Raw genomic sequence first — 89,917 nt, 5'->3', positions numbered from 1 at the left:
GCCAGACTCTTCTGACTGCGCTCAACACTCTGACTGTAATTGAAAAAGTTACACCGATGAGACACTACCGACCTTCCCTGACGCAAGCGACTTGAAAATCTTGGAGGATGAACACCATTTGAACACCATTAAGGATTCACGCAAGCCGGAATGTACTACATCCAGGAAATCTTCATTGCCAGAAAGAGATGCCCGGAACGCTAAATTCTTTATTCTCGTTTGACAGCTATCTTCCCAAGCTGAATGTCGCCGGTTCGATCCCGGTCTCCCGCTCCAAAAAGCTAACGACTGCAATCAGGCCGGTTTCAAGCTTGCACATCCGAAAGGCCAGGAGCTATGCTTGATCAATCATTTACCGAAGTGTAGATTGACTCTCAGATTGTTATTGAAATAAACTAACGACAGAGAAGATGCAACATAGATATTCGCAGCATTCAAGCGTGATATTTGACCTTTACCCTTTGTTTAAGCTACTTAAAGTAAGATGGGCTCGTTGATCCATCAGCAACACGCCTCGACAGAAGGCCTGAGGCTGTTGTCCTGCCTTCCGGAGTCTTTGATTAGGCTCATACAAGAAACTAGTAAGAATCAATGCCATGATATCCAATCTTGTGAATCAACTGTTAGTGTGAAGACGAGTTGAGCAGGAAAAAGCAGTGACAGTGTGATCGACTTTAACCTCCAAGATGTAGCTTGGACTAAGACTCACCATATCCCTCAGACCAAATCAATTCTTCTCGAGGTCTCTTGCATTTGAGAGATGGAGATAACTTGTCACTGAACCCTCGTATTCTGGTAAACAGTCGCGTTCTTACGCTCAAATCCAATGGTCAAAAGCGAGTAGTTGAGGAATTGATTCGACGTCTCCCTTCACTGACCCCCATTGCTCCACCAATCAAGCGCGCTTCTGGATTACAAGGCCATATTTGGGAACAGCTCTACCTGCCTCTCCGTGCGGGCAAGAATCCTCTCTGGAGTCCTTCTACATCTGGACCAATCATGCATCGTAATCACGTAGTGACAATGCACGATTTAGCATTTATTGATATTCCGCACTATTTCAGCAAATCATTTGCGCGTTGGTACGCGTCCATGACTTCGGCTTTGGCGCGGTCTGTCCGCCATATCGTGACCGTCTCTAACTTCACCAAGAAGAGAGTGATAGAAAGGTTTGGAGTTGACAGCGATAAGGTAACAGCAATCCTCTTAGGAGTAACGCCAGCATTTCGCACACGTAGCCATGAAGAGATTACAGAGGCTTTATCCTTGTATGGCATTGGAGACCAACCGTATATAGTCGGCTTTTTGGGCACGGACCCCCGCAAAAATACAATTAAGCTCACAGAGGCATGGAGTCAGTCATCGCTCGCGAAGGAGGGTGCAAGATTGGTGCTTTTCGGGCGAGCCGCTAATCAATCCGTATTCGCTACTGGCAAACTCCCGGAAAACATGAATGGCATTATTATTGTCGGAGCTATTGATGATTCCTCCCTCGCTGCGCTTTACGCGGGTGCTCAAGGATTTGTTTTTCCAAGTTATTATGAAGGATTTGGTCTCCCAGTCGTCGAAGCCGCTAGCTGCGGCTGCCGCATCGTGACGTCAAATCTTAGCTCGTTGCCCGAGGTTAGTCCGTCTGATGCAATTCTGCTCAATCCATCTGACACCCATGCCATCAAAGATGCAATCCGGCATCTGTTTGCAACCCCCGATACGCATCAGGCCAGGATCAGCAGGATAGAAGAGATGAAAAAATTTAGTTGGGATCGGGCAGCAACTCAGTACTCGAGACTCTTCGATGAGGTACTTTCTGCATGAATGATCGCCGCAAAGTGTATCTAGCTGCTGAGGCAGCAGGTGGTGTAGCTCGTCATGTTATTGATCTGTATTCCGGGCTGAAGAAAAAAGGTTGGCCAACAGGACTGATTCTCTCAACTACCCGGATGGAATCGACATATAAGACAGAGATACAGCATATTCCACCATCCGATTTGCTGATCCTGCCGATGGAACGCGGCCCCCACTGGAGCGACGCAGTAGTAATTGCCCAGCTCAAAAGACACTTCCAGAAACAAGGAAGATGTCGTTTACTGCATGCTCATTCCACCAAGGCTGGGCTTTTAGGAGCAGCCCTGCGGCCGTGGGTTCACAAGAGCCTCTATACGCCTCACGCCTACCGAAGTGTTGATCCAAGTCTTTCCACCTTAAAGCGCGGCCTCATTCAGGTCGTTGAGCGCACATTCAGTCGCACATATGATCGCGTGATTGCTGTAGCGCCCGCCGAATACGATCACGCGATAAAACTTGGAATTCATCCGGCAAAGGTCCGTCATATTCCCAACGGTATTCGACTCGACCGTTATTTCAAGAATCATGCTCTCCCGTCAAAGTGTCTTTCGCAAGCTCTTACAATAGGATTTGTAGGAAGGCTTGCATTTCAAAAAAATCCGTTACTTTTCATAGATGTCTTGTATAAAATATCAGTCGTTCAGCCTGATGTGCGCGCCATTATCGTTGGAGATGGCGCACTCAAAGCTGAAATGTTAGCTGCCGCACAACGGTATGGCCTCAATGGTCAAATCGATTGGCGCGGTGCAGTATCCGCTGCTTCAGTCTTTCAGGAGATGGACATCCTCATTCATACAAGTTTGTATGAGGGGATGCCATATACATTGATTGAAAGTGCTGCATGCGGAGTTCCCGTGATTGCCACTCGGAACGACGGATCAACTGCTATTCTTGGAGATCTTCTGCCTGAGGCTATAGTCGATTCATTTGACAGCAATGACTTAGCCAGCCGCGCACTCTCGATTTACATGAAACCGTCAATTCGCAATGATCACGTGCATAAGTTGAAATATATTGCGGATAGATTCTCCCTAGATCGAATGGTAAATGACATTGTGGTTGAATATGAACATTTATTAGGTTAATGCCTGTACAGATCCTGCTTGTCATTAGACGATAAACACCTACTCATCAAACGCATAGTTACAGGCGGCTAGTTTTTCGATGAAATCATCTATCAACAGACGAATTGGAACGATCCAAATACTTCGAGCGCTCGCTGCGTCTCTTGTAGTTTTTCATCACTATGCCGAGGATATCCAGCAGTACTCCTACCGGCCATCGTGGATTGTCCATAGCGGTCTTGGCTTGCTCGGGGCATCTGGCGTAGATCTATTTTTCGTCATTTCCGGATTCATTATGGTGTATACAAGTTCGCGAAAAGGTGGCACCGATGATGCAGTTGATTTCCTAAAGAAACGCGTTCGAAGAGTTTATCCTCTCTATTGGATCTGGACAACTGTGTTATTAGTTCTATGGCGTACCGGTATAGCATTTAAAACACACACATACTCGCTACTATTTATCATCAAATCATATCTCCTCATACCTGCGTATAACGATACCGGCTATCATCCCATTCTTCCCCAAGGCTGGACGCTATCCTTTGAGATGCTCTTTTATCTGATATTTGCTGGAGCTATCTCACTCAGGCTGAGTCGTCTAAAAATAATCGCTATTATAAGTAGTTTTGCACTTCTACATGTGGTCAGCTTTTATTTACCCGATGGTAGTGGGTTTCAATATCTCTTTTCGCAATGGATTATTTTAGAGTTTGCATTTGGGATGATCGCCGCAGAAATTGTGCTTCGCCTGCCACAGAACAACAAATGGTGTTCCAACCGGGTCCTACCGGGTGCCTTAATCTGCCTAGGAGCCGTATCGCTAGTCAGCACTATTTTCCTTCAAGTTCCCCCGCAAGGACGCTTTTGGGCTTATGGAATTCCGAGCGCTTTGATCGTAATGGGTGCGGCCTTGTGGAATGAGGAATCATCACATCCCATCCTTATATATTTAGGCGATGCATCCTACTCCATCTATCTCATCCACGGCATTTTTTCAGCCGGCTACGGCATGGCATTGAAACATATTGCAGCGTTTAATAGAGTGCCAGCTGACATATCCATCGTTGTTGCTTCGCTGATAACAATTGCAGTCACGTCACTTGGCTATAAATTCATTGAAAAGCCGCTGCTGAACCTACTTACTCGCAACAAAAATATATCTGAGCGGATTCCTGTTGCAGCGAGATAATGAGCCTACCTCGCTGCAATAGGACCTACTACTTGACGGCCTATTTCCCATAAAACTCACGGTACCAATGGACGAACTTTGGTACACCTTCCTCGATGCTCGTCGATGGCTCGAAGCCAAAATCCTTTCTCAAGAGATCGATATCTGCGAACGTCTCTTTAACATCACCTGGTTGTATTGGTTCAAAGATAATGTTCGCCTTCATTCCGAGGCTCTCTTCAATAACGCCTATAAATCGCATCAGAGATTCCGAACGGTGATTTCCGATGTTGTAAATCTGATATGGAACCCCACTACCGGATGGATGTCTGTCCACCACCGCGATGATTCCTTTCACGATATCAGCGACATAGGTAAAATCACGCCTCATGTCGCCGTTGTTGAAGACTTTGATCGGCTTGCCGTCTAAAATCGCCTTTACAAAAAGAAATGCCGACATGTCTGGACGACCCCAAGGCCCATAGACGGTGAAAAACCGTAGACCAGTCGTCGGGATCTGAAAAAGATGGCTATAACAATGCGCCATCAGCTCACAGGATTTTTTGGTAGCAGCATAGAGCGAGATTGGGTGATCCACTCGATCCTCAACCGAAAACGGCAGCTTTGTATTTGAACCGTATACGGACGACGAGCTTGCATAGACAAAGTGCTCGCACAGTTTCAAGTTGCGCGCCATCTCGAGCATTACAATTTGGCCGGTGATGTTGGAGTGCGTATATGCATAGGGATTTTGGAGCGAGTAACGAACTCCAGGCTGTGCCGCCAAATGAACAATGCGCGTTATGTCCGGATGATGGGCTGCCATTTTTTCTACTTCTACTCGATCAGCAATATCGGACCGGTAGAAAGTAAAATTTGGATACTCAGAGAGTAACCGCAGTCTAGCTTCTTTCAAGGAAGGGTCGTAGTAATCATTCACCACATCGACACCAACGACCCTGTCTCCTCGGTCAAGCAAACTCTTGCAAGTATGAAATCCAATAAAACCTGCGGCCCCTGTAACAAGATAAGGCATACATCTCCTAATAGTCGTTCACTGATTTGACTTAATATCGGTCCGGTAGACAGATCGGTAGAGGCTTGTTATTTTCGTCTCGCTGAAACGATCCAATGCAATTGCATCGAGGAATCCCCCCCCCCGCCAATGTTGTACATTCAGCAAGGCGCGATTCATGATTGCTCCTAAGGCGTGAGCGTTTGTAGCCCTATAGATCTCAACCACTTTTCCGAGATTTGCTATTTCTGGAATTCCACCAGAAGCCGCGCAAATTGCACTTTTTCCCGCGGCAAAAGTCTCGATCAATGTGCGTGGTAAAGGCTCTGGCCAGATTGAGGAGACTATCGTCGTATCGATCGATTCGTAAAACCGTTGCGCACCCACAAACCCAAGCCACTCAATTTTAGGATCATTATATTTTTGCTTTAAGTTATTTACATAAACGTCGAGCCCGGCACCTGCTATTAGTAACCGCCAGTTGGTGTTTGTAAGATATTTCGTGGCCTCCAAGACGATATGAATTCCTTTTTCATCCTCTATTTTCCCGATATAACCAAATACTAATGTGTTGTCAGTGGGATTTCTGGGAGCAAGATTGGCAATGCCGCCTGCAATATTGAAAATTACTGTTGACGGAACTCCGGAAAAATACCCACAGTCTGTATGCGACTTTAGAACATAGGCGCTGTTGGAAACTACCGTATCTACAATCTGCGATGCCTGTCGACGATTCATCGTTAGCGCTTTGCAGTCCAAGCAGCGCTGTTCACATAGAGCCCCATCGCGAAAAAGTGCACAGCGGGAACAAAGCATATAATAGTCGCGGAGGGTATGGACCAACCGAATGCTGCGTGTCCTTGCCTCACTCCAAACAGCAACAGAAAAGCCGAGAATGTTATTCGTATGGACAACATCTGGTTTCTCCTCATCCAAAATTTCTGCGACACGTTTCGCAGCTTTACCGTTCCAGGCGTCGCCGATATGCCACAAGAGGCGAGATGCCTGCCCCGGCTTCTCGGTAAGGTGAAACGGCCAATAACGATTATCCATCGGCAAACGATATACTCGAACGCCGTTTAACATTTCGACGGATTTTTCCATCCCCGGATGCAGGGAAATTACAGTTACTTGGTCTCCCGAACGGACGAGGGCTTCCGCCAATAGAGAAACAGATTTTTCTGCGCCACCAAATAAGATTGGCGGGTACAAAGTATTCACCATTAGAATATGCATCTTATTAGCTTTATGAAAAGGTGGTTGGATTAAAGCTCAATTGTCTTACCCATTCGGCCTGTCAAGCCATCGAATAAACCGAGGAAAGTATTTCTTAGCTTCTGAAGTCGAGATTTTTCTACGAGTAGGATCTTTATGCTGTCTTTAATAGAGTCATTCAATAACTGGAAACAATAGCGTGGATACTGCCGCCAGTAAGATTTAATAATCCACACTCTATTTCGTGTTATATAGTAGCGGCGTTTTACGTTGTGATGCGTAGTTGCGAACAGGTAATGCTCGCCAATATTATGGCGGCGGCGTTCCCCCAAAGAGTGAAGTAGACTTGCATTTTCAGACGAAATGATCTTATAGCCGCGACAACCGATACGCAGACAGTATTCATAGTCTACCTGGTCAATAACGAGCTCTTCGATAAAATAGCCACACTCTCCAAAAACAGAGAGAGGCATGAGGCTACCTGAGGTTCGCACTACAAGAATCTCACCGTGTTTTGTTCTCTCCACTGGCATCTTTCTTCCAGAAAAGCGATCGATATAGCTCGGCACGATAATTCCAATGTGCTCGCGATCAGTTTGGATTTGATAAGTGGCAAACAGTGATTCGATAAACTTATTTTCCACCGTACTATCTTGATCAAAAAGTACTACCCATCGAAATCCGCGTTTCTCTGCCCACTTCACGCCTTTATTAAGCGCCGCAGCAATACCCAGATTTTCTCCATTTTCTATAAGTGCGAAGCTTAACGCGGTACTTGCCAATCGGAATGGAGCAAAAGCTTCCGAGGGTGACCCATTGTCCACAACCACAAGTCCTTCCACCTGCGGACGCACCTTGCGCAGATTTTCCAGAACATCCAGATGTGGCTTGAAGGTCACCACAACGGCACATACACTATTCAGAGAGGCAATTGAATCATTGATGGTCGTCATAGTTCCACAACCTTTCCCATTCGTCCCGTAATCGCATGTAACGTACCACGTAAAATATTGATGACCTTCGTAAAAGAGTCTTCTTCAGCCAGCACGACCTTAGCTGTATCTTTGAGCATGGCTACGAGCGCTGAATAGCACCATTGTGGATGCTGTTTCCAGTACCTCTTTACCATGACAAGCCGATTACGTGTGATGTAATAGCGACGTTTTGCGTTATGGTGGGATGCGCGAAAGCTGGCGATTCCGTATGCGTGGTGCGTTCTAGGCGCTCCCACTGCGTGATGTAAAATCGCTTGCTCGCAAAGTGCGATTGTGAAACCCAGCGAACGCGCGCGGAGACAATATTCGTCGTCTACTCGATCGATAATGAGGTCTTCTTCAAACTCTCCGCACTTCTCGAATATATTGAGGGGCATCAGGCTGCCTGAGGTAATCGCGACCAAAGGAGTGCCGTCTACGGCAAACGCGGGGGCGCGCCACTCGCCATTAGTTTGATCTATATGCTTTGGGGTCACAATTGCAAGGCAGTCAGAATGAGGGTGAGACTGGTATTCCCGAAGCATTGCGCCTATAAAGCCATCGGTGATCGTGCTGTCTTGATCGAAAAGAACAATCCAGCGATAGCCTTGGGATTGCGCCCAACGAACGCCAATATTAAGCGCGGCAGCAATTCCCAGATTTCTTCCATTTTCGATCAGCGTGAAATCCAGCTTTTGGCTTGCAACATGGAATGGAGCGCGTGCCGATTCTGATGAACCGTTGTCGACAACGACTAGTCCCTGCACCTGCGGTCGCACCTTTGCTATGTTGCCCAAGACATCTGCTTCAGGGCGGTAGGTGATGAATAGGGCGCAAACATCGTTTGTCATGCTAGGACTCCGTAACTTCGACAATCACGGCGGTTTCGTTACGACTGATCCTTCTTGAAGCCCAGAGCAATATGATTGGATTTAATACTGCGAGCAAACCATCTGCGGCAACACTCGACCATGCTGCTCCAATCCACCCATAAGCAGGGATCCACAAGAAGTTCAGCACAACGTTGACAGCCGCGGCAAGAAATTGAGCCGCAGTTCGTTCGTTTTGATAGCCTGAGCCCGTTAACGCACTTCCGGTCATACGATGAATACCACGCAAGAGCGGAAGCCAGCATAGCCAGCGAAGTGCAACAAGCACCCCTGAGAAGTCCCGGCCTACGATGTGGGGAACAACTGGAGCGAGCAACAAAGTCCCCGCAGCAATGACAAAACCGAGCAAAATCGAGATTCTCACCGATTTGATCACAAGCCGGATGACGGGGCTCATACCTTCTCGGCTCAATTGAAAATAACGCGGTAAGATTGCGGAATCCATGGCAACGATCGGTGTCGTTGTAAAATCGATGATTCGATAGGCGAGAGTGTAAAATCCATTCTCTCTGTTAAGACCGTAGTGGCTCAACATGGTCTTATCAATGTCGTTATAAACCGCCTGCGTAGTGCCAGCAAACGAAAAGCTGAAACCTTCCGGAATACGGCGCAGTATCAACTTCGGGCTGCACGAGAAGGACCCGATCGCCGACCGAACCCAGATGATCGACACTACCGCGGCACAGGCCGAGGCGCCAAGCACGCCATAGGCCCACTGGACCGCCGTTGCATGATGCAGCGTGAACTGCATGACTAACAAGATGAGAAATCTTGCCAGGTTGGCCAAGAAACTCAAGGTTGCGGTCAGGCGCATTTTTTCGAAGGTCTGAAAGACCATGCTAGCCAGATTGGCGATCTGACTGAAAAGGCAATTGGCGAATACAAGTACGACAAAGATCGATCGATGAGAAATCTTGGTAATTACGGGGCCAAGGAAGAAAAACACGACCGCAATCAATATGCTCATTAGGAAGGTGATGACCAGAGTGTTACCCCAATATACCCGCGCCTCCTCTCGATCGATAGTCACATAGCGCATGAATAGCATGCCAGCCCCAAGTGCGCTATATGGAGTGATGGCATTCACCAGCGCGAAGGCTCCCGCAAAGACGCCATACTCGTAAACTCCCAGCAGTCGTGCGAGCAAAATGAAGTAGCCAGCCTGCAGCAAAAAGTTTGCCCCTTGCCCGAGAAATATCCAGGAGGCATTGCGGGATACACGGTGTCCGACGATTCCTTTAATGAAGCTACTGATTCTGATCATTAACATTCTTATTTGCGTTCTCGTCCGCGTCAGATTAAATTATGCGTGTGCTAGCCACTCACTTAAGAGATACGGTACGCTTGAGGGGCGAATCCAATGACACCTATCAAGACTGGACTCCGGAACCATGAGTCTTAAGTAGGCTCACGGTTCCGGCGCTTAGTGTAAAGAGCAATAGAGCCGCGGTCGCCGCGGCAACAGCCTGGGTGAATAGCCCGACGCATAATAATGTTGAATAGTAGGCAGCCACAGCCGATATCAAGATATTTTTTTCCGACTCCGCGCGCTTACGAATTTCTTCCCATAACCGCCAGAGAATAGCCATCAAAATCATTAGCCCTACAATGCCAATGTGCAATATTGTGGCTAGATAGATGTTATCAATAGCAACAACGCTATTTGCGTTGAGTCGTTCGCTTTGGGAGATTCCAAAACCAAAAAGAGCGTTCGACCAATGGTCAGCACTAAACATGCTGAGATAGTACTTCCATTCGTTCAAGCGTTCCGTGAACGAACTAGTGTCCGTTATGGACAAATTGTTACCACCGCTCATCGAATTAGAGTAAGCATATATGCCTACAAGGAGCCCTATTAGCAGAAACGCAAAGGGTAACCATTTTGTACGACCTGATCGCTTTCCAAAAGTAAGCACCACAGATGTGGTCAGTGCGCATACTAAGCCAACTAAATCTGCGCGAGCCGTTGATATCCAACAGGCAAGAACGCTTAAAACGAGAAGAGGTAAGGCAACTAACAATTTGCGACGACGAGCGCACATAGCCAGCGCCAAGCAGGCGATTATCGTTGCAAATCCACCAAAACGTTCAGGATAGAGAAAGAGGCTAAAAGCTTTCACTCCCCCGTTGGGATTGTGCCAAATGCGCACCTGAAAATAGCCGTCGCTACTACTTGTGGCCACAATGGGCTGTTGTGTAACATATTGAGCAAAGCCCAGCCACGCACAAATTATGAACAGTGCCAGCAAAAGACGCATGATTAGCCGATCAGATATGTTCAAAGGTATAGATAGTGCTAGAACGTTCAGGATCGGCAATAGATAAAAAGTGTTATAGGATATCAATATATCTGTGACTTCTACATCCAAAACAAAATACTGATATAGTGCGGCAATGATCAGATAGGCAACAAACACCAGAGCAAACTTCGAGAGCCTAGGATTTCTGATTCTGCCGCGTAGCAGTGCCGCAGCGGAAAGCGCTAGTAGTAGAGTTATTTTGAATACTACCGTGCTGACGGGCGTGCTACCTCCGGTAGCTAATATCTGCAGTTGGTAAAAGGCGGCATCAGCCAGAATAAATGGCAGGCAAAATAGTACTGTTAGACGGATCCCTAGGAATACATCGCTACGGAGTTCGTGGATACCAGAGACTGATTCAGCCCCATGTTTCCCGGACAAGTAAGTCGTGTTGACAGGCCCTTCGCAGGTGTCGCCTTCTACCGATACTGGCTCATAATACATGTGTTCAATCCGGTCTAGCCTAACCAACGACATAAGCAATCAAGACTTATCGCTCGCGGAGCTCCACAATCTATTGGGGCTCAGACAACACGAAGTTGCCATGCAGTCGTGTCTTTATTGCTTAGAACTGATAAATCGCAGCTGACGATGCAGCAGCGACGATATTCGTGATTCCCAGCATTGCGTTCCGCAAGTAGCTAAAGGGAACATAGATAATATCGTCCGCTTGAAGAGGCATATCTGCCTTCTTTCCCTTCTGCATATCACTGAGAGGCAGAGGAATTTCGATATATGTGCCATCTGCCTGCCTGCGTACTAGGCGTGCATCCGAAGGGACCGCCGTCGGAGGAGTCCCCCCGGCAAAGGCAATAGCTTGCAAAACGGACAACTTCGAGTCATTCGTTGACATAGGGAAGCCGCCGGGCTTGCGCAAATCCCCCAAGGCATAAATTAGATCGACCTTTGGAACTAGAATCGTATCCCCAGGATAGATCTGAATATTTTCGTCGAGAGCCTTGTCCGAATGATTTGAAAGATTGTACCGTAGCCGTTCTTTTGTTTCTCGACGCTCAATAGTGATTTCCCTATTGGCCAGATCGGTAATCCCTCCCGACAGCGCCAATACATCCAGAATGGAACGAGGTGTACCTATAGGATAACTTCCTGGCGCCCGTACCTGACCAACCACAGTCACATTCTCTGTCGCTGGCTGCTCAATAGTCACGCTGACGTGAGGTGTCAAGAGATAATGTCCTTCGACAAGAGCACGCTGGATTTCATTTGCTGCTTCTGCTGGAGTGAAGCCGGCGATTTTTACATTGCCTCCCACAATCAACGGGACAGCGCCTGCATCGGTAACGCGTACACTCTGCTCTAACTCGGCAGCTTCGAGTACCTTTACATGGACCAAATCTCCGGGGCCTATCGTGATGCTTTCTTTCTGCGCGCGGCAAAAGGCTACAAATAACAATGCGAGGCAGAAAGCCTTAAACATTTGCATCGCGATCCTCCTGGTTGTCGTAGCCGTATTTTTTACCCCCATAGTAACCGTAATAACCATAGTAGGCCGCCGAATGCAGGGAAATGTAGTTCAACACAATGCCTATAGCAGGCTTTGCTGTATCCTTGCTATGCAATTGCAGCAACTTATAGGCGCGCTGCAGCGCTATTCGAGGAGTTACTCCGGAGCGGGCGATTAAAACAGTCGCGTCTGCGAATTGCTCGAGCAACTGCGCGTCGGTAACCGGGAGCACAGGGGGAGAATCCACTAGTATAAAGTCAAAACTTTGCCGCCACGATTCAATCAATGCCTGCATACGTTGAGAGCCTAGCAACTCCGAGGGATAAGGGGGGACCGGTCCTGCGGGCAAGATGTATAAGTGCGGGTGATTCGGAATTTCTTTAAACTCTACATCAGCACTATCTCCTGCAAGCAGCACGCTCAGTCCATTTTTACCCTCGATCCGCAAGCGCCTCGCCAGGACGGGCCGACGCATGTCCCCCTCAACTATTAGAACCTTCTTGTTAAACTGGGCTAACGAAGCAGCTAGATTTAATGTCAAAGTCGATTTGCCTTCGCCGGGGCTTCCACTTGTCATCAAAATAACCTGAGGAGGTCTGCCGCTTCGCGAGATCAGTAACGTAGAACGAAGGCTGCGTATAGCCTCACCGAATGCAGAATAGTTAGAGTCAAGTAGAATTGGCCCCTCGCCGCGCTTAGCATCTTCAATCGCGGGAACAATTCCCAGCATCGGGAGATGCATTGCTTCGATCTCCTCGGTACCTTGAATTTTGTTATCGATCGCTTCCACAGCTAAAGCCGTGCAACCGCCAAAAAATCCTCCAAGGAATACACCTAAAGCCAGATACAGAGGAACCTGTGGCTTACTGGGTTTGGCGGGAGGACGTCCGGGATTGACCATCGTAATATTTGACGAGTGAAGTCCTTCAACAATGCCAGCCTCTTTCAGACGCTTGAGAAGATCGCGATAGAGCTCCTGGCTCTGATCAGCCTCTTTAGAGAGAATGGCATATTCGATACTCTTGTCGTTGAGTTTTTCCGCAGCGCTTCTGTCCGCATCATAGGTGCGGCGTGCTCCATCTTCAGCTCTCACGGCAATTTCCGAGTCATTCTTCGCCCTCGCAGAGAGGCGACCAATCTCATCCTGAATAGAGCGCTGTACACCATCAAGTGCTGCACGCTCTTCTATCAACTTCGGATAAGCTGAACCAAACTGAGATGAGTCCTGATCGACCTGCGACTTGAGCGTCGCCTCCTGAGTCCGAAGACTTTGAACCAGGGTCAGAGAATTCGTTATCCCCTGACTGGCTCCCCCCATCGAGGTTCCACTGAGCTGCGAAATTAATTCCGCATTGCCAGTCTTTGCCACCTCATAGACAGATTGCTTGAGAACACGGTTCATTTGAGCCTGAGACAACTGGGCAGTAGACGCCTGCAACCTATCGAGGACCGGACTGAAGATAACAGGCTTCCCCTCTGGATCTGTCCCTCCAACGCCAAAGATTCCGCTGCCTTGCTGCAATGCGACTACCTTAGACTGCAGATCCTCCGTCTGCTTGCGCAGATCACCCAGTTGACCCTCGAGCCACTCCGAGACGTCATTGGTCGCCTTGAACTTTGTCTGGAAGCTATAATCAACCAATGCCTGAACCAAATGATTGACTACTGCTGAGGCAACTTTAGGATCCTGGTTGGTATAGTCGACCTCGATCAACCGCGTTCCAGCAATCACCTTCACCTTTAAGTAACCCTGAAAAGTGGCGAGCGCATTTCTCTGGCGGCTTGGAGAGTCATCGAAACTTGCGGCCGTTGACTCAGAAGGACCTGCAGGACTCAGCAAACCCATTAACCAGCCAAACGGATTGAAATGAGACCTGAAGTCTCCGTTTTGCTCTAAATTAAGTTCCTTAACAACCTTCAAAGCAAGCGTGTCCGACTGCAGGATATCTGCCTGGGTCTGCAAATCGACATTGACAGACAACGTGTCAGAAGCGCCGCCAGATGCTGCACCCATGAGATCATCAAGGCCTAGGCTGTCTGAAGACTTCTGCAGTTGAATTGTGCTGCTTGCCGTATATCTACGCGTCGTGACGACGCAGACAACAACCGCAAAAAAGACGAAAATCAGAAATGCAAGAACAAGAATTCGTCTTCTGCGATCAAATACTCTAAGAAGGTCACGTAGAGTGGGATCCTGGTCGGGGATAGAACTCAAACGTCCTGGCTCCTTGATACTTTAAGTTGTAGAGTTCTAGTTGCAGGTGAACTGATATGTCACTACTACTATATCAGATCGGCGAATCCACTTACCTTTTGAAGGGCATGCGGACTCAGTCGTTTTTGGTATCTTTAGAATAACCTATTTCGAAATTAATTGGTTACACAAAAACGATTACGGCTGCAAAGGGATAATTGCAGGTTCGGCTATCCAAGAGTAAGTGCTTGCCCAATTGAGGCTCAGACTCCACCAGCCGTTCGGCTCTGGTTTAGGCGTTAGAGACATACCATTTCCCCCCTCACTCTGGACTAGCGATGGAGCCGGGAGAAATTTGCCATTCAACTCTACGTTAGCTTTTCGATTCCCAAAGGATCGCAGCACCCAGCGGCCTGATTCTGACCGAAGAGAAATCATCGCATTCGTCCGGACCATGCCGAAATCAATCACCTTTCGATCTCCGTTGAGGCGTGTGTTGTCTGAGGAATTTACAGCGGTCCCAAGGTCCTGAGGATTACGCGCATTAGCAAAAATCGAAGTAGGGGTCTGAGCAAAATCGCAGATCGTAGCTCCGCAAAGAGCAGTGTATGCCAGAACATCTTGTCCCTTCGCAACCCAGCCATACTGAGGTATTGCATAACCATCCCACTGCATCGTTGAAGCAGCCGCGTTCGCAACCACTTGAAGACCGTTCGCGTATTTCACCATAACCCTGTCGAACTCTCCCGCTATTGCCGCGTCCGAAGATGACGTCCAGTTTTCACCCACCATGTAACGAATCGTGCTGGCGCGCTTAGTTCCATACCGTTTGGCCACTGGAGCAATCAATCCCGTTTCGACCATGGCGTAAGGAATATTGTCCCAATAGGGCGTGGTCACGAATGGTGCATGCCCATAAATGACCTCCTGCATTCGATACGCATCGAAGTCGGTGGTCGTCATAGTAGACGTACCGGACTTCGTCCAGCGCGCATAGTAGCCCATTCCATGATTTACCTGTAGCGGATGGATGCGCAGCAGATCAAAGTCGACAAATAGAGCAAGACCCGCACCCTCCTTCAATGGTGTGTCGCCTGTGCCCAGTTGAGCTTCGACTCCATCCAACCTGCCCGTGTAGTACCAGTGATTCAGTCCTTCTCCGAGTGCAGGGCCTCCGTATGTCTTTCGCTCGTACGACCAGAGATCATCAGCAGCCTTGAGCCACGCCTGCATTGTCCCGCCATATGGTACCGCTGGATCCATATCGCGCTTGTTATAAGGGGTGACTGCCGAATTTACGTCGAGAAACGAAGCATTTGTCCCGTAAAGCTGCTTTATATGCGGAGATTGGGTGGAAGCATTTTTTACCATCCAAGAAGGCTTCGCCTGGAATGACTGCACTCCGTTTCCTCTGTTGAACCACGCGAGTGACCGCTGACCGTCACTCTTCGATGCGACGCCCGCGGGATCAAAACCCTGATAATTCGGATAATAATCAATGTAGTTTTCGTGCAACGCCATCAAGCAGCCATCGGACTTTCCCGCATCCACGGCCGCTTTGAGCATCTCGTCGCCTCCGAGACTCTCGTTGGCGGGGTAGTGCTGCGGCAGCTGGTTGTCATATCCACCGTGCTGCCAGTTATGAATGATTCCGACACAGTCCGCCACGCCGTCTCCTCCCAGCGTCTTCAGGCCGTCGCGAATCCGGGCAAAACTACCGCTCCATATATCGAGAACCGTTCGCCCAGCCAGCTCCGACATATATGGCGAAGCCGGACCAGGCAGGGAGGGAAAAACATCGTCCACATTCGATGAGTCAGCAATCATCAGCTTCTCGTGTAACTGGACAAGGGAGCCGTCGGTGCGTGGATCGTACCGTACCTGTGAACCATTGAAAAAAGTCCCGTGCGTTTCTTCAAAGTCCCACCACGCGTTCAGAAATGACTTCAACGTGGTCGAGTACCATACGTCGCTGGAATAGTAGGGGACGGCGATCTTACGCGCCGACAAGGGGGCAAAGAAAGGACCGAAATCCGCTGACGTAATCCCTGGCTTGTCTGCATCGAGGGTGATGGCAAGTGTGTTAGCTGTCATGGTGCTGTGAACGACCACGTGAACCTGCGCGCCTGCAGCCGAGTAAGTGATCGTCTCTGTAGAGGGATTCGAACCTTGATTCACAGAAGTGCAGATTAACTTGCCCGATCCGGCGTGTACTAAGAGATTCAGCAGTTGCTGACTACTGCTTCCGGCGTTGCCCTCCGGGTGTACGACCTGGCCCAGCGAATCTGTGCTTCCAACCTGCGGCGGCACAAAGGCGATTGGCACCGTTCCTTCGGCTAAGAATACCGCCGATTGATTTTTTTCGCTCGTATTCCCTGTTACAGGATGCTCCGCTCCAAACATACCCGAGGCCGTCAGGCACAGTCCCGCGATAACCATCATCCGTCCAGTCCAATCAGGAATTATTCGCATGATCCTCCGCTATATCGCTTTCTTATTATGCGACATGCGAAGCTTTGGACACTGGCTCTCTTCTCCTCAAAAAACATCTCTCAATCGCTCGGAATGGGCCAGGCATATGTCTTGGCATTCACCATCGGAAGCTGCCAATACTGTCCCTGCGAAATCGGCATTACCTGTTGCACATTTCCGCCCACAGCTTGAACCGTGACAGGCACAGGAAAGCGCGAGCTGTCCAGAAGTACCGTTACCGCTCGGTTCCGCGGAAATGAACGTAGCACCCACTGGCCGTTCTCCTGGTCGACAGAAACCATGCCGTCGGTCTGGATCGAACCAAAATTGACAACAGAGCCCGCGGCATTCAGCCGAGGATCATCCTCTTCCACAGGCGGCGGCTCCAGATTCATCACGTTGCCACCTTGGCTGATTATCAGATATCCCACGATATAGCGTTCCGTACCATCATCTATACCTGCCAGATGTACTCTGTTACCGGTATTAGGATCGTATAGTCCCATCCGGATCGAATCCTTACCGTCCGGTACAGAAGACGGCACCGGCACCGTCCATGGTCCGTCGGTCAGCAGAGTATTCGGAACCCAACTCGAAGTTGGAGAGGCGGTCTCGTGATCGTCCTGAAAAACAATACCGGCATCTGTCTGGAGATCATCGTCGTTCACAAAATGAACGAACACCTCATAGTTCGACGCAACTTTTTGGAAGACTTTCCAGTTGTACAAAATGGAAAGTTGCCGATAGGCCTTCGGCTGCACACTTATAGCGGATGGTGCCGCCGGCGCAACGCCGATGCGCAAATCCGATTGATTGCGTGCATTCGCAAACAGCGAGGTCGGCGTTTCCGCATAATCACAGATGTTTCCGCCGCACATAGCCGTATAGGCCAGCAGTTGATTACCCTTCGCGACCCATCCGTACTGAGGCACCGCAAACCCATTCCACAAGACCGGAGTCGAAGACGCATTCGCCGCAATGCTCAGTCCATTGTTATAAGTGACTTCTACGGTTGCAAATGTGCCATTTCGCGCTGCCTGCGAGGGGCTTACCCACGATCCATCCATTGCATATTGAATGGCAGAAACGTGGGCCGTTCCGTAGCTCGCGGCCACCGGTGTGACCAGTCCACCTTCCACAAAGGCATGCGTTACGTCATTCCAGTTCGTCGTATCGACAAACGGCGCGTGGCCGTATGCGATCTCCTGCATGCGGTATGCGTCCATCTGCTCTGTGCTCGTAATGCTCGATCCGCTATGAACCCATCGACCGTAATATCCCATTCCATGGTTCACCTGAAGCGGATGCATGCGCAACAGGTCGAAATCCACGAATAGAGGTAGATTTACGTCGGTTCCTAATGGATATCCATCACCCAGCTGCGCCTCGACTCCGTCGAGTTGGCCGCTGTAATACCAGTGATTCAAACCCTCCCCGAGCACCGGCCCTCCATGTGTCTGCCGTTCATAGGCCCAGAGCGATGCATTCGCCTGCATCCAGGCTGTGAGACTGCCCGCATTTGGCTGCCTGGCGTCCAGATCACCATGCGAGGAAATCGGGGCAGCCGAGCTTACATCGAGATAATCCGCGGTCGTTCCGTATCTCTGGTGAATGATCGGCGACTCCATCGCAGCGTTCTTCAGTATCCACGAGGGCTTGGCCGAGTAGGATTGAATGCCAAGACCATTTTTCCAGCTTGCGAGCCAGTCACCGTCGCTTGTAAGTGAGACTGCAGCTGCATCGAATTGCGGGTAATTCGGATAATAATCCACATAATTTTCATGCACCGCCATCAGACAGCCGGAGCTTTTGCCGGCGGCGACGGCAGATGACAGGGCCGGATCTCCTCCGAGGTTGGGATTAGCTGTATAGTGCTCCGGCAGCGCATTATCATAGCCAGCGTGCTGCCAGTCGTGAATGATCGCCGCGCAGTTCTTTAACCCGTAGTCTCCCAACTCCTCGATCCCTTGCTGGACCGCGGAAAATCCTGCCGTCCAGATATCGATCACCATGCGTCCCGCCATTTGTGACATGTAAGGAGACGCCTGATTCCCTGGCGATGGCAATACCTCATCGACATTCGGCGACATAACCACATTGAGTTGCTCATGCATCAACGCGAGCGAACCATCGGTCCTGGGGCTATATTGTGCATCCGTAGCGCTCAATATCGTTGAGCCTGTGCTGTGCCAATCCCACCAAGCATTCGCAAAATCGCCAGTTGCCGCCATGTACGAAACTTTTCCATCGTAATAGGGAACGACGAGCGGTTGTGCCTCGAGCAATGCATTCCATGTCCCAGCGTCAAGGGAAGAAATCAGGGGCGCATCCGCACTCATAGATACGGTGAGCTGTCCCTGGCGCTCAACAGGCGTCAAGGCAATATGCAGCGGCAGGCCGCCTACTTCGTATGCAATAGTAAGCATCTGGTTCGCTTTATCCCATGCAGCTGATACGCATCTCATCGTGCCAAAAACGCTTCGAACCGCAGGACGCAATACTTCTGTCGGTGTGCCATTGGAGGCCACGATTGTGAGCGACCCAAGCGAATCGGTCGAGCCAGGTACAGGCGCTTCCCACTGGTATTGAACGTTGCTGGGCTGCGTCTGCTGCGATCCCGACGATGGAACGACACCTAGAGAAGCGCTGGCGCTCATGCCATTGCAAATTGCCTGCACGGTCGAATTTCCAACCGCAAGAGCCTGCACCTCACCAGTCGACGCTACGCTTACGCGGATACATCGGAACTCTGCCAGCTGCACCCGGATATGGAAGCACTGCCGTTCATCGCGTGAAGCTGCGCACTTTGTCCTACAACAAGCGTTGCAGAAGATGGACTGATGCTCAGTGGCTGGCTGGTTGACTGTGTCCCAAAACCCGGATGGGCTCCACACCCCGCAAGCAGAACGGAGAGAACAACGCCTGGAAATCCGAAACCAGTCTTGACTTGGAAATGAGAGTACCGGCGCTCCATGTCGGGACTATCGGCATGGTCGCGGAAGTCATGATTTTATCGTGCAGGGGATCGACGCAGTGACCGTTCGTCGCATCAGGAATTCCCAGAGAGGAACAGGAGGTTCACACCACATTCAACAGCAGCAGCACAATCACGATCAGCAGAATCAGCCCCAGGCCGCCGCTCGGATAATATCCCCAGTTTCGGCTGTATGGCCACGCCGGAAAAGCGCCGATTAACATAAGCACCAGAATTACGATCAGGACATCAACGAGCATCTCTTCCTCCAGAAATCCTCAAACCGCTGACTCAGAAGATGCCCTTCTTCCTGCGAAAAGATGCCCGGCAAACACAGACACACCGCCGTCTTACTTCGACTCCGCCAGTTCCCTCGCCCGCCTGAAGATCTGCAGGAACATCAACTTTGTCAACTTGCCCGTATTCGTATTCTGCAGTGAAGGATGGTAGCTCGCCAGCAGCCAGCGATTATCCGGCACTTGATACTCAACGCCATGTCCAAATTGCAGCTCGCCACGTTTTTTAATCTGCCCGGTACGAATCAGATGCGCTACAAAACCATCGAACGCAATCTTGCCCAGACACACCACCACCCGCAGCCGCTGAAGCGCAGCAATTTCCGCATCCAGAAACGGGGAGCAGTTCCTCAATTCCTCGGGCAACGGCTTGTTATCCGGAGGCGCACAACGCGCCACGCTCGTAATCCACGCATCATGCAGCTTCATGCCGTCATCTCGCGAAATCGCTCGCGGCTGCGAGGCATACCCGGCCTCATACAGCACCGGATAAAGAAATTCGCCCGAGCCATCGCCGGTAAAAGGACGCCCTGTGCGATTCGAACCATGTGCGCCCGGCGCCAGCCCCAGAATCAACACCCGCGCCCGCGGATCACCGAACGCAGGCACGGGCCGTCCCCAATATGTATGGTCAAGATACGCGCGTCGCTTTTTCTCGGCGACATCCGCGCAGTAAACGCGCAAACGCGTGCACAAATTGCAATCCACAATGCGCGCATTCAGAGCTGCCAGCGCATCCCCTGATGATGATTGTTTTCCGGCCACACCTTGATTCTACTTTTCCGTACGCCATCACGTAGAATGGGTTCGCTTCAGAAGCAAACGTTTCCTAATTCGCAATGAGCATGAGGTTCCCATCTATGTCCGTTCCCTATCAACGTTGTCTGCTGGCCGTCGCCGCAGCGACGCTGCTTCCTGTCGCCGGGTGCAACAAGCCCGCGCCGCCCGTACAGCCGGAAAGCGCGTCCCAGCCTCCGGCTGTCGCGCAAGTCGGAGGTGAAAATATCGTTCAGTTGAAGCGCACGGCAACATCCAACGGCGCAAAGCCGGAATTTCTCTCCGCCACAGTGCTCCCCGGCCGCGGCATGAATCTTTTCCAGATCACGGCCAACGTCCCCGGCAAGGGTGAAGTTCAGGTCTTTGCTTCGCCTACTGTGGAAGAAGCAGCCGGAAAGCTCAACGGCGGCGAACTCGATCAGAATGGCAATGCCAGCTTCTCCTTCGGCGGCGCGTTCCTCGTGCCGTATCCCAACCGCATCCGCGGCAAGCTCTCGGCTGACGGCAAGACCATCACCACCGAATGGAAAGGTAAGACCATCACGCTGCCAGCAAACTGGGCCGGTAAAAAGCCCGGCGCAGAAAAACATGCGATGCACGGCCTCATCCTCGCCGACAAAACCGACGACGTAAAAACCGAAACTTCGCCTGACGGGCAGACCATCACCGGCGTCATTCATGCAGGCAACTTCGGTGGATACTGGCCTTCACAGACCGACCTGAATTTCTCTATTGCGCTTAGCGGCGATGCGGTCGAAGCTAGCATCACTGCAAAGAATGTCGGCAATGAAGATGAGCCGATGGCGATCGGATGGCATCCCTATTTCAACATTCCCAGCGGCAACCGTCAGCAGGCGCGCCTCCATATCCCGGCTGAAAAACTTGCCCAGGTCAACAATTATGACGATGTCTTCCCCACTGGCAAGATCGTTCCCGTCAAAGGCACCAAGTACGACTTCAATGCCCCTGATGGCGTCGCGCTCGACAACAATTTCCTCGACGACAACTTCTCAACCCTCAAGCGCACCGACGGAGCCGTGGTTGTCAACGTTACCGATCCGGCTGCAAACTACGGCATCCATATCGAAGGCGAATCGCCCGAAATCAAGACCGTGCAGGTCTACGCTCCGCCTGAGAAAAACTTTGTTGCCGTCGAAGAACAGTTCAACTTCGGCGACCCCTGGGGTAAGGAATGGAAGGGCATGGACACCGGCAAGGTCACCCTTAAGCCCGGACAGTCGGTGACCTGGAAGTGCAAGCTCGCACTCTTTACCCCGCCTTCTGCGAAATAACGCCACCTAAAATACAAAAGGCGGACGCGGTTTGCGTCCGCCTTTACCTTTTTCGCGTCAAATGTCGTTATGACGTCTATTTCCCTCGACCCCAAAACCACCGCTCTTGTACTCATTGATCTGCAGCACGGCATCGTAGCCAGACCGGTCGCACCTCACTCCGGCCAGCAGGTTGTCGAAAACAGCGCGCGTCTTGCCGCCGCCCTGCGCAAAGCCGGCGGAACTGTCATGTATGTGCATGTACTCATCTCCGAAGCCCTGATCCTGCCCTCGGATTCTCCCACGCGTGATCCCAATGCGCCTCCCCCACCGCCTATCGCCTCCGAGCTTGTACCCGAGGCCGGCATGCAGGAAGGTGATGTCATCATCGCCAAACGCCAGTGGGGCGCCTTTTACGGAACCGGACTTGAGCAGCAGCTTCGCCGTCGCGACATCCAAACCATCATTATGGGTGGAGTCGCTACAAACTTCGGCGTCGAATCCACCGCTCGCGCAGCCTTCGATCAGGGCTATCACCTTGTATTCGCAGAAGATGCCATGAGCAGCGTTTCAGCTGAGGCCCATCAGTTCGCGATACAGCAGATTTTCCCGCGCATGGGCCGCGTCCGCAGTACAGAAGAAGTGCTAGCCTCGCTCGTCAAATAAGGTCGATCATCGAGTACCTCCTAATAACTAGAAAAAGTCGTCATTCTGAGCCGAAGGCGAAGAATCCCCGTAATTCCCGATTTGAGACTTCGTCTTCAACGGGTCATCAGAACACGCCTGATCGAAATTTTCCCGCGACTCAGCCCCAGAAATCGCGTCTCAAGCTACATGGATTCACTTGCGCGTGTGCGCTGTCTCTGCTGCGGTTTCAAAACTCTCGATATCCCCGACTCTCTCGGCCTCTGCCCCGTCTGCTGGTGGCAAGACGATGGACAGGACGATAGCGACGCCGATCTGGTGCGCGGAACCGTCAACGGTGAACTCAGCCTCACCGGCGCCCGCAGTAACTTCCAGCTTTTCGGCGCCGCGCATCCACGCTTCGCCAGCCACGTTCGCAAACCTTTACAGACAGAACTGTAAGTAGTTTTCCCAACCGAGCGCAAACAATAAAACGCGACCACCGGGAGCGCCAAAACCACCACGCACGAGAATGGCGCCCAAAGGGCGCGCCCCGCTCGACGCGCAGTCGTTTGATCTTCTATTGGAAGGCACTTAACATAGGAAGAGAAGGTCTCAGGCTTTACGTGGGCTGTATCTCAGGCGCGACAGGAAATCTTTGCAACAATACCAGCCTGCATTGAGACAACGAAATCTGGAAGGCATCAAGTGAGTTCAGCAGATACTATCGAAACCACCCCCAATCCCGAGGCGACCGCTGCTCCCGCAGAACATGAGCACGGCCACGATCACGTCCACGACCATGATCATGAGCACCATCAGCACGGCCCCAGCCTCAATCCCGAATGCACTCGCGAAGTCGAGATTGAAATTCCAGCCGACGAAGTCTCGCGCGCATTCCGCACCGTGACCAAGCGCTACCAGAAGCAGGCGCGCATTCCCGGCTTCCGCGCCGGCAAGGTTCCCGAGTCGCTCATCCGCACGCGTTTCGCTGACGGTCTGCGCCAGGATGTCGTCGAGTCCGTTCTGCCCGCGCACTTCCGCGAAGCCATCGATAAAGCTGGTTTCAAGCCGATCTCCCAGCCGCAGGTCACTGATCTTCACCTCGAAGATGGCCAGCCGCTTAAGTTCAAGGCCGTCTTTGAGATCCTACCCGAGTTTTCCATCGCAGGTTATCAGGACGTCAAGGTAGACAAGCCAGACACCGAGCTCACCGATGCCGAATTCAACGCCGAGCTCGATCGCGTCCGCGACTCCCGCTCCACTATGGAACCGGTCACCGAAGAGCGCACTCTCGTCGATGGCGATTGGGCTCAGATCACCTTCAAGGGCGCAATCCAAGGCGAAGCTGAAACCGAGCAGCCTCTTTCCGGCGACGACGTCATGATCGAAGTCGGCGGCGCGAACACCCTGCCCGCCTTCAATGAAGCCCTGCGGAACTCCAAGCCCGGCCAGGAACTGAAATTCGAAGTCAGCTATCCGGAAGACTTCGGCGAACGCCGTCTCGCAGGCAAAACTGTCTCCTATGACGTTGAAGTTAAAGGCATTAAGAAAAAGATTCAGCCTGAGTTGACCGACGAGTTCGCCAAGGAAATGGGCGAATACGAAGGCCTTGAAGACTTCAAGCAAAAGTTGAAAGATCACCTGGCAAGTGATAAGAAGCGCAGCATTGAAGGCCAGACACGCGACAAGATTGTCGAAGCCCTCATCGCCAAGTACCAGTTCCCTGTTCCCGAATCGCTGGTCCAGCAGCAGGTCGATGCCCGCCTCGATCGCGGCCTCCGCGCCCTGGCCCAGCAGGGCATGGCGACGGAAGACATGCGCAAGCTCGACTTCAACCGTCTTCGCTCCGCACAGCGTGACTCAGCGGTGAACGAAGTGAAGGGTTCGCTATTGCTCGACCGCATTGCGGACGAAGAAAAGATTGAAGTGACTGATGCAGAAGTAGATCGGGAGCTTGAACTGCTCTCGCTGCAAATGCGTGAGCCGCTTGATACTCTGCGCCAGCGTTTGACGGACGACGGCAGTCTCGCTAGAATCCGTGAACAAATCCGCAGAGAAAAAACGGGTAGCCTGCTTTACGAAAAGCTCGCCTCCTAAGAAACGTTCACCCTCTGGCCGATGCCAGCACGGAAACGCATCGGCCCCGGTTCAGCACTATCGTAATGGAGCGCATGCTCCAGGGATTGAGAGCAGAGTAAGCATGGCACTGGTACCCATGGTCATTGAGCAGACGAATCGAGGCGAGCGAGCCTACGATATTTATTCGCGTCTGCTTCGCGACAACATCATCTTTCTCGGCACCCCGATTGACGACATGATTGCCAATCTGGTCATCGCGCAAATGCTTTTCCTTTCCGCAGAAGATCCGGAAAAGGACATTCAGCTCTACATCAACTCCCCGGGTGGCTCCATCACCGCCGGACTAGCCATCTACGACACCATGCAATTCATCAAAAATGATGTGGTGACGTATTGCATTGGCCAGGCTGCCAGCATGGGCGCCCACCTGCTCTTGTCCGGAACCAAAGGTAAGCGGTTTGCGCTTCCCAATTCCCGCATCCTCATCCATCAGCCGCTGATGGGTGGATTGAGCGGACAGGCAACCGATATCGACATTCACGCGCGCGAAATCATCCGCATCCGTGAAATAACGAATAAACTTATGGCCAGGCACACCGGCCAGCCGCTCGATCGAATCGAACGCGATGTAGAGCGCGATTTCATCATGAACGCCGAGCAAGCCAAGGAATATGGCATCATCGATGAAATCATCGATCGGCCTCGCACGTGAACGACAGTTGGTAAGGAGTAGCAGATGAAAACGCGCACGGGATCCGACGACGCTCTACGCTGCTCGTTCTGCCATAAATCGCAGGACGCCGTAGCAAAACTCATTTCCTCACCCAGCGACTACCCGCGCGCGTATATCTGCGACGAGTGCGTCGCCGTCTGCAACTCCATCCTTGAAGACGACCGCAGCGAGGCCCAGACCGGTGCCGCGCCCGCTCATCTTCCCAAGCCGCTGGAAGTCCGTGCCTTCCTTGACGAATACGTCATCGGGCAGGACCAGACGAAGAAGAAGCTCGCCGTCGCTGTCTACAACCATTACAAGCGCATTCAAATGAACCGGACGCGCGGGAATGACGTAGAGCTCGCAAAATCGAACATTCTTCTCGTCGGCCCTACCGGCAGCGGCAAAACTCTGCTCGCACATACCCTTGCCAAGATGCTCGATGTGCCCTTTGCCATCGTCGATGCCACCACGCTCACAGAGGCCGGATACGTCGGCGAAGACGTCGAGAACATCATCCTCAAACTCCTGCAGGCAGCCGACGGCGACGTAGCCCGTGCCCAGACCGGCATCATTTACATCGACGAAATTGATAAGATCGGGCGCAAGGACGAAAACCCATCCATCACTCGCGATGTCTCCGGTGAAGGCGTGCAGCAGGCGCTGCTCAAAATTCTCGAAGGCACAGTGGCCAATGTTCCACCGCAGGGCGGACGCAAACATCCACACCAGGAATTCACTCCTGTTGACACCACCAATATCCTCTTCATCTGCGGTGGCGCATTTGTCGGACTCGAACGCGTCATCGGCCGTCGCATCGGCAAGAAGGCACTCGGCTTCAAAGCGCTGACCGAAAGCGAATCGCAACCGGGCGTCTCAGTCCGCGCACAGCGTGATGCTGAACTGCTCCGTCAGGCCGAACCTCAGGATCTCATCAAATTCGGTCTCATCCCCGAATTCGTTGGGCGCCTCCCTGTCATCGGCATCCTCGATGAGCTGGATGAAGTTGCGCTTGTTGAAATTCTCACCAAGCCGCGCAACGCGATCCTCAAGCAGTATCAGAAACTCTTTGAATACGAAGGCGTTCGCCTGAACTTCGACGAAGAAGCGGCCAAGTCCATCGCGCAGGAAGCGCTGCACCGCAAAGTCGGCGCGCGTGGCCTCCGCATGATCCTCGAAGAGTTGATGCTGGACCTGATGTACCACCTGCCCGGCAACAAGAAAATCAAGGAGCTCCAGATCACGGCAGAAATGGTTCGCAAACGCGATCTATCGGTTACGCTCCTCGAAAAAGCAGGCTAGTTTCACTAGTGGCCCCAAAAAACGCCGTCATTCTGAGCGCAGCGAAGAATCCTCAACCATGTTTGGTTTTCGCTGAACTTCATCAGGATGACGGCTTTTGATTTTTCAGGCGGTTAGGCTACTGCCGTAAAGTCTTTCAGCAAAATAATGGGGAACTTCCTCTTTCATCGTGTTACCAAAAGCACACCCGTTTAGTTCCCTCCTGAGTCCGGATGAGTTAAAGTTCATCTAACAGGGATCGAACCACGAAAGCGAAAGGGACGACGTGACCCAATCCAAAGAAGCAAAAGAACGGAACGATCTTCGCAAGCTCCCGATGATGCCTATCCGGGACATGGTGATCTTCCCCTATATGATGACCCCGTTCGTTGTGGGTCGCGAGTCCAGCGTGCGTGCTCTTGAAGAAGCGTTAAATGGCGACCGCAAAATCTTCCTCGCCACTCAGCACGACGCCCGCATCGACGAGCCGAAGGGCGACGACATCTATCCCGTCGGCACCATCGGCAACATTGTCCAGAGCGTCAAGATGCCCGACGGCAACATCAAGGTGCTTGTCGAAGGACTCGAGCGCGCCAAGGCAGTCGAGCTGAATGATTCCGACGGCTTCTTCGTCGCCACCGTTCGCACCGGAAAAACTGATCTCGAAATCAATGCGCAGATCGAGCAGCTCACGCAGCGCGTCACTTCCCTCTTCGAGCAGTACGTCAAGCTGCAGCAGTCTCTCAACTACGAGACCATGATCGCGGCCGTCCGCACCGATGAGCCCAGCAAGCTGGCCGACACCATCGCCGCCAATCTGCAGCTCGAAATCCCCGAGAAGCAGGAGCTCCTCGACATCTTCGATCCCGCCGAGCGACTCCTCCGTGTAGCCGACGTGCTCGACGTCGAAATTGAAAAGCTCAACATGGACCGCAGCATCCAATCGCGCGTCAAGCGCCAAATGGAGCGCGCGCAAAAAGAGTACTACCTCAATGAGAAAATCAAGGCCATCCAGAAGGAACTGGGCCGCGGCGAAAAAAGCGAGTTCGATGATCTAAAGAAGAAGATCGAAACCGCCGGCATGCCGAAAGATGTGCAGGAGAAGGCCATTCAGGAGCTGAAGAAGCTCGAAGCCATGCCGCCCATGTCCGCCGAATCCACCGTCTCGCGCAACTATCTCGACTGGCTCCTCGCAGTGCCGTGGAAGAAGAAATCCAAGGAAACGCGCAGCATCGACCGCGCCGAAAAAGTTCTCAACGAAGACCACTACGGCCTCGAAAAAATCAAGGACCGCATCCTCGAGTTTCTCGCCGTCAGGCAACTGGTCAAGAATCCGAAAGGCTCTATCCTCTGCTTCGTCGGACCTCCAGGCGTCGGCAAGACCTCGCTCGGAATGTCCATCGCTAAAGCCACTGGCCGCAAGTTCGTCCGCATGTCCTTAGGCGGGGTACGCGATGAGGCTGAGATTCGCGGCCACCGCCGCACCTACATCGGAGCGCTTCCGGGCCAGATCATCCAGTCCATGAAGAAAGCCGGAACCAAGAACCCGGTCTTCATGCTCGATGAAGTCGACAAGATGGCATCAGACTTCCGCGGCGATCCATCGTCGGCGCTGCTCGAAGTTCTCGACCCAGAGCAGAACACCAGCTTCCAGGACCACTACCTCGACGTCGAATATGACCTTTCCGAAGTCCTCTTCGTCGCCACCGCCAACGTCCTGCACACCATTCCCGCGCCGCTTCAGGACCGCATGGAAATCCTGCGTCTCCACGGCTACACGGAAACGGAAAAGCTCGAAATCGCCAAGCAGTACCTGCTCAAGAAGCAGCGCGAGAACACCGGCCTCAGCGAAAAGAACATCGTCTTCACCGACGACGCTCTCGTCGAGATCATCCGCGGCTACACCCGTGAAGCCGGCGTTCGCAACCTTGAACGCGAAATCGGCAACGTCTGTCGCAAGGTCGTACGCCGCGTCGTCAAGAACGGCTTAAAGCACAAAGAAGAAATCACCGCCGCAAACCTCGCCGAATTTCTCGGTGTGCCTCGCTTCCGCGATTCACAGGTCCACGAAAAGAGCGAGGTCGGCCTCGTCACGGGTCTTGCATGGACAGAAGTCGGCGGCAGCATCCTGCCCGCCGAAGTTCAGGTCCTCGACGGCAAAGGCAAGCTCACCCTTACCGGTCAGCTCGGCGATGTCATGCAGGAGTCGGCGCAGGCCGCTCTCTCCTACATCCGCAGCCGCGCCGCGCATCTCGGCCTGCCACGCGACTTCTACCGCAACATCGATATCCACGTCCACGTCCCCGAAGGCGCCATCCCCAAGGACGGCCCATCCGCGGGCATCACGCTCGGCACCGCCCTGGCCAGCGCACTGACTAAGATTCCGGTCCGCCGCGACATTGCCATGACCGGCGAAATCACGTTGCGCGGCAAGGTCCTGCCCATTGGCGGCCTCAAGGAAAAGCTCCTCGCAGCCCATCGCGCCGGAATCTTCGAGGCCATCCTTCCCAGGGACAATCAGAAAGACCTGGCCGACCTGCCGGAGAACCTGAAGTCCGCCATGAAGCTCAACTTCGTCGATTCCATGGACGAGGTGCTGAAACTGGCTCTCGAAGGTCCGCTACCCGAGCTGAAAGAAGAAGATCCAGCGGTACTGGCCAACGTCCCGCCGCCAGCCATCGCGCCGGAACAGCGTCCTCACCAGTAAGCAAACCCGGATGCCCCACCCTGGCCACAGGCCAAGGGTGGGGTTTTTAATTGCCCGGAAAATCATCGGCTCAAAAACCGTCCGTTTCCGAACACAAGATTTCAATTCCGGACAATCTGAACACTTTTCTGACGATTCGACCTTCTAAGCCCCACAAAACTAAGCAACTTGACTTGCATCTTCTGGTCGCCAAAATGCACATCCAAACCTCAGTGAGGTCGCCGATGCACTCTACTCTTCAGGACATCCGCTTTTCTTTCCGCCAATTGCGCAAGTCCCCCGGCTTCGCTCTCACCGCGATCCTCACCCTTGCCCTCGGCGTCGGCGCCAACGTGGTTGTCTTCAGCGTGCTCAACGCCCTTATTCTGCGTCCTCTCAACGTTCCTGACGCTCAAAATCTTTATCAGGTCGCCCGCAATCATCATGGCTGGGACACGCAGTCCTACCCCGACTATGTCGATTACCGCGACAAAAACACCACCTTCAAGGGTATTGCCGGATATGCCTTCAGCAGCGCAGGCGTCACTATTCCCGCGGGTGGCTCACAACAGAGCACCGTCGCGGAGATCTGGGGATACGAGGCGACCGGAAATTACTTTGATATGCTTGGCATCCGGCCCGCGCTCGGCCGCTTCTTCCATGCATCTGATGAGCACGGCCCCAACTCCGCTCCCTACGTCGTCGTCAGCTATGGGTTCTGGCACGACCGCCTCAATAGCGACCCACGCGCCATCGGCAGCGTCATCGATCTCGATAAGCATCCCTACACCCTCATTGGCGTAGCGCCCGACTCCTTTCACGGAACCGAGCTCTTCATGTGGCCAGATTTCTGGGTTCCCATGGTCAATGAGCAACAGCTCGAGGGCAATAACTTCCTCACCGAGCGTGGCGATCACCAGATTTACACCATCGGCAGCTTGAAGTCCGGCGCCACGCCGCAACTGGCCACGCAAAACCTGAATGCCATCGCCACTCAGCTCGCCAAGACTTACACCGAAGACGACAAGCTCGACGCGCATCTCATCCGGCCCGGCCTGCTCGGCGACATCATGGGCGGACCCATGCGTGGCTTTCTCATCGGCATCATGCTCATGGCGATTCTCGTTCTGCTCGCTGCCTGCGCCAATCTCGCCAGCATCTTCGCCGCCCGTGCTGCCGACCGCAGCCGCGAACTCGCAATCCGCCTCGCCATTGGCTCCAGCCGTGGGAACCTGGTGCGCCAGCTCCTGACTGAATCAGTCATCGTCTCGCTCGTCGGCGGAGCCGTCGGCATGGTCATCGCCTCTTTTCTTCTTCGCGTGCTCAGCTCCTGGCAGCCCATCGCGCAGATGCCCCTTCGCGTCGCCGTGAATCCTGACGCATCCGTCTATGCCGTCGCCCTGCTGCTCTCCCTTGCCAGCGGAGTTCTCTTCGGCCTTCTGCCTGCACGCCAGATATGGAGCATCGACGCCTCCCACGCCATGAAGCCTGGGGCGTCCTCCGTCGCCGCTTTTCGCCGTTTGACACTGCGAGACCTGCTCCTCGGCGTGCAGATTGCCATTTGCACACTCCTGGTCACAGCATCGCTCGTCGCCCTGCGCGGCATGATGCGCTCGCTGAATGCCAGCTTCGGATTTAATCCCGAAGGTGTCACACTGCTCGATACCGATCTAGGACTCGCCGGCTACTCCGACGATCAGTCGATCATGATTCAGAAGCGAATGTTGGAAGAGACTGCACAGGTTCCAGGAGTAACGGCTACGGGCGCCATCAATCACATTCCGCTCGGCGTCAGCAATAGCGACGCCGATGTTTATCGCCCCGACACGACCGACTACCGCATGTCCAACGCCGTAACCGATGCCATCTATTACTCCATTACTCCTGGATATCTGCAGGCGGCTCAGACTCATCTGCTCGCCGGCCGTGACTTCACATGGCACGATGACGACAAGGCGCCTTCGGTCACCATCGTCAATGCCGCCTTCGCCCATGCGATGTTCGGAGATAAGTCCGCTATCGGTCAGCGCTTCAAGCGCAGCGCCGGACACATTTATCAAATCGTCGGCGTCGTTGAAAACGGCAAATATCAGAGCCTCGTCGAGCCTACCCGGCCTGCCATGTTTTTTCCCTACGCGCAGGACACGCATAGCAATATCTTCTTCGTCACCCGCTCACAGCGTCTTCGCAGCGAAATTACGCCATCCCTGCAACGCATCATGCATAACACCGATGGAAGCCTGCCCTACACCATCGATTCGTGGCAGCAGTCGCTCGAATTCGCTCTCTTCCCGTCACGCGCCGCAACCGCCGCCCTCGGCGTCATGGGCCTGCTTGCAGCCATGCTCGCCGTCACCGGAATCTTCGGCATGGCCTCCTACACTGTAAGCAAGCGCATGAAAGAGCTTGGCATCCGCGTCGCCCTCGGAGCACAGCCGCTGCAACTGATGCGCGCCGCCCTCGCCCGTCCGGTACTTCTCCTACTTGGGGGCTCCATCGCAGGACTTGCCCTAGGCATCATGGCCAGCGGTTTGCTCGCTCACATCGTCTACCAGGCAACGCCACAAGACCCGCTCGTGTTGCTCGGCGTCGTCCTCACCATGACGCTGCTGGGAACCATCGCCACGCTTGTCCCCGCACGCCGCGCACAGAATGTAGATCCCGCACGTCTGCTCCGCGAAGATTAAAGTACAACAGGATTCAGCAGGGTATTGGGCGCGTTACAGATTGGTTGCATCGCAACGCCGGATCCAGGCATTTTCAAAGCGCGTCGATGATCCATTCATCTGACAGGCAAACACAAAAGCCGCCACCCTGAACACAGCGAAGAATACTAACGATACCTCGCTGCGAAAAGATGACGGCTTCTGATTCAGACCTGACCAATACAAGCACCACGCAAAACCTGGGTGCCCCATCCTTTCGCGCTCTTTGCGAAAGGGTGGGGTCGCGCACTCTACCCGGTAACAATCTCCGAAAAATCAGCAACTGAAGAGAATCCAACCAGCACCTTCGTGATCAAAGCCAGCCGATTTTGCCGCACCGCAGGATCATCCACCATCACCATCACCTTGTCGAAGAAAAGATCGACATGTGGGCGCAGTGTGGCAATCTGCTCCAGCGCCTCCTGATATTTACGCGCAGCTCGCAACTTCTCGACCTCAGGCGCAAGCGTATTAGCCCGATCGAAAAGGGCGCGCTCTGCTTGATCGGTCAGCAGCTGATCGTTTACCACGCCCCCTGCTGGCAAACCTTTCTCGGAAGCCTGCCTCAGTATATTTTTCATTCTCTTGAAAGCAGCCGAGATGGCAGCAAAATCCTCCGAGCCACGAACAGCAGTCAACGCCTCTGCCCCGGCCATCGCGTCGCGAACATCCTCATGCCCAGCGGCCAGCACCGCACTCACCACGTCATACCGGTACGCGCGCACGTCGCGCAGATAAAACTCAACCCGCTCACGGAAGAAAGCCGCGAGCTTATCCGAAGAAGCATCGGCAGCCTTCACCAGATCAGAGAAAGTCAGCGGCAGCTCAGACTCAGCCAGAATCTTCACCACGCCATTCGCCGCACGCCGCAGCGCAAACGGATCCTTCGATCCAGTCGGCTCAAGCCCAATCGCAAACATCGCCGCAATCATCTGGAAGCGATCAGCAATCCCTAAAATCTGTCCTTCGACCGTCACCGGAATCGCATCGTCTGTCGAAGCAGGTGTGTACTGTGAATAGATGGCCTGCGCCACCGTCTCACCAAGTCCCTGAGCACGAGCATAGAGACCGCCAACAACGCCCTGCAGCTCGGTGAACTCTTTTACCAATTCCGCAGTCAGATCGGTCTTGGCGAGCTTCGTCGCTATCAGCAGCGATAGCTCATCGACGGCAACGCCACGTTCCTTCACCTGCAAAGCCAACTGCTCGGCGATCCGCAGGTTTGCTTCGGTCTTCACGTAATAGCTGCCCAGATCTTTCTGGAAGGTCACCGATCTGAGCATCTCGACACGATCTTCAAGCGAAATCTTCTGATCGAAGTCCCAGAAGAAGCGAGCATCGTTAAACCGCGCCCGCAGCACGCGCTCGTTGCCATGGCGAATGACAGCAATCCCCTGCTCATCCGCTTCAGTATTCAGCACCGCCAGAAAATGCGGAGCCAGCTTACCCGCCGCATCCTCCACCGCAAAGTATTTCTGGTGATCGCGCATCACCGTCACCAGCACTTCTTCCGGCAAAGTCAGATACTCCGCCTCGAAGTTGCCGAGCAGCACTGAAGGCCATTCGGTGAGATGAGTCACGGTATCGACCAGCGCCTCATCTTCCCGCCAGCGCGCGCCGGGAACAGTCCGCGTCACTGCATCGAGCGCCTTGCGAATCCGCTGACGCCGCGCTTCGACATCGACCAGCACCTTGGCCGATTGCAGCGCCGCAGCATAGTCAGCGGGCTTGTTTATCGTCACTGCATGATCGCCATGCAGAATGCGATGCCCATAGCTGAGATTGCCCGCATGCACACCGGCAAACTCCACCGGCACAATGGCGTGATCGAGAATCGCCAGCAGCCATTTCACCGGACGCACAAACCGCTCGGGCTTGCCCGCGCGCCAGTACATATTCTTCGGCCAATAAAGCGCAGCCAGCTCCTTCGGAAGCTGCTCCGTCAACACCGCGGCAGCCGAGCGACCTTTGCGCAGCACCGTCGCCGAAACATATTCGCCCTTGGCATTCGTGACCTTCTGCAAAGCCGCAACGTCCACGCCAGCCTTCTTCGCAAAAGCCAGCGCCGCCGGAGTCACTTCGCCATTCTTAAAGGCAACACCCCACGAAGGCCCGGTCAGCTGTTCCTCGGCATCCGCCTGCGCAGTAACCACGCCACCTACCAGCACAGCAAGCCGGCGCGGCGTGGAATAACTGATCGCGGCACCCCCACCGAGCAAACGCTCACGAGTCAACAACTCTTCCACGCGGCGCGCCAGCTCAGCCTGAGCGGCAGCGATCATGCGCGCGGGAATCTCTTCCAATCCAACTTCAAGGAGAAAATCTGGCATCGTCTAATTCTTGCTTTCTCGATCTCGTGCAAATTTGCTTTTGTTTGTCATTCCGAGCGAAGCCGATGAACCTACAGTCTATCGGCTTGTCACAGAACTAAAGAGCTTTCAGTTCCTGCTGCGCAGCGTAGGCTTTGGCCACTCCAACGGCAAGGTTCCGAATACGCGCAATCACGCCTACGCGCTCCGTCACAGAAATCGCTCCACGCGCATCGAGCAGGTTAAACAGGTGCGAACATTTCAGGCACAGGTCATACGCCGCCAGCACCGGAAAGCGCTTCAGCTCGGCCTCAACATCCCGCTCCACTTCCGGCTCGCCGTTGCCGTGCACCACGCGATCATGGACCTTCTGTTCAGGCTCCAGCTTCTTCAGGTCCTGGAAGCTCTTCAGCAGCGTCTGACATTCAGCCTCATACATGCGCAGATGCTCCCATAACTTCTCGACCTCCGCCGCCTCAAAGTTATAGACCGAGAACTGCAGCTCTTCCTGGAAGCGCACCTCGCCGTATGTCACCGCACGCCCGGACACAGGATCACGCGCCCACACAATGTCGTAGATCGAATCCACATCCTGCAGAAACGCCGCAATGCGCTCAAGCCCATACGTAATCTCGCCCGAGATCGGATCGAGATCGATCCCGCCGCACTGCTGGAAATAGGTAAACTGCGTGATCTCAAGCCCGTCCAGCATCACTTGCCAGCCAATGCCCCACGCGCCCAGCGTCGGCGACTCCCAGTTGTCTTCCTCGAACTTGATATCGTGCTCGCGCAGATCTACCCCGATCGCAGCCAGCGACTCCAGATACACATCCTGAATATTCGACGGCGGCGGCTTCAGAATCACCTGAAACTGGGTGTGCTTGAACAGCCGGTTCGGATTCTCGCCATAACGGCCATCGGCAGGCCGCCGCGAAGGCTGTGCGTAGGCGATATTGATCGGCTTCGGTCCCAACACCCGCAAAAAAGTATCCGGCGACATGGTGCCAGCGCCCACTTCCACGTCATAAGGCTGCTGCAGCACACATCCGCGCTCGGCCCAGAAGCTCTGCAAGCGAAAAAGCAATTGCTGAAAGGTAAGTGGTTCTTTTTTCGTAAAAACGGGGGCTGCTGCCACGCGCAAATCTCTCTAAAACTGGATTAATTTCTGCTGCGATTCTAAATGATTCAGACAGCCCACCGATGCCTGTCATCCTCATCGTTGCGAGAACCAACCTGGGTGCCCCATCTTCGCGGCCCGGTTTGGGCGCTAAGGTGGGAAGGCAAGAGTCCAATGGGTAGTCGATATCCTGGGTGCCCCATTCTGAGGCGAAGCCGAAGGGTGGGGAGCATAATCCGAGCTTCAGAAAAACAGGATCGCAAGGATCCTGGGGTGCCCCATCCTTTCGCGCTTTGCGAAAGGGTGGGATAGAACTCTCATGCCACGAACACACGGCATCTATCCACCGAGCTTCGCCAAGGCAACCGCAGTCGTAAGTCTTCGCTCCAGATGCCACTCCAATCCCTGGAGAGCAAATCTCCGCAAATCAGCCGCCCGGCCTCGCGGCCACTCCTCCTGAGAAAAAGCAGTAATCGGTTGCCGAAAAACGCGAAGCGCCAGCGCCAGCGACTCCGGCGAAAGCGTGGCACTCCCCAGCCGCTTGTGTTCGACGCAGAGCAGACCATCAGTATGCCCATGCCAGTACGCCGGACGCCCGGCAAACGACTCGCCATCCGCGGTGCAATGCAGAACATCCGGCATCCACCCCATCAGCCGTGTCATCCACAGCGCAAAGTAAGTCACAGGCATCCAGATATTCCTGGTCTGCGTCTGCTCCAGCACCGCCAGCAGCAACCGAAAGACAGCATCGTGCGGATCGCGGTCCGGCAAAATTTCCTCCAGCACCTCGGCATAAAATCCAAGCGCCGCTGCCCGCGTGTAGTCCATTGCCTCCGACAGCGGTGAGGAAACAATCTCGAACGAATCCAGCCGCACCAACTCCTGCCGGGGCTTCTCCGCATAGTTGGCCAGCACATGCGTCATCGGCTCCAGCGCACCGCCAAAGCGGCGGCGGCTCTTGCTCGCCGACTTCGCAACGCCCTTGATCTTCCCCTGATCGCGCGTGAACAGCGAAACGATCATATCGGCCTCATGGATGGCCCACGTACGGAGAACTACGGCTTCGGCCTGATGAACAATCACTGAATCGCAGAATAGAACAGAATGACCGCGTGCTTCTTGCTATCGTGTAATCCGACCTTTTCCCGTCATTCTGACGACGAAGGGAGGAAGAATCTCAAGGACATACTCGAATTTAGGAATGCCCGATGAATCGTGTCAGGCTGACCCTCATAATTAACAATTTCGTGCATTAAAGCGGTTATACACCGATTACATTTACGACACCTAGATAATATTTGGTGCATAATCGATATATGGCAAGGAATTGTCATATCGAATCACAACGACGGAATCTGAATATCGAGTCTGACGCCTACACCATTGCCGTGACGTATGCGGGTGCGAAAGGAATCTCCATTGGAGCTGCCGTCAGTGAATTGCTGCGCCGCGCCGAACAAGCGCCGCAGCCTCCGTCTCCCTTACTGACCACGAATCGAAGAGGATTACTCGTCAAGGCGAAGGCAGGCCGCGTCGTCACGCCGGAGATGGTCAAGGAACTCTCGGAGGATGATCCTGACTAAGGCTCCCGTTCACCTTATGGACGTAAATACCGTCATCGCCTTGCTCGATCAGGCGCACATCCACAACGAAGCTGTGACCGAATGGTTCGACACACCCGGCTTACAGTGGGCCTTGTGCCCTTTCACAGAGGCCGGAGTGCTGCGCTTTTTTACCAGGCCGAAGACAGGCGATATGAGCATGGGAGAGGTTACGGCCATGCTGGACAGGATGAAGCAGGAGCCGGGATATCACTACCAGCCGGTTACGTCCAATTGGCAGACATTGACAAAGCCATTTTTCAAGCGCTTGCAAGGCCACAACCAAGTCACAGATGCCTACCTGCTGGGCTTGGCCATGCATGAGGGGCTTCTCCTTGTGACCTTTGATAAGACAATTTTGCACATGGCCGGAGAACACATCGAGCACATTCACATCTTGAAAACCAAATGAGGTCTGTTAATCTTTTTTCTACAAGAAAACGATTTCCCATACCAGCTATGAACCCGATCCGATCTCTATTGAAGGCGTGGCTTGCTGCTTATATCTTCGGCATTGGCGTTGCTATCTACGCCGCAGCCCAGCAGCCGCAAGCCCTAAATCTTACAGGCGACTACTGGGGCACACACGACCCCTCCGTCATGAAGGAAGGCAAGACCTGGTACGTCTTCGCCACCGGCAAAACACCGGAAGGCGGCCAATTCCAGGTCCGCTGTTCCCAAAACCTGACCGATTGGAAGCTCTGCGGCCAGGTCTTCGACCAGGTTCCCGACTGGATCCACAAGGACAGCCCCGGCACCGTCGACCTCTGGGCGCCCGACATCTCCTACGCCAACGGCGAGTACCGCCTCTACTACGCCTATTCCCTCTTCGGCAAAAACACCTCGGGAATCGCACTCGCCACCAACAAAACCCTCGACCGCTCCAGCCCGAACTACAAATGGGTCGACCACGGCCTGGTCCTCCGCTCCGTAGAGAGTGACGACTTCAACGCCATCGACCCCAATTTCATCCTCGACGCTAAGGGTGGCGCATGGCTCGCCTTCGGCAGCTTCTGGAGCGGTATCAAAATGCGCCGCCTCGACGAAAAAACCGGCTTGCTTTCGAAAGAAGATACCGGTCTCTACTCGCTGGCCTCACGCAGTAAGCCGGCCGATGCAGCCCCCGCCAAACCCGGCCTGCCGCCCGACTGGGAGGCAGTCGAGGCCCCGTTCATCGTCCACCACGGCGGCTATTACTACCTTTTTGTCTCATGGGATCTCTGCTGCCGTGGCACCAAAAGCACCTATCGAACCATGGTCGGACGCTCGAAAACCGTCACCGGGCCCTATCTCGACCAGAACGGCAAATCCATGGCGGAAGGCGGCGGCACCGAGCTCCTCAACGGCAATGATCGCTGGTTGGGTCCCGGCGGCGAGTCAGTCGCGATGCAGCCCGACGGTCAGGATCTCCTGATCTTCCACGCCTACGACGCCAAAACCGGGAAGCCAGCCCTGCAAATTTCCACTCTCACTTGGCAGAATGACTGGCCGCATGCGGCCTTGCAAAAATAGAAAAGACGCTGCATAACAGCGCCTTTTATCAATAGTTTAGAATTGCGAATAAATGTACTAGTTTAAGAAGCGATCTGCGTCAGCTCATGCTCGGCACGGAGCCAATCCTTCTCAGCATCGCCGTCTGTATATCCGCGCTCGGCCCAGAATTTCTGTGCCAGTGCGGCAATCTGTTCATGTGTTGGTCGGATGACAATAGGCTCAGCCGCAGCTTCAACAGTAGCCTTCTTTTTTGCGGGAGCCTTACGGGGTTTCGTTGCCTTTTCGGCTTTGGGGGTGGCCATTCAGAGAATCCTCCACGGGAGATATTTTCTATTTTATAGTGCCAAAAACGCGACCGTTCCAGGTAGTGAAAATCCCTTGCACCGTTGACCAAATTGATGCCCGGGAAATCTAATTCTCGCCATGAGCGCGAAACCTGAGCTGCAAATCATCGCCTTCCCCAATCAAAAAGCATGGGAGAAGTGGCTGAAGCCAAACCATCAGGCCTCGCCCGGAATCTGGCTGAAATTGGCCAGAAAAGCCTCCGTTACCGCCTCAATTACCTATGCCGAAGCCCTGGAAGTTGCCCTTTGCTACGGTTGGATCGACGGCCAGAAACGTAGTCTCAGCGACGAAGCATGGCTGCAGAAGTTCACCCCACGGGGCAAAAAGAGCATCTGGTCAAAGATCAATCGGGAAAAGGTGTCGGCCCTTATCGAATCCGGCAGAATGCAGCCCGCAGGATTGGCCGAAATCGACCGCGCCAGGAAAGATGGCCGCTGGGACCAGGCATACGACTCGCCCTCGACTGCGACCGTCCCGCCTGAATTGCAGAAAGCCCTGAACCAGAGCCCCCGCGCCAAAAAGTTTTACGCCACCCTCGAAAGCCGCAACCGCTACGCCATCTTGTGGCGGATTCAGACCGCCAAAAAGCCAGAAACCCGCGCGAAACGAATCGCTCTCTGCATCGAAATGCTGGAAAACGGCGAGAAGTTCCACCCCTAGGAACAGACATTTTCCTGCTCGAACAAAAATTTAAGTAGCAAAGGTGCCATTGGCTTCTTACAATGGCGTCCGGAATATCACCAGTCAATGGTGAACCTCAAAATATCCCCTTGGGCGCAACAAAGCTTTCTTTCTTTTCTTCCCCGGCCTGGGTCCGCGTTTTTCCATACGAAAGCAGGTAAGAAATGCCACCCTATGCCAATCTTGAGGAATTCGTGCGCCAGGTTCGCCTGGCTAACCCTAAATTTAAGAAAAGTGACAGCGCTAGCAGCAGCCTTCACGATATCGTCACCGCGCTCCAGCAAGAGAATCCTGATAAGAAGGCGATCCGGGCTTCGATAGACGCGATGCCGAAAGACAAACAAAAAAAATACTCGGAGGCTATCAAATATCTCAAGGGAGATTACCTTGATTCCCAGCCCAAAGGGGGTGTCCAGGTCATGCCGAGCATACCAGTCAATCAGCCGGCCCTTCGGACGGTAACTGCACAGCAAAAGGCACCCTCCGGAGCAGCCCCAGTCATTGCCGGCGGCACAATTTATGATGAAGATGGACCCTTCCACGGATGGACCGAAATCGACAATGTCAATCGTATAGCTGCGTTTTCTCGTCCGCAAACATCTGCTTTTTCAAAAGTGCAGGTCGCTCATGTGACCCAGATCCTGCGTTCGGTGCAACAGGCCGTCGATCTCTCTCTGAACACTCTTCGCAGCACGCCCGTCCTGCCTGGCAACGGACTACCACCATCGCCCAACCCGGTCGATCCGAAGACAACGGCGTTTATTGAGCTCTTTGGTCCCTGCACAACCGTGACGCTGAAGACCGTCACCAACAACTTTGCTGCTATGCAGCAGGAGCTCTTCGGCTCTCGTGGGAGAAACGTCACAGGACTTGCCGTCCTCAACGAATCCGCCACGAATCACGATATGGCGGCAACCTATCGCCGCAGCATTTTCCGCCCCGCCAGCGGGCATATCCTGCTTATCGTCGGCAGCGGCTTTTTCAAAACAGCAATTCGCGAACTCTTCCAGGCCAACGACAACACCATCGGCACGCTGGTCCACGAGTTCTCTCACGCGTGCATGGATACTTCAGACATTCCACGTCCGGTTTATCTCCAGGCCAATCAAGGACTCGACGCCGCAGGCATGCCTCCTCCCAGCGGAACCAAGCAATGCGTCGTCGGCGAACAGGATCGCCAGTTAGTCGCCTGGATATTTGGCCTTCCATGGGTTGGAAGTGGAGCGGCGCCTCCAGCAGTCACCAACCAGCAGAAAATCGACTACGCCGATTACCCACTGCGCAACGCTGACGCCTACGGGCAATATGCTCTCGGTGTAATGGTCAATCACCTGCAGGAACAGGCACAGAAGGGCGTGACGCGACTAGTCTGAGCGGCTACTCCACTTCCTGCTTGGCTCGGTACCCATCGCGGGCAATGATGTCGTACTTCAGGGGCTTATGCTTCTCATCCTGCATGCGAAGCGGATGCCCCTCGTTATCTACCAGCTCGACCCGCAGCTTGCGATACGTGCCGTCCTGCTTCACGTTCGTCGGATGGTAGCTCAGCACATACTGGTTGCGAATCGACTCGTTGATCTGATGGAAGATGTCCGGCATCTCGCCGGCAAAGCGCGGAAAGAACGACATGCCGCCCGTCATGCGCGCGAAGGTAGTCATCTGATTGTCGGCCTGCAGATAATCCAGATTCCGAATCGGACCCATCATGCCCGCGCCGTCGGCCATAATGCGAGCCGTCTGCCCGGTGCCGATCGAAAAGATCGTTACATTCGGAGTCGCCTTGATCTTCTGCATCACCTTGTCCAGGTTGATCTTGCTGAAAGTGTCGCGCCCTGATGAGATCAGCACTACATACTTGCGCCCTTCCACCCGGCTCAGGCGATCCAGTGTCTGATACAGCGCGTCGAAAAGGTTCGTCTCATGCCATGTCGGAATCGTCAGCGAATTCAGTGACTGATAGATGAGCCGCTTGTCCTGGGTAAAGTCCGTCAAAATCTCAGTGTGCATGTCGTAGGTCACGACGGCAATGTAGTCATCGGCCTTCAGCTGTTGCGCAAACGTGTAGGCCGCGTTACGCATGTCGTAGATAAACGCATAGCTGTTCGCGGCAAACTCCACCAGCAGGACGGCTGTAATCGGAGCTTGAATTCTCTGGAAACTGCTGATCTCCTGCGCATTTCCGTCTTCGTAAACACGAAAATTTTCTTTTTGTAGATTCGGCACGAACTGGTGCGTCTTCTCCAGAATCACGCCCACATCCACGTTTACGACCGAAGCGTCGACACGCAGAGAAAAGTTCTGCAGTCCCTCCGGATTCTTCACCTTCGGCTCAGGCGGCGGTGGCGGAGCCTCGTCTTTTTCTTTCTTTTTAGGAATGGCAATGGCGCCGTTGTCTCCAGTCGGTCCTCCGGCATCAGGCGCGGACTGGTCCTGCTGCTGCTGATTCGGCTGGGTTTGCGGCTGGGTCTGCTGTGGCTGCTGAGCTGGCTGAGACTGCTGCGTCCAGCCAGCCGCCTCACAAAACACCAGGGGGAACAGGGCCATCAGTGCAATGGCTTGACGAATACGGGATGCGATCAAATTGGACTTCATGCTTGGATTCATTGTGAAACTCCGAGGCACTCTGCTGCAAGCACCTCGCAGATAGTTATTTCTATGGTGAAAATTAATTCACCGCCTATCCCGCAAGAACCAGCCGGTTGCCAACGATTCGTGTCCAGGAAGGCGGGAAATGCTCTACTCTGTAGACGTGGGAACTCGCCTGAAAGACATCGCCTGCCTGATTTTCTTTGCCGCCTCCGGGCTTACGGCGCAGACGGCGGCTCTCGCCCCTCTTCCGGCAACACCACCGCCCTCCACAGCCGGCTTCTATCCCCTGGCAGACGTGCATCGCGGACAGCACGGTGTCGCTTATACGGTCTTTGAGGGAGTCGTCCCCGAGCCGATGGGCGTACAGATTCTGGGCCTCCTGCACAACGCGCTCGGCCCCGGCCAGGACATGATCCTCGGCCGCCTTGAAGGAACCAAGCCTGAATACACCGGCGTCGTCGCCGGCATGAGCGGCAGCCCCGTCTACATCGACGGCAAGCTTCTCGGAGCCATCAGCTACCGTATCGGAGCCTTCAGCAAAGAACCCATCGCGGGTATCACGCCCATCGGGCAGATGCTCGAAGTCTCCCACCAGAGCACCGATCTCATCGCTGCCAATCAGGCTCCCTTCTCGCAGACAGCCTCGGCAAAATCGGATTCGGTTCTTCCCAATACAAATCAGGATGCGGTCGAAACGACTGCCATCCGCCCCATGGACACCGCTCTCGTCTTCAATGGCTTCAATGAGCAGGCGCTTGAACTCTGGAAGCAGCACACGACCCTGCTCGGTATGAACGCAGTCTCCGGTATCGGCGGCTCTTCCGCTAATGAAAAGCAACCGGAGCCTATCGTTCCCGGCTCAGCGGTCAGTGCGCTCCTCATGCGTGGCGATTTAGAAATCGCCGCCACCTGCACCGTCACCTACGTTGATGCCAAGCAACTCCTCGCCTGCGGCCATCCCATTACACAGTTCGGACCGGTCTCCATGCCCATGACCAAAGCGCAGGTCGTGGCCACTCTGCCCTCGCCGCTCAACGCGTTCAAGATCATCAACACGACGGAACAGGTTGGCTCTTTCACCGAAGACCGCGAATCGGCCATCCGTGGCGTCTTCGGCAGAGAAGCGAAGATGATTCCCGTCACCGTTAACATCACCGGCGAAGATGTCGCCTCTGCGGGTAAAAACTCTCTGCATATCGAGGTTGTCGATCAGCCTCAGATCACTCCCAGCGCCGTCATGGTCGCCGTCTTCCAGGCGCTGATGCAGCGTAACAACTTCACCGCCGAGACAAGCTATCGCGTCCGCAGCACCGTCAATGTCGCTGGCTTCCCTGCCGTTCATTTCGGTGGATTAGCCGCACCCAGTGAAGTTGCACCCGCCAACCTGCTCGCAGCCCTCATGGTCGGTGAACGCTTCTCCCGGCTCTATGACAACGCCGCTCGTCAGACACCCATCGATAGCGTGAGCATCGAAGTCGAAGCCATCCCCAAACACCTTACAGCGGAGCTGCAAAGCGCGCAGAGCACTGCTGCCATCGTGCACCCCGGCGACAAATTAACGATTGAAGCGACCATCCGGCCCTGGCGGGGAGAGGTTCGCAATATCCGCATCCCGATAACGCTGCCCGCCGTTCTGGGCGAAGGCCATGTACGCATTCTGGTCAGCGACGGAAGCACCCTCGACCGCCTGATGCAGCCCGCGCGCTTCGGCGACCAGGATCTGGATGTCGCAGCCACGATCGAGCAGCTGAACAATCTGCACGAAAACGACCGCCTCTATGTCACGGTACTTGAACCCTCACCGCAGGCTGTTCTTGAAGGACGAACCCTTTCCACCGTGCCGATGTCCATGGCGAATGTACTCGACCCGCTTCGCCAGAACCACCAGCTGACGCTGAATGGCGAATCGGCCGTGACCGTGGGCTCTGTTCCCATCGATCACGTGCTTAGCGGCCAGCAGGTTCTTACGCTACAGGTGGAATAACACGAAGTTGTCAGATCAGGATGGGTCTAACGCCCGTCGAACACTTGGCTTGGAGATCTGCCGCGCCATCGGCGAGGCGAGAGCAAACTCGGTGTCTACTTCCGAAACGACCTGGAACTGATCGCCTCCGGCATACTTCGCTCGGTACATGGCAAAATCTGCCGAACGCCAAAGCTGGGAGCCCTCGGTCCCATGATCAGGATAGAGCGCTACTCCGATGCTGGCTGACACCTGAACTTCCCACTCGCCCAGGCTCAGCTGCCGCCGGATCGTCGTCAGCAGATCGTTGGCGACCTTCTCGGCATCCATGGCGTGAAGCAATTCTCCAATCACTACGGTAAATTCCTCTCCGCCCGTCCGCGCCACCGTATCCGATTCGCGTAGCCGCGAAGTCAGCCGCTCTGCAATCACCTGCAGGCAGGCATCGCCGGTTGCATGTCCGTGCTGGTCATTTACTTGTTTGAAACGATCCAGGTCAATACAGAGGATGGCAGCCTTGTGGCTGTAGCGGGACGCATTCTCCAGCGTATGCTGCATCCTCTGCTCCAGCAGAAAGCGGTTCGGTAAATCCGTCAACGAATCATGGTGCGCTCGGTACACAAGCTGTTCATGTAAACGCTGGCGGTCAGTCACGTCCTGCGCCATGCAAAGACGTGCGTCGCGCCCCTCAAAATCGATCGCATGCGATGACAATTCCGCCTGGAATTCGCTGCCGTCCTTCCGGCGCTGCGTCCAGGGTCCGGAAACGCGGACCGGCGCCACCGTATTCGTCAGCAGTCTCTCAATATTGGTGACTGTTGCCAGATCATGCAGCATGGCCACCGTCATATCCAGAAACTCTGCCCGATTGTACCCATATTGCATCAGCGCGGAGTCGTTCACCCGCAGAAATGCCAGGCTCTTCGCGTCATAAATGAACATCGGATGCGGATTGTTATCGAAAAGGAGACGGTACTGCTCACTCTGCCACTTGGCGGAGTAGATCTGGTTCTCCATCAACGCAAGGATCATGCCGAATTCAACGAAATACTTCGGCACATTCCACAATTCCGCTGGCGCATGCACCATCGGAAAAAACTGATTCAGAAGAATGGCTACCGGGAACACCGCTGCCCATGCCAGCAGTCCCGCCGATGCGGTAATCACTCCTGCTGAAATGCGATGGAAGTCATGCCAGAAAAGCACCGCATTTACGAAAAACAGCTGCGTGAGGATTGCATAAATGCCCAGATCTCCCTGCTGATGAGCGATCATCCACACCAGCCACGCCCCGCAGGCCGCCGTCGCGGCGGTATTCAACCAGAAAACACTCACTACAGTGCGGCGAAAGTGCCACCCCAGCCGCGCGACAATCGCTATCCCCGCAAACGCCACAATCATCTGTGGCCAGATGCCCTCCGGGAAAAATATTGCCAGAACAATATAGGTCAGAGCAGGAACGCTGATGCCGATACCCAACCATGCCAGCTTTCTTCTCGACAGGCTGAAGGCTACCGACGCCAGGACAAAGCAGGCGCCCCCGAGAAAGAGCCCATCGAGGCTGCAAATGGCCTGCACCTGCGCCCAGAAATCGGTACGCGCGGTTGGAAGCAGCGCAGCAAAGTGGCCAAGCACAAACAGCCAGCCCGCAATCCAGAAGCGCAGACGCAGCGTCGCCCGTCTCCGGTAAATGGCTCCGAAGAGCAGTACGAGCAATCCAAGAATCAGGATATCGAGCAGCCGGTCTTGCACGAGCAGTCCTCTTGATCACCATCGGCGGAACTCGCGAGGGGATGAAGTAAATCGCTCGAAATACAGGGGGCCGCGACAAAGTTCAATGCCTGAACGGCATTGTCACGGAATATTCCTTCGGATCAGAGAAACAAATACTGCAATTGCTACTAGCGATTACCAACGATGACCAGGCGACTTATCTTCATGGTGGGCAGTGCAGGACTCGAACCTGCGACCCCCTGCTTGTAAGGCAGGTGCTCTAACCAACTGAGCTAACCGCCCATGAAAATTTTATGGATTCATCTTCCCAAAGCAGTACCGCTCTCTGATTTTACCAGCAAAATTGCCGCTCATTCCGCGCAAGTCATGAAATATCAAACACGCTGTTACACTGACGGCTGTGCGCCGCCTGATCATCAACGCAGACGACTTCGGACTCACTTCAGGAGTGAATCAGGCGATCATTGAATTGCACCGGGCCCGCGCCCTTACCTCCGCCACTCTTATGGCCACCGGAGCAGCCTTCGCCCAAGCAGTTTCCAGCGCGATGCAGGCTACGACTCTCGGCGTCGGCGGCCACGTTGTTCTGGTCGATGGAACGCCCGTCCTCCCGGCCTCGCAAATCCCCTCTTTAGTCGCCGAAAACGAGCAGAAAACACCCCAATTTCGCGCAAAATTGAGCGCTTTTGTCGCCGATTTGCTGCGCGGGCGCATCGCCGATTCCGAAATCGAAGCCGAAGCCACCGCCCAGATCCGCAAGCTCCAGCAAGCCGGAATCCGCGTCACCCACGTCGACACCCACAAGCACACCCACATGTTCCCGCGCGTGCTCCGCCCCCTGTTGCGCGCCGCGCTTGCCTGCGGTGTCAAAGCCATCCGTAACCCCTTCGAGCCCAACTGGAGCCTTAACGCCACCGCCAACGCCGGACACGTCCGCAAGATGCAGATGCGCCTCCTGCGCTCGCAAAGCACGTCTTTCGCGCAGGAAGTCACTCGCGTAGGACTGAAGACTACCGACGGAGCCATCGGCGTTCTCGCCACCGGCACACTCGATGCTCAGACCATCCGCAACCTGCTCTCCGCCATGCCAAACGGCACGTGGGAGCTAGTCTGCCATCCCGGCTACAACGATGCCGCACTGCAGCAGCAGCGCACGCGGCTGCTCGATGCCCGCGAAGTAGAACGTACCGCTCTGCTCGAAACCATTCCCGGAGCAGACGTCGAGCGCATCCACTTCGGCGAACTTTAATGAGTCCCACGCGTCGCAAGTCGCGTCCTAACCGGAGACTGTGAGCAAACCATGAAGATCGGAATCACCTGCTATCCCACCTACGGCGGCAGTGGCGTCGTCGCCACCGAGCTTGGAATCGAACTGGCCGCTGCCGGCCACCAGGTGCATTTCATCACCTACTCGCAGCCCTTTCGGCTTACCGGACGCGAACAGGGCATCTCTTATCATGAGGTCCCCGTCTCGAACTATCCGCTCTTCGAATACCCGCCCTACGACCTCGCCCTCGCCTCCCGTACCGCCGAAGTCGCCGAGTATTATGACCTCGACCTGCTCCACGTGCACTACGCCATCCCGCATTCCGTCAGCGCGCTGCTCGCGCGTCAGATGCTTGCAGCCCGAGGCCGCCATCTTCCTTTCGTCACCACGCTCCACGGAACCGACATCACCCTCGTCGGCCTCGACCGCTCTTATCTGCCCATCACCCGCTTTGCCATCGAGCAGAGCGACGGGGTTACCTCCATCTCGCAGTACCTCCGCGAGCGCACCATCAAGGAATTCAAAATCAAGCGCGAGATCGAAGTCATTCCCAACTTCGTCAACTGCGATTTCTATGTGCCTCTCGATCCGGAAGTGCGCGCCGAAAAACGCCGGCGCTTCGCCGCGCCCGATGAAAAAATCCTCATCCACCTCTCGAATTTCCGCCCGGTCAAGCGCGTCACTGACACCGTCGAAACCTTCGCCCGCGTCGTAGAAAAAGTTCCCGCCCATCTTCTTCTGGTCGGAGACGGCCCCGATCGCTCCGCCGCCGAATATCTCGCTCACAAGAAAGGCATCCAGGATCGCGTACACTTCCTCGGTAAACAGGACAGCGTCAACGAGCTGCTGCCGCTCGCCGACCTCATGCTCATGCCCAGCGAACTCGAATCCTTTGGCCTCGCCGCCCTCGAGGCCATGGCCTGCCGCGTCCCCACCATTGCCACAAATGTCGGCGGCGTGCCTGAGCTGATCGAAGATGGAGTGAACGGACGCCTCTTCCCCGTAGGCGATGTGGAAGCAATGGCCGAGGCCGCCGCCGAGCTGCTGCTCAACCCTGCAAAGCTCGAAGCCATGGCCGACGCAGCACGCAAAACCGCACAGCAGCGCTTCTGCTCCTCAAAAATCATTCCGTTGTATGAAAAATATTACGAGCGCGTATTAGAGCGCACCGGAAGCGGCGTCGAACCTGTCTCTCCGTCATCGTAGGTTGCCGTGGGCATCTCCATCGTGATGCGAGTCCCGCGCCCGGGCCGGCTGGTTACATCAAAGATGGCGGCATCGCCAAAAAGAACGTCCAGCCGCTCGCGGACATTGTTCATGCCAATACCCGTCCCCTGGTGCAGCACGCCGCTCGAATGGGACCGTCCCGGCGCAATACCCACGCCGTCATCTTCGATTTCAATCATCAGCTTATCGCCATCCAGACGGCTTCGGATCGTGATGGTTCCACCGCTGATGCGAGGCTCCAGCCCATGCTTGATGCTGTTCTCAATCAGCGGCTGCAGAATCATGCTCGGAACCGGCAGCTCCAGCGTCGCCGGATCGATCTCCTTCACGACCTTCAGCTTGTCCGCGCCGAATCGCACCACCTCAATGCTGAGATAATCGTCGGTGAAATTCAGCTCCTCGCGCAGCTGCACATACGAGTCGTGATCCTTCAAGAGCGCGCGCAGAATATTCGCGAGTTTCACGATCAGCTCACGAGCCTGCTCGGGCCGAAAGCGAACCAGTGAAGCAATAGAATTCAGCGTGTTAAACAGGAAATGCGGATTGATCTGCCGCTGCAGCGCATCCAGACGCGCCTCCAGCAGAAGCCGCTTCTGCTCTTCGAGCTTCTGTTCAATCCGAATCGTGTTCCAGATCTTCAGCGGAATGCCGACCACCATAGCCGCGCACGCCCACACCGCAACCCGCACCCACCAGTTCGTCGTCGAAAGCGCAAACAGGCGATGCGGATACATCCGATTCAGCCAGTCACGGCATATCTCCAGCCCAACAATCAGAACCAGCAGCAGCACCTGCCGATCGAACCGAGGCTCCCGTAAATTGCGCCGGATCCAGCGGTAAATACTGAGATCGACAAATGGCGAGAACGACCAGACTTCCTCTTCCTCTACAAAACGCCCGTAAGAGCTGGCGATAAAAGCCACGGCCAGGTTGAACGGTAACGAAAAATACTCGTGGTGCAGCATGGCAGGAAGCGACAGCAGCGCGCCACCCGCCAGCGCCGAGAGCGGCCCCATCAGAATCCCCAGCAGAATTGTCGTCTCGAAGGAAATATCCGCCGCCAGAAAATTCGGCACCGTCACTCGCACCCATACACCCAGCGTCAGCGGAATGCAGATGAACGCCAGCAGCCCTAAAGTCTCTCCGGCCTTGCGCTTCTCGGTAAAGAGCAGCCGCTGAAAGGTACGCGCGCGGGCCAGTGCGCTCGAAACAGCCGCAGCTACGCCCAGCTTCACCAACAGCGTAATCAGGATGAGGTTCAGCGGATACACTCTATCCACTCTATCCCTCCTGCATCTTTCCGGTCACAAAATCATCATTATGGTGTGCACTCCGCTTTCGCGCAGAGACATAAGACAGGGGTTCGTATAATCAAACATATGCCGTTTGAAAGCGTTACAAAGGTTGCCGACGCCGATTTTCCCACCCGCTGGGGCCACTTCCGCATTCTTGGTTTTGAAGGCGTCGTCGCCAACCCACAGCCCTGCAATGAGAACACGGCCGCACCCGCGAAACGGATTGAAGGCGCCGTGGCACTCGTTATGGGCGACATTCACTCCAAACCGCCCATCGTTCGCATTCATTCGCAATGCCTTACCGGAGATGTCTTTCACTCCCTGCGCTGCGATTGCCGCCTGCAACTGGAGCTGGCGCTCAAAACCATCACCGAGGCAGGCTCAGGCATCCTGCTCTATGAGCAGCAGGAAGGCCGCGGCATCGGCCTGATGGCAAAACTCAAGGCATACGAATTACAGGACCAGGGTTTCGACACCGTCGAAGCCAACGTTGAGCTGGGCTACAAGCCGGATTGCCGTGAGTTCGAACTTCCCGCCGAAGTCCTCAAGCAGCTTGGCGTCCACGCCGTGCGCCTTATCACTAACAATCCCGAGAAGGTGGAAGCCCTTGAATCGGCAGGCATCCGCGTCGCCGAACGCATCTCCGCTGCCGTCGAACCGGAAGAAACTTTCCAGCGCTACCTCGACGTAAAGCGCGAGAAGATGGGCCATATCCACGAAGCCCTGGAAAAGACCCGCTAACTGCCTCCCAGCAACTTTCTCCTTTCGGGATATCTCTCTCTTGCAAACCCTGGTGTATTTCTAAGGTATTTAAGCGTAACAACTAGGGTGTTCGCCTGATATCAAGGAATGAGAAAGCATAGGAAGATACAAACCAGGTCGAAGATGTACAAGGTGAAGTAAGAACGTGTCTTGAAACTTCTTTTTTCTGCCAGTCTGAAAATATTTGGAACTGCCTCCGTCTCTTAGCAGGTCCGATTCCTGAGTTAAAAGGCAAGAATTAGCTCCGCCCCAACACTCTGGAACGAAATTGCCATCAGCTCTCCACGGGCTTACCTCATCGGCAACTCGCAGGTCAGACTAGACCACTGACAATCGTTGACCTACCGGCTTGTCTCCTGAAGGGACGAAGCGGACACAGCCGTGTGTAATCCGAAAGCCTATTTCGTCCAACCACATTTTGTTTCGAGGCCAAATTTCATGAAGACCTTCCCCCAAGTTTTCTTGATCCTCACTACGATTGCCGCTCCGGCATTCGCCAGTGTCACCGTCAGCAGCCCAGCCAACGGAAGCGAAGTTTCATCCCCATTCACCCTGTCTGCCACTGCTCCAACCTGTTCTGCACAGAGGGTTGCTGCCATTGGCTATTCCATAGACAACAGCTCAGAAACAACCATTGTGTATGACATAGTTGTTCAGGCACCGGTGACGTCAGCATCCGGTAGTCATACTCTGCACGTAAAGGCATGGGGCAATCGTGGCGCAGTCTGCGTTACGGACATTGCTTTGAACATTGCAGGTCACGCAAGCGCTCCCGTCATTCCATCTAACGCCATAAGCGTCAGCGGCATTCAGACACTCAGCAATTGGACCGGGGCTCACGATAGTGCAACCGGAGGCGGCTGGTCGCTCGGAGACACCGGCATGACCAATACGCCCTCGCAATCGGGCCACTCGCGCCAATTCACGACCGCCTTTACAAACCACAGTGGTCACCGCTACTACGCCACATTTGGAGATGACACTGACTCCAAAAATTTTCTATACGATGCCTGGATATATCTCGGCAGCTCCTCCAATCAGATCGGTAACCTGGAAATGGATATGAACCAGGTGATGCCGAATGGAGAAACCGTAATCTTTGGGTTTCAGTGCGACGGCTACACAAGCACGTGGGACTACACGGTCAATAAGGGAACGCCATCCCACCCCTCAGATCACTGGATCCACTCCCAGGCCTCATGCAATGTGCGTAGCTGGACGCCGAATACATGGCACCATGTGCAGATCAGCTACTCGCGCGATGACTCGGGCAACGTCACCTATCAAGCCGTTTGGCTGGATAACATCCGGCAGGATATAAACGCGACCGCACCATCAGCGTTCGCACTTGGCTGGGCACCTACGCTGTTAACAAACTTTCAGGTCGATGGTCTTGGCGAACAGGGAGCCCCAGTAGTATATCTGGATAACTTAACCGTCTACCGCTGGTAAATCGGAACGAAAAAGGGAGGTAGTATAGGGCTTAGAAGGCTGATACTTCTTCCTGGCAACAGGAGTGGAACTACACAACGTTCACAAGAATAACTTTGTGCGCGATAGCGTAATGTACGATCTCCGCTTTGTTATGCAGATCCAGCTTTCGCATCAGGTTACTTTTATGGGCGTCTACCGTTTTTCCACTCAATCCTAATATCACTGCAACGTCTTTCACGGTTTTGCCTTGCGCCAGAAGCTTGAGAACTTCACGCTCCCGGGCCGTCAGGGAATCGAAATCGGATTCTTCCATCGGCCGGTTAAAAAAGCGATATGCCATCGGGATATATTTTTCTCCCCGGCACGCTTTTTCAATCGCGATTCTCAGTTCCTGCGCGTCGCTCGATTTGAGAACATAAGCGTGAGCCCCAGCTTCAATCGCTCGGCGAATATAAATGTCATCGTCGTATCCACTTAGAAAGATGACCTTAAGATTTGGAATAGACTTTTTGGCTAGGCGGGATGCGTCAAACGGAGAAGATCCGGGCATCGCGACATCCAGAATCAAGAGATCGGCTCTCTGCCGGATCGCACATTCTGCCGCTTGTCCGGCGTCATTAAAGGCACCGACAAACTGGATATCGCCATCTTTGGCAAGCGTATGAAGTAACGCTTGCCGCACTAAAATATGGTCGTCCGCAATTACGCAGCGAATCACTCTTGACCTTTTAATCACTCGAAGATGTGAACTACAAAAAAATGCTGCAATCGAGATCAGGGGGAAAGGAGTTCAAAAAGTGCGTCTTGCGTGAATCCATCTAAAACTATATTGAGAACAGTCAGCCAGCGGGTCGAGTATATCATCGCAATCCCGCCAGCCGCGCCGTCAGGTGCCATTGTCGTAACTCTAGCGATGAAGAACCACAGTGGAGGCTCAACCACGACCCTCCTCCGCGCGTTACAAAGATTTACCAGCCAGCAACACCTTAGCCGTAGTCACCGCCTGCCCCACATGCCGCTGTGTATGATCGGCGACATGCACCAGCAATCCACCAACGCTGGTAGGCAGCTGCTTCTTCCCTACAAACCGAGGCTGCTCTAAATCACCAGCCGACAGCGCACGTACCCGCCGCGCAGACAGCTCCAGCCCCTGATCCAACTCAGCGAAGATCTCTTCCCTGCTGCCCACAGCATCCATCTCGCTCTTGAGCAGAGCAATCTGCTCGCCTGAGAGCTGATTCCCTTCCGCATACGTCAACAGCCGGTCGAGACTGCGAACCATGTGCTTCAGCTGAAACGCAATCGAAGGCAAATCGAACGGCCGCGCATGGAAATCATCATCAGCCAACGGATCGCACCAGCGATAAACGTCCTCGTGCGCCAGCTCCAACGCATGCAAAACGCCGCGTCCCACGCTGCTCACTTCCGTCGATGTCCCACGAAGCCATGGCTCCGGCTGTTGCGCTGCAGCTACTTTCACTTCACTCATTCAAAGCCCTTTTCTCTCTCGATATTCGCGCACCACCTGGGCCGGATCGCGGTGTTCGCCATCGACCGCCTCATTCATAGCACGCATGTCATCTGCTGATACTTTACCTTGAAGATCGGCAAGCGCTCCGCGCATGGCCGGCCAGCGCTTCAGCGCCTCTTCACGCACCAGCGGCACCGCCTGGTACGGCGGAAAATAATGCTTGTCGTCCGCCAGCACCTTCAACCCAAACGCAGCAATCGGGCCATCGGTCGAATTCCCCGCAATCATATCCACCTGCCGGGCATTGATAGCGCGATAAAGAAGCCCCAGGTCCATCGTGCGAGGCGGTTCCTTGAATCGCAGGCCATAAGTCGTGCTTAATCCCGGTAAGCCATCGGGACGTTGTTCAAACTCATATCCCACGCCCAGCCGCCATTGCGGAGTAAACTGCGCCGCCTCACTCAGCGAGTTCACATGCAGTCGGGACGCATCATCTCCGCGAATAATCATGGCGAAGGTATTCTCGAATCCCAGCGGCTCAGTCACCGCAATATGAAACCGCTGCTGGTACAAATCCCGTACCGTCTTTAAACTCGACTCCGGATTTCGATCGATCGGCTGCTTCAGAATCGCCGTCAGTGCCGTACCGGTATATTCCACATAAGCATCGATACGGCCTGAGATCAGCGCCTGATGGCAAATGTAACTGCCGGCAAGATAAAAGCGCCGCTCCACCTTCATCCCTGTCTTCGCTTCGATATGTTGCGCCAGCAACTCTCCCAGCACTACCTGCTCGGTAAAATTCTTCGCCCCAATGACTGGATAATCCGGCCGCGGCGGCCCGCAGCTGATCAACGCAAGACACAGCAATACCACAGGCAAAACAAAAAGCCGGGTGCCCCAGGTTCGCGAAGCTAACCTGGGATCCTTCCCAGAGCGGTTCAAGTTCATTGCCGCGCAGCTCCCGGCACCCGCACCCATCGCTCGATCAATCCAAGCACCCCATCCGCTCCGAGTGCCAGCAAAGCCGCCGGAATCGCCCCAGCCAGCACCAGGCGGTTATCCACCGAAGCCACGCCGCGAAAAATAAACTCGCCCAACCCGCCCGCGCCCACAGCAGCAGCAATCGTCGCAACTCCAACGCAGATCACCGTCGCCGTGCGCAGTCCCGCAAGAATCACGCCGGCAGCCAGCGGCAGCTCGACTTTGAAGAGCCTCTGCATGTCCGTCATGCCCAACGCCCGGGCCACCTCCGAGAGCGTGCGATCCACCCCATGAATCCCTGCATACGTATTGCGAATAATCGGCAGCAGCGCATAGCCTACGAGCGCGACGATAGCGATGCGCGCCGCGCGATCACCCAACCACGGCAGCGGTAAAAGAAAACCAAACATCGCAAGGCTCGGAATCGTCTGGATCACATTCACAAACCCCAGCACCGGCTTCGCCCATCGCGAGTGGCGCGTCAGCCAGATGCCCACCGGAATTCCAATCGCAGACGCAAAAAGCATCGCCGCGCCCGTAAGCCAGACATGTTCCAGGGTCTGCGTGCGAATCTCATCCGCATGCTGCGCCAGAAAGCCGGAGATCATCACTGCGGCTCCTTTTGGCTGCGATGAAAAGCCTCCGCATACGCCTTCACTGCGGGAATCTCGGACTTCAGAAAATCCTCCGCCGCCACATCCGTCACCATCTTGCCGCCCTCCAGCAGCACAATGCGCGACGCCAGATAGAGCGCCTCATCCAGATCATGCGTCACCAGCAGCACTGTTTTTTTCAGTCGCTCCAGCAGCGCCCGCAGCATATCCTGCATCTCCGCGCGCGTCAGCGGATCGAGTGCTCCAAACGGCTCGTCCATCAGCAGAATCGGCGGATCGGCCGCCAGTGCTCGTGCAAGTCCCACGCGCTGCCGCTGCCCTCCGGAAAGCTGATGCGGATAACGCTGCGAGAACTGCCCAGCACCCAGCCCCACCTGCTCCAGCAATTTCCCAATTCTCGCCTCGTCAATGCGCTTGCCATTCAGCTCTGGCACCATCCCAACGTTCCGCGCCACCGTGAAATGCGGAAACAGTCCCGTCTCCTGAATCACGTATCCCATGCCGCGCCGCAACTGAATCGGATTATGCTGCTCGCACTCTTTCCCGCGAATAAAAACTGTCCCGCCGCTCGGATCGGCCATCCGATTCACCAGCCGCAGCAGCGTCGTCTTCCCCGATCCGCTGCGCCCCAGCACCGCCGTCGTCGTGCCTTCTTCCAGCCGCAAATTGACGCCATCCAGCAGCAGCCGTCCATCAGGAGCCTGCAAACTTACATCCCGGAATTCAATCGCTGTCGCCATGTTTATTCAAAACAAAAAAGCCGGGCTAAGCTGCCCGGCTCTCTTTATCTCACATCCTTCTTCGTTATGCTTCGTCACCCGCGACAGGCGGCGGCTCAACCGGAGTCTCCGGATGCCCCGGCCCCTTCACGCGCACCACCGTAATCTTCGAAAAACCTTCCTTGAAGTTCGGTGGACGCAGTCTCTCAGCCATCTTCTGCATCACTTCATCGCTCACCACGCGCTCGCGGCGGCGATTCCGCTCCATGCAGACATCAAACGGAACATCGAAAAAGACAGCCTGCACTTCATAGCCGAAGCTCTTGGCCATCTTGATCCACTGCCGCCGTTCATGGGGAGAGAGATTCGTCGCGTCCACGTAATTCCACGGCATCTTGGCAATCAGCCTCGCCCGCAGCAATGACCGCAGCGTCGAGAACACCAGCCCCTGGTAGCGCTGTTCCGTAATGTCGTCAAAAAGTATCGTGCGGAGCATATCACTCGACAGCGGAGTGACTCCGCGCCGTTTGAACCAGGTCGTCTTACCCGAACCCGGCAGTCCAATCGTCAGCACCACAAATCCCCGCGGGCTGCGCTGGGCTGCGGCCTGCGGCTCAGGTGGCGGAGTCGAGGGCGACTCCGGCTGCGTCTCCATCACAAGCCTGGCGTCAGGCGCTGCTTCCAGCGTCTCCGGCAATGGCTCCGGCTCATACGCCTCGGCAGCATCCGCCAGAACACCAATCGGTTCCGCAGCCACTTCTTCCTGGTGCGCAACAGGCTCTTCCGCCTTTTCCGCAGCGGCACGCGCAGCCTCAGGATAGGTCGGTCGTAAAGGAGCAGGTTGATTGGCAGGAATCTCCTGCCCTATTTTTCCAGTGGACTCCGAATCATTCGGTCCACGCTTCGAGCGTCGTCTCATGCGTTCGCGCATCCATTCGCGCATGATTGAGGATGTAACACATCCGTCGGGGTCGCCGCAAACTCTGCTGAAAAAACCCCGAAAAAACGCGAATAAATTTTCCTGATTCGCCGCAAAGACTTTATTGATGTTGACTACAGTGCTAGCATCAGTATTGAGTGGCGTCCCCGGCGGCGCCTCGTAATGCACGCACTCAGAAACCTTTTAAGCTAAACACCATAAGGAGAAAAATTTAGATGGCAGTTAAGGTTGGCATTAACGGTTTTGGCCGCATTGGACGCAACGTATTCCGCGCCTCCCTCGGTAACCCCGAATTGGAAATCGTCGCCGTAAACGACCTCACCAGCCCGGCGACTCTCGCCCACCTGCTCAAGTACGATTCGATCCTCGGCAACCTCAAGAACGACATCGTTGCAGGTGAAGATCACATCTCCATCGACGGCAAGAAGATCAAGGTCTTCGCCGAGCGTGACCCCGCCAAGCTCGATTGGACTGGCCAGGGCGTAGAAGTCGTCGTCGAATCGACCGGCATCTTCACCGACGCCACCAAGGCCAAGGCCCACCTGCAGGGATCGGTCAAGAAGGTCATTATCTCCGCTCCCGCCACCAACGAGGACGTCACCGTCGTGCTCGGCGTGAACGAAGACAAGTACGACGCCGCGAAACACAACATTATCTCGAACGCATCCTGCACCACTAACTGCCTCGCGCCTGTCGTCAAGGTGCTGCACGAGAACTTCGGCATCGTCTCCGGCATCATGACCACGATCCACAGCTACACCAACGATCAGGTCATCCTCGACTTCCCGCACAAGGATCTCCGCCGCGCCCGCGCCGCAGCCATCAACCTTATCCCCAGCTCCACTGGCGCAGCCAAGGCGTTGAAGCTGGTCATTCCTGCAATGGAAGGCAAGCTGGACGGCTTCGCCATCCGCGTCCCAACCCCGAACGTCTCCGTCGTCGACCTCACCTTCATTTCGGAAAAGCCTGCCACCGTGCAGACTGTGAACGAAGCGCTGAAGAAGGCCGCCGAAGGCGAGCTCAAAGGCATCCTCGGTTACGAGGCCGGTGAGCTGGTATCGAGCGACTTCAAGGGCGACGCCCGCTCCTCGATCGTCGATTCGCCGCTGACCAAGGTCGTCGGCCAGTCGGTCAAGGTCATCAGCTGGTACGACAACGAGTGGGGCTACTCGAACCGCGTTCGCGACCTCATTCTCTTCATCGCGAAAAAAGGGCTGTAAGCTACATCGCTTGCATATTCTTTGTGGGGCATGGCGTTTAGTCATGCCCCACAAACGGTAGAAGCACCGGGCTTCTGCCCGGTGAAATAAGATCGTGACGTGAGGGGCTTCAGCCCCGGGCCGTTTTTCAACAGACTCAGCAGAAACATAAATATCAATCATTTGTCATCCTGAGCGGGTGAGTAGATTTTTAGAAATTGCTGATTTATCGAGAGATAAATGGCCTGTTTTTGGCTGTGTAGGAACTGTGCAGGCGATTTCTCGATTTCTGTGCATTTCTCGAACGCAAGACACCATTCTACAGGGACGATTCATAGCTTAAAGGCTATGTCCTAAGCCCATGCCGTGCTCGATGACTGGCGCGATTTCTGGCTGTGGCGGCTTGATGGATTGCTCCGGTTTTATCGCTGGCGCGTGGGCGCTCTCGTGGGACACGTCATGCCCTAATGTCTCCGGCAGCTTCGCGCGGTCGTTGGTGTATATCTGCGCGTCTTCGGCTCCGCGCGAGACGGCGACATAAGCCATGCGGCTGTTGAGCAAGTCTTTTGCGGCCAGCTCGGTATCGACGTGAATCAACACCCGCTCGGCAGTCTGCCCCTGGCTGGAATGACTCGTCACCGCATAACCGTGATCGAGATGCGGATGCTCGCGTGGATCGAGTTGCACGTCACGGCCTCCGTTCAGCTTCAAGCGCATCTGCCCGTCCTGCCCGATGGCTTCGACCGTCCCTAATTCGCGGTTGGCAATCTTCAAGTCATTCGCCGGTGCGGTGAACTGGATGCGGTCGCCCACGGCGAAGCTGCGCGGCTCCTCGCGGTAAACAGAAACGCCCTGCTGCCGTCGAGGGTCATAGGTCAGCTCGGAGCCATCGGCCCGCACCACCGTCAACAGATTTTTCTCCGCGTCAACGCTCTTGACCCGCGCGTATTCCCCGCGCTCCATGCCGGTTTCTTTCGACGCGCGAGCGTAGCGCACTACATCATTGAACTCATACCGCGCGGCCCATGTCCGCTCCGGCCCGGTGAGGTCTTGGCGCGGCACAAGCGCCGCAATGGGATGCTCTTCTTTGCTAACCTGACCGCGCTCCTGCATCTCGGCGCGAATCGCTAAGTTGATCTCCACGCGAGAGCGATTGTCGGGCGAGACGACCAGCGTGCCTTCTGGCGACTTCGCGTATTCCGTCGCAATCGCAGCGATGCGATTCTCACGCTCTGGAATCTCATGGACGCGACCCTGCTGCTCCAAGCCTTGCACCGCCTCGCGCACTTCGCCCCTCGCAAGATGCTCGACCACCTGTTTCAACTCCGGGCTCTTCTGGCGGACGATCTCTTCGAGCTTTACCGTTTTCATGCCCGCATCCTGAAGCTGCGCGAAGGGTCGCCCAGCTTCGATTGCCTCATGCTGTCTCCGGTCGCCCACCAGCAACACGCGGTCGTTCGGATGCAGGCGATGCACAAACTCGTGCATCTGTTTGGTGGATGCGAGCGAGGATTCATCGAGCACATACAGGCGGCGTTCTCCGGTGTCCGGCTTTTCTCCACGCGCAAGATGTTTTTGCAGCGTGGATGTTTCCATGCCTGCATCGGCCAGCTTTTGCGCTGCGCGGGACGTAGGCGCGAAACCTTCGACCTTGTACCCTTGTGCCTCCGCTCCTTCACGGATGACGGTCAGCGTCGTTGTCTTCCCCGCGCCAGCTACGCCATCCAACCCCACCATCTTTTCGCGGGAGAGAAATACCTGGTCAACGGCGTCGCGCTGAGACCTATTCAACTCCGGGTGATGATCCTCTGTTGCAATCCGAATTTGCGGAGAAACCAGCATCGGGTCACCCATCCCGCGCTGATTGCCTTCCTGCATCCGCGTGATGATTTCACGTTCCATGCGAAGCATCGCGGCGGTGGTGTACTGCTGTCCCGCTCCGGCATGATTGACCGTGCGGAACTCGCCCCGCGCGGTCCGCTGTGCGAACTCCTGCCGGATGTGGGCATACGTCGTTTCCCCCATACCTCGATTGAGCGCGGCTTCCAGAAGTTCGCGGCGGTCCAGCACGGCGGAACGCTCGAAGAGATGGTCGCGGGCATAAGTGACGGCCTGTTGCGCGGCCACTGTGCTCCGATTCAGCGCGGGTTCGTGAACGTGGCGTTGTCCACGTTCACGCGCTTCGGCCACAACCCGGTCGGCCTGATGTCCATACTGCGCGGCTAGATTCCGATGCCTCTCTAATACCTCTCCCGGCGATAGCAGCTCCTTGCTGTCCCGCGTCCGGTGCGCGGCAACCTGCGCGGCTCCCGCCCCGTCTATCCCCATCTCGCGGAGATGATCTTTGATCTGCTCGCGGCGTGGGCTGCTGGCCTCCAGATACTCTTTCGTATACCCCTTGATCTCCGGCTGCCCATGCTTGCCGCGCTCCAGCTCGTAGCCCAACCTCTGTAACCGCATCGCCAGCTCGGAACGGTACAAACTGGTAGCGACACGCTGCGACGCGAATAGCTCCTGCGGCTGCAAGGCGCGGGTTTGTCCGTTGTCGCGTTCGGTGACGTTGAAGATCACAGCATGGGTGTGGAGCTGCGGCGCGGCGTAACCATCTACAGGCCGCGCGGTATCGTGCTCAAAGGTCGCGGCCACAAATTTGCCTGTCGTCTCCGGCGCGTGGACGTTGCCGATCCGGGCCTGCGTGTACTTCTCCAATTCGGCCAAGGCAACACGCACACTTTCCCGATGCGCCTCTCGCACGCGCTCATCGCCGCCGACAAGGGCCGTGAGAGAAACAGACTTCGGCGCGGAGAAGGTAGCATCCCAACCGGCGCGATGCTCTACGCTCGTCACTTCCTTGCCGAATTTTCCCTCGTAGGTTTTGGAAGCCTGATGACGAACAAGCTGCGCTTCCGTGTGCGGATGCTGGCCTTCGGTCAGACGCGCAAAGTGCTCATTGCCAACCGCGCCCGATAAACCCCATTGGTCGGCCAGCTTGCCTTGCCATTCACTATGTCCCTGCTGATCGCGGCTCCAATAGTTCTGCCGCTCTGACGCAAACTCCCGCTCATGGTACGTCCGTACCTGGGAAGCTGACAGCGGTTTGGAGATGGTCAGCATAGGAAGATTCTATGCCGTACTAACACGCGGCACTGCGCAAGAAACCATCCTTCGATCAATTGAGTCGCAAGCCTAGAGATATAAATGATTGGATTTCGTAGCGAGTGCAGAAGCCACCAGCTCCGCACTCGCTACGTTACGCCTGATATTTACTTGTTCTTCTGGCGTGCCTTCGTCAACTCGCGCTGGAGAATGGCCTGCGACACTGCGTTGTAGCTCATGCGCCAAGCAATCGAGTTACGGCCAACGTATTCAGGACGGCTATTCTCCTGCGCGTGCACATCCTGAATGCCGTTCACTAACTGTTCGATGCACGCTGGTACAAGCTCATCCAGTGGCACAATCCAAGAGAACGTGCCTTTCGGCTTGTTCCACTGAACGTTCGCGCGGAACCCGGCGAGCATCGGCATCATCCATCCGAGCGGAATCTTGCCGTCTATCTTCTCGTTTAGGAAAATCAAATCGTTCTGCTTATTCGGGTCACTCTTCACCCGGAGCTTCTTGCCGAGCTTGTAACGGCCAACTGGCATTCCAAGCGCCGCCTTTTCGATCAGGTCACGTAGCCGCAGGATATCCGGTGCCTTCGAGATGAGGATGCGGAACGAGTCTTCGTCGCTTTCCTCCGTCGCCTGTTCCGCGAAGCGCCGCACAATACCTTCCTTCCTACCGAAGAGCGCAACGGGATGACGGTTCTCGTCGTACACACTGCGGTCGAACACAGCAAGGTAATAGAGGACTTCGCGAACATCGACGGGCAGGTCTTCGTTCATCTTGTACGCAATCTTCCCGGCATAAGGCTGGCTCTTGAGAATCGCCTTCAGCTCGTCGAAGTGCGTGCGTAGGTTTTCAAGGCTCGTGAGGTCTACCTGCTGGCTAGTGTTCAGGCCGCCCGCGATTTCTGCGATCTGGCCATCGTCGATGCCGACGACCGCCTTGATGAACACGTATGCCTTACCGATGGCATCACCCGATTCCTGGGCTTTGATGATGGCGCTCAAGGTATGCGCTCCATCGACTACGCCGTGCACCTTCTCGTCGTCCAGCTCAAGAATGGCTTCTTTGCGGCTCTCGTCAAAGCGGAGTTCCTTCGCCACAATGGTGATGCCGCGATTGCGTTCATGAAACCTTGTCGGCTCTTCCTTCAAAGTCTGTGTAATAGCACGATAGACACCGCTGCGGGTGTTGACCTCGCGAGGGTTGACGGCACGCCAATTCCAAAGGGCGCTCGGCAGGTTGTTGGTGGGGGTAAAGAAGAGTCCGAATTTCGAGTCGCCATTCGGCGCTGGAATAGAACGGAACTGATGCGTGGAAAAACGCAAAGTGGCCATGTAATTTTCTCCGCGAACGGCCAATCAATATGGCACGCCGCATTGGGATTTGCACCCACCGCCTCTACGCCGAAGCCCAATTGCCTCGAACGCAAAAACAGAGGTACTGTCCGATTACTACGCCGAACTGCCCTGAAAGTCAAATCCTACTACCCAAGACCCTTAGCTATTTTGATAAGTTGTCGCAAAAGCGTTTTCGGTTATTCAATCCCCTTGGACTCATCCCACACAAATGCCTCTTTGGGTTTGTCGGCGGCTTTGTCAGCGGGCGCATCGAAAAGTGGAAGAGTGGTTTGGACCGCTGCCGATGATTTGGGTTGCTCTGTGCGAACTACCGGCGTCGGGGGTGACGGCCTGGGCACAACCGGCAACTTGCGTTCGATGAACTCCGGTTGTCCCCCGTGCTTCTTTGCAAACTGGAAGTGAACCGGCACAACGCGGTTCTCCTGCTTGATGAAGCCGTGCAACGGCTCCAGGCCGGAGACTTCAGACGCCATGACAAGCGGCTTGGTGGCAATCTCCATTGCATACGATTTCCGGCTGCCTAGCAGCCTCATGCTGCGCGACTCCTTCAACCGCTCCACTTCAATTTCCCCGATGGCATCGGAAATCCACTTCGCGGCGCGTGGCTCGGTGGTCTTGAAAAACAACTTGGTTGCAGGCTGCGAAAGCATCGCCTCGGCGTCCTGGCCGTAGCGTTTCTCAAGCTGGCTGCGGCCTTGAAAACCCAACACAACGGGATTGCCGTACTTGCGGTTTTCGGTGACGGCGGTGTGAAGCTGCGGCAGTTTGTTGAGGCTTGCCAACTCATCCAGCACGAACCATACCGGCTTCGCCGTCTGGTCTTCGCAGTAGCCCATCATGCGAAGGATGAATAAATCGAGCCACACCGAATGCAGCGGCAAAATCTTCGCGCGATAGGCAGGAGTGGAAGTCAGAAACACCCAACGCTTACGCGCGGTGTACCACTCTGCCGTCGCAAAGGTCGACCTTGTATGTTCCCACTCCGGCAATAGTTCTAAGCTGTCGGCCACCATGTTTAAGCTTGCCAGCACACCCGCCCGCTGCGCTGGTGCTCCCGCATCAAGCAGCGCGGCCAGCGGCGTTCCTTTCACCGCGTACTCGATCCGCGACGGGTCGGCCATCATGCTCAGAATGTCCCTCGGCTGCGGCCTCCGCTTGAGCAGATGGGCCAATATCCGGCGCGGCCCGTCGGTGAAAAATTCTTTCTCGTACTCCTTTTCCGGCAGGAACGCGGCGGCGATGGTCGCCGCTGTTTCGTCGCGGTCGATCTCATCGCCTAGACTCCAATACGGGCAACGCTGGTCCAGCGGATTCAGAATTAAATCTCCACGCGCGGGCGAATAAAACTCGCTCACAAAGTCCATCGCCGGGTCGTAGACGATGGCGCTCTCTCCGCGCTCCCGCACCTGACGAAGTAGCTGCCGGATGGCATTCGACTTTCCGCTGCCGGTATCTCCCATCATCAGAATGTGACTCGCTTCCAGACCCTTCGGAATGCAGTAGCCTGGGCCAAAGGGAAGCCACTGCAACAGCCGATTCTCGAAGCGCAAGCGGAAACGGATGCCGTCTGTCTTTGCGCTTCGCCACCCGAAAGCCGATGCCAGCTCCGGGCCTTTCGTCCGGCGTCCGTGGCGTTCCTCCTGCTCTCGCTGTCGCCCGTTTCGCTGCTTCATCCAAACCCGAATCACATAGAGCAGCATCAGCACGGCAAGGCTGTTGAGCATCGGTCTACCAAACAGCCACCACACGCTCACGCCATCGTAGACATACTCCTGCAATCCCTTGGCGAGACTGTCTACGGGAACTTTCTCCGGGGCGCTGTAAGCCACTCCACGCCAGCCCTCGGAGATGGCTTTGGGCGAGAGGCTGACGGGCAGTTTCGGGTCCGGCCCCGCAACAACATCCTCAGCGGAAGCGGGTATCGCCTTCCGCTTGGGCGCGGTCTTCATCACCCATCGGATCGTCATTTCGCTGTGCGGCATCCCTGCCCCTACGGAGCTGGCGGCATAGGTCGTAAGGTAGACCTTTTGGAGTGGGTCGAGCGTCCAATAGAGCCATGCAGAAGCCGGGAAGATGAGCACAAGCGGCCCCAACGCAAGCCAGAAAAGGAACCAGAACAACCGCCCCGTCCGGCTTGGGAAACGCATGGGGCGGCTCACGGCTTGCCCCCGTCCGGTCCCTCCTGGGACAGAAACTCCGCGAGAAGTTTTCGGGCGTCGGCCAGCTTCCGCATGTTGGCCTGGTCACGGATTTTGAGCACGGAATCAGGTAACAGATGCTTGCCTTCGGCGTTCGCCTGGGCCGTCGCGTGAAAGAGATTCAGGAGCATATATCGCAGTGCCGACACCTCGGCCAGCATCAACTCTGTAGGGTCTGCCGGACGCTCCCGCGCGGCTTTCAGGGCAAGCTCGCGCAGCCACTCAGCCACGGTTTTCCCTGCGCCTTCGGCGGCGGTTTCTACCTCGGCTAGTTCTTCCGGCGTTACCCTGGTTGCGATGGTTTTGGCACGGAGAACCGAACGCGCTTCACTGGTTGGTGAGGCTGGAGACTGCAACGGAGCCGGGATGCGGGGAGCGCTCATGGGAAAACCCGCCTCGAAAATAGCTTGCACCCCTGCGATTTGGCCGTCAAGCGCCGGTATGCTGAAAGCCTTTGTTTATCAGTGCGTTTACACATTGGGCGCTGTAAGGCGCTCTGCGCGTTTACACACGTAAACGCATTGTCGCCACGCCGGATGCACGCATCACCAAACTGCTGATTCAAAGTGCGTTCACGTCGCCCGCCTAAGACTTCAAGCCGGTTTACCGGCAGCATCCCGTTTGGGGGTGGCGTGTCGTTGCGTCAATCCCGTGCGCAAGCACGGAACCGGCAAGGTGTACCAAAGAGGGTTTCAATCCACGCCCCCGCGCGGGGGGCGACCTTGGGATCGGTGATTGATTCGCGGCAAACTGTGTTTCAATCCACGCCCCCGCGCGGGGGGCGACGCTCGAATTCCGGCCTCGCTTCTCAGTCTCAAACGGTTTCAATCCACGCCCCCGCGCGGGGGGCGACGCCTGCAAGAGTCGATCAACAATACGGTTGGGCTGTTTCAATCCACGCCCCGCGGGGGGCGACGGGCTTGCCTGCGCTGAAGGCTGCTCATCTGGTTTTGTTTCAATCCACGCCCCCGCGCGGGGGGCGACTCGGTCAGACCGGCTGCGATGGTGCCACCTAGCTGGTTTCAATCCACGCCCCCGCGCGGGGGGCGACGGCGAGGGCCGATGGGATTGCGTCGATGTGGCGCAGTTTCAATCCACGCCCCCGCGCGGGGGGCGACATTGTCGAAGGCAACGTCCTCATCAATGCTGGAGGTTTCAATCCACGCCCCCGCGCGGGGGGCGACTGTGGTCGTAGTGGCTGGCATCGCGCCGCCCGTAATGTTTCAATCCACGCCCCCGCGCGGGGGGCGACTGACTTCCATATAGCGGTATTGCGGCTTTTGGGAGTTTCAATCCACGCCCCCGCGCGGGGGGCGACAACCAGCGCTCGGCGGGACGATTTGAGTTTGGGTGTTTCAATCCACGCCCCCGCGCGGGGGGCGACGGATAGAGACTTCCATCGTGCCTGATGAGTATGTGTTTCAATCCACGCCCCCGCGCGGGGGGCGACCCTATCACCTATCAGATCCTCAACCAGTCATATTTGTTTCAATCCACGCCCCCGCGCGGGGGGCGACAATAGACCATGTTCTAGGATTACAGGAGAGATTAGTTTCAATCCACGCCCCCGCGCGGGGGGCGACTTGTGTCAATCACGGTTTTGCCCTCTGTTTTACTGTTTCAATCCACGCCCCCGCGCGGGGGGCGACTCGAGGGCACGTAGCGCGTTCCAAAACTCATGCTGTTTCAATCCACGCCCCCGCGCGGGGGGCGACGACACTGTTCTCTCGACACGCACCAATTCCCAGGGGTTTCAATCCACGCCCCCGCGCGGGGGGCGACAGCCCATTGCGCGTCCACGCCTGATGCTTGTAGTCGTTTCAATCCACGCCCCCGCGCGGGGGGCGACCAGGCCACCCAAGCGTAGGCGTCGGAGCTATTGTTGTTTCAATCCACGCCCCCGCGCGGGGGGCGACGGCCTCGGCTCCATGCACCGTACTTGGTCGGATGGGTTTCAATCCACGCCCCCGCGCGGGGGGCGACGCTATGTGCGCCGGGCGCACAGCCATGACATTCAAAGTTTCAATCCACGCCCCCGCGCGGGGGGCGACGTGGGGTCTGCTTGCGCTCCACGGCGGCAAGATGTTTCAATCCACGCCCCCGCGCGGGGGGCGACAGCCGGTCCCGCGTCTCGGCGATCTGCTTGGCGATGTTTCAATCCACGCCCCCGCGCGGGGGGCGACCCCGAACTCTTGGAGCGCATCCACCGGCATCCACGTTTCAATCCACGCCCCCGCGCGGGGGGCGACGCCCGGCCTCACACTGATTGTTTAGGCAGCTATAGGTTTCAATCCACGCCCCCGCGCGGGGGGCGACATAGTCCGGCCAGTCCAACTCCGTCATTGCGTTCTGTTTCAATCCACGCCCCCGCGCGGGGGGCGACTGATGCGGTTCACTTGGCACCGCCTAACGACGGACGTTTCAATCCACGCCCCCGCGCGGGGGGCGACAGGCTGCTTGCAATCCACACAGCGGCCCTTATCGCGTTTCAATCCACGCCCCCGCGCGGGGGGCGACGGCCGCACACCAGCCGTAATTCGTCGCCTCAAGGCGTTTCAATCCACGCCCCCGCGCGGGGGGCGACTCTCTTCGACAAAGCTGAAGAGCTACCTGAAGGCGTTTCAATCCACGCCCCCGCGCGGGGGGCGACTTACGCATATCAAAACTCCATCCTTGGGGGAGGGGTTTCAATCCACGCCCCCGCGCGGGGGGCGACATAACGCAGGCGGAAAGCCAGTGCCTGCAAAGACGTTTCAATCCACGCCCCCGCGCGGGGGGCGACCGGTAAGTGATCAGGTTGGAGTCATTGACTTTTGGTTTCAATCCACGCCCCCGCGCGGGGGGCGACGTGTTGCCAGAATGCTGGTCGGCATCCTGATAAGGTTTCAATCCACGCCCCCGCGCGGGGGGCGACTTCAGTCTGACGATGGAATGCTTCCGGCTGATGAGTTTCAATCCACGCCCCCGCGCGGGGGGCGACTACTAAGCCATCAGGCGTGGCCCCAAAGAAGTCGTTTCAATCCACGCCCCCGCGCGGGGGGCGACCCACAAGTCCAGTTGCCACGTACCGCATAATGGGTTTCAATCCACGCCCCCGCGCGGGGGGCGACTACCGATGACGCGGTAGTTCCTAATTGGGTTGGAGTTTCAATCCACGCCCCCGCGCGGGGGGCGACCGAGCCTTATCAGATCATGCGCGAAATCCGCGAAGTTTCAATCCACGCCCCCGCGCGGGGGGCGACTCATCACGTAATTGGCAAAGTGGAGACTCTTGAGAGTTTCAATCCACGCCCCCGCGCGGGGGGCGACTCAGCGCTCCGGATGGTGCAGTCATAGCGCAAGAGTTTCAATCCACGCCCCCGCGCGGGGGGCGACTCTCTGCCGTGGTTGGTGGCATGCCAGATCGACAGTTTCAATCCACGCCCCCGCGCGGGGGGCGACTCGCCAGAGCATTACTAATCCTCGGAGCGCAAAAGTTTCAATCCACGCCCCCGCGCGGGGGGCGACCCCAAGATCATAAAGAGCGCGTCGCTAGAGCAAAGTTTCAATCCACGCCCCCGCGCGGGGGGCGACGGGCCTGAATTCCTCAATGGAGGCACGCTGCCAGAGGTTTCAATCCACGCCCCCGCGCGGGGGGCGACGGGCATTGGGGATCATCCATGCACCTGATGCACCTGTTTCAATCCACGCCCCCGCGCGGGGGGCGACCAAAGACAACCACACAGGCTAAAGGACTTTTACCGGTTTCAATCCACGCCCCCGCGCGGGGGGCGACAATCCGTGGCAGTCATCAATCCCCACTCGTAAAGGTTTCAATCCACGCCCCCGCGCGGGGGGCGACCCGGAGGAAGCAGCCTTGCTGTAGTCGCCGGAGGTTTCAATCCACGCCCCCGCGCGGGGGGCGACATTTTAACGAACCACCAACCCAAAACTAGAAAGGTTTCAATCCACGCCCCCGCGCGGGGGGCGACTGACCCTAGGGAAATCTTATTCGAGAGACTAGGTGTTTCAATCCACGCCCCCGCGCGGGGGGCGACCAGGTCGTTCAAGCAGGCAGGCAATGTCATTGCTGTTTCAATCCACGCCCCCGCGCGGGGGGCGACGGGCCAATGGGATTGCATCGATGTGAAGAAAGGGTTTCAATCCACGCCCCCGCGCGGGGGGCGACGGAGTTCGGGACGCGGAAGAGTGGCGCGAGAATAGGTTTCAATCCACGCCCCCGCGCGGGGGGCGACTCAGTCTGTGGACCTGATTTCTCGCGGTAGAGCGGTTTCAATCCACGCCCCCGCGCGGGGGGCGACAAAGACAACCACACAGGCTGAAGGGCTTTTACCGGTTTCAATCCACGCCCCCGCGCGGGGGGCGACAGCTGCAGGAAAAGCTTGGCATTATCTCTCTCCTGTTTCAATCCACGCCCCCGCGCGGGGGGCGACAGAGCAAGGGCTCTGGAGGCGATTGGTCATTAGAGTTTCAATCCACGCCCCCGCGCGGGGGGCGACAGGCAATCGAGCGTAGGCGACATCAAGAGCTATGTTTCAATCCACGCCCCCGCGCGGGGGGCGACTCTCACGGAAGGCTTGCCCCGAAGAATCTCGATTGTTTCAATCCACGCCCCCGCGCGGGGGGCGACAGCACACGTCGTAGACAGCTCCATGCTCTACAGATAGCTTGCCACAAATGCGATCCTGACTCCAGTTGCTAATATTCCATCACTCTTTCAAAAAACCCAAGAGTATCTTCTTGGCATCAAGGGGCTTAGCTAATCTGCGGATGTTATAGAGAATCCGTGCTCGCTTGGGGTTCGCGTGAATGGACTTTGGGGTTGTCACGACTAGAGGATGAGGGGTGCTTCAGGGTCGTAGGAGAGCTTTGCGCCGACGTGTTCTACACGTCTTCTCCATTCGGATCCGAGAAAATAAAACCGGAGGCTGTCCTGAGCAGGGTCGGCTTCAGACACAAGACTTGCCCGAAGCATAACCCATTGCGCGGAGTCCACGACGCACTCGAAGACGGAGTTCTGCACTCGCTGTCCATGATCTTCGCACAACCGGGCCACGCGGCGCAGTCTGCGTCGTCCCGCGTCGTCGCGGGTGCTTACGTCGTAGCTAACAAGAACCATCATGATTGAATCATCTCCAGAAGAAAGCGGGATAGGCGTCGAGGCCCCCACGCACATGACGTGCGAGGAGCAACGCCTGCACATACGGCACCAGTCCGAGCGGAATGCGCTCTTTCAGATAGGGGTGCTCAATCTCGTCCTGCTTCCGAAGCTGCCAAGCGGACACGACTTGTTTGCGAGTGTTGTCGTCCATCTGAATGCCGCCCCCGTCCTCCTCCGTAAAGCCCGATCCTTGTATCTGACGCCGGTTGATGAGCGTCAGCACCAGACGGTCAGCCAGCGCAGCGCGGAGTTCCTCCATCAAGTCGAGAGCAAGACTTGGACGCCCTGGCCGGTCGGTGTGGAGGAAACCAACCGCTGGGTCAAGACCAACGCTCTCCAAGGCGGATTCGATGTCATGACGTAAGAGCGCATATACAAATGAAAGCAGCGCATTCACCCGGTCCAGTGGAGGCCGACGCGAGCGTCCTCCAAAATGAAACGCCTCTCGGTCGCCGCCGATCATTTGATCGAAAACCGAGAAGTAAACCTGTCCTGCCATACCCTCATGTCCCCGCGCTTCGTCAATGGATACTGCCCTCGCAGCCTCCAAGCCCGCCCAGGAGAGACGGTTCGCCGCGTCTCGCAGATCCTTCTCGCGTTTTTCATCTACGACCTCGCGGGCTGCTCGTAGCAAAACAACGCGGCTGTTTGCAATTTTGGCCGCTACGATAGTTCGCACGACGGGAAGGGCACTGATCCCGTCATCGGCGATTCGGTATTGTTGCCTCCGCAAAAGTACGTTGCCGGAGACAGGCCCATTCACACGGGCAATAAAGCTACCTTGCTCGGAGAGAAACGAGATTCCCACACCTCGCTCACAACACAACCCCAGCATCGGAGGACTGCACGACACGCGGCCCCAGCACACCAGCCCTTCAAGGGTATGCACTGGAACGCGTAGCTTCAATTCGTCGCCAACCTTGACCGCGACCGTCTCGCCGTCGCGGTGCAGGTATGAGCCTTGGGTCATCACATGCAGTGTATTGAGAAGTTTTCGCATGAGGCGGAACTAAACCTCCTGCTGTAGCGAGCGCAGTTGTAGCGTCACCCAATGCGCGGCGACATCATTGTGAGAAGTGGCCTCTGGAAGACACACATCAACCAGTGAGCAGTTGCGGCAGTAAGGCCCCGGAGTCGCAGCCGGTGTAACGCCACTTCGGTACAAACGGTGCATGGTTGCCGCAAGCTCTTCCGTTCGGTGGCGCAACTCCGATGTGAAGTCAACTTCCAGCCGTCGTCGCGGGTTGCCATAGAAGATAGCACCGCGCGCAATAGTGGTATCCAACATCTCTTCCAGACAAAGACCCTGAGCGCAGAGCTGCACCGTATCGCAATCGTTGGGTTTGCTCTTGCCGCGCTTGTACTCCACTGGATAGGGCGCGGGTCTGAACTCCACAATGTCGGCACGGCCTGTCAAGCGCAGTCTCTCTGACCGTATCCACATGCCGCGCACCGTGCGAACGCTGGCGCGACGACTCTCTCCGGGCAGGTCGGCGCGCTCATGCAGCAGTCGGCCTTCGGCGGTGCGAATGTTCTCCACCCACACCTGCTCAAGATGAATAAGAGCCCACTGACGCGGACAGAATGCAAGATGCTGCAGCCCGCTGATCGGCAGCGCATCATCGTCGGCTTCGGAGGTAAAGACGGCCATGCTCAGAACTCCCATCTATTTTGATTCAAAAGCCGTCGATCTCCTCAGGAGTAAGCCCTTCAAGATTGTTCAACGTATAGGTGCCATCCGGCTTTACAGTAAGCGTCCCGTGGACCTTTGCGGAGGAATACTGACCAATTTTACCGGGCTTGTGCTTCCACCAGACCAACTTGAGGACAGCCATGCTACCTTCCGGGCGAGCTGAGGAGGCGTCGTTCTCGAAGAGCTTAGGCAAAATTTCCTTGATCGCTTCGGCATCTGCATCGCTGAAACCCGTGCGTTCGGCCAGTTGTGGGTTCATGCTGCCATAGAAAACATACACCGCTTCATCGACGCGATGCTTCATGCCCATCGTGTCCGAACCACGCTTTGTGCCGTCTCCATCGCCGCTGACGCTCTTGGTGATCTGCGTGCTGGTCACGTCCACAGGCGCAAGACTGAACGCGGACTGGATGGTCACAGGTCCTCGGATTGGAATTGACACGCCTGTATCACCATCCTCGTCCTGCCCTTTTGCCTTGCTTTTTTTGGGTAGGGCAAAAAGTTGTCCGAAAGCGCGCACATCGAACCAGGTCTCGCTTGCAAGTTTGGCAGTCTCACCGGAGCCGAACTTATTACCAAGTGCCTTCTCCGCACGATCCCGCAAGCTCTTTGCGTCGTCGTTCTTTCGATCATCCGATTGAACGAAGATGCTGTGCCGGTTTTCGACGAGTCGGTCGCGCAACTTACGCTTGATGCAGACATCGGTGATCTCACCGTAACCGTTGTAATCGGTGCGTGGTCTATTCCCATTCAGTGGGTCGCCGTTTGGGTTGGCGTGCTTCACATGAAGCACAACGGCAAAGTCGATCTTGTGTTGTAGCGAACTCACGGGCTTCTCCTTATGCGGTTGAATGTGGACGACTCTATACTAGCTGCGGCTCTTGATTGCTCTCTTCTTTGGTTTCACTCTTTGACTCATCCCAGCGTAAGGCCGCACGCTGGCAGTGATAACCAAGCAGGAACTCTGCATCGAGTCGCCCCGGTCGGGTGAAATCGTCTCCGTGAAAACGGCTAATGACATCATCGAGCAAACTCTTCCAGACATAGAGTGCTGCTGGACGGCTACCCTGCAAACGCTGCATGTAAGGGCGAAGCGCTAATTCGATGGTGCGCCACGTAGCGGAAGGATGGTCTGAGAATCGCTGCATAAGTCGTTCAGCCGTAGTGCCACGAGTCTCTTTGGCAAGATACAGCGCATACCCCTCGATCTTCTCGGCAATGGCTAACAGCCTTCCAAACAAATAGTCCCGCGAGTTTCGATCTTCTTCAAGTGCCATCTTGTAGTTCCTCTCTCTTCTGCTTCCACGAACCAACGCACAGGCGACGCCAAGGCAATACTCGAACTCTTCTTCTTCGTGTCCATTCTTCGACCGCTCAAGGCCGACTCGTCTAGTAACTCTTCGGAAGCATGTCTCGACGAGATCGCGCGGGATTGGCCGAGCGTCGATGATGCAAGGCAACAGTCGCTGTACCGTTGCTTTTCTGAGCTTGCTCGGCTTCTTTACTCCGTCAGTGATTTCATACATCAACCTCGCCCCGTAGACTCCCCTTGCGATGTCCTCAGGAGCCGGTGCCCCTACGAACTGCCGATCCTTGCCTAAGTTCATCATCCACGCGGTATTTTCATGCCAACTGCGAATGCGTTCGAGAAACTCAGAAGCCTGCAACTCGCGATAATAGATGATTGCCATGCGGCCTGGTGTAGCTGAATCCAATGCCATGACCACAACATCATCACGATCCTTGAGTGCTGCACGATAGCCACGGAGCAGGCTATTGAACTGCTTTGCAAATAGCTGTCCCGCGTCACCCTTGTATCTCTCTGGGAGAAGTGTGGCCTGAGGTTTATCGACTTGCTCTGGAGGGTCAGCATCATAGGCAATCGTTTCGATTGGTCGTATTTGATCCGATCCGGCAATTACTCTTGGAATTGGGCTGCCGGCGACGGCCCAAGCCACGATAGCCTGGTCTGCGTTTCGATATCCCTGTCGTGCTAGAAGCCAACGCAGCGCACTATGAGCTTTCTGTGAAGCGAAATATCCAAGACTTGCAGCTTGCTCCCCGCTCAAGAAGCGACCTTTGAATGTATAGCCTTCATCATCGTCAGAGCTGATTAGTTTCGCTTGATCGCCGCTATCACGAATGCTCTTTGGATGAAGACGCGCTACACGACCCTTTGTTCCCGATGACATGCAAAGGTTTGGAGTGTGAGGCTTGCCAGATTCGAACCTCTCCCATCGAGAAAAGATGTTCGGATCTTCCCAGGTGTTCGCAACCATTTCATCGTTCGTTTCAACCCTCCAGCGTATCCATGCCTGATCGGGATCGAGCGCTTTTCCATTTATTTTCAGACGTTCGAGCTTCTCATCCTTCAATGTCAAGGTGCCGCTCTTAAGTAAATCTGCAATCAGGGTGCCTCGCTTTATATACTCGAGAACGATTGAAGCTTTGGTGTCTCTGTGTTCCGAGTTGCACCAATCAGACAGCTCCTTGCACAGGCGATCAAAATAATCACGCTTCAGTCCATACCTCGATCCGTCACCGGCACAATACGCAAGCTTATCCGCTAATGGATTGGCAGCTGGCGATCTACCCGAACGAGATGCTGAGGCCTCTGAGACGGGGATTAATGTGTCCTCTAATAGGGACAACTCGGCGTGCCTGAAATCACCCTTGCCGTTCAGGGTGATACAAATCTGTGTATTTTGAGGCCGCACAGAGATAGGCGGCAGCGGGTTCGTATCGAACTGCGGCTGGCCGGCGCAGCGATCATAGGTCTCGTAGAGCTTCTGAATCCAACTCAATCTATACCTCCGACTATTGAGGCGTATTGCTCCGCCTCGGTCTCGACATACCGGAGGTTCTGTTCAATGCCGAATATCTTCGGCATCATTGCGCGTATCTCCTTCTTGTGTTCAGCCGGAATCTGATCGGGCCGCGGAAAGGACAGTACCCCGTTGACCAGCTTTGGCCGCCAAAAGTTGCTGGCGAGTTGGTTTTCGCCCGTCTCGTCCGGGTAATCGAAGCTGTGGAACATGAAGCCATATTGCAACTCGCCGTCATGGTCAGACTCGCCTCTGCCCGAACCGAACTCACATGGCTCGACGTAGCCCTGACATTCGCGTGTCCCTAGAAAGATGTCCTGCCGTCCGCCGCGTTCGAGGCTGCGCTTTGCAATCTCGAAGTGCTTGCCGTCGTTGCGGTCGCGTTCCAACTCAGGACGGTGTTGATTCCACTCGAAGTGAGCGCGAACTTGATACTCCACTCGTTGCTCTGTCGCTTCCGAGTCAGGATCGCCCGTCAGGTAGGTATAGATCGCCAGCGTATTCCCGCCACCATAGTCCAGCGGTTTCACACCCTTTGTCTGAGTGCGAATGCGCTTCATCACTCTTACCTGGTCGATGTACCAGATGAAGGTAGGCTTCCAGTAGATACTCTTTGCGATACCCTTCAAGGCTTCATACGTCGGCAGATGGTAAGAGCACTTCTCCCCGCCCACACGGGTAAGCGGATCGGTAAACATGGCGTACCGTCCCCAGACGCGAAACTCAATCGTATTCTTTGCCGTGTTATGCAATCATGCTCTCCATTCTTCCGCTGCCGTCGAGCGTCAGGCCGAACTCATCCGAATAAAATTCCTCCAGCAAGCAAAACACACCAGTACCCGCCTGAACCTCATAGATAGCCCCACTACGAGTCAGAGAATCCATCTCCCATTGAAATGTATTGACAGCGAACCGTTGCGCTTTTCTTAGTAGTTGAAACTCTACTGCGAGATCGCGTGCGGCGCTAAGGGCTGCAACCAAATTCTTCCCCTCCGCACCGAACGGAACAATAATCCCTTGCATCTGGTTATCTATTACGCGAAATTCTCTGGCCGCGCTAGCAAATGACTGCATGAAACCATGCCGCTTCACGCCTGCCAGTCTTGAATCCGCGACGGCCATCCCATTCTCACCTAGCATTTGGAGCAGGGTGTCGTCCCGCTGTGCCTTCACTGGATAATCCATCTGATCTCTACGTGCAAAGAAGTGATGGCCGAAAAATCGTTCCATCTGGAGTGGGTCTGACAACGGGAAGGGCGCATCGCCCTGGTCGTCTCTCCAGTCTTCCAGCACACGCCGAGCATTTTGCTGGGCGCACCGAATCTCTTCCAACTGCTTCGGTAGCGGCTCTGCCATCTTTACAATATGTACCCTCCCGTTTGCACGGTCGCCATTACGATTACATCTACCCGCAGCCTGCGCGATGGAATCCAGTCCAGCCAGATCCCGCACCACGGTGGCAAAGTCAATGTCCACGCCAGCCTCAATCAACTGCGTACTGACGCAGAGTACGTGCTTTTTCTGAACTAGCGCCGCCTTCATTCTGTCTAAGACCTCAAGGCGATGTGCAGGACACATACGAGTACTCAGGTGAACAAAGCAGCCCTCTTCCATCGGGTCACCCAAGGCGTTTAGTCGCTCCTTACAAGCCATGTAGATGTCCTTTGCGTCACGCTTTGTGTTAACAATGACAAGGCAACTTCCATTGCCAGACAGCTCCTCGACTGCTAGATCGCTTACCTTCGCCGCGCTCCAAGCACCCGGCTCGTTCGACTTGTCGAACGTCTCGTACCGTTTCAGGTCACGGAAAAGCTGAGGGGCATCCCGCATTAGCTCGGCATCCTCCGTGAGCCGCATTTCTCCTTTCCCTCTATCTACACGATGGAGGAGTGGCTGTGTCGCGGTACACAACACAACGCTCGCGCCACACTGTTCTACCAAAAAATTCATAGCGTTGTTGAACATATGAATCATGCGTACTGGTAACGTCTGCACTTCATCGAAGACAAGGACGGCATTGGCGAAAGCATGAAGTCTCCGAGCAGAGCGTGTACCACCACCGAAGAGTGCTTCGAGCACCTGCACTGCTGTAGTAAAAACCACTGGCGCATCCCAATTCTCTGCCAACACCGATCCTCGCCAACTCTCTTTGTCGGGTGTAAGACTGGAATGGTGTTCAAGTACGATGGAGGCATAATTGTAGCCATCTGGTTCCAGAATCTTCCGTACTACCTCCGCGTTCTGGTCCGCGATGGAGATGTATGGGCTGACATAAATGATGCGATCCATATTCCAGCGCAGCGAATGGTGCAACGCAAAACGCAGGCTGGCTAACGTTTTGCCTCCTCCCGTTGGAACGGTAAGAGTAAAGACCCCCTTCGGACGTTCCGATGCTGCCAAGCAATAACTGGAAATTTTGAATCGAAGCTGATCGACCCACCGTTCATTCGAGAACGCAGCCAATTTGAGTTCTAGCCGGTCGATAAGCTCCTGCCACGAAGCATACTTACCATGTTGCCGAAAACTGGCAGCCGTGGGCTTATCGAAATCTGCTGTATCGGCGCGGTCTCCATCGATAAGGCAACTGAACAACATCCGAAGCAATAAACCTTGCTTGAAGGGCTGAATAACCTCATCGCTGTCTTTTTCACGAATGCGCTGCATCGCCGCATCTATCTCACTCGCAACATCCGGGCTATTGAGCAATATTTCCAGACGACCGCGTATTGTTTGTTCAACTCTTCTCCATGCCTCGTCACGGTGACTCAAGGCACCATCCTTCTGGAGCCTGCGGGTTAGTACGTCCACTCCATCGGGCGCAATACAGTCGATCAAACCCGAGTGATGCGAAGCAACGCATAGGGCAACCATCTGGCTCGCAATCCTTCCGCCGCCACCAGCAAGCCCAGCTCCTATAACCTGAGCTCCCGCCGTGGAGTGATCGACACTTCCCTTGAGTGAGAAATCAGGCTCCATCTCCATTGCGGCATTACCCGCAGCCTTTTGAAGGTACTGTTGAAATGCCTCCGAGTACTTACCAAGATCATGTGCAAGGCCGATCAATTCTCCCGCATGAGCCAGCCTGATCTTTCCAGCCAGATATGAGGTGTGCTCTGCGACGGAAGCAAGATGCAATCTCAGCTCCTGCCACTGCTCCGTATCGGAATCGAGTTTGGAATGAGCGTAGAAGGCTCTATTCCTCATGGATCAGTTCCCCCTGTTTATGCGCTGCTCCAGCTCTGCGATGGCCGCGACCACCTCATCCACGCTAGGGACTGGGCCGATCACCATGCCGGACATGGCATCGTAGTCGCGCCGCAGATCGGCAAGCATACCGTCATGCGGAGCCAGGGCAAAGCGGCCGGGAATGGCAGACGCCAGGTCAAGATCGGGCCGGTTGACGAACATCCGCGCATGTCGAACGCAGTCCTCAGCCCTCTCTGATTCTCCGCTTGCATTGCGGCCTATCTCCGACGCCAGGAGCCGGTAGACATCGTAGTAGTGACGCGACACGCGCTGCCCACCTCCCTTTAACTCTCCACGGCGGTCCCACCTCCGGCGTAGGCCGTGCAGGATAACTATCTAGTCCCTATACCTTTCCGGGAGTGCGTTTCAACCGGACGCCCGGTTGTCCGTCGTTTAGGAATTCGACTCCAGCCTTTTCCAATGCCTTCTGCACTTGAGAGAGCGTTGACGTGCGCGCGCCAACTTCCTCATCAAAGGACTCCATCCTTCGAATGGTCCCTATCGCCACGCGCGCGCGCTTTGCCAGCTCAATCTGCTCCATGCCAAGCAGAGCGCGTGCAGCCCGTAATTGTCTTCCCGTGATAATCAAAACAAGGGAAAGCTAACACGCGCAGCGGCATAAGCCCAAGTATATGAATACTATATACAAGTAATTGATTATTATAATCAACTATGAGATCATCTTGGCCATGCGAGGCTCTCAACATTCTCCGCGCATCCGAGGCGATTTCAGCGTTCATCTGCTCACGCAGATTGAAATGTTGCGTGGCGATATTTCTCACGAACAGCTAAGCAAGCGGCTAGGAGATGTGACGGAACGTTATCTCGCTCGATATGTGGCTGGCAAGGTTCATCTGCTGGAACGCGACTTCTATCAGCTTGCCAAAGCCCTCAGCATTTGTCCGCGAGTTCTGGCCGAACAATGGGCTGTTGCGTGTGGCCTGCGAGTGCCGCCACGCCTGTCTGACAAAGACGCTGTGGAGTGGATCAGGCAACGAGCGTACTGCCACTGGCGGCAACGTTCTCGGATTGCGCGGCTTCCAGCCAATCGAGTTCCCCCGGACCCCTCTCCTATGACCATCATCCGTGAGAAGTATGCAGACATACTCCCTCGCAAAACGCCGCGCCTCAGTTTGGTTCCCACAGCACCCCGAAGTCTACGCCGGAGGGAAAGCAGCAGTTCGCGCGGGCTTACCGGATGCTGGTGCAGTTCGTTCATGACGGCGAATCGCAAAGGACCATCGGAGCCATGCACGGCATTAGTGGAGAGCGCGCGAGACAGTTGATGGTAACGGCGGCCTACGCATGGGCTAGAAGAGCAGGCATTGACCTGATTGGTGACAGGTGGGTGCCTTTCAAGAATGACGCCAAACTGGTGAAGAACCTCTACGCTGGATTGCGGTTTTATGCGGAACGACAGTTCGCCGAGCTGGAAACTGAGGGAATATGAGGATCAGCCGTGAGGAGTTCAACCAAGCCATAGGGGCGTCTCTGAGTGCTTTGCGCGTCGAACGTGGTTTTTCGCAGACAGAGGCGGCGGAGGGCATCAACGCAATTCTCGAAGTTGACAGGCAAGAGCGGAGCATACGCGCTGTTGCCGCTTATGCCGCTCTTTCTATCATTTTGCGGAACGAGCAGGGTCTGACGCCGGAAGAGCTGGCAAAGCGTAGCCAGGTGCCGGTTGAATTCGTGTGCGATCTCGAAGCTGGAAAAGACCCTAATCCCGACTTTTATTTTCTCTACTGCCTCAGCATCGGTTTCGATCTCTCTTTTACGGAATTTGCGCACCGGGCTGAAGAGCTATCGGATATTCCCGATGAAGTGCTTCTGGAGAACGAAGCCAACGAAGAGGGGGAGCAACCATGAGCAAAGCACGGGTGAAGACGATTCGCCTAGAGCATAAGCACGGCGCTCTCTTCGATTACAGCGTGAAGGGGAAGGAAGTCGATCACATAAGGTTCTCTCAAGCGGAGCGCAGCGTAGTTTATGTGACCGTGGTGTTTGCTGATCGCACCGAGTGGTCCATCTCTATCGAGCCTTTTTCCCTGCCGACAGCAAGGGTCTCGCACTTTGTCTCCATCGAAGACGACCCCATTGCCGAGAGTGGACAGATGTTCTTACCGGATCATCCAGACTGCTACCCCCAATATGACGAGATTCAGCAAACGCCGAAACAGCAAAAGCCTGGGAAGAGGTCTAAGAAATGAAGTCACGGCACGATCCCGCGATGCAACGGTACAGGGAGGAATACCACCGTTGTTGTGGTGATCTGGTGCGCCAGCTTCGCATCGAAAAGGGCTGGGGTCTTGAGGACTTTTCAAGGGAGACAGGAATTTCCGTTCGCTGGCTCCGGAAGTTTGAGGAGAACCAGCTAACAACGAACTATTCCATGCGCTTTCAAATGCAAATGGTTCAGGCTTTGGGTTTCGGCGTCATGGAGATTCACCAGTTCTACAAACGTGTGGATGAGATGACCGAGGCAAGCGTCGGACCGCCCCCTTGGCTCATAGACAACGAAAAAAGGGGAACCTCATGATGCCGGTAACGAATCCGAAGGCATGGGAAGCAGTTACCGGTTTTACTGCGAATATCAAGGCCGCTGTCGAACGCTTGAACAAGCTGGCCGGTTATTTTCCTGAGAGCAAAGACCATCTCATCGCGGTTGCCGCGCGGATCGAGGCCGAATGCGATGCGACGATGAAGTTTCTCCTGGCCGAAGCACTGGCCGGTGTAGAGAGCAAGATGGGCGATTCCGACAGAGGATCGTCCAAGGGCACTGGCAGTTTGTGACTTCCCAGGTCTGTGTCGGAAGCTGCCGGTGCCCGCCCCAAAATGATCTCATTCGATTGAACCACGAGTTACAAAGGATGCTGCGGTTTCAGGAAGCGACCGCAAGCGGCCTGGCTTCCTCTTCCGTTGCCTCCTCCTCCTCCTCAAACGTGCTGCCGAGAATCATGTCCACGGCTCTCTGTGCGTTGGCGGCTGCATGAACGATAAGGCGGTTATCCTCTTCCAGCTTGGTAATCCAGTTCTGAATGTAAGCGGTGGTGTTGCGGTCGGTGTGCTCGTTGGCGACGCCAGCGGTGGCACAAAGAAACGCGGCTCCCATCTCTGCGACTAATTCCTCTTTACTGTAAAGCTCATCTCCGAAACGGTCGCCAAAGGTTCGGTTCAGGCGGGTTTCGTGGCCGGTGCTGTGTACCAGCTCGTGAAATAAAGTGCTGTAGTAGTGCGGAGCATCCACGAAACGGGGACGCGCTGGCATGTGGACGGAATCGGTAGAGGGCCGATAGTAAGCGCGGCACTCGGTGGGGCTGTTGAGATAGAGCGCGGGGCGGTTCTCCCATCCGGTGACGAAGTTTTCGCAAAGCTCGTCCTCGTCTGTCTCCGGCGCGATGGCAGGCTGCGAGATTTCAGGAAGGGTGAGGCCGTCGCACTGCTCCACGTTGAAAACCGTGTAATTGCAGAGAACGAAAGGAACGCGCTCATCCTCGCCCAGTGCTTTCTCCTCCTTCGTAGCATATTCGGGAAGCTGCTTGTAAAAGATAATGGGCGTTCCGTGTTCGCCTTTGCGGACGCTGCCTTTCAATGCCTGCGCCTGCTTGAACGTAAGCCAGAACGGGGAGCTGTATTCGCTCGACCAAAGCAACAGAACATTGATGCCCCGATAGGGCTTGCCGGTGTAGAAGTTGCGCGGGAATGGGCCGCCTGCGAAGCGCGGAGACTTCCACGGCTTCTCCCACGGAATCACGCCAGCCTTGAGGCTGGAGAGGATGCGGTCGGTAACGGTCTGATAGATACTCGGCCTGTTCTTGGTATCGGTCTTTTTCATCGCTTTTTGCTCCTTCGTCGGCTTTTGCTTTCGCACGTCCGCGTTGAAACGCGGCATGTACATGCCGAACGCCTCCTGGCGAAGGCGGGGGTAGCAAACGGAAAGGTCTTCGAGCGCAGCTTTTTGGGGGGGACCGCGCAGCGGGGGAGCCAAAACCCGGAGGGCGAACGGCCTTGGAGAGCGCGATCGGGGCAGAGCCCCTTTGATGTCTTTTGTCAATGGTTGGGCGCAGGGGCGTCAGCCCCTGCATCTGTAGAGGTGGGTTCTTCTCGAATTTCTATAGCGTGGGGAACCAGGCAACAATCAGCGACAGTCGCTCAAACTTCCATACGCGGGTTGGCTACCGCACGAACGTGTGTCGTCGCAGGCTTGCCTCGGACTTAGCACGGGCGTCGGAAAGTATTCCGGCCCAAGGGGCTCTCGAGGATCACCATGACCGGTTGCCCGGTTCCCAACGCCATAGAACTTGAAGAGCCTCCTTTCTGCGCCAGTCATAGCGACATGAAAGAATGTCGGAGATGACTAGCGAGAGGATTTATCGCGAACCCCCGATCTTCACGCGGTCTGAACTCGTTACGGAATTAAGCAGCGGCGATCCTCATCGCATGGCAGTCGCACTGAGAAGTGCTGTTCGCCATGATGACGACTGGCAGTGGACTCAAGAACAGTGCTTGGCGCTGTTGAAGGCTCCCGCCACGGAGGTTCGTTGGGCTGCGGCGACTGGTCTTGGGGATATGGCCTTTTTCTTTAATCGGCCGGTCGACCACCCGCGTGTTCTTGCTGCCCTCTATGAGGCCGCAGAAGATCCTTCGATCTCCGATCCCGTTCTTTTCAGCATCAGCCTCATCAAGCAAAAGTTCCCTCCTAGCTAGTCGCCATGTTGAGCCGCATCTCCTGACCGATGGCCCAGACAAAACCAGCAAGCTCCCTTGCGATAGCCGCGACGACGACCGTTGGCTTCTTGCCTCGGGCGACCATCGAGCGATAGCGACTGCACAATCTGGTCTGTGCCTTCCAGGCGATATCGCGTATTTTCTTGGGCAATCGGACGAGGATCTCTGCCTTCTCTTTCGCGATGCGTGCTGGGTACTGATAGCTCCAAGCCGCTTCGATCAACATGCGCCTGGCTTCGCGGTTACCGGTCTTGGTGATGCCACCCCGTCGAATCGTTCCGCCACTGGAATGCTCGGAGGGAACGAGACCGAGGTAGCCCATCAGAAGGCGCGGTGACTCGAAGCGGCTAAGATCTCCAGTGGATGCAATGAATGTCGCAGCGGAGATCATGTCAACGCCGCGCAGCCCGCGCAAGGCTTCAACGAGCGGCCCCAGTGACCAGCTGGCCACCATCGAAGAGATCTTCTCTATTAGGGCATCTCGTCTCTGCTGCGCGGTCCACACCGTCTCCAGGTAGTCATGGAAGACGATGCCGTGGGCATGCTCCTTGAAGGTCTGTCCTGCAAGCCAGGAGCGATGGCGCTGTGTCCAGTGCTTGCCGGTCGGGTAGCTCCGGCCATGGCGAAGCAGGAACGCGAGCAACTGCTGGCGAGCACGCATCAGGTGCATGGATGCATCGACCCTTGCCCTCACTAGGTCGCGAAGCGCTTCGTGTGTGGTGTCCGGGACCCACACTGGCGTTAGGTCCCCGTGGCGGTGGAGAATAGCCAACTTCTCAGAATCTCGTCGGTCAGTCTTGATCCGCTCTCCGGGCTTACGCGGGATCATCGACGGTGCGGCCACCGTGCACTTGTGCCCGAGGCCTGTCAGTTGGCGATGGATGCCGTATCCGCAACCGCTGGCTTCATAGCAGAAGTCGAGCTCACCATGTCTCGCGAGCTGCTTCGCCATCTTCTGTACAGCCTCCGGGGTGTTCGGGATCACACCGATGAACCGCACAGTTCCGCTCCGGCCGTCTTCTGCAACGCTGATGGAAATGGTCGCCTTGTGGACGTCCATGCCGACGAATGATCTGATCTGCTTCATGCCTTCCCTCCTGTGAACAGGAGAACCGATCGTGCGGCTCTAGAAAAGACATACAGACTTAGGAGGCTTGTCTACCGCATCCGTGCGCGTTAGCGCACCGAACTTCAGGGACGGGCGTTACGGGGCCGGAACAGGCCCCGTTGGGATGGGTGGCGGAAGACACCGGCAGCATCGGTGGCTGGAGACAGGGAAGGCGCTCCTTCCCACCAAAAACAGATGGGCATTGAGAACGAAAAAGCAACACTATGGCGGACGTGTCCCGAACGGGCTTTATCCAAGATTGACAAGTGTTAGGCTACAGGCTACAGTAATTCAGGTGAGGATACGCAACTTCATCCATAAGGGTTTGAAGAAGCTCTACGCGGATGACGCCACCAAAGGCGTTCCGCCCGATACGGTGGACAAACTCCGCAAGATGCTTGCCTTTCTGGATGACATGGAAGACCCGGAAGAGTTGCGGATGCTTCCCTCATGGAAAGCGCATACCCTAACGGGTGATCGCAAAGGCACATGGAGCCTGAGTGTTACGGCCAATCGGCGGTTGACCTTCCGTATCGACACAGCCGAACGCGAGATTTACGACGTGAACTTAGAGGACTATCACTAAGCCAAAGGAGAAGAGACCATGCCCATGAAGAACCCGCCCCATCCTGGGGATTTCATTCGGACAGAGATTATCGAAGCCGCAGGGCTGACGGTTACGGCGGCGGCGATAGCGTTGCGCGTCTCGCGGCCTACGTTGTCCAGTCTTCTCAATGGCAAGGCTGACTTATCCGGGGATATGGCGCTGCGTATCGAGAAAGCCTTTGGAGTGAAGATGGACACGCTGATGCGGATGCAGTCCTCTTACGACATTGCCCAAACTCGCAAGCGCGAGAATCAAATCCGTGTGCCGCGCATTTCGGTATTGGCCGCTACGCACTAGCGACATGCCGGGAATTTCACCAGCGCGGTTGAGGAAGGCCCACACAAAGCGCACTAAGAACAGCCGCCAGCGGCGGCTCGTGCGCGAAGATTTGCCGCTAAGAACGCCCCGGCGGGGCAGCGGCAAATCAGAGCAATCTCAGTAAGAAGAGTCCGGGCCGGAAATTGAAATGATTGCCCTCCCTGCGCCAGCCTCCGCCAGCGGCTCCGGCCAAAGACGGCTTCGGGAGATTCACGGTCAGCGCGGCTTATTGCGCTGACCTCGTTTGCCTTTGTCGTGTGTCTCTGCCGCTTTCGACGCCTTGGCCCTGGCATCGTCCGGCTGCGGCAGCTCCCAACCTGCCATGCCTTGCAACACGCGGTCGGCGTGCTTGATCGTATTTACGTGTCCATAATGGCTTTCGATCATGTGGACGGAAGTACCCATCTGCTCGGCAAGGAAATACACGTCCACGCCTTCCTGCAAGCGAAGCGTGGCATAGGTATGCCGGAAGCAATAAGTCGAGCGCGGAACGCCTTGCGTTCCTTCGCGCAGATTCGCTTCCTTTAGAAGATCGGCAATCAGGGAGTTGTAGAGAGTCTTTGCGGGCTTGCCTGTGATGTTGGTAAATACTCGGTCGTCCTGTTCCGTCGCTTTGGAGATGGCACGGATGCGTTCCAGATAATCTCCGACGCTCTTAGGCGCAACCAGCTTGCGCGATTTGCCCTTGCCCTGCACGAACAGGACAACGATCTCGCGTCCCTCGCGGTCCTTCGCGGGCATGATGTCACGCCAGCGGAGATTCTTCATCTCCGCTGGCCTCATGCCTGTATTGCAGGCAATCAGAATCATGTTGTAGGTGACGGTGCGATACCAGATGCTCGAAGGCTTATCCGCCTCACCAATCCACTTGCGGCCTACGGTGTGGAGCTTGCGATATTCTTCCAGCGTGAACTCATCACGCCGCATCGTCTTGAGCTTCGGGCGCTCGTCAAAACGCTGGCTGGCGGGAACATAACGCTTCTTGACGGCGTAATTCATCACCGCACCGAAGATGGACATCTCGAAGCGGATGGTGGAATCGCTTATGAAGGGAATCACCCGTTCTGCGGAAGGTTTAACTTCAATCGGTTTCAATACTCTGATACCCAAGGTTTGCTGAACCTTGGTGCGGCGCTCGGCCTCATGGTCTGCGAAGGATTGCGCTGCGTCGGCTGTGACTTGGCGAACGCCGTTGCGCCGGTGGCGTCCCGCGCCGTTCTCCCGCCGCCATGCCGGATAGCCGCCCCACCGTTCATCACCGATAAGGTGGACCTGCGTGGAACCTGCATATCTGTCTAACGTGCCTTCAATGACGGCTCGGAGTTTCTTGGGCCGCGCGGCGCTGATCTCTCCGCGCTTCGCCCGCGCTTCCTGTGTCAACAGATACTCGTGTGCTACGTCGCGGAAGGGGCGGTTGAACACAGGAACGTCGTGCTTGATGCGAAACCGCACGTCCGCGTCCTGATCGAAGGCGCGTTCCCGCGCCGCTTCTTTATCCGATGTTTTAAGCGAAACCGTCTTGTAGCGGTCGGCCTTCGGCATCTTCATGCGGCAATACCACATCCGATGCTCCACGTCGCCGCGCCTAAAGAGAATCAGGCCCGGTTTCAGCTCCTCTTTCTCGGTAACGAAGGACATATTGCCTCCTGCTGTTGATACCGTTCTGTGCAGTTTCCGTGTAGATTTTCTCTGCAAGCCATTGATTCTTTGTGGCTGTGCATACTTTGTATGGAACATTATAGAAAATTATGTTCTTTATTTCTAGTTATTTATGATATAGTTCTCATCCTGAGCGAAGTCGAAGGATCTGCTTTCACCAACCACAAACCGCGCGAAGCGCGACCCTAACCCGGAGCATCCCGATGCGCAAGAACATCTCAGGATCATCTCCCTTTGAGCCGGTCATCGGCTTTTCGCGCGCCGTGCGCTTCGGCAACACCGTTCACGTCTCCGGCACAGGCCCGGTAGGCGCGGACACCGCCGATGCCGCCGCGCAAACCCGCCACACCATCCTCATCATCAAAGAAGCCCTGGAAAAAGCAGGCGCCAAACTCGAAGACGTCGTGCGCACCCGCATGTATCTCACCCACGTCGATGACTGGGAAGCCGTGGGCAAAGTCCACGGCGAATTCTTCGGCACCATACGTCCGGCTGCTACCATGGTCGTTGTCGCCAAGCTTCTGAACCCATCCTGGCGTATTGAAATCGAAGCCGACGCCATCATCACGAATCCTGAAAGTCAGTGAGCCCCAACTATGTCGAAACTATCGATCCGCGATCTTGATCTCCAGCACAAACACGTTCTCATGCGCGTCGATTTCAACGTGCCTCTCACCGACGATGGCCGCGAAATCACCGACGACACCCGCATCCGCGAAACGCTGCCGACACTCGAATATGCGCTGCGCCACAAGGCGAAGCTCATTCTCGCCTCGCACCTCGGCCGCCCCAAGGGTAAGGTGAACCCCAAATACAGCCTGCGCCCGGTTGTCGATCGCCTGCGCGTGCTCCTCGATCACCACCTCGGCGAGAGCGTCAACGTCGCTTTCTCGCCCGACTGCGTCGGCGAAATCGCTACCGAGCTTTCCCGCCAGCTCGAATCCGGCCAGGTGCTGCTGCTCGAAAACCTCCGCTTCCACGCCGAAGAAGAAGCCAACGATCCTGCCTTCGCAAAGCAGCTCGCCTCGCTCTGCGAAATCTATGTGAACGACGCCTTCGGCAGCGCGCACCGTGCCCACGCATCCACAGAAGGCATCACCCATTTCGTCAAGCAGTCCGCCGCCGGCCTGCTCATGGAAAAAGAATTGAACTACATGGGCAAGGCGCTCACCGAACCGGCCAAGCCCTTCGTCGCCATCCTCGGCGGAGCCAAAGTCTCCGACAAGATCGAAGTCATCGATAACCTGCTCAGCAAAGTCGATGCCCTGCTCATCGGCGGCGGCATGGCATACACCTTCCTCAAAGCCAAGGGCCAGGAAGTCGGCAAGTCGCTCGTCGAAGCCGACAAAATCGAAGTAGCCAAAGAAGCATTGAAGAAGGCCGAAGCAAAAGGCGTGCGCTTCCTGCTTCCCGTCGACCACGTCCTCGCCGACAAGTTCGCACCCGACGCCAAGACGCAGATCTTCTCCGGCGACGGCCCCTTTCCCGCTGACTGGATGGGTCTCGATATCGGCCCGAAATCAGTCGAACTGTTTGCCGAAGAGATCGCCGAAGCCCGCACCATCGTCTGGAACGGCCCCATGGGCGTCTTCGAAATGCCAGCCTTCGCTAACGGCACCACGAAAGTGGCCAAGGCCGTCGCGAAAAACAGCGAAGCCATTTCGATCATCGGCGGCGGCGATTCCGTAGCAGCTGTAAAGCAAGCCGGAGTAGCCGACCAGATCACGCACATCTCTACCGGCGGCGGCGCTAGCCTGGAATTCCTCGAAGGCAAAAAGCTTCCCGGCGTCGAAGCACTGACGAATAAGTAGCGAAAATAAGTCGTCATTCTGACGACCAACGGGAGGAAGAATCCCAAAGATGCTGGAGAAGGCCTGGGTCTACATACTCGCAAGCGACCGAGGCGTTCTCTACATCGGAGTTACCAGCAACCTATACCGGAGAGTCCTGGATCACCGTGCAGGCATCCGTTCCGGCTTCGCAACGAAATACAAGTGTCACAGACTGATCTACTACGAAGAATTCAAGTACATGACCTCAGCCATCGCGCGAGAAAAAGAACTAAAAGGCTGGAGAAGATCCAAGAAGTTAGCGCTCATCCGCACAACGAATGAACATTTCCGCGACTTAGCCGACGGCTGGGGAAAACTACTACCAGGATTCGAGCCACAGCAAAATTCTTAAAAGTACATCATTCTAACGACCCAAATAGCGGCGTCATTCTGACGACCAACGGGAGGAAGAATCTCCGGCAATCTCAGCAGCACCAGAGATTCTTCACTCCGCTGCGCTTCATTCAGAATGACGGCGGTAAACTGAGTAAAACTTAGGACAAGAAAACAAATGCGCAAACCACTCATCGCAGCCAACTGGAAAATGTACAAAACCCCGGCCCAGGCCGAGGAGTACGTCAAGGCCTTCCTACCACTCGTCACAGGCCATGACCGGGACGAGATCGTCCTCTGCCCTTCTGACACATCGCTTGGCGTCGTCATCCCCGCCGTCGCCGGTTCCAACGTCGCCGTCGGCGGACAGAACATGCACTGGGCCGAAGAAGGCGCCTACACCGGCGAAACCTCCGTTCTCATGCTCACGGCCATTGGCGCGACGCACATCATCATCGGCCACTCCGAGCGCCGCCAGTACTTCAACGAGACCGATGAGCTGGTGAACAAAAAGTTGGCCACCGCGCTCAAGCACAAGCTCACGCCCATCGTCTGCATCGGCGAAGTCCTCGCCGAGCGCGAAGCTGGACACACCGACGAAGTCCTGCGCAAGCAGATCACGCTTGCCCTTGTCGGTGTCACTCCTGAAGACGCGGAAAATATCGTCGTCGCCTACGAGCCCGTCTGGGCCATCGGCACCGGCAAGACCGCCACGCCCGAGATGGCAGCCGAAGCCCACCTGCTCATCCGCAGCGAGATCGCCCGCCGCCTGGGCCGCCACGTAGCCGACAGCATCCGCATCCTCTACGGAGGCAGCGTCAAGCCCGACAACGCCATCGCCCTGCTCAACCAGCCGGAAATCGACGGCGCCCTCGTCGGCGGAGCCAGCCTCGACCCCCAATCCTTCGCCAAAATCATCAAGTATTAGCAGCGAGTGGCTCAACACCGGGTGCCCCATCCCATCTCCTCGCGATTTCGAGGAGATAGGGTGGGTCGAACCAGACCGCGCGAAGCGCGCACAATCAAGGGTAGAAGCACCGGGGGCTGAGATCCCAAGACCATTGCCCATCCACACCCATCCACGATAAAACCCACTCATGGCCATTCAATTCAAAGCAAAGCTATGGGCAGGCATGGAAGGCACCATAAACGGCTTCGCTTTTAAGACCTCCGCCTTCCCCGATGGCGACGGGAGCCACCAGTTCATGGTCAACGGGACCATGCGCGCCGGGGCAAAGGCCGCCATCGGCGACACCGCTACCTTCGTCATCCAACCCGCCAGCGATACGGTAGAGTTCGAGATTCCCAGCGATCTCAGCGCAGCTCTGAAAAAAACTGCGAAAGCTTCCCAACAATGGGAGAAAATCACGCCCAAAGCTAAAGCCGAATGGGCTCTCTGGATCACCTCGGCGAAGAAAGAAGAGACACGCATCGCGCGGCTGGCAAAAGCCATCGAGCGCCTCACCAAAGGAGATAAACGCCCCTCCGACTAAAACGCCTGTCGAGCGGCGGGGTCATTTCCCACCCGCAGCCACTCCATAAGCCGCCAGCACCGCCCCGGTCTTCCGGTTGAACAAAATCGCCGCTCCACGCTGAGAAGCAATCGTGAACTTAATGTGTCCCCCGCTCACTGCATCCCGAATATCCACCGGCTGATCGCTGAACGACTCATTCGAGAAGCTGTAAAGAACCGCATCATCCAGCACCGTAGGAAACGCCAGCACACCCGCTGACAGCGCGCCATCGAAAGCAGGCTTCACGCCCGCACTCTGCAATGCAAACCGGTACAACGCAGCCAGCGCATCGTAGCCCTCGGCAAACTCCACCGGATCGGCAGCCCAGAGAATCTTCCCCTGTCCATGCGAGATAGTCTCGACCGACTTGCCATCGGCAAACCGCAGCACTTCCATCGGCCACTGCTGCGCCAGCGTCGGAAAACTTACCGGCATCACAGGCTGTCCTGCAATGTGCAACTCCGACTGCCGAACCGA

Annotated in this window: 76 protein-coding genes, 1 tRNA gene, 1 pseudogene and 1 CRISPR repeat array; of the genes and pseudogenes, 35 read left to right on the top strand and 43 right to left on the bottom strand. The window is 55.6% G+C overall.

Features of this window, described 5'->3' with window-relative positions; translation table 11 throughout:
* The first annotated feature begins 771 nt into the window (after positions 1 to 771).
* The 3 genes from GSQ86_RS08190 (at position 772) to GSQ86_RS08180 (ending at position 4,098) form a co-directional block, all read left to right on the top strand.
* Positions 772 to 1,815 (top strand): glycosyltransferase family 1 protein, encoded by a 1,044-nt coding sequence (locus tag GSQ86_RS08190; protein ID WP_158749474.1) that lies wholly within the window; start codon positions 772 to 774, stop codon positions 1,813 to 1,815.
* On the top strand, positions 1,812 to 2,930 hold the full coding sequence (locus GSQ86_RS08185; protein ID WP_158749473.1) for a glycosyltransferase: 1,119 nt from the start codon (positions 1,812 to 1,814) through the stop codon (positions 2,928 to 2,930). The genes GSQ86_RS08190 and GSQ86_RS08185 overlap by 4 nt, the downstream gene beginning before the upstream one ends.
* A 79-nt stretch (positions 2,931 to 3,009) precedes the next feature.
* On the top strand, positions 3,010 to 4,098 hold the full coding sequence (locus tag GSQ86_RS08180; RefSeq protein ID WP_158749472.1) for an acyltransferase: 1,089 nt from the start codon (positions 3,010 to 3,012) through the stop codon (positions 4,096 to 4,098).
* A gap of 40 nt (positions 4,099 to 4,138) precedes the next feature.
* Here the strand turns inward: GSQ86_RS08180 and GSQ86_RS08175 are convergent, their stop codons facing one another.
* The 12 genes and pseudogenes from GSQ86_RS08175 to GSQ86_RS08120 all read right to left on the bottom strand — a co-directional run bounded on the left by GSQ86_RS08175 (position 4,139) and on the right by GSQ86_RS08120 (position 20,637).
* Positions 4,139 to 5,113 carry an NAD-dependent epimerase/dehydratase family protein gene (locus GSQ86_RS08175; RefSeq protein WP_158749471.1) on the bottom strand — a complete coding sequence of 325 codons (975 nt, stop codon included), beginning with the start codon at positions 5,111 to 5,113 and terminating at the stop codon, positions 4,139 to 4,141.
* A gap of 18 nt (positions 5,114 to 5,131) precedes the next feature.
* Positions 5,132 to 6,316: a glycosyltransferase family 4 protein gene (locus GSQ86_RS08170; RefSeq protein WP_216841055.1), complete on the bottom strand. Its 1,185-nt coding sequence runs from the start codon at positions 6,314 to 6,316 to the stop codon at positions 5,132 to 5,134.
* A gap of 605 nt (positions 6,317 to 6,921) precedes the next feature.
* Positions 6,922 to 7,260, bottom strand: a pseudogene (locus tag GSQ86_RS23830) (glycosyltransferase); the annotation flags it as partial.
* Positions 7,257 to 8,132, bottom strand: a complete 876-nt coding sequence (locus tag GSQ86_RS08160; RefSeq protein ID WP_158749468.1) for a glycosyltransferase family 2 protein — start codon at positions 8,130 to 8,132, stop codon at positions 7,257 to 7,259. The pseudogene GSQ86_RS23830 and the gene GSQ86_RS08160, both read right to left, overlap by 4 nt.
* A gap of 1 nt (position 8,133) precedes the next feature.
* Positions 8,134 to 9,441, bottom strand: a complete 1,308-nt coding sequence (locus tag GSQ86_RS08155; protein WP_158749467.1) for a flippase — start codon at positions 9,439 to 9,441, stop codon at positions 8,134 to 8,136.
* 100 nt (positions 9,442 to 9,541) lie between these two features.
* Positions 9,542 to 10,915, bottom strand: a complete 1,374-nt coding sequence (locus GSQ86_RS08150; RefSeq protein WP_158749466.1) for an O-antigen ligase — start codon at positions 10,913 to 10,915, stop codon at positions 9,542 to 9,544.
* Positions 10,916 to 11,036: 121 nt separating this feature from the next.
* Positions 11,037 to 11,915, bottom strand: coding sequence for a polysaccharide biosynthesis/export family protein (locus GSQ86_RS08145; protein ID WP_158749465.1), 879 nt, complete (start codon positions 11,913 to 11,915; stop codon positions 11,037 to 11,039).
* Positions 11,902 to 14,151 carry a polysaccharide biosynthesis tyrosine autokinase gene (locus GSQ86_RS08140; RefSeq protein WP_158749464.1) on the bottom strand — a complete coding sequence of 750 codons (2,250 nt, stop codon included), beginning with the start codon at positions 14,149 to 14,151 and terminating at the stop codon, positions 11,902 to 11,904. Before GSQ86_RS08140 ends, GSQ86_RS08145 begins: the two co-directional genes overlap by 14 nt.
* Before the next feature lie 177 nt (positions 14,152 to 14,328).
* Entirely contained in the window at positions 14,329 to 16,602 is a 2,274-nt protein-coding gene (locus tag GSQ86_RS08135; protein WP_158749463.1) for a DUF5696 domain-containing protein, read from the bottom strand.
* An 80-nt stretch (positions 16,603 to 16,682) separates the two neighbouring features.
* Entirely contained in the window at positions 16,683 to 19,280 is a 2,598-nt protein-coding gene (locus GSQ86_RS08130) for a DUF5696 domain-containing protein (RefSeq protein ID WP_158749462.1), read from the bottom strand.
* 400 nt (positions 19,281 to 19,680) lie between these two features.
* Positions 19,681 to 19,836, bottom strand: coding sequence for a DUF3309 domain-containing protein (locus GSQ86_RS08125; protein WP_158749461.1), 156 nt, complete (start codon positions 19,834 to 19,836; stop codon positions 19,681 to 19,683).
* 90 nt (positions 19,837 to 19,926) lie between these two features.
* Entirely contained in the window at positions 19,927 to 20,637 is a 711-nt protein-coding gene (locus tag GSQ86_RS08120; RefSeq protein ID WP_158749460.1) for a uracil-DNA glycosylase, read from the bottom strand.
* A gap of 95 nt (positions 20,638 to 20,732) precedes the next feature.
* On the opposite strand from GSQ86_RS08120, the gene GSQ86_RS08115 reads away from it, so the two are divergent.
* The 8 genes from GSQ86_RS08115 to GSQ86_RS08080 all read left to right on the top strand — a co-directional run bounded on the left by GSQ86_RS08115 (position 20,733) and on the right by GSQ86_RS08080 (position 31,992).
* Positions 20,733 to 21,941 carry an aldose 1-epimerase gene (locus tag GSQ86_RS08115; protein WP_158749459.1) on the top strand — a complete coding sequence of 403 codons (1,209 nt, stop codon included), beginning with the start codon at positions 20,733 to 20,735 and terminating at the stop codon, positions 21,939 to 21,941.
* 69 nt (positions 21,942 to 22,010) lie between these two features.
* A complete protein-coding gene (locus GSQ86_RS08110; RefSeq protein ID WP_158749458.1) occupies positions 22,011 to 22,586 on the top strand; it encodes a hydrolase in 576 nt (191 codons plus the stop codon).
* Between the two features lie 168 nt (positions 22,587 to 22,754).
* The gene (locus GSQ86_RS08105) at positions 22,755 to 23,006 is read left to right on the top strand and encodes a CPCC family cysteine-rich protein (RefSeq protein ID WP_158749457.1); all 252 of its coding nucleotides are present in this window, start codon (positions 22,755 to 22,757) and stop codon (positions 23,004 to 23,006) included.
* Between the two features lie 246 nt (positions 23,007 to 23,252).
* Positions 23,253 to 24,644: a trigger factor gene (gene tig, locus GSQ86_RS08100; protein WP_158749456.1), complete on the top strand. Its 1,392-nt coding sequence runs from the start codon at positions 23,253 to 23,255 to the stop codon at positions 24,642 to 24,644.
* 103 nt (positions 24,645 to 24,747) lie between these two features.
* Complete coding sequence (clpP, locus tag GSQ86_RS08095) at positions 24,748 to 25,338, top strand: ATP-dependent Clp endopeptidase proteolytic subunit ClpP (protein WP_158749455.1); 591 nt, start codon at positions 24,748 to 24,750, stop codon at positions 25,336 to 25,338.
* A gap of 24 nt (positions 25,339 to 25,362) precedes the next feature.
* Positions 25,363 to 26,640 (top strand): ATP-dependent Clp protease ATP-binding subunit ClpX, encoded by a 1,278-nt coding sequence (gene clpX / locus GSQ86_RS08090; RefSeq protein WP_158749454.1) that lies wholly within the window; start codon positions 25,363 to 25,365, stop codon positions 26,638 to 26,640.
* Positions 26,641 to 26,905: 265 nt separating this feature from the next.
* On the top strand, positions 26,906 to 29,326 hold the full coding sequence (gene lon, locus GSQ86_RS08085; RefSeq protein ID WP_256366822.1) for an endopeptidase La: 2,421 nt from the start codon (positions 26,906 to 26,908) through the stop codon (positions 29,324 to 29,326).
* A 224-nt stretch (positions 29,327 to 29,550) separates the two neighbouring features.
* Complete coding sequence (locus GSQ86_RS08080; RefSeq protein WP_158749453.1) at positions 29,551 to 31,992, top strand: ABC transporter permease; 2,442 nt, start codon at positions 29,551 to 29,553, stop codon at positions 31,990 to 31,992.
* Positions 31,993 to 32,261: 269 nt separating this feature from the next.
* Here the strand turns inward: GSQ86_RS08080 and glyS are convergent, their stop codons facing one another.
* From glyS to recO, 3 genes are all read right to left on the bottom strand, one after another.
* On the bottom strand, positions 32,262 to 34,340 hold the full coding sequence (glyS, locus tag GSQ86_RS08075; RefSeq protein ID WP_158749452.1) for a glycine--tRNA ligase subunit beta: 2,079 nt from the start codon (positions 34,338 to 34,340) through the stop codon (positions 32,262 to 32,264).
* Positions 34,341 to 34,437: 97 nt separating this feature from the next.
* Positions 34,438 to 35,454 (bottom strand): glycine--tRNA ligase subunit alpha, encoded by a 1,017-nt coding sequence (locus GSQ86_RS08070; RefSeq protein ID WP_158749451.1) that lies wholly within the window; start codon positions 35,452 to 35,454, stop codon positions 34,438 to 34,440.
* A 321-nt stretch (positions 35,455 to 35,775) separates the two neighbouring features.
* Complete coding sequence (gene recO, locus GSQ86_RS08065; protein ID WP_158749450.1) at positions 35,776 to 36,519, bottom strand: DNA repair protein RecO; 744 nt, start codon at positions 36,517 to 36,519, stop codon at positions 35,776 to 35,778.
* A 233-nt stretch (positions 36,520 to 36,752) separates the two neighbouring features.
* Between recO and GSQ86_RS08060 the strand changes: the two genes are divergently transcribed.
* The 3 genes from GSQ86_RS08060 to GSQ86_RS08050 are packed head-to-tail and all read left to right on the top strand — an operon-like array spanning position 36,753 to position 38,549.
* Positions 36,753 to 37,019 (top strand): hypothetical protein, encoded by a 267-nt coding sequence (locus GSQ86_RS08060; RefSeq protein WP_158749449.1) that lies wholly within the window; start codon positions 36,753 to 36,755, stop codon positions 37,017 to 37,019.
* Positions 37,006 to 37,449: a PIN domain-containing protein gene (locus GSQ86_RS08055; RefSeq protein WP_158749448.1), complete on the top strand. Its 444-nt coding sequence runs from the start codon at positions 37,006 to 37,008 to the stop codon at positions 37,447 to 37,449. The genes GSQ86_RS08060 and GSQ86_RS08055 overlap by 14 nt, the downstream gene beginning before the upstream one ends.
* A gap of 47 nt (positions 37,450 to 37,496) precedes the next feature.
* On the top strand, positions 37,497 to 38,549 hold the full coding sequence (locus GSQ86_RS08050; protein ID WP_158749447.1) for an arabinan endo-1,5-alpha-L-arabinosidase: 1,053 nt from the start codon (positions 37,497 to 37,499) through the stop codon (positions 38,547 to 38,549).
* Between the two features lie 62 nt (positions 38,550 to 38,611).
* Here the strand turns inward: GSQ86_RS08050 and GSQ86_RS08045 are convergent, their stop codons facing one another.
* Complete coding sequence (locus tag GSQ86_RS08045) at positions 38,612 to 38,833, bottom strand: DUF2934 domain-containing protein (protein ID WP_158749446.1); 222 nt, start codon at positions 38,831 to 38,833, stop codon at positions 38,612 to 38,614.
* 121 nt (positions 38,834 to 38,954) lie between these two features.
* On the opposite strand from GSQ86_RS08045, the gene GSQ86_RS08040 reads away from it, so the two are divergent.
* Positions 38,955 to 39,536 (top strand): YdeI family protein, encoded by a 582-nt coding sequence (locus GSQ86_RS08040; protein WP_158749445.1) that lies wholly within the window; start codon positions 38,955 to 38,957, stop codon positions 39,534 to 39,536.
* 185 nt (positions 39,537 to 39,721) lie between these two features.
* On the top strand, positions 39,722 to 40,930 hold the full coding sequence (locus tag GSQ86_RS08035; RefSeq protein ID WP_158749444.1) for a hypothetical protein: 1,209 nt from the start codon (positions 39,722 to 39,724) through the stop codon (positions 40,928 to 40,930).
* 4 nt (positions 40,931 to 40,934) lie between these two features.
* Here the strand turns inward: GSQ86_RS08035 and GSQ86_RS08030 are convergent, their stop codons facing one another.
* Positions 40,935 to 42,161 carry a VWA domain-containing protein gene (locus GSQ86_RS08030; RefSeq protein WP_254062229.1) on the bottom strand — a complete coding sequence of 409 codons (1,227 nt, stop codon included), beginning with the start codon at positions 42,159 to 42,161 and terminating at the stop codon, positions 40,935 to 40,937.
* A gap of 127 nt (positions 42,162 to 42,288) precedes the next feature.
* Here GSQ86_RS08030 and GSQ86_RS08025 point away from each other — a divergent pair, with 127 nt between their 5' ends.
* The gene (locus GSQ86_RS08025; protein WP_254062228.1) at positions 42,289 to 44,130 is read left to right on the top strand and encodes a SpoIVB peptidase S55; all 1,842 of its coding nucleotides are present in this window, start codon (positions 42,289 to 42,291) and stop codon (positions 44,128 to 44,130) included.
* Positions 44,131 to 44,145: 15 nt separating this feature from the next.
* Here the strand turns inward: GSQ86_RS08025 and GSQ86_RS08020 are convergent, their stop codons facing one another.
* Positions 44,146 to 45,861 carry a sensor domain-containing diguanylate cyclase gene (locus tag GSQ86_RS08020; protein WP_158749443.1) on the bottom strand — a complete coding sequence of 572 codons (1,716 nt, stop codon included), beginning with the start codon at positions 45,859 to 45,861 and terminating at the stop codon, positions 44,146 to 44,148.
* Between the two features lie 187 nt (positions 45,862 to 46,048).
* Positions 46,049 to 46,125, bottom strand: a tRNA-Val gene (locus tag GSQ86_RS08015).
* A gap of 118 nt (positions 46,126 to 46,243) precedes the next feature.
* Between GSQ86_RS08015 and GSQ86_RS08010 the strand changes: the two genes are divergently transcribed.
* Both GSQ86_RS08010 and bshA read left to right on the top strand, forming a co-directional pair.
* Positions 46,244 to 47,092, top strand: a complete 849-nt coding sequence (locus tag GSQ86_RS08010; RefSeq protein ID WP_254062227.1) for a ChbG/HpnK family deacetylase — start codon at positions 46,244 to 46,246, stop codon at positions 47,090 to 47,092.
* A gap of 51 nt (positions 47,093 to 47,143) precedes the next feature.
* Positions 47,144 to 48,316: an N-acetyl-alpha-D-glucosaminyl L-malate synthase BshA gene (gene bshA / locus GSQ86_RS08005; protein ID WP_158749442.1), complete on the top strand. Its 1,173-nt coding sequence runs from the start codon at positions 47,144 to 47,146 to the stop codon at positions 48,314 to 48,316.
* On the opposite strand, the gene GSQ86_RS08000 is transcribed toward bshA, so the two are convergent.
* On the bottom strand, positions 48,256 to 49,608 hold the full coding sequence (locus GSQ86_RS08000; RefSeq protein WP_158749478.1) for a sensor histidine kinase: 1,353 nt from the start codon (positions 49,606 to 49,608) through the stop codon (positions 48,256 to 48,258). The two genes, bshA and GSQ86_RS08000, sit on opposite strands and share 61 nt — an antisense overlap.
* Positions 49,609 to 49,716: 108 nt before the next feature.
* On the opposite strand from GSQ86_RS08000, the gene ribA reads away from it, so the two are divergent.
* A complete protein-coding gene (gene ribA / locus GSQ86_RS07995) occupies positions 49,717 to 50,373 on the top strand; it encodes a GTP cyclohydrolase II (RefSeq protein WP_158749441.1) in 657 nt (218 codons plus the stop codon).
* Between the two features lie 459 nt (positions 50,374 to 50,832).
* On the top strand, positions 50,833 to 51,846 hold the full coding sequence (locus GSQ86_RS07990; RefSeq protein WP_158749440.1) for a hypothetical protein: 1,014 nt from the start codon (positions 50,833 to 50,835) through the stop codon (positions 51,844 to 51,846).
* Positions 51,847 to 51,916: 70 nt separating this feature from the next.
* Here the strand turns inward: GSQ86_RS07990 and GSQ86_RS07985 are convergent, their stop codons facing one another.
* The 6 genes from GSQ86_RS07985 to GSQ86_RS07960 all read right to left on the bottom strand — a co-directional run bounded on the left by GSQ86_RS07985 (position 51,917) and on the right by GSQ86_RS07960 (position 56,535).
* Positions 51,917 to 52,546 carry a response regulator transcription factor gene (locus GSQ86_RS07985; RefSeq protein WP_158749439.1) on the bottom strand — a complete coding sequence of 210 codons (630 nt, stop codon included), beginning with the start codon at positions 52,544 to 52,546 and terminating at the stop codon, positions 51,917 to 51,919.
* 240 nt (positions 52,547 to 52,786) lie between these two features.
* Entirely contained in the window at positions 52,787 to 53,317 is a 531-nt protein-coding gene (locus GSQ86_RS07980) for a DinB family protein (protein WP_158749438.1), read from the bottom strand.
* Complete coding sequence (locus GSQ86_RS07975) at positions 53,318 to 54,250, bottom strand: glycine betaine ABC transporter substrate-binding protein (protein ID WP_158749437.1); 933 nt, start codon at positions 54,248 to 54,250, stop codon at positions 53,318 to 53,320.
* Complete coding sequence (locus GSQ86_RS07970; RefSeq protein WP_174239949.1) at positions 54,247 to 54,891, bottom strand: ABC transporter permease; 645 nt, start codon at positions 54,889 to 54,891, stop codon at positions 54,247 to 54,249. The genes GSQ86_RS07975 and GSQ86_RS07970 overlap by 4 nt, the downstream gene beginning before the upstream one ends.
* The gene (locus GSQ86_RS07965; protein ID WP_158749436.1) at positions 54,891 to 55,637 is read right to left on the bottom strand and encodes an ATP-binding cassette domain-containing protein; all 747 of its coding nucleotides are present in this window, start codon (positions 55,635 to 55,637) and stop codon (positions 54,891 to 54,893) included. Before GSQ86_RS07965 ends, GSQ86_RS07970 begins: the two co-directional genes overlap by 1 nt.
* Before the next feature lie 64 nt (positions 55,638 to 55,701).
* On the bottom strand, positions 55,702 to 56,535 hold the full coding sequence (locus tag GSQ86_RS07960) for an ATP-binding protein (protein ID WP_158749435.1): 834 nt from the start codon (positions 56,533 to 56,535) through the stop codon (positions 55,702 to 55,704).
* A 236-nt stretch (positions 56,536 to 56,771) separates the two neighbouring features.
* Here GSQ86_RS07960 and gap point away from each other — a divergent pair, with 236 nt between their 5' ends.
* Positions 56,772 to 57,776 carry a type I glyceraldehyde-3-phosphate dehydrogenase gene (gap, locus tag GSQ86_RS07955; protein ID WP_158749434.1) on the top strand — a complete coding sequence of 335 codons (1,005 nt, stop codon included), beginning with the start codon at positions 56,772 to 56,774 and terminating at the stop codon, positions 57,774 to 57,776.
* Positions 57,777 to 58,094: 318 nt separating this feature from the next.
* Here gap and mobF read toward each other — a convergent pair whose 3' ends face one another.
* From mobF to GSQ86_RS07890, 13 genes are all read right to left on the bottom strand, one after another.
* Positions 58,095 to 60,869 carry a MobF family relaxase gene (gene mobF / locus GSQ86_RS07950; protein ID WP_158749433.1) on the bottom strand — a complete coding sequence of 925 codons (2,775 nt, stop codon included), beginning with the start codon at positions 60,867 to 60,869 and terminating at the stop codon, positions 58,095 to 58,097.
* A 149-nt stretch (positions 60,870 to 61,018) separates the two neighbouring features.
* Entirely contained in the window at positions 61,019 to 62,197 is a 1,179-nt protein-coding gene (locus GSQ86_RS07945; protein WP_158749432.1) for an AIPR family protein, read from the bottom strand.
* 200 nt (positions 62,198 to 62,397) lie between these two features.
* The gene (locus GSQ86_RS07940; protein WP_158749431.1) at positions 62,398 to 64,368 is read right to left on the bottom strand and encodes a type IV secretion system DNA-binding domain-containing protein; all 1,971 of its coding nucleotides are present in this window, start codon (positions 64,366 to 64,368) and stop codon (positions 62,398 to 62,400) included.
* Positions 64,369 to 64,376: 8 nt separating this feature from the next.
* Complete coding sequence (locus tag GSQ86_RS07935; RefSeq protein ID WP_158749430.1) at positions 64,377 to 64,802, bottom strand: hypothetical protein; 426 nt, start codon at positions 64,800 to 64,802, stop codon at positions 64,377 to 64,379.
* A gap of 306 nt (positions 64,803 to 65,108) precedes the next feature.
* Positions 65,109 to 69,049: a CRISPR direct-repeat array (repeat unit 32 nt; unit sequence GTTTCAATCCACGCCCCCGCGCGGGGGGCGAC).
* Positions 69,050 to 69,250: 201 nt separating this feature from the next.
* Positions 69,251 to 69,541: a CRISPR-associated endonuclease Cas2 gene (cas2, locus tag GSQ86_RS07930; protein WP_158749429.1), complete on the bottom strand. Its 291-nt coding sequence runs from the start codon at positions 69,539 to 69,541 to the stop codon at positions 69,251 to 69,253.
* 7 nt (positions 69,542 to 69,548) lie between these two features.
* Positions 69,549 to 70,580: a type I-C CRISPR-associated endonuclease Cas1c gene (gene cas1c, locus GSQ86_RS07925; protein WP_158749428.1), complete on the bottom strand. Its 1,032-nt coding sequence runs from the start codon at positions 70,578 to 70,580 to the stop codon at positions 69,549 to 69,551.
* Between the two features lie 9 nt (positions 70,581 to 70,589).
* Complete coding sequence (cas4, locus tag GSQ86_RS07920) at positions 70,590 to 71,246, bottom strand: CRISPR-associated protein Cas4 (protein WP_216841054.1); 657 nt, start codon at positions 71,244 to 71,246, stop codon at positions 70,590 to 70,592.
* Between the two features lie 10 nt (positions 71,247 to 71,256).
* Entirely contained in the window at positions 71,257 to 72,102 is an 846-nt protein-coding gene (gene cas7c / locus GSQ86_RS07915) for a type I-C CRISPR-associated protein Cas7/Csd2 (RefSeq protein ID WP_158749426.1), read from the bottom strand.
* Positions 72,103 to 72,136: 34 nt separating this feature from the next.
* Entirely contained in the window at positions 72,137 to 74,077 is a 1,941-nt protein-coding gene (gene cas8c / locus GSQ86_RS07910) for a type I-C CRISPR-associated protein Cas8c/Csd1 (protein ID WP_158749425.1), read from the bottom strand.
* The gene (gene cas5c / locus GSQ86_RS07905; protein WP_158749424.1) at positions 74,074 to 74,850 is read right to left on the bottom strand and encodes a type I-C CRISPR-associated protein Cas5c; all 777 of its coding nucleotides are present in this window, start codon (positions 74,848 to 74,850) and stop codon (positions 74,074 to 74,076) included. Before cas5c ends, cas8c begins: the two co-directional genes overlap by 4 nt.
* On the bottom strand, positions 74,843 to 77,233 hold the full coding sequence (gene cas3, locus GSQ86_RS07900) for a CRISPR-associated helicase Cas3' (RefSeq protein WP_216841053.1): 2,391 nt from the start codon (positions 77,231 to 77,233) through the stop codon (positions 74,843 to 74,845). The genes cas5c and cas3 overlap by 8 nt, the downstream gene beginning before the upstream one ends.
* Before the next feature lie 72 nt (positions 77,234 to 77,305).
* Positions 77,306 to 77,671, bottom strand: a complete 366-nt coding sequence (locus tag GSQ86_RS22955) for a nucleotidyl transferase AbiEii/AbiGii toxin family protein (RefSeq protein ID WP_256366823.1) — start codon at positions 77,669 to 77,671, stop codon at positions 77,306 to 77,308.
* Positions 77,672 to 78,144: 473 nt separating this feature from the next.
* Positions 78,145 to 78,354, bottom strand: a complete 210-nt coding sequence (locus GSQ86_RS07890; protein ID WP_158749422.1) for a hypothetical protein — start codon at positions 78,352 to 78,354, stop codon at positions 78,145 to 78,147.
* Between the two features lie 194 nt (positions 78,355 to 78,548).
* On the opposite strand from GSQ86_RS07890, the gene GSQ86_RS07885 reads away from it, so the two are divergent.
* From GSQ86_RS07885 to GSQ86_RS07865, 5 genes are read left to right on the top strand one after another with little or no spacing between them, the layout of a single operon-like run.
* On the top strand, positions 78,549 to 78,794 hold the full coding sequence (locus tag GSQ86_RS07885; protein ID WP_158749421.1) for a hypothetical protein: 246 nt from the start codon (positions 78,549 to 78,551) through the stop codon (positions 78,792 to 78,794).
* Positions 78,791 to 79,210 carry a helix-turn-helix domain-containing protein gene (locus GSQ86_RS07880; protein ID WP_158749420.1) on the top strand — a complete coding sequence of 140 codons (420 nt, stop codon included), beginning with the start codon at positions 78,791 to 78,793 and terminating at the stop codon, positions 79,208 to 79,210. Before GSQ86_RS07885 ends, GSQ86_RS07880 begins: the two co-directional genes overlap by 4 nt.
* Positions 79,207 to 79,551: a hypothetical protein gene (locus GSQ86_RS07875; protein ID WP_158749419.1), complete on the top strand. Its 345-nt coding sequence runs from the start codon at positions 79,207 to 79,209 to the stop codon at positions 79,549 to 79,551. Before GSQ86_RS07880 ends, GSQ86_RS07875 begins: the two co-directional genes overlap by 4 nt.
* Entirely contained in the window at positions 79,548 to 79,880 is a 333-nt protein-coding gene (locus GSQ86_RS07870; protein WP_158749418.1) for a helix-turn-helix transcriptional regulator, read from the top strand. Before GSQ86_RS07875 ends, GSQ86_RS07870 begins: the two co-directional genes overlap by 4 nt.
* Positions 79,877 to 80,134 (top strand): hypothetical protein, encoded by a 258-nt coding sequence (locus GSQ86_RS07865; protein WP_158749417.1) that lies wholly within the window; start codon positions 79,877 to 79,879, stop codon positions 80,132 to 80,134. The genes GSQ86_RS07870 and GSQ86_RS07865 overlap by 4 nt, the downstream gene beginning before the upstream one ends.
* Positions 80,135 to 80,222: 88 nt before the next feature.
* On the opposite strand, the gene GSQ86_RS07860 is transcribed toward GSQ86_RS07865, so the two are convergent.
* Entirely contained in the window at positions 80,223 to 81,176 is a 954-nt protein-coding gene (locus GSQ86_RS07860; RefSeq protein WP_158749416.1) for an ArdC family protein, read from the bottom strand.
* Positions 81,177 to 81,694: 518 nt separating this feature from the next.
* Here GSQ86_RS07860 and GSQ86_RS07855 point away from each other — a divergent pair.
* Positions 81,695 to 82,048, top strand: coding sequence for a hypothetical protein (locus GSQ86_RS07855; RefSeq protein ID WP_158749415.1), 354 nt, complete (start codon positions 81,695 to 81,697; stop codon positions 82,046 to 82,048).
* On the opposite strand, the gene GSQ86_RS07850 is transcribed toward GSQ86_RS07855, so the two are convergent.
* Positions 82,041 to 83,156 (bottom strand): IS110 family transposase, encoded by a 1,116-nt coding sequence (locus GSQ86_RS07850; protein WP_158749414.1) that lies wholly within the window; start codon positions 83,154 to 83,156, stop codon positions 82,041 to 82,043. The genes GSQ86_RS07855 and GSQ86_RS07850 overlap by 8 nt on opposite strands.
* 223 nt (positions 83,157 to 83,379) lie before the next feature.
* On the opposite strand from GSQ86_RS07850, the gene GSQ86_RS07845 reads away from it, so the two are divergent.
* On the top strand, positions 83,380 to 83,763 hold the full coding sequence (locus tag GSQ86_RS07845) for a type II toxin-antitoxin system RelE/ParE family toxin (RefSeq protein ID WP_216841052.1): 384 nt from the start codon (positions 83,380 to 83,382) through the stop codon (positions 83,761 to 83,763).
* Positions 83,764 to 83,781: 18 nt separating this feature from the next.
* Positions 83,782 to 84,081 (top strand): HigA family addiction module antitoxin, encoded by a 300-nt coding sequence (locus GSQ86_RS07840; RefSeq protein WP_022844298.1) that lies wholly within the window; start codon positions 83,782 to 83,784, stop codon positions 84,079 to 84,081.
* Positions 84,082 to 84,318: 237 nt separating this feature from the next.
* Here GSQ86_RS07840 and GSQ86_RS07835 read toward each other — a convergent pair whose 3' ends face one another.
* The gene (locus tag GSQ86_RS07835; protein ID WP_158749413.1) at positions 84,319 to 85,740 is read right to left on the bottom strand and encodes a site-specific integrase; all 1,422 of its coding nucleotides are present in this window, start codon (positions 85,738 to 85,740) and stop codon (positions 84,319 to 84,321) included.
* Positions 85,741 to 85,964: 224 nt separating this feature from the next.
* On the opposite strand from GSQ86_RS07835, the gene GSQ86_RS07830 reads away from it, so the two are divergent.
* From GSQ86_RS07830 to GSQ86_RS07810, 5 genes are all read left to right on the top strand, one after another.
* Positions 85,965 to 86,348: a RidA family protein gene (locus GSQ86_RS07830; RefSeq protein WP_254062225.1), complete on the top strand. Its 384-nt coding sequence runs from the start codon at positions 85,965 to 85,967 to the stop codon at positions 86,346 to 86,348.
* A gap of 9 nt (positions 86,349 to 86,357) precedes the next feature.
* Positions 86,358 to 87,572, top strand: a complete 1,215-nt coding sequence (gene pgk, locus GSQ86_RS07825) for a phosphoglycerate kinase (protein ID WP_158749412.1) — start codon at positions 86,358 to 86,360, stop codon at positions 87,570 to 87,572.
* A gap of 49 nt (positions 87,573 to 87,621) precedes the next feature.
* The gene (locus GSQ86_RS07820; protein WP_158749411.1) at positions 87,622 to 87,945 is read left to right on the top strand and encodes a GIY-YIG nuclease family protein; all 324 of its coding nucleotides are present in this window, start codon (positions 87,622 to 87,624) and stop codon (positions 87,943 to 87,945) included.
* 159 nt (positions 87,946 to 88,104) lie between these two features.
* Positions 88,105 to 88,854, top strand: coding sequence for a triose-phosphate isomerase (gene tpiA, locus GSQ86_RS07815; protein ID WP_158749410.1), 750 nt, complete (start codon positions 88,105 to 88,107; stop codon positions 88,852 to 88,854).
* 169 nt (positions 88,855 to 89,023) lie between these two features.
* On the top strand, positions 89,024 to 89,419 hold the full coding sequence (locus GSQ86_RS07810) for a YdeI/OmpD-associated family protein (protein ID WP_158749409.1): 396 nt from the start codon (positions 89,024 to 89,026) through the stop codon (positions 89,417 to 89,419).
* Positions 89,420 to 89,440: 21 nt separating this feature from the next.
* Here the strand turns inward: GSQ86_RS07810 and GSQ86_RS07805 are convergent.
* The coding region (locus GSQ86_RS07805) for a hypothetical protein (protein WP_216841051.1) at positions 89,441 to 89,917 on the bottom strand (477 nt) is incomplete at its 5' end.

This window comes from Acidobacterium sp. S8 (genome assembly GCF_009765985.1).
GTDB lineage: Bacteria > Acidobacteriota > Terriglobia > Terriglobales > Acidobacteriaceae > Alloacidobacterium.
The sequence above is the reverse complement of the archived record's forward strand: the minus strand, read 5'-3'. Positions and strand labels throughout refer to the sequence as shown.

What these genes read in the sequence shown, in the direction of transcription:
- GSQ86_RS08175 (WP_158749471.1), bottom strand. Translation starts at nt 5,113, where the DNA reads ATGCCTTATCTTGTTACAGGGGCCGCAGGTTTTATTGGATTTCATACT.
- GSQ86_RS08145 (WP_158749465.1), bottom strand. Translation starts at nt 11,915, where the DNA reads ATGCAAATGTTTAAGGCTTTCTGCCTCGCATTGTTATTTGTAGCCTTT.
- GSQ86_RS07860 (WP_158749416.1), bottom strand. Translation starts at nt 81,176, where the DNA reads ATGAAAAAGACCGATACCAAGAACAGGCCGAGTATCTATCAGACCGTT.
- GSQ86_RS08105 (WP_158749457.1), top strand. Translation starts at nt 22,755, where the DNA reads ATGGATTCACTTGCGCGTGTGCGCTGTCTCTGCTGCGGTTTCAAAACT.
- cas1c (WP_158749428.1), bottom strand. Translation starts at nt 70,580, where the DNA reads ATGCGAAAACTTCTCAATACACTGCATGTGATGACCCAAGGCTCATAC.
- tpiA (WP_158749410.1), top strand. Translation starts at nt 88,105, where the DNA reads ATGCGCAAACCACTCATCGCAGCCAACTGGAAAATGTACAAAACCCCG.
- GSQ86_RS07970 (WP_174239949.1), bottom strand. Translation starts at nt 54,891, where the DNA reads ATGATCTCCGGCTTTCTGGCGCAGCATGCGGATGAGATTCGCACGCAG.
- GSQ86_RS07830 (WP_254062225.1), top strand. Translation starts at nt 85,965, where the DNA reads ATGCGCAAGAACATCTCAGGATCATCTCCCTTTGAGCCGGTCATCGGC.
- GSQ86_RS07840 (WP_022844298.1), top strand. Translation starts at nt 83,782, where the DNA reads ATGCCCATGAAGAACCCGCCCCATCCTGGGGATTTCATTCGGACAGAG.
- GSQ86_RS07865 (WP_158749417.1), top strand. Translation starts at nt 79,877, where the DNA reads ATGATGCCGGTAACGAATCCGAAGGCATGGGAAGCAGTTACCGGTTTT.
- bshA (WP_158749442.1), top strand. Translation starts at nt 47,144, where the DNA reads ATGAAGATCGGAATCACCTGCTATCCCACCTACGGCGGCAGTGGCGTC.
- GSQ86_RS07835 (WP_158749413.1), bottom strand. Translation starts at nt 85,740, where the DNA reads ATGTCCTTCGTTACCGAGAAAGAGGAGCTGAAACCGGGCCTGATTCTC.
- GSQ86_RS08040 (WP_158749445.1), top strand. Translation starts at nt 38,955, where the DNA reads ATGAGCGCGAAACCTGAGCTGCAAATCATCGCCTTCCCCAATCAAAAA.
- GSQ86_RS08180 (WP_158749472.1), top strand. Translation starts at nt 3,010, where the DNA reads ATGAAATCATCTATCAACAGACGAATTGGAACGATCCAAATACTTCGA.
- GSQ86_RS08030 (WP_254062229.1), bottom strand. Translation starts at nt 42,161, where the DNA reads ATGAATCCAAGCATGAAGTCCAATTTGATCGCATCCCGTATTCGTCAA.
- GSQ86_RS08150 (WP_158749466.1), bottom strand. Translation starts at nt 10,915, where the DNA reads ATGTATTATGAGCCAGTATCGGTAGAAGGCGACACCTGCGAAGGGCCT.
- cas4 (WP_216841054.1), bottom strand. Translation starts at nt 71,246, where the DNA reads ATGGGAGTTCTGAGCATGGCCGTCTTTACCTCCGAAGCCGACGATGAT.
- clpX (WP_158749454.1), top strand. Translation starts at nt 25,363, where the DNA reads ATGAAAACGCGCACGGGATCCGACGACGCTCTACGCTGCTCGTTCTGC.
- GSQ86_RS08155 (WP_158749467.1), bottom strand. Translation starts at nt 9,441, where the DNA reads ATGTTAATGATCAGAATCAGTAGCTTCATTAAAGGAATCGTCGGACAC.
- GSQ86_RS08050 (WP_158749447.1), top strand. Translation starts at nt 37,497, where the DNA reads ATGAACCCGATCCGATCTCTATTGAAGGCGTGGCTTGCTGCTTATATC.
- GSQ86_RS07850 (WP_158749414.1), bottom strand. Translation starts at nt 83,156, where the DNA reads ATGAAGCAGATCAGATCATTCGTCGGCATGGACGTCCACAAGGCGACC.
- GSQ86_RS08110 (WP_158749458.1), top strand. Translation starts at nt 22,011, where the DNA reads ATGACGTCTATTTCCCTCGACCCCAAAACCACCGCTCTTGTACTCATT.
- pgk (WP_158749412.1), top strand. Translation starts at nt 86,358, where the DNA reads ATGTCGAAACTATCGATCCGCGATCTTGATCTCCAGCACAAACACGTT.
- GSQ86_RS07940 (WP_158749431.1), bottom strand. Translation starts at nt 64,368, where the DNA reads ATGCGTTTCCCAAGCCGGACGGGGCGGTTGTTCTGGTTCCTTTTCTGG.
- GSQ86_RS08060 (WP_158749449.1), top strand. Translation starts at nt 36,753, where the DNA reads ATGGCAAGGAATTGTCATATCGAATCACAACGACGGAATCTGAATATC.
- GSQ86_RS07965 (WP_158749436.1), bottom strand. Translation starts at nt 55,637, where the DNA reads ATGGCGACAGCGATTGAATTCCGGGATGTAAGTTTGCAGGCTCCTGAT.
- GSQ86_RS07975 (WP_158749437.1), bottom strand. Translation starts at nt 54,250, where the DNA reads ATGAACTTGAACCGCTCTGGGAAGGATCCCAGGTTAGCTTCGCGAACC.
- GSQ86_RS08160 (WP_158749468.1), bottom strand. Translation starts at nt 8,132, where the DNA reads ATGACAAACGATGTTTGCGCCCTATTCATCACCTACCGCCCTGAAGCA.
- GSQ86_RS07945 (WP_158749432.1), bottom strand. Translation starts at nt 62,197, where the DNA reads ATGGCCACTTTGCGTTTTTCCACGCATCAGTTCCGTTCTATTCCAGCG.
- GSQ86_RS08025 (WP_254062228.1), top strand. Translation starts at nt 42,289, where the DNA reads ATGCTCTACTCTGTAGACGTGGGAACTCGCCTGAAAGACATCGCCTGC.
- cas2 (WP_158749429.1), bottom strand. Translation starts at nt 69,541, where the DNA reads ATGATGGTTCTTGTTAGCTACGACGTAAGCACCCGCGACGACGCGGGA.
- mobF (WP_158749433.1), bottom strand. Translation starts at nt 60,869, where the DNA reads ATGCTGACCATCTCCAAACCGCTGTCAGCTTCCCAGGTACGGACGTAC.
- GSQ86_RS08185 (WP_158749473.1), top strand. Translation starts at nt 1,812, where the DNA reads ATGAATGATCGCCGCAAAGTGTATCTAGCTGCTGAGGCAGCAGGTGGT.
- gap (WP_158749434.1), top strand. Translation starts at nt 56,772, where the DNA reads ATGGCAGTTAAGGTTGGCATTAACGGTTTTGGCCGCATTGGACGCAAC.
- GSQ86_RS07935 (WP_158749430.1), bottom strand. Translation starts at nt 64,802, where the DNA reads ATGAGCGCTCCCCGCATCCCGGCTCCGTTGCAGTCTCCAGCCTCACCA.
- GSQ86_RS07980 (WP_158749438.1), bottom strand. Translation starts at nt 53,317, where the DNA reads ATGAGTGAAGTGAAAGTAGCTGCAGCGCAACAGCCGGAGCCATGGCTT.
- GSQ86_RS08125 (WP_158749461.1), bottom strand. Translation starts at nt 19,836, where the DNA reads ATGCTCGTTGATGTCCTGATCGTAATTCTGGTGCTTATGTTAATCGGC.
- GSQ86_RS08035 (WP_158749444.1), top strand. Translation starts at nt 39,722, where the DNA reads ATGCCACCCTATGCCAATCTTGAGGAATTCGTGCGCCAGGTTCGCCTG.
- GSQ86_RS07990 (WP_158749440.1), top strand. Translation starts at nt 50,833, where the DNA reads ATGAAGACCTTCCCCCAAGTTTTCTTGATCCTCACTACGATTGCCGCT.
- GSQ86_RS07855 (WP_158749415.1), top strand. Translation starts at nt 81,695, where the DNA reads ATGACTAGCGAGAGGATTTATCGCGAACCCCCGATCTTCACGCGGTCT.
- GSQ86_RS07820 (WP_158749411.1), top strand. Translation starts at nt 87,622, where the DNA reads ATGCTGGAGAAGGCCTGGGTCTACATACTCGCAAGCGACCGAGGCGTT.
- GSQ86_RS08055 (WP_158749448.1), top strand. Translation starts at nt 37,006, where the DNA reads ATGATCCTGACTAAGGCTCCCGTTCACCTTATGGACGTAAATACCGTC.
- GSQ86_RS08170 (WP_216841055.1), bottom strand. Translation starts at nt 6,316, where the DNA reads ATGGTGAATACTTTGTACCCGCCAATCTTATTTGGTGGCGCAGAAAAA.
- GSQ86_RS07870 (WP_158749418.1), top strand. Translation starts at nt 79,548, where the DNA reads ATGAAGTCACGGCACGATCCCGCGATGCAACGGTACAGGGAGGAATAC.
- GSQ86_RS07880 (WP_158749420.1), top strand. Translation starts at nt 78,791, where the DNA reads ATGAGGATCAGCCGTGAGGAGTTCAACCAAGCCATAGGGGCGTCTCTG.
- GSQ86_RS07810 (WP_158749409.1), top strand. Translation starts at nt 89,024, where the DNA reads ATGGCCATTCAATTCAAAGCAAAGCTATGGGCAGGCATGGAAGGCACC.
- GSQ86_RS08045 (WP_158749446.1), bottom strand. Translation starts at nt 38,833, where the DNA reads ATGGCCACCCCCAAAGCCGAAAAGGCAACGAAACCCCGTAAGGCTCCC.
- GSQ86_RS07960 (WP_158749435.1), bottom strand. Translation starts at nt 56,535, where the DNA reads ATGAGACGACGCTCGAAGCGTGGACCGAATGATTCGGAGTCCACTGGA.
- ribA (WP_158749441.1), top strand. Translation starts at nt 49,717, where the DNA reads ATGCCGTTTGAAAGCGTTACAAAGGTTGCCGACGCCGATTTTCCCACC.
- clpP (WP_158749455.1), top strand. Translation starts at nt 24,748, where the DNA reads ATGGCACTGGTACCCATGGTCATTGAGCAGACGAATCGAGGCGAGCGA.
- GSQ86_RS07875 (WP_158749419.1), top strand. Translation starts at nt 79,207, where the DNA reads ATGAGCAAAGCACGGGTGAAGACGATTCGCCTAGAGCATAAGCACGGC.
- GSQ86_RS08135 (WP_158749463.1), bottom strand. Translation starts at nt 16,602, where the DNA reads ATGCGAATAATTCCTGATTGGACTGGACGGATGATGGTTATCGCGGGA.
- GSQ86_RS08115 (WP_158749459.1), top strand. Translation starts at nt 20,733, where the DNA reads ATGTCCGTTCCCTATCAACGTTGTCTGCTGGCCGTCGCCGCAGCGACG.
- GSQ86_RS08080 (WP_158749453.1), top strand. Translation starts at nt 29,551, where the DNA reads ATGCACTCTACTCTTCAGGACATCCGCTTTTCTTTCCGCCAATTGCGC.
- glyS (WP_158749452.1), bottom strand. Translation starts at nt 34,340, where the DNA reads ATGCCAGATTTTCTCCTTGAAGTTGGATTGGAAGAGATTCCCGCGCGC.